Below are 101,262 nucleotides of genomic sequence, written 5' to 3'. Positions count from 1 at the left end.
CCACAAAGCTCGGCTGTCCTGTCCGCTTCACCGCCATCGATACCTCCAAGGCTTTGCCCTAGGGAATCACAACTGGTGGATTACGCAACAGGCCCCTTGTGGGAGAGGGTGGCTTCGCGATAGCGAAGCCGGGTGAGGGGTCTCTATCCTCACGAATAGTCCGGCGTGCGGGGAGAACCCCTCATCCGGCGCTTCGCGCCACCTTCTCCCACAAGGGGAGAAGGGAGAAGAGCTCCTCACAAAATCGCGTGCGGCAGAAACCGCGAGCGGTTGCCGGTGATCGGGCTCTCGTCCTCGCGGATCGACAATCCGCACGGCTCGTGGTTCACCAGCCAGCTTCCCACCACCGGATAGAAGCCTGAAAAATTCGGCAGCGGCGAGAGCGCCTGGCGCACAAAACCTTCGGCGCCGTAGGGACCTTCCTGCTCGTCGAGCGATACGCCGCCGGACACGATCGTGACGTTGGCGCCTTCGCGCGACAGCAGCGGCTTGCGGACATAGGACGTGCCGAGCTCTGCTGCTCGCGCGTCGTCCTCGAAGAACGCCGGCAGCAGATTTGGATGGTTCGGAAACATCTCCCACAGCAGCGGCAAAATGCCCTTGTTGGAGAGCACCGCCTTCCACGGCGGCTCGATCCAGCGCGTCGGTGCGTCCTTCAGCTTTGCGCCGAAGGCATCGTGGAACATCCACTCCCAGGGATAGAGCTTGAAGGCGAGCGCGATGTCGTTCTCGTCGAGATCGACGAAGCCGCCAGGCTCATCGCGCCAGCCGACCTCCTCGATGTCGAGCAACCTGGTCGAGAGGCCGGCCTGGCGCGCGGTGTCCTCGAGATAAGCGAGCGTGCCGGCGTCTTCCGAGTTGTCGGTGGTGCCGGTGAGATGAATGTGACGGCCCGCGGCGATCTCCTTCCACGCCGCGATCAAGCGCTCATGGATGGAGTTGAACTGATCGGCGCGAACAGGGACGATGCGGCGCTCGATCGCCTGCTCGAGCCAGGTCCATTGGAACACTGCGGCCTCGAAGATCGAGGTCGGCGTATCCGCGTTATATTCGAGCAGTTTTGCCGGCGACTTGCCGTCGAATTTCAAATCGAGCCGGCCATAGAGGCTGCGGTCGTCGCGCTGCCAGCTCTCGGCGATCAGGCTCCAGAACGCTTCCGGAATCTGCAAGCGCCGCAGGTATCGCTCCTCGCCGATGACGCGGCCGGCAAGCTCAAGGCACATCGCCTCGATCTCGGCGGTCGGCGTCTCGATGCCGCGCTCGATCTCGTCGAGCGTGAAGCCGTAATAGGCGCGCTCGTCCCAATAGCGTTCGCCGTCGATGGTGTGGAAGACGAAGCCGCATTTCGCCGCGGTTTCCCGCCAGTCGTCGCGCTCGAGACAGGTGATGCGCTGCATGGATCAGCCACCGCCCGAGAAGCCATGGCCGAACGAGCCGAAGCCGCCGCGGCTGACGCTGCTGTGGCCGGAATCGGACGACGTGCTCGAGGAGGAATGGCTCGAGGAATCGCTGCTGAAGAAGCTCGACCGTGACGACCAGCGCGAGCTGCTGCCGCCTGACGAGCTGCTGCCGCTGCTGCTTGTGCAGGTCGTGGTCGTCTGCCCCGGCACGGCGCCGGGTGTGGGCTCGCAATTCTGCCGCGGCATCATCGTGTAGGCGGTGGTGCCGACCGCGAGCGTGCCCATCACCAGCAGCGCGACATGGCCGGAGCGCTTCACCGGCTCTTTGGCCGGCAGCGGCAATGGCTGTGGCAGGCGTGGCCGGCGCTTGCCGAACTGCTTGTTGGAAGGTTTGTCGGCCATCTCAATAGATCATGCTGGCGGCGTTGAGCAGGCCCGCGGCGAGCGAGGACAGCCCGAGCCAGATCGCGGGCGCAAGCTCGCCGGCGGCGATCCGCTCCGACAGCTTCGGCACCGGCACTCTCACGAGAAAGAACACGATGATCTGCACGATCAGCGCGATCATCGCCCAGATCAGGCAGTCCAGCACATTGGCCGAATGCGCGATGGCACTGACCAGCGGGGCCACGAAGCCGAGCAGGCTGAGGCCGAGCGCGATCGCCGCTGCCGGCTCGTTGTCGCGGATCAGCTGGAACTCGTTATGCGCGGTGATGCGGGTATAGACGAACAGATACGCGACGATTGCGATCAGCCCGGTGCAGAAATAGACCAGGAAGGCGGGCAGGCCGGCCAGTGATTGCAGGATCATCGTTCCCCCATCGTGCAGCGACCATTCGTCGGCGGGGGAAGGATAGCGGTTCAACGGCGGGAGGGCGATGAAGCCGCATTTGAACCCGCCTTGGCATCCCCAAAAAAACAAAACCCCGCCATTTGCGGCGGGGTCCAGGCTGGGAGGAGCGAGCCCGAAAGGGGCTCGCGACGTAAACCCAGAGATCAGGCGGGAATGCGCTCTTCGTGCTCGTGCGGCTCGCGCAGCACGTAGCCGCGGCCCCACACGGTCTCGATGAAGTTGCGTCCCTCGGAAGCGTTGGCCAGCTTCTTGCGGAGCTTGCAGATGAAGACGTCGATGATCTTCAGCTCGGGCTCGTCCATGCCGCCATAGAGGTGGTTGAGGAACATTTCCTTGGTGAGGGTCGTGCCCTTGCGGAGCGAAAGCAGCTCCAGCATCTGATATTCCTTGCCGGTCAGATGCACGCGCTGGCCGCCGACTTCCACCGTCTTGGTGTCGAGGTTGACGACGAGGTCGCCGGTCTGGATGACCGACTGGGCGTGGCCCTTGGAGCGGCGCACGATCGCGTGGATGCGGGCCACCAGCTCGTCTTTATGGAAGGGCTTGGTCATGTAGTCGTCGGCGCCGACGCCGAGACCCTTGACCTTGTCCTCGATGCCGGCGAGGCCGGAGAGGATCAGGATCGGTGTCTTGATCTTGGAGACCCGAAGCTGCTTGAGCACGTCGTAGCCGGACATGTCGGGCAGGTTGAGGTCGAGAAGGATAATGTCGTAATCGTATAATTTACCGAGATCGACGCCTTCTTCCCCCAAATCGGTCGTGTAGACGTTGAAGCTCTCAGACTTCAGCATCAGCTCGATCGACTGCGCGACGGCGCTGTCATCTTCAATCAGCAAAACGCGCATGCCAGTTCCCCATAGTCGCCGCTCCTGGGCGTCAGGTCGGCCGCATTCGCGGCACTCAACAAAACGCCTTTGAACAACTGATTCGGATCCTGACAACAGATGGTTAACAAACTCTGATTCTGGAACGCAAGTCCCCCGGGTGCAATTTTTGTCGAATCGCCCTAAGGTCTTGCGTGTGAAGCAGCTTTCGTCGCCCAGCTCCGTTCAAGTTCCACTTTAAGAGACGGGCCTAACCGACTCCCGCGACTCAGCCTTCTTCTGAAGGGGAGTCACGCTCAGTCACAAAGACAGTGACGCAATGATTAATGATGCGGGTAAACACGAAGTTAAGCGCCGTTCAGAAATATGGCGAAACTTAAGGTTTTCACCGTGAAGTCCCGGGGATCGCAGGGCGACCCCTGGGGATGACCAAGGCGCGCTCCTTAATGAAGGCCCCCCCGATGAAGGCTCCCCGATGAAGGCGCTTGCCGAACAGATCGGCGACATCGACGGCATCAATATTTATGGCCGCGTCGTCGGTGTCCGCGGCCTGATGGTCGAGGTGGCCGGCCCTATTCATGCGATGTCGGTCGGCGCGCGGCTCGTGATCGAGACTGGTGCCAACCGTTCGATTCCCTGCGAGGTGATCGGCTTCTCCGGCAACAATGCTGTCGTGATGCCGTTCGCCGGTCTCGACGGCGTGCGCCGCGGCTGCAAGGCCGTCATCGCCAATGCCGCCAATCTGGTGCGGCCGTCGTCGGCCTGGCTCGGCCGCGTCGTCAACGCGCTGGGCGAGCCGATCGACGGCAAGGGACCGCTGCCGCAGGGCGCCTCGCCGATGCCGTTCCGCAATGCGCCGCCGCCGGCGCATTCGCGCAAGCGTGTCGGAGCCCCGCTCGATCTCGGCGTGCGCGCGATGAACACCTTCCTCACCTGCTGCCGCGGCCAGCGCATGGGCATCTTCGCAGGGTCCGGCGTCGGCAAATCGGTGCTGCTGTCGATGCTCGCGCGCAACGTCGACGCCGCGGTCAGCGTCATCGGGCTGATCGGCGAACGCGGCCGCGAGGTTCAGGAATTTCTGCAGGACGACCTCGGCGAGGAGGGCCTCGCCCGTTCGGTCGTGGTGGTCGCAACCTCCGACGAGCCGGCGCTGATGCGCCGCCAGGCGGCGTATCTGACGCTCGCGGTCGCCGAATATTTCCGCGACGAGGATCAGGACGTGCTCTGCCTGATGGACTCGGTGACGCGCTTTGCCATGGCCCAGCGCGAGATCGGCCTGTCCGCCGGCGAGCCGCCGACGGCCAAGGGCTACACCCCGACCGTCTTCACCGAGCTGCCGAAACTTCTGGAGCGCGCCGGGCCGGGCCTGGGGGAGGGCGCCATCACCGCGATCTTCACGGTGCTGGTCGACGGCGACGACCATAACGAGCCGATTGCGGACGCTGTCCGCGGCATCCTCGACGGCCATATCGTGATGCAGCGCTCGATCGCCGAGCGCGGCCGCTACCCCGCCATCAACATCCTCAAATCCGTCTCCCGCACCATGCCGAAATCGGCCGACCCGCCGTTCTGGCCCGTCATCCAGAAGGCGCGGGCGGTGATGGCGACCTATGCCGACATGGAGGAATTGATCCGGCTTGGCGCCTACCGGGCGGGCTCCAGCCCCGAGGTCGACGAGGCGATCCGCCTGCACGAACCGCTCGAGGCGTTCCTGCGCCAGCGCAAGGACGAAAATGCGTCTCTGGCGGACGGCTATCGCCAATTGGCGCAAATCCTCGGTAATTTGGAAACGGAACGCTAACTTTGTCCCGTCATCATCCCATCCCACAGAGTAGCAGAGCCGGTCTTGGCCCCAGTCGGGCCTGTGGGGAGACCGGTGACGTCCCACGTGCAGCGAGGGGACTTCTGGGGAGTATGAGTCGATGAAGTCACGAGATACCCTCATCCGCCTGAAGAAGTTTCAGGTCGACGAGAAGCGCCGCCGGGTCACCCAGATCGAGACCATGATCGCCGACTTCCAGCGGATGTCGACCGATCTTGAACGCGAGATCACGACCGAGCAGGAGCGTGCCGGGATCAACGATCCCTCGCACTTCGCCTATCCGACCTATGCCAAGGCCGCCATTCAGCGCCGCGAGAACCTGACCCGCTCGGCCGACGAGCTCAAGGGCCAGCTCGACGAAGCCAAGGCCGCGCTGGCCGAGGCCTTCGAGGAGCTCAAGAAGGTCGAGCTCCTGGACGAGCGCGACCAGGCCCGCGAGCGCGCCGAAGAGAATGCCCGCGAGCAGGCCGACCTCGACAGCATCGGCCTGATGCGCGCCCGCATCGGCGCCGTCGCCTAAAGACACAGCCAGCGGCCAAACCGCCGAAATATGTAAAACCCGGACCCGCAAGGTCCGGGTTTTCGCATGTGCTATCCACAGTGTGGCACCGCACCCCTTGGTGGACGGCTTGGCCACGCGCTATGGTGGTGGATGGTTTACCTCGCCCCCGCTTTAAGGGGAGAGGTCGGATCGCCCCGGCGACGCGTAGCATCGTCCGGCGGGATCCGGGTGAGGGGGACTCTCCGCGAGTCCGTCTGCAACCTCCCTTGCGGAGACTCCCCCTCACCCCGACCCTCTCAGGGCGAGCGTAGCTCGTCCCGACGCCGCAGGCGGGGAGAGGGAGGAAGGTTGGGGGACTGAATGCTGACGCCAGCAGAGCTGGTCGGGTTGATCGAGGCGGTGGCGAAGGGCGATCAGGCGGCGTTCGAGCGCCTCTACGCCGCCACGCGCGCGAAACTCTATGGCGTCGTGCTCCGTATCTTGCGTCGACAGGATCTCGCAGAGGAGGTCATTCAGGAGACCTACGTCAAGATCTGGAACAGTGCGGGCCAGTTCAATCCGGCGCTGTCGTCGCCGATCACGTGGATGGCCTCGATTGCGCGCAACCGTGCGATCGACATCGTGCGCAAGAAGACGGAGGTCTCGATCGAGGAAGAGCCTCAGGCGATGGAGGTCGCGGCCGACAGCCCCGATCCGCTGGCGCGCCGGGAGATGACCGAGGAGTTGAAGCGGCTGCTGGAATGCGTCGGCCGGCTCGAGCCCGACCGTCAGCGGCTCGTGCTTCTCGCTTATTACAACGGCTGGAGCCGCGAGCAATTGGCGGAGAAATTCGCGGCTCCCGTCAACACGGTGAAGACGTGGCTCCGGCGCAGCATGTTGGATATCCGGGAGTGCCTCGGACTATGAGGGTTTATACTGTGAGGATGGTTCTGGACTGCATGTGATGGCCTACTCGGAGGACCATATCGCGCTCGCCGCGGAATATGCGCTCGGTACGCTCGAGGCCGATGAGCGCGCACAGGTCGAGACCATGATGGCGGTGGACCCGGCGTTCGCCGACATCGTGCAGGCCTGGGCCTATCGGCTCGGCGCCCTCAACCAGATGGTCGGCTCGGTCGAGCCGCGGCCGATCGTGTGGGAGAACATCAGGTCCGAGATCGCGCGCACGGCCCTTGCGCAGGAGCCGCCTGTGCTGGCCGACGTCGCACCGCCGCCAGTCCCGCCCGTCGAAGCCGCGCCGCCGGAAGCGCCGCTGGAGCAGGTGCCGCAACCGGAGCCGCAGCCTCCCGAAGCAGAGCAGCCCGAGCCGATGCGCTCCGGATCCGATGCGATTGCCGACATCGCGCCGGTGTTCATGCCGCAGGTCCATGCGCCCGATCCCGAGGTCGTCCGGACGCCGCAGGTGCCGGTCGCCGACGACACCAACGTGATCCGTCTCGAGAGCCGGGTGAAGCGCTGGCGCTCGATCGCATCCGCGGTCGGCGCGCTCGCGGCTGCGCTGCTGGTGACGCTGTCGCTTCAGATCTTCCTGCCCGACGCGCTGCCGGGGGCTTTACGTCCGGCGCCGCGCATCCAGACGGTGGAAGTGAAGACGCCGGCCGCGCCGCTCACCGCCGCGGCGCAATATGTCGCGCTGCTGCAGGGCCAGGGCGGCGGCCCCGCCTTCATCCTCACCATCGACGGCGCGACCAAGAACTTTACCGTGCGCAAGGTCGGCGCGACGCCGGAGCCCGGCAAGAGCTTCGAGCTCTGGCTGATCTCCGACAAGCTGCCGCGCCCGCGCTCGCTCGGTGTGATCGGCGCGGGCGAATTCACCGCGCGTCCGCTGCTCGCCTCCTATGATTCCGAGGTCGTCAACGGCGCCACCTATGCGGTCACGGTCGAGCAGGCCGGCGGCTCGCCCAACGGCCAGCCGACCTCGGCCCCGGTGTTTTCCGGCAAGCTGATCGAGACCGTGCCGCCGTCCCAACCGCAGGCGCCCGCCCCGGCGAAGAAGTAGGCGCCGTAGCCCGGATGAGCGAAAGCGATATCCGGGACCACCGTCCCCGCATGTCGCTTCCGCCTTCGCTCTGCGAGCTACGGCGGACAAGCCGCTCATGCAGGCTACAAGCCGCGCCCCTGTCGCCACGGTCCACCCTGCCGTCGCATCCCGACAAGTCGCCTTGAATCCGCCCCCGGTTTGAACCTTCACCCCTTTTGCGGCGTCAAATCCCCGGAATTTGCAGTCGGCGCCGCCGATCGCGGAGCCGAAGAGGGGCTAGAAATCAGATGGATGCAGCGAAAACGCCCGGCATCTTCGTTCACCAATACACCGGACTGCCGCACGGCCCTGCGTTCGAGCATTGGCGCGAGCGGGCCTTCGGGGCCTGCGGCCTCGATATCGGGCCGAGCCATGGCGACAGCATCGATTGCCGGCTCCAGATCAGCGTGGTCGACAACGTCGCGCTCGCGATTCCGGAAGGCGCCTCCGCGCAATATTCCCGCACCCAGAGCCACCTCGCCGACGGCAGCGACGACCTCGTGCTGATCGCCGCACATGCCGGCCTCGTCCGTGTCGGGCAGAATGGCCATACCGTGGAGCTTGCGCCCGCGCAGATGGTGCTCGTCGACATGAGCATCACCGGCACCGTCGGTCACACCGATGAGAACCGCTTCACCACCATCCGCATGCCGCGCCGCGCGCTGCTCGACATCAATCCGCGTGCCGAGAACAAGCTGTCGCAAGTGCTCAGCGACGGTGCGGTCGCCGAGACCATCTTCCGCTACCATGCGCTCGCCGCCAATCACGCGCCGCATCTCGACGCGGTGGGCCAGCGCCTGACCGCGCAGCATATGGTCGATCTGGTCGGCCTCCTGCTCGGCACCGATGCCGAGCATGCAAGTCTTGCGCGCGGCCGCGGCCATGCGGCGGCGCGGCTCGACCTCATGCGCGCCGATGTGATGGCCGCGCTCGGCCGCAACGATCTCTGCCTGTCCGAGATCGCGACGCGCTCGGGCTTAAGCCCACGCCAGGCGCAACGCCTGTTCGAGCAGGCCGGCACGACCTTCACCGAATTCGTGCTGGAGCAGCGCCTGCTCCAAGCGCGCAAGCTGCTCGGCGATCCCCGCGCCAGGGCGCGCAAGATCAGCGACATCGCGCACTCCTCGGGCTTTTCCGATTTGTCCTATTTCAACCGTGCCTTCCGCAAGCGCTTTGGCGCGACACCGTCGGAATTGCGCGAGGCGTGAGCCGCGCCCCGGTTTCGTTCTGCGGATCACAGTTGGCCCATTCGCGGCGATGAGCTATATCTACCTGTGCGAGTAGACCGCTCGATCGCTTGTCGTTCCATTGGGAAAGTGCAGTCAACGGACATGGCGCGTATCGTCGTGCTCGGCGCCGGATTTGCAGGCCTGTGGGCGGCCATTGGTGCCGCGCGCAAGCGCGACGAGATCGGTGCTGTCAGCGACATCGAGATCTGCCTGATCGATCGCAATCCCTATCACAACATCCGTGTGCGCAATTACGAGGTCGATCTCAGCGAGGTCGCGATACCGTTGCCGCAGCTGCTCGATCCAGTCGGTGTCAGTCACGAGATCGGCGAGGTCGAAGCCATCGATCCGGTCCGGCACGAAATTTCGCTGGTCACGAGCAGCGGCGAGCAGGCGCTTGCCTATGACCGCCTGGTGCTGGCGCTCGGCAGCGAGGTGATGCGTCCGGACATTCCCGGTCTCGCCGAGCACGCCTTCGATGTCGATACCTATGTTGCGGCGCTGCATCTCGAGGATCATCTCGTCTCGCTCGGCCGCAGCGCGCCGTCGCCAGGGCGTTCGACGGTGGTGGTGGTCGGCGCGGGCTTTACCGGCATCGAGGTTGCGGCCGAGATGCCCGACAGGCTGGCGCGTGCGGGTATCACCGGCAGCCGCCGCATCATCCTGGTCGATCCCAACGCCGCGGTCGGCGCCACCATCGGCACGCCAGCGCGTCCCGTCATCGAGACTGCGTTGGCCGCGCTCGACGTCGAGACGCGCCTCGGCGTGCGCGTCGTATCGGTCGAGGCCGCCGGCATTCGCTTGAGCTCCGGCGAATTCATTCCGACGCAGACCGTGATCTGGTGTGCCGGCATGCGTGCGAGCCCTTTGGCGGCGAGCTTTCCGGACGCGCGCGACCGGCTCGGGCGTCTCCTGGTCGATCCCTTCATGCGGGTTGCGGATGTCGGCGGCGTGTTCGCGGCCGGCGATGTCGCCTCCAGCGTGGTCGACGGGCTGCATCCGACCGTGATGTCCTGCCAGTTCGCGCGTCCCATGGGCCGCTTCGCCGGCCACAATGTGGTCGCCGATCTCGCCGGCCTGCCGCTGCTGCCGCTGCGGATCGACTGGTACGTGACCGTGCTCGATCTCGGCGGCTGGGGCGCGCTCTACACCGAAGGCTGGGATCGCGAGGTGAGGGCGACCGGTCAGGCTGCGAAGGCGACCAAGAACATCATCAACCGCAAGCGCATCTATCCGCCGCTCACCGGCAGCAAGGATGAGCTGTTCGCGGCGGCAGCGCCGACGGTGCAGGCGCCGCCGCCGAGCTATGGGGCGCGGTAGGCTCGCGCTGCTCCCCCTACCAGCCCTTGCGTTGGTCGACGGGCAAAACACGCGAGCCCTGGGTCAACGCGCGGCGGCGAAAATATTCCACTTTACCGAAATTCGGAAATGACGTATGTGTCGCGGTAACCCGGCCCAAGGAAGAGGGGCGTATCGCGATCGTCACGAACGCGGGCCGGGCGGCGGTGGACGCAGGTGACATCGGCGCGAACAGCTTTCGCAGGGCGGAGAGCCGTGAGCGAAAGTATCGCGCACACGACCGGTGTGATCGGCGTACGGCAAAATCGTGTGGTCCTGGCGCCCGGGGTCTGTGCGCCAAGTCTTGTGGGGGTGGATATCGTCCAACCGGACGCATCCGTCAGTCATCCGCCAGGCGACGGGGGCAATAGTGCAACGCTCCCCGGGGAGAGCACGACATAAGCCGTAAAGCCACTGCGCAGGGAAGGCCGGGATGTCCTGGCTACACCTGTATGCCGCTGTGCAGCTTCTTGTTACGCAGATTTCGCGCAGTGGACCGCGGGTGCCAGCCGGCGCCCGGTCTTCCCTGCGCCCTCTTTCAATCGAGGGTGAAGCGGCAAAGCAAAGCTCGGGCGAGATGAGTCGCGAGGACGCGAAACTGTGTCTGCGACAGCCGTAGGATGGGTAGAGCACTTGCGAAACCCATCATGCATCCGCGCAGAAAAAAGCGATGGGTTTCGCTTCGCTCTACCCATCCTACGAGGACTGCGAATGATAAAGCCACGCTATCACTCCGCACTCCGTCATTGCGAGGAGCCCTTGCGACGAAGCAATCCAGACTGTCTCCGCGGAGGGATTCTGGATTGCGTCCGCCTTCGCCAAAGGGCTTCGGCAGACAAGCCGCAGCGTTAGCAATGACGAGCTTGAGGCGTGTGCGATCTAAATCAATCCCTACCCCAGACATGAGAAAGCGCCCGTGGGGGGCGGGCGCTTTCTGTAGTCGACTTGGGGTTGGGGTCGTCTACATATCCACGTGGCGACTTTGGGGGGCTGGTAAAGAGCCGCGTGAATTCACAAAACTCGTCAGATCTCCTTAGCGAACGAGGGACGCATTCGCGCTGGTGATAACAACCGGCTTGTCGGCCTTGATGACGCGGGCGGTCTGGGTCAGACCTTCGTCCGAACCCGTGCGTGCCGTGATGCCGAAGCCCGCCACCGCGATCCCCGCGACGAGGGCGACGACCACGACTTTCAAATGGGTCGCGCGATCTGCGCTGTAGATCGAGTGGTTCATGGAAGCCTCCTGCCGCCATCTACCCGAAGTAGTCGCCGGCCGATTCAGGCAGGTTCATGCTTCCGGTGCCCAACAACCTAGTATTGGGGGGATTCGTTCCCAAGAGGCCATCACAAGAGCGTGACAGGACGTGAAAGATCGCGATCAAACGCGACCCTTGACCGTGCATTTTTGTAATTATTTCAAAGCTATAATGTGCTTGTCAGGCGCCTTGTCGAGGGTTGGTCCACAAGGCGCCAGGAACTCAAAAACCATTTGCCTGTGGCTGAAAAACACACGGCTTCTTAAGGCAAATCAGATGCTTCCGACCGTTTTCAACCTCGCCCTGGGGTGGATCTCCGCCTGCGACAGCACCGTCGTCTGGGCCCGGAACCGCTCCACCAGGGACCGGACGAAGGGACGAATTGCCGCAGAGGTGACCAGCACCGGCGCCTCGCCTTCGCGGGCGGCGCGCTCGAACGCCTCGCGCACGCCGGTCATGAACTCCGACAATTTCGAGGGCTGCATCGCAAGGCTGCGCTCCTCGCCCTGGCCGATGATGGATTCGGCAAAGGCCTGCTCCCACCGCGCCGATAGCGCGATCAGCGGCAGATAGCCGGCATAGGAGGTGTTCTGCGCGCAGATCTGCCGCGCCAGGCGGGCCCGGACATGTTCGACCATGGTGGCGGGATTGCGCGAGAAGGCCAGCGAATCGGCGATGCCTTCGAGGATGGTCGAGAGATCGCGGATCGAGATGCGCTCGGCGAGCAGCAGTTGCAGCACGCGCTGGATGCCGGAGACCGTGACCTGTCCCGGCACGATGTCCTTGACCAGTTCGCTCTGCTCCTTCGGCAGCTCCTTGAGCAGCTTCTGCACCTCGCCATAGGACAAGAGGTCCGACATGTTGGCCTTGAGCAGCTCGGTGAGGTGGGTCGAGAGCACGGTTGCGGCGTCGACGACGGTGTAGCCCTTGAGCGAAGCCTCCTCCTTGAGGCTGGCGTCGACCCAGGTCGCGGGCAGGCCGAAGGTCGGCTCGGTGGTGTGGATGCCGGGCACCTGAACCTGGCTGCCGCCGGGGTCCATGACCATGAACTGGTTCGGCCAGATCTTGCCGGTGCCGGCGTCGACCTCCTTGATCTTGATGATGTAGGTGTTGGCCTCGAGCTGGACGTTGTCGAGGATGCGCACCGCCGGCATCACAAAACCCATCTCGATCGCGAGCGAACGGCGCAGCGCCTTGATCTGCTCGGTGAGGCGGTCGGTGCCGTCGGGGCCGTTGACCAGCGGCAGCAGCGCATAGCCGAGCTCGATCTTGAGATCGTCGATCTTGAGCGCCGCCGAGATCGGCTCTTCGGCCGCCGCCGTGCCCGGTGCGCCCGGCGTTCCCGCTGCAGGCGCGGCCATGGCGGCTTCCTCGGCCTGAACGGACGTCTTCTTGTGGTTGCGGGCGTGCCAGGCCAGCGCGCCGGCGCCGGCGCCGAGCGCCAGGAAGGGGATGGTCGGAATGCCCGGCAGCGCCGCCAGCACCAGCATGACCGCCGAGGACATCGCGAGCGCCTGCGGATAGCCGGAGAACTGCTTCATCAGCGCCTTGTCGGCGGCGCCGGAGACGCCGGCCTTGGAGACGAGCAGGCCGGCGGCGGTCGAGACGATCAGCGCCGGCACCTGGGTGACGAGGCCGTCACCGACGGTTAGCAGCGTGTAGCTGCGCCCCGCATCGGCAAAGGACATGCCCTGCTGCGCCACGCCGATGATCATGCCGCCGACGACGTTGATGAAGACGATCAAAAGGCCGGCGATGGCATCGCCCCGGACGAATTTGGAGGCACCGTCCATGGCGCCGAAGAAGCCGCTCTCGTCCTCCAGCTCCTTGCGGCGGTGCTTGGCGACCTTCTCGTCGATCAGGCCGGCGCCGAGGTCGGCGTCGATCGCCATCTGCTTGCCCGGCATGGCGTCGAGGTGGAAGCGGGCGGCGACCTCGGCGATACGGCCCGAACCCTTGGTGATGACGACGAAATTGACGATGATCAGGATGGCGAAGACGATGATGCCGATGACGAAATTGCCGCCCATCACGAAGTTGCCGAAGGCCTCGATGACGTGACCGGCGGCGGCCGTGCCCTCGTGCCCGTGCGACAGGATCAGCCGGGTCGAAGCCATGTTGAGCGACAGGCGCAGCATGGTCGAGATCAGCAGGATGGTCGGGAAGGCCGAGAATTCCAGCGGCGTCTGGATGAACAGCGAGGTCATCAGGATCAGGATCGACAGCGTGATCGAGATCGCCAGGAACAGGTCCAGCACGATCGCGGGCAGCGGCAGGATCAGCACCACAAGGATGGTGAGGATGCCGAGCGCCAGCGCGATGTCGCCGCGCTTGAGGACGTTGACGATCTCGTTGAGGGAGGGAATCGAGGGCCTTGTGGTGCCTACGCCCTGTCCCGCGGTGACGTCGACCATGGTAGCTGCCTCCCCGCGCGACTGCCGTCCGCGCGCCCCAAACGTCTGCGCGGCGGCCGAAGGGCCGCCGTTCCGAAAGTGAGGCACCGCACTGGCGTCCACGGGAGCTCCCGTTCTACGCGGCTGACGACACTCGACTTCACCCGGCAATTTTTGCCCGGTGTATGGTTAGCAAAGGGTTAACGCGGGGGCGGGAAGAGTCCGGGGAGGGGTATTTCGGGGGCGCGGGTAGGGCGCGCCGTCGTTCGGGGCGGCTCGCAGAGCCGAAACCGGAACCTCGAGATTCCGGGTTCGCGCCAAGCGGCGCGCCCCGGAATGACGGTTGATGGGGCGCTACTTCGCCTTGTCGATCTTGGTCACCGTATACCCCGTCGCCGCCCCCTCGGCCTCGAAGGTGACCTTGTCGCCGACCTTCACCTGCTTGAGCAAGGCGGGGTCCTTGACGCGGTAGACCATGGTCATGGGGTCCTCCATGCCGAGGCTCTTGGCCGGCCCGTGCTTGAGCGTGATCTTGCCGGCGCCCTCGTCGATTTTCTTGACCTCACCGCTGATCGCGGCGGTCCCCGCCGCGAGGGCGGCAGTGGTAAGGCCGACAGTCAGCGCCAGCGCAGCAGTGATACGAATGATGCGGTTCATGGGAGTCTCCTTATCGCTACTTCACGGTGACGTGGCCGACCATGCCGTAGTCGCGATGGTCGGGAATGAGGCACGAAAATTCGAACGTGCCGGCCTTGCTGAACTTCCAGAGGATCTCGGCCGTCTTGTTCGGTGCGAGCCTGACACCGTTGGGATCGTCGTGCTCCATGTGCGGATGCTTCTTCATCTCCACGGCATGCGCGAGATTCTCCTTGGTGGTGGCGAGCAGGAATTCGTGGTCCTCCTTGCCGACATTGCGCAGCACGAAGCGGACCTGTTCGCCGCGCTTGACCTCGATTTTCGCTGGCGCGTAGTCCATCTCGTTCAGCAGGATCTCGATGGTGCGCGCGGGCTTGTTGGGATCGCCGGGCTCGCCGGCCGAAAAGGTCGCGTGCTCGTGCTTGTCGTGCGCAAACGTCGGCGCGAGCGACAGCGCCGCCAGCGCGAGGCCGAGTTTGATCGTCTTCATCGTCATCTCCAGTTGGTGGTTCATCGAAACGCTCACATCTTCATCTTGTGCGTCGGCTTGCCCGGTTGCCGCACTGGTGCCGCATCGGGCGCCTCCACCTCGTAGGCGACGGTGCCTTGCGGAAACTTGTACGGGCCCGGATCGCGATAATCGTCGCGCGCGAGGTCCTCGCGGATCTTCATCACCGTGAACATGCCGCCCATCTCGATCGGGCCGAACTGGCCGGTGCCGGTCATCATCGGCAGCGTGTTGTCGGGCGCGGGCATCTCCATGTTGCCCATCGCCATGCCGGTCGAGCCCATCGCCATGCTGTCGGGCGCGAGCTTGCCGACGGCCTTGGCGAGGTCCTTGCGCGACACGCCGATCAGGTTGCGCACATCGTGTCCCATCGCATTCATGGTGTGATGCGATTTGTGGCAATGGAACGCCCAGTCGCCGGGATTGTCGGCGAGCACGTCGAACACGCGAACGGCGCCAACCGGCACGTCCGTCGTCGTCTCCGGATATTGCGCGCTCTCCGGAACCCAGCCGCCGTCGGTGCAGGTCACTGCGAAGGCGTGGCCGTGCAGATGGATCGGATGGTTGGTCATGCTGAGATTGCCGATGCGCACGCGCACCTTGTCGCCGAGCCGCACCGGCAAGGGGTCGATGCCGGGAAACACCCGCGCATTCCAGGTCCACATGTTGAAGTCGGTCATCTCGTTGACCAGCGGCAGATAGGTGCCGGGATCGACGCGATAGGTGCTCATCACGAACACGAAGTCGCGGTCGACGGGCCTGAAGTTCGGATCGCGCGGATGCACGACGACCATGCCCATCATGCCCATCGCCATCTGCACCATCTCGTCGGAATGCGGGTGGTACATGAAGGTCCCGCTCTTCCTCATCTCGAACTCGTAGACGAAGGTCTTTCCCGGCTGGATGTGCGGCTGGGTCAGCCCGCCGACACCGTCCATGCCGCTCGGAATGATCATGCCGTGCCAGTGCACGGTGGTGTATTCGGGCAGTCTGTTGGTGACGAAGATGCGGACCTTGTCGCCCTCGACCGCCTCGATCGTCGGGCCCGGCGACTGGCCGTTATAGCCCCACAGATTCACCTTCATGCCCTCGGCGAATTCGCGCACTACGGGCTCGGCGACGAGATGGAATTCCTTCCAGTCGCCGTTCATGCGGAACGGCAGCGACCAGCCGTTCAGCGTGACGACGGGGCGATAGTCGGGTCCGCTGACGGGATGCAGCGGCGGCTGCATCACCACCTTGTCCATGTGCGCAGCTTCCGGGATAGATGCCGCCTGCACGCGGCCTTGCACCGCGGATGCGCCGACGAGCGCGGCGGTGCCCAAAAATCCTCTGCGGGAAAACATGCCGGCCTCCATCTCAGTGGCCGCCGTCGGCAGGGGCTGCCGCGGCGATGGTGGTTGAAGTGTCGCCGCCCGCAGCGGGCGCGCCGCCGCCATTGACGGCGGTCTGCAGGTCGGACTGGGCGAGGAAGAATCGTTGCCGGGCATCGATCGCGCCGCGTAGCGAAGCCAGACGCTGTCGTGCTTCGGTGAGCAGCGCAAAGATATCGACCTGCATGCTGGAAAAGCGGAGCTGCATCTCCTCGGTGATGATCTTGCGCAAGGGGACGATCTCGCGCTGGTAGTGGCTGGCGATGTCGTAGCTGGAGCGATAGACACGATACGCATCGCGCGCCTCCGAGCGAACGTTCACGGCGCGCTCGGTCAGGCGGTTGAAGGCGAGGTTGTAGATCTCTGCCGCCTGTCGCATCCGCACCTCGCCGCCGTCGAAGATCGGGATCTGGAACTGGACGTCGAAGCCGCGTTCGCGGAAGGGCGCGCCTTCGGGATCCCGGGTGCGGCGGGAGATGCCGGCGAGATCGAGCAGCGTCACGAAGCGGGTCGCCTCGGTGAGGTTCAGCGACTTCGCCAGCGCCGTCAGCTCCAGCCGGGCGATCTGCAGATCGATGCGATGGGCCACCGCATCGGCCTCGATCGAGGGCAGTGCCTGCGGCCGGCGCGGCAGCGGCGGCAATTGATTGGGCAAACGGAAGTCGAGGCCGCCGTCCCACAATCCCATCAGCCGCGCGAGCCTTTCGCGCGCACTCGTCGCAGCCTGGCGCGCGGTGGCGAGGTCGGCGGTGGTCTCGGCGTAAAACACCTGCTCGCGGGCCTGGTCGAGCTTGTTGAGCGAGCCGGTCTCGCCGAGCTTGACCGCGAGCTGCGCGGTCGATTCCGCCGTCGCCTTCGCATCCGTCAGCAGCGCCACCATCTCGTTGCCGGCGACAGCGCGCACGTAGGTGCCGCGGACGTCGGCGGCGAGCCGCAACGTCGCCAGCGCCGCGCGCAACTGCGCCTGGCGGAACCGGTCGCGGGCAATGTCGGAGCGGAACGGCAGGGTGGCGAGCGCAAGGATGTCGCCGACCACCTGACGCTCGATCTCGCTGGCGCCGTTGCCTGAGATCCGCGAGATCGAGAACACGGGATTGGGCGGCAGGTTCTGCTCGACCAGATCGGTCTCGGCCAGCGCCAGCTCGTTATAGGCGGCTTGCAATCCCTTGTTGTTGAGCAGTGCGATCTGAACGGCGGCCTCCACGTTCAGCGTCCGCGAGAGCAGTTGGCGGACACGTTCGTCGACTGCGCCCGCTCCCTCGGGCGTGCGAACGAATGCGACATCCTTGTTGATGGTCTGGCTCGTCAGCTCGGAGACCGCGCTCATGCCGCTGTCGGGCGAGAACGCGGCGCAGCCGACAAGTCCGGGTGCGCAAAGGCCGAGCGCGGCGAGAACGAGCAGGCTTCGCGCGAATTGATGTGCCATGGCGCGCTCCTACCGGTCTTGCTTCGGCCGCGGCGCGACGGCGTCATTGCGGTCGCGCCATGGCGCCGGCGCTGCAGGCCGCAGGCTGGTGTAGGGCGCGATGGTCGAGTGATAGCCGACATGCGCGACCTTCGCCGAGGGATCGGCGGGATCGGCGCCGGCGACTTGCGTCGTTGCCGGGGTGCAGCCGGACAGCGCCAGCGCAAGTGCGGCCAGCAACGGCCAATGACAAAGAAAGTGTCGTCCACGCACCGCGGATGCGGCGGCGAACTTCGCCCCGGAAAGCGTAGGCATGATTCATTCCTGATCTGTCTGAAGACCACAGGTTCGCGCGCGCAGACTCGCGCTCGGCCCGAAATCGTCGTGTCAGATCAGGCGATGGGAGGACGGTAGTGCAGGGGCGGCGCCGCGCTGTGCAGGCTGGCCACGATTTCGGGCGCACAGGCGGAGACGGGCTGAACCGGCTTGGCGAAGCTCGGCAGATCGGCCGGCAGCGCGCTGATGCACATCATCGCGCAGCACGGTCCGGCCGTGCCCTTGCCGCCATGATGATGCGAAGAAGCGGGCGCGTCCTGCGCGGCGGCCTGGTGATGCGCGTGTGCCGCCGCGTGATTGTGCGAGCTGCCGTCGTGCATGTGATCGCCCGGCATCTGCTGATGCACCGGCACGAGATCGACCAGCAGGGTCTCATCGAGACACGGCGCCGGGCCGCTGCCCCAGGCGAGGCTTGCCGCCGGTGCGAGCACGCAGAACAGATAGGCGAGGGCAATGAAGCGCCCCACCTTGATCCGCATCGATCGTGTCAATCGCAGCAACATTCCGCCGACATGCTTTTCGCGCAGCGATTTGCTCACGCGGATTGCAAACTAATGGCAAATCGCGCGTTCGCCAAGCTGCTTCTTACCGCAGTGCACCGCGCATGCCCAATATCGCGCCACGATGCTTGACCCTGTGACGATCCGCGGGCCATGTTCCGCCCCGTGCACGCGCCAAATCACTCCGGACAAACGCCTGGAACATTCAGCCCTGATTCCCGTCAGGCCTGGATACGGCTTGTCCTTGCGCTGGTGATCGGCTCGATCGGCGGCGTCGGCATGTGGGCGATCGTGGTGATGCTTCCCGCGGTGCAGGCCGAATTCGCCGCCACCCGCGGCGCGGTGTCGCTGGCCTTCACCCTCATGATGTTCGGCTTCGGGCTCGGCGGCGTGATTGCGGGCAAGATCACCGACCGGTTCGGCATCGTGCCGGCAATGGCGATCAGCATCGCCTTCCTCGGCGTTGCCAACGTGCTCGCGGGGCTATCGACCCAGCTCTGGCAGTTCGTGGCGGCCTATTTCCTGATCGGTCTCGGCACCTCGGCGACTTTCGCGCCGCTGATGGCGGAGGCCTCGCACTGGTTCGAGCGCTATCGCGGCCTCGCCGTGACCATCGTCGCGAGCGGCAATTATTTCGCGGGAACGATGTGGCCCCCGATTGTGAACTGGGGCATGCAGACCATCGGCTGGCGCTACACTCATATCGGCATCGGGCTCGTCTGCGTCAGCCTGATGACGATCCTGGTGCTGGTGCTGCGTGCGCAGATGGGCGACGACAAGGTCCAGGACCACGCCAATGCGCCGCCGCCGCGCGTCGATCTCAAGCTGTCGACCAACACGCTGACGGTGCTGCTCTCAATCGCCAGCATCTCCTGCTGCGTCGCCATGGCGATGCCGCAGGTGCATATCGTCGCCTATTGCGGCGATCTCGGCTACGGCGTGGCGCGCGGCGCGGAGATGCTGTCGCTGATGATGGCCTGCGGCATCGTCAGCCGGATCGGCTCGGGCTTCCTCGCCGACAAGATCGGCGGCATCCGCACGCTGCTGGTGGGATCGCTGGCGCAGGGCTTTGCGCTGGTGTTCTATCTGTTCTTCGACAGTCTCGCCTCGCTCTATCTCATCTCCGCGATGTTCGGCCTGTTCCAGGGCGGCATCGTGCCGAGCTATGCCATCATCGTGCGCGAGGCGATGCCGGCGAGCGAAGCCGCAACGCGCGTCGGCATCGTGATCTTCGCCTCGGTGTTCGGCATGTCCTTCGGCGGCTGGGTGTCGGGCATCATCTTCGATGCGACCGGTTCCTACGCCGCGGCGTTCGCGAACGGTGTGGCGTGGAACGCGCTCAATATCGGCATCGTCCTGACGCTGTTGATCCGCTCGCGGATGAAGTCGGTCAGGACCGGACCGGGCTTCGCAACCTAAACCGCCTGTCCCGCCTTCAGCAGCGAGCAGCCGGTGATCTTGTAGCTGCCGTCCGCCTGCTGCTCGAGCGTGTAGAGCGCTTCCCAGGCTTCGCCATTGGCGTCGATGATGTGAACGCGCTGCGCAATCCAACCGCCCTCGATCTTGCTTTCTCCGAACTCGAAACTCTTGTGCCGGTAGACCGGCGCGTAACCGTTCTGCACCATGGACATGAAGATGTCGGGCGCGGGGAAGATTTCCTTGATCGCCGGTGCGGCATGGGAATAGGCGGCGCTTGCATCGTCGCGGACGAAAGCCTGCTCCTGGGCGCGGATGACGCCCTGCGCCGTCGCGACATCGTCGGCGCGTGCTGAGATGGGGTTGAAGGCAATACTGATAGCGACGAGCAAGGCGGCAATGCGCATGACAGGCTCCGCGTTGAAATCCCGGCAATGCTGATCCTAGCATGACCTCAGGGAAATACGGGCGCGCTATCGCTTCCGTTTCACCGCCGGCTTCGCTGGCTTGGCCGCGCGCGCCTTGGTCTTGGCAGCGGATTGTACCCGCAATCCGTCGACGAACACGTCGAGCAGGCGCAGCACCGAGGATTGCCATCCCCGCTGATCGTGCATGTAGCACATCCCGAAAAACGCCCGCAGCAGGTCCTCCGGGCTGATATCGGCGCGCATCTGGCCGGCTGCGACCGCGCGCTCGAGCAGCGAGCCGATCGCCTTGGTCAGCCGGTCCATGGAGAAAACGGCAAGTTCCGACGAGCTCTGATACGCCAGCGCCAGCGCGGCCAACATGCCTTTCTTGGTGGCAACGAATTCGACGGCGGACTGCAGCCAGCGCCGCAGCGCCTCGACCGGATCCTTGGCACTTCGCAGGTGCTCGGCGAGTTCGCTGAGCTGCTCGACCTCGCGCCGGTACACCGCCTCGAACAGATCTTCGCGCGTGGGGAAATGCCGATAGAGCGTGCCGATGCCGACGCCGGCGCGCTTGGCCACAGCCTCCAGGCTCGCCTCCGGACCGCCCGCGTTGAACACGGCCTTGGCTGCTTCGAGCACGCGCTCGCGATTGCGCACGGCATCGGCGCGGGGCTTTCGGGTCTGGTCGCTGTGGTCGTCCATATCAGGCAATGTAGATCACGAATTGGTTAGATTGAACCCTCGTTGAACCCTTGCCGGGCTGCATCGCGTTGGTGGCGCACGGGCTTTTGACCAATTCCAATATTTTTCAGCCGGCCCTTGTTAAGCGGAGGGAGCCTCCGTATCTTCGCCTTGATGTTGGCCGGCTTCTGCCCGCGTCAACGTAGATCGACGGCGGTCACGGCGGTGGCGCGCTGCGCGATCACTCATGTCCATATCTGATCGGAGCCTTGTATGAACCACTCCATCAGCCTCACCGTGAACGGTGCGCGACGCGACTTCGTCCTCGACGATCCGCGCGTCACGCTGCTCGATCTCTTGCGTGAGCGCCTCCATCTCACCGGAACCAAGAAGGGATGCGACCGCGGTCAGTGCGGCGCCTGCACCATTCTGGTCGACGGCAAGCGCATCAACTCCTGCCTCGCGCTCGCGATCAGTCATGACGGCGCCGACATCCTCACCATCGAAGGCGTTGCGCGCGGTGACCAGCTGCACCCGGTGCAGGCCGCCTTCATCGCCCATGACGGATTTCAGTGCGGCTTCTGCACGCCCGGTCAGGTCATGAGCGCGATCGGCATGATGCGCGAAGGCCAGGCCGGCAACGATCCCGAACGCATCCGCGAATGCATGAGCGGCAATCTGTGCCGCTGCGGTGCCTATGCCGGCATCGTCGATGCCGTGCTCGATGCGCAAGGACGCATGGACGAATCCGATCAGAGGCGCTCCGCATGAAACCGTTCGATTATGTCAGGCCCGCCACAGTTAGTGACGCGGTTGCCGCCGCGGCCCAGTCGGGCGCGGTCTATCTCGCCGCCGGCACCAATCTGCTCGATCTGATGAAGGGCGGCGTCAGCCGTCCGGATCGCCTGGTCGACGTCACGCATCTCGACGGGCTCGATGGCATCGAGCGCCTCGCCGACGGGTCATTGCGCATCGGTGCGCTCGTCAGCAACGCCGATCTCGCGCATGATGCGGACTTCGCAAGGTCCTATCCCGCTGTCGCGGAAGCCCTTCTCTCCGGTGCATCCGCGCAGTTGCGCAATGCCGCGACCGTCGGCGGCAATCTCCTGCAACGGACGCGCTGCGCGTATTTCTACGACACTGCCAGCCGCTGCAACAAGCGCGAGGCCGGCAGCGGCTGCGACGCCCGCGGCGGCGAGAATCGCACCCACGCGGTGCTCGGCTGGAGCGACAGCTGCATCGCCACGCATCCCTCCGACTTCTGCGTGCCGCTGGTCGCGCTCGATGCTATCGTGGAGATCGAGGGCAGGGGCGGCCGGCGCGAGATCGCGCTCGACGAGCTGCATCGCCTGCCCGGCGATACGCCCGAGCGCGAGTCCGTGCTCGAGCCCGGCGACCTCATTGTTGCAGTGCGCCTGCCGCCGGCGGCGCGCGAATTTGCCCCGCATGCGCGCTACCTCAAGGTTCGCGAGCGCACCTCCTACGCCTTCGCGGTGGTCTCGGCCGCCGCTGCGTTGCGGATCGAGAACGGCAAGATCGCCGAAGCGCGGCTCGCACTTGGCGGTGTCGCCGCAAAGCCTTGGCGCGCCCGCGCTGCGGAGGACGTTCTCAAGGGCGTCGCGCCCACGGCCGATGCCTTCCAGGAAGCCGCCTGGCGTGCGCTCACCGACGCAAAGCCGTCCGGTGACAACGCCTTCAAGATCGAGCTCGCCCGCCGCATCGTTGTGCGTGCGCTGACCCTCGCCGCCGCCGGTACGCCCGCGCGCTTGTCTGCACTGCCGGCCTCTCCCTTTGCCTCGACATCAGGAGCCATCCATGCCTGAGCTCAACCTCACCAGCGCGCCCGCCCATCTCAGGCACGGCTCGAACATCGGCCAGCCGCTGACCCGCCGCGACGGCGTCCTCAAGGTCACGGGGCAGGCAACCTATGCCGCCGACAATCATCCGCCCGGCATGCTGTTTGCGGTGATCGCCGCGGCCAGCATCGCGCATGGCCGCGTAACCTCGCTCGATGTCGCCGCCGCAAAACGCCATCCCGGCGTCGTCGATGTCATGACACCCGACCACAAGCCACCGCTCGCCATCGACCCCGAGATCAAGACCAATCCCTTCGTGTTTCGGATGGAGGCTTTGCAGAGCAGCGAGGTCCGCTACGCCAATCAGCCGATCGCCGTCGTGATCGCCGAGACGCTTGAAGCCGCGACGGAAGGTGCCGCGCTGCTGGCGCCACGCTACGAGGCGCAGCCTCCGCTCATCGGCCTCGATGCCGGTGAGAGTTTTGTGCCGCCCGTCGTCGGCGTCGGCAACCCCACCGAAAATCACCGCGGCGATGTCGAGGCGGGCCTTGTCTCGGCCGAGACGCAGATCGACGCGACCTATGAGACGCCGCCGCAATATCACAACGCGATGGAGCCGCATGCCGTTGTGGCTCACTGGGATGGCGACAAGCTGTCCGTGGACATGCCGACCCAGGGCCTGAAGCTGTCGCTCGCGCGCATCGCCGAGCTGTTCGGCATCGCGCACGACAAGATCCACATCCGCAGCCCGTTCCTCGGTGGCGGCTTCGGATCGAAGGGGCTCATGGGCGGTCCGCCGGTCCTTGGCATCATGGCCGCGAAGCTGGTCGGCAGGCCGGTCAAGCTGGTGCTGCGCCGTGAGCAGATGTATGGCCCGGTCGGCCATCGCGCGCCGACCCGTCAGCGGCTGCGCATCGGTGCCGACGGCGAGGGACGGCTGACCGCGCTCGATCACCATGCGAGGACCGTGTCGAGCACCTTCGACGATTTCTACGAGCCCGCGGCCGATGCCTCGCACACGCTCTATGCGGCACCTGCCATCCGCACCTCGCATGACGCCGTGCGCGTCAACACCGGCACGCCGCTGTTCATGCGCGCGCCGGGCGAGGCGACCGGCTCGATTGCGCTGGAGAGCGCGATCGACGAGATAGCCTGGACCTGCGGCATCGATCCGCTGGCCTTCCGCCTGAAGAACTATGCCGAGGTCGAGCCGATCACCGGCAAGCCGTTCTCGTCAAAGGCGCTGCGGGCCTGTTACGACCAGGGCGCGGCGCGCTTCGGCTGGGCGAAGCGTCCGCTGCAGCCGCGGCAGATGCGCGACGATGCCGGCTTGCTGGTCGGCTGGGGCATGGGCACGGCGACCTTCCCGGCGCTGATGTTCCAGGCCGAAGCGCGCGCGGCGATCCGCCGCGATGGCTCGGGCGTGATGGAGATCGGCGCGCACGACATGGGGCAGGGTGCCTGGACGGCACTGGCCCAGATCGCCGCCGATGCCGTCGGCCTTGATATCGGCCGCGTCGCGTTCAAGGCCGGCACGTCCGACCTGCCCGATGCCGGCATTGCCGGCGGCTCCGCGCACACCGCAACTGCGGGAGCTGCGATCCACAGCGCCGGCGCGGCCGTGATCGCAAAGCTCGCCGATCTCGCCACCAATGACGAGCGCTCGCCGCTGTTCGGCGCCGGCAATGCCGGCGTGATCGCGCGCGACGGCAGGTTGATCAGGCGCGACGACGAGAGCCGCGGCGAGAGCTACGCCGAGATCCTCGCGCGCGCCGGCGTCGCTGAGGTCGAGGCGCGCGGCACCGGTGCGCCGAACCCTGCGGCGATGGAAGAATATGCGATGCATGCCCATGGCGCGGTATTCGCGGAGGTGAAGGTCGATCCCGAGCTCAGTCAGGTCCGCGTCACCCGCATGGTCGGCGCCTTCGCGGCCGGGCGCATCGTCAACCCGCGCATGGTGCAAAGCCAGCTGTTCGGCGGCATGATCTGGGGCCTCTCCTTTGCACTGCACGAGGAGGCCGTCACCGACCGGCGCAGCGGTCGGATCATGAACGCCAATCTCGGTGAGTACCATGTCCCCGTGAATGCCGACGTGCCGCCGCTCGACGTGATCACGGTCGAGGAGCACGACCCGCACGTCAACGCGCTCGGTATCAAGGGCGTCGGCGAGATCGGCATCACCGGCAGTGCCGGCGCGGTCGCGAACGCCGTCTGGCATGCGACCGGCGTGCGCGTCCGCAAATTCCCGATCCGGATGGAGGAGTTGCTGGTGTAGCGTTGAGGCGGCAGGCGGGGCGAGGCCTGCTCGCTCCGCGGCGGCCGATCAGTTCATCAACCTGCGGAGAGCCTTGATCTGCTCTTTCTGCACTTCGATGTATTTCGCGATGGCTTTGCGCAGCTCGCGCGAACGGAGCTTGTCGGTGTCGCGCAGGACCTCGTCGAGCGCGGCTTCCGCATTGGCAAGAGTGATCTTCATGCGCGAGCCCATGTTACGAAGCGGCCCCGGAATACCCTGGAGTCCGGGGCCATAACCTCAGCACCTCTAAGCCAGGCTGCTCGGCTACGGTTCGTAATATATAGCGGTCCGGCGCACAGAAATTGAGATGGCTCAACCACCGTAAGATACCGGTGGCCGCCCGTAACCTTCCGGATGCACTGTTCCCGATTCAGAACGTCGGCGGCGTGCAGGCCGAGATCACCTCGCACGGCTTGCCGCCGACGCAGCGGAAGCGATGCGGGCGGCGGCTCTCGAAATAATAGGCATCGCCCGGATTGAGGATGCGGCGCTCGTCCTCGACAGTGACTTCGAGCTTGCCCGAGATCACGATGCCGCCTTCCTCGCCGTCATGGACGAGGTGGACGCGCCCGGTGTCGCTGCCGGGCTCGTAGCGTTCTTTCAGGATCTGCAGGCTGCGGCCGAACAGATTGTCGCCGATCTGCCGATACGAAATCGGCTTCTTGCCGACTTCGGTCAGCTCCTCGGCGCGGTAGAAGATCTTGCGTCGTGACTCCGGCTCCAGCGCGAAGAACTCGGCGAGCCCCATCGGGATGCCGTCGAGGATGCGCTTGAGGGCGCCGACCGAGGGGTTCATCTGGTTGGATTCGATCAGCGAAATCGTCGAATTGGTGACCCCGGCGCGCTTGGCCAGCTCGCGCTGCGACAGCTTGTGGCGCGCCCGGATGAATCGCAGCCGTCCACCGATGTCGACGCTCATAACCCAGATCCTGTGTTGCAGGTGTTGCGGATCGGGCAAATATGGACCGGCGGCCCCAGATAAATCAATGGCTTGCAGGTCACCAGAAAAGGACTTGTTGCGCATTCCAAGCCGTGGCTCTGCTAGAGGGTCAGCAAAGGAGCGCGGCCGTGACCCTTCATCAGATTCCGAACACTATCAAGACCGACTCGTTCTGGATGCCGTTCACGGCCAATCGGCAGTTCAAGAAGGCGCCGCGCCTGTTCTCCTCGGCCGAGGGCATGCATTACACCACCGTCGACGGCCGCAAGGTGATCGACGGCTCCGCCGGCCTGTGGTGCGTCAATGCCGGCCACGGCCGCAAGCAGATCGCCGCCGCGGTCGAGCGGCAGTTGATGACGCTGGATTTCGCGCCGTCGTTCCAGATGGGCCATCCGCTGGCGTTCGACTTCGCCGAGCGTCTCGCCGAGATCGCGCCGAAGGGTCTCGACCGCATCTTCTTCACCAATTCCGGCTCCGAGTCGGTTGATACCGCGCTGAAGATCGCGCTCGCCTATCACCGCGCCAACGGCCAGGCGAGCCGCACCCGCCTGATCGGCCGTGAGCGCGGCTATCACGGCGTCGGCTTCGGCGGCACCTCGGTCGGCGGCATGGTCGCCAACCGCCGCGCCTTCGCCACCCTGCTGCCGGGCGTCGACCACATCCGCCACACCCATGATCTCACCCGCAACGCCTTCGCCAAGGACCAGCCGGAGCATGGCGCCGAGCTCGCCGACGATCTCGAGCGTCTGGTGGCCCTGCACGGTGCCGAGACGATCGCTGCCGTCATCGTCGAGCCGGTCCCCGGTTCGACCGCGGTGCTGCCGCCGCCGAAGGGCTATCTCCAGCGCCTGCGCGAGATCTGCGACAAGCACGGCATCCTTCTGATCTTCGACGAGGTCATCACCGGGTTCGGCCGCCTCGGCACGCCGTTCGCCGCCAACTTCTTCGGCGTCACGCCTGATATGATGACCACGGCCAAGGGCATCACCAACGGCACCATTCCTTGCGGCGCGGTGTTCGCGCATCGCAAGGTGCACGACGCCATGATGATCGGCCCGGAAAACGTCATGGAGCTGTTCCACGGCTACACCTATTCGGCACATCCGACCGCCTGCGCCGCGGGCATCGCGACGCTCGACATCTACAAGGACGAGGGCCTGCTCACGCGCGGTGCGTCGATCGCCGAATACTGGCGCGATGCGCTGCATTCGCTGAAAGGCCTGCCCAACGTCATCGACATCCGCAATTGCGGGCTGATGGGCGCGGTCGAGCTGTCGCCGCGTGACGGTGCGGTCGGTGCGCGTGGCTACGACGTCATGGTCGACTGCTTCAATCGCGGGCTGTACTTCCGCATGAGCGGCGACTCCTTCGCGCTGTCGCCCCCGCTCATCGTCGAGAAGAGCCACATCGACGATATCGTGTCGATCCTGGGTGATGCCATCAAGCGGGTGGCCTGATAATTGCTCTCGCCGTTGCGAGTTGTTTCCTTGCAGCGGCGAGCGTGATGCCGCGGGAGTTTGACCAAGCGTGAAAGTTCTGATCCTCGGCAGCGGTGTCATCGGTGTCACCTCTGCTTACTACCTTGCGCGTGCCGGCCACGAGGTCACGGTCGTCGACCGTCAGCCTGAGCCGGCGCTGGAGACCTCTTTCGCCAATGCCGGCGAAGTGTCGCCCGGCTATTCCTCGCCCTGGGCCGGCCCCGGCGTGCCGGTGAAGGCGGTGAAGTGGCTTCTGATGAAGCACGGCCCGCTTGTCGTCCGGCCGAAGCTCGATCCCGTCATGTGGGTCTGGCTGCTCAAGATGCTGCGCAACTGCACCAGCGCGCGTTACGCGGTCAACAAGAGCCGGATGATCCCGATCGCGGAATACAGCCGCGATTCCTTGCGCGATCTGCGCCGCGACATCGGCATCCAGTATGACGAGCGCTCGCAAGGCACGCTGCAGCTGTTCCGGTACCAGGCCCAGCTCGACGGCACTGGCGAAGACATCGCCGTGCTCAAGCAATATGGCGTGCCCTTCGAGGTGCTGAGCCGAGAGGGCTGCATCGCGGTCGAGCCGGCACTCGCCGGCGTGAAGGAGAAGTTCGTCGGCGGGCTTCGCTTGCCGCAGGACGAGACCGGCGACTGCCACATGTTCACGCAGGCGCTGGCCAAGCACGCCGAGGCGCTTGGCGTCCGCTTCATGTTCAATACCGGCATTGACCGCATCGTCACCGACGGCGCGCGCGTCAGCGGCGTCGTGACCAGTGCCGGCATGTTGCAGGCAGACGCCTACGTGCTCGCGCTCGGCAGCTGGTCGTCGCGGCTGGTTGCGCCGCTCGGCATCTCGCTGCCGGTCTATCCGGTGAAGGGCTATTCGATCACGGTGCCGATCAAGGAGGCCGCAGGGGCGCCGGAATCGACCGTGATGGACGAGAGCTACAAGGTCGCGATCACGCGGCTCGGCAATCGCATCCGCGTCGGTGGCACCGCCGAAATCTCCGGCTATTCGGACAAGCTCTACGATGCGCGCCGTGCCACGCTCGATCATTCCTTGACCGACCTGTTCCCGCGCGGCGGCGATCTCGCCAAGGCGACGTTCTGGAGCGGCCTGCGTCCGATGACGCCGGACGGTCCGCCCGTGATCGGCCCGACGCAATACGCCAATCTTCACCTCAACACCGGCCACGGCACGCTCGGCTGGACCATGTCCTGTGGCTCCGGTCGCGTGCTCGCCGACATGCTGTCGGGCAAGAAGCCGGACATCGATGTGAGTGCGCTGACGGTGGACCGGTACAATCACCGGTTCGGGTAGGACTCTATCCCCGCGTCATTGCGAGCGCAGCGAGGCAATCCAGTATCCCTCCGCGGAGACAGTCTGGATTGCTTCGCTACGCTCCCAATGACGATGTGGAGGTAGCGCGCGTCCAAATCCATCACCGTCACCCTGAGGTGTGAGCTGCGCGGCGCAATAGCGCCGTGCGGCGAGCCTCGAAGGATGACGGGAAGTTGGTGGTGCCCGGCTCAAGGCCGCTTGCGGCGCGCAGATATGGTCCGGGCGATATGGCCTTCGTCGCCATACATTGCGTCCCACAGATTGACGCCGGAGGCCCACGATCCAATCCAGTCTTCGATACTGGGAGCGTCCTCGAAGAATGCGTCGGTCCAGTCATCGCCATCATGAACGTTGGGATCGAAAATCCGCATCCGGAAATCCGGATCGCAACAATCGACGCACGAGTAGATGGCGCATCCCCAATGGCAGATCGGCAGAAGGCCGTCCGGCCAAGCCAACTCTGGCGCACTCCGAAACAAATCGTAGATCGCCACAGCGGTCTTGCCGGAATCGTCGGGAACGCCGTTCGTCAGTCCGATGAGCCCGTATCCGGGGCCAAAACCTCCATTGCCGATATCTGCATACATTCGCTTCAAGAGGGGTGGCAGCCGGAAACGAAGATGTTCTTCGTCGGAGGCAATATTGCCTGCCCTGGCGGGGATGAGTCCCGTGCGCAGAGGTCGGCCCAGATCGGTTGGCCTTGTCTTCAGCCGTCGCCGGATCGCAGCGATGATGAGGTCAACCATCGACGGGGCCCTTCGTCCTGCAGAATGCCTTCACATCATGCCAGCAGACGGCGTGCCGGCAAACTACCCCACCCCCGTCACGCAATTCACCCAGAGCACCACGGCCTTCGCATCCTCGGCCGGATTCGAAAACCGGTGCGGCCGGCGGCTGGCAAAGCGAAAGCTGTCGCCCGTCTTCAGCGACCAGGTCTCGCTGTCCACCGTCAGCATCATCTCGCCTTCGAGCACGAGGCCGGCCTCCTCGCCGTCATGGGTGTAGAGCTCGTCGCCGGTGGAGCCGCCGGGCTCCAGATGCACCAGGAACAGATTGAGCTTGTTGTCGGCACTGGCCGGGCTCAGCAATTGCTTGGACACGCCGGTGCGCCAGAGCTTCAGCTCGGGCCGCTGCAGCCCACGCGTCACCACCTGATCGGAGGTTCCGTCGGCGCTTGGGCTTGCGCCGAACAGTGCGGCGATGCCGACGCCGAGCACGTCGGCGAGCGTCGCCAGCACGCGCAGCGAGGGTGACGACAGGCCGCGCTCGATCTGGCTGAGAAAGCCGATCGACAGGTCCGTGCGCGCCGCGACCGTTTCCAGCGAGAATTGCCTGACGCGCCGGAGATCCCTGATGCGGCGGCCGACCGCGACGTCCATCGCGGGCTCGGCAGGTTTGGCGACGGCTTTGGCCTTCACCTTCTTCGCCGGCTTTGTCGCGGCCGGTCTGCGCATTCTTTTGCCACCGCTCACGTCAAACCGCATCCTTCATGTGCATGAAAACCGCTTGCATCGTTCGCGAAAGTGTGGCCAAATTTTCATATTGGTGAAAATAGGCCGAAACGGCTCGGCTCGCAACGTCTGATCACGACACCCGCGAGCGCCGCCATCGGCCAGACCCAAAGGGGGATGCGATGAAGCGTTTTGGTCTGGCCGCGGTCGCGGCGCTCGCACTGGCAGCCGTGGCGCCCGCTTCGGCGCAGCAGGTGCTGAAGGTCGGCTCGACGCCGACAGGCATTCCCTTTACGTTCCTGGACACCAAGACCAACAGCATCCAGGGCATTATGGTCGATCTCGTCACTGAAGTGGGCAAGGATGCCGGCTTCAATGTGCAGATCGAGCCGATGCAGTTTTCGGCACTGATCCCGTCGCTGACGTCGAGCAAGATCGACATCATCGCCGCCGCGATGTTCATCACCGCACCGCGCAAGGAGGTCGTCGACTTCTCCGTCCCGATTTACACCTATGGCGAAGGCCTCGTCGTGCCGAAGAGCGACACCAAGGCCTATGCTACGCAGGACGATCTGAAGGGCGAGACGGTCGGCGCCCAGGTCGGCACCGCCTTCGTCGACGCGCTGAAGAAGTCCGGCCTGTTCGCGGACGTGAAAGCCTATGACACCATTCCGGACATCCTGCGCGACGTGAACACCGGCCGCCTCAAGGCCGGCTACGCCGATTATCCGATCCTCGCCTATAATCTGAAGCAGGGCGGCTTCCCCGAAGTGCGTCTCGTCGATGGCTACAAGCCCGTCACCGTCGGCTCGGTCGGCATCGGCGTGCGCAAGGGCGAGGCCGCGCTGCTCGGCAAGATCAACGCCTCACTCGCCAAGCTGAAGGCCAACGGCACCATCGACAAGATCCTCGATAAATGGGGCCTCAAGGCTCAGGGCTGATCGGTAGCGTCGGATCGATGAAGGCCGCCCGATGAAAGGCTTCTGGCACGACGCCGTCGAGTTCTTCCCGATCCTGATGAACGGCGTCGTGCTGACGATCGTCGTCACCATCGGCTCGCTGCTGCTCTCGACGGTGCTCGGCCTGATCTGGGCGATGATGCGGGTCTCCGGCATCAAGGCGCTGTCGATGATCAGCGCCAGCCTGATCAATGTGATCCGCGGCATCCCGATCATTGTGCTGCTGTTCTACCTCTACTTCGTGATGCCCGATCTCGGCGTCACGCTGTCCGCCTTGCAGGCCGCGATCCTCGGGCTCGGCATCGCCTATTCGGCCTATCAGGCCGAGAATTTCCGGGCCGGCATCGAGGCGATCGACAAGGGCCAGATCGAGGCGGCGCAATCGATCGGAATGGGTTGGTGGCTGACCATGCGCCGCGTGGTGCTGCCGCAGGCGGTGCGCATCGTGCTGCCGCCTTACGGCAATGTCATGATCATGATGCTGAAGGATTCCTCGCAAGCCTCGACCATCACGGTCGCCGAGCTTGCGTTGCAGGGCAAGCTGATTGCGTCCTCGACCTTCAAGAATACCAGCGTGTTCACGCTTGTTGCGCTGATGTATCTCACCATGAGCATTCCGCTAATCCTGCTGGTCCGTCACTTCGAGAAGCGGGCCGGCAAGCGATGATCGAGCTGAACGACGTCCACAAGAGCTTTGGCGAGAACGAGGTGCTCAAGGGCATCACGGCCTCGGTGCAGAAGGGCGAGGTGGTCTGCATCGTCGGTCCCTCCGGCTCCGGCAAGTCCACCATCCTGCGCTGTATCAACGGGCTCGAGAGCTACGACCGCGGCGAGATCAGCGTCGAGGGCCTGAAGGTCGATCGCGACGCGCCGTCGATCGTCAACATCCGCACCCAGGTCTCGATGGTGTTCCAGCGCTTCAATTTGTTTCCGCATCGCACCGCGCTGGAGAACGTCATCGAAGGGCCGCTCTACGTGAAAAGGGAATCGCGCGCGCAGGCGCTCGAGCGCGGCCGCGCGCTGCTCGCCCAGGTCGGGCTTGCCGAGAAGGCCGATGCGCATCCGCCGCAACTCTCCGGCGGCCAGCAGCAGCGCGTCGCGATCGCGCGGGCGCTTGCCATGCAGCCCAAGGCGATCTTGTTCGACGAGCCGACCTCGGCGCTGGACCCCGAACTGGTCGGCGACGTGCTCGGCGTCATGCGCAAGCTCGCCGACGACGGCATGACCATGGTCGTCGTCACCCACGAGATGGGCTTTGCCCGCGACGTCGCCGACCGCGTGCTGTTCATCGACGGCGGCGTCATCGTCGAGCAGGGGCCGGCCAAGGCGCTGCTCAACCAACCCCAGCATCCGCGTACGCAGGATTTCTTGCGCCGTGTGCTGCATCCGCTTTGACTGGTCTTCGCCATGCCTGCGCGCCTGCCTCTGCCGCCCTCGCTCTATGCCGACACCGCCGTCGCGCCGGTCGCCACGCCGCCGCTCGATATGGACAAGAATGTTTCGGTCGCGATCATCGGCGGGGGCTACACCGGTCTCTCCACCGCCTTGCATCTGGCGGAGCAAGGCGTCGAGGCGCTGGTGCTGGAGGCGCAGGAGCCGGGCTGGGGCGCGTCCGGCAACAATGGCGGCCACACCAATCCCGGCCTGAAGCACGATCCTGATCAGATCGAGGCCGATTTCGGCGCGGACCTCGGCCGCCGCATGATCGAGTTCTCCTACGGCACCACGAACTTTACGCACGATTTGATCCGCCGCTACCAGATTCCGTGCGAGGCGCGTCAGAACGGCACGCTGCGCGCGGCCTATAACGCGACCAGCGCCGCGGCGATCGAGACAACGGCGCAGCAATGCATCCGCCGCGGCATGCCGGTGACATATCTGAACCGCGAGCAGCTCCGCGAGATGACCGGCACCGACCGCTACATCGGCGCCATGCTGGATGCGCGCGGCGGCGATCTGCATCCGCTCAGCTATGCCCGTGGTCTCGCGCGTGCGGCGATCTCGGCAGGCGCGAAGGTGCATGGCGAGACGCAGGCGCTGTCACTGCGCCGCGACGGCAGCCGCTGGCGCATCGAGACGCCGCGGGCCGTGGTTCATGCCGACAAGGTCCTGCTCGCCACCAACGGTTTTACCGACGATCTCTGGCCCGCGCTCCGCCGCACCATCGTGCCCGTGTTCTCCTCGATCACGGCTACAGCACCGCTCTCCGACGCGGTGGCCCGCGCGATCATGCCGACGCGGTCCGTGCTGTACGAGAGCGGTCACATCACCGTCTATTACCGCATCGACCAGCACAATCGCCTCTTGATGGGCGGCCGCGGCCCGATGCGCTGGATCAAGTCGCCGTACGACGTCGCCTATCTCATGCGCTATGCCGAGCGGCTATGGCCGCAGTTGAAAGGCGTTGCCTGGACGCACGGCTGGAATAGTCGTCTCGCCATCACCGGGGATCACTATCCCCATGTGCATGAGCCTGCCGAAGGCATTTTGATCTCGCTCGGCTGCAATGGCCGCGGCGTCGCGCTCGCGACCGCAATGGGTGCGCAGCTTGCCCGCCGCCTGATCGGCGGCGCCAAGGCCGAGATCGACATGCCCATCACGGGAATCAAGCCGATCCCGATGCACGCGTTCTGGCCGGTCGGGGTAACGACCGCGGTGATTACGGGCCGCATACGGGACCGGCTCGGCATGTGAAGAAGGCGTCGCCCGGTCAGGAGCGGCGCCTCGCATCATTGGCAGATATCGGGCTTCAGCAGCGGCCTTGCTTCCACAGGCCGGGCGGGCAACCGTGACCGCGCCAGCCGACTTTGCGCCCACGCGACCAGCCGGGCGGCGAGCCGTGGTGATGATGACCCATCGAATGGCCATGACCATGGCCGTGCCCATGTCCGCCGCCATGTCCGCCACCATGCCCGCCCTTGGCCAGGGCAGGACTGCTGAATGTGAGGCCGGCTGCAAGGATCAGCGACGCGGCGAGCGCAAGTTTCTTCATATGTCCTCCACTGGGGCGAGCGCACTTGTCCGTTCAATCAACGAACGGCCGGTAGGTAAGTTCCCTGCGAATGTGGAGGAGTCGTGACGCTCGCGAAGATGCGCAATCGCGCGAGAGCTCAACGCGCGCTGGCACAATCCCGCATTGATCGATGCGCTCAGGCTTCGGCCACCGCGTCGGCCCAGGGCTGGAAGATCTCGACCGCGCCGGAATTCGTGTCGCCCTCGCGCATCACCGCGCTCGGGCAGGCGAATTTTTGCGGCAGCGTCTGCACCCGGCTTTCTTCATAGTCGAAGCGCGCGGCCAGCGCGTTGCGTATCTCGGGCGGCAAACGAGCATCGCCGATCACCACCGCGCCCTCGCTGGCGTCGATGCGCGGCTGGTGGATGGCGGCATCGAGGTCCATGCCGAAGTCCATCGCAAAGGAGACGAGCTGCATCACCGACGGCAGGATGCGGCGGCCGCCTGAGGCGCCGACCGCGAGCCGCTTGCCGTCCCTGGTCTCGGCAATGACGGGCGTGTAGTTGCAGAGGCAGCGCTTGCCGGGCGCGAGTGAATTGGTGGTGCCCGGCGTCGGATCGAACCACATGATGCCGTTGTTCATGGCGATGCCGGTGTGCGGCGTCACATATCTCGAGCCAAAGGACGAGAGCAGCGTCTGCGTCACCGCGGCGATGTTGCCGTGTCGATCGACCACGGAGAAATGCGTGGTGCAGGCGGGCGCCAGATATTCGGCACCGAGCGAGCGTTTGCCGTCGGCATCGCCCATGTCCTTGAGCCGCTCGCGGAAGGCCGCCTGCAGAGCGAGGGCATATTCGACATAGGCGGCCGCGTCCGGCGCGCTTGCTGGCGTCAAGCTCTGCTGCAACAGGCGTAGCGCGTGCGCCATGGTGGGCCCGGCCGTGAGCTCAGGCGTCGCATACACCTTGCCGCCGCGATACGGGATCGCCAGCGGTTCGCGCAGATGCGCGCGGAAGGCGGCGAGGTCCTCGACCGACAGCGAACCGCCATCGGTCTTGATGTCGGAAGCGATGCTCCTGGCGAGATCGCCCTGGTAGAAATCGCGCGGTCCGGCCTCGGCGAGATGCGACAGCGTCGCCTTCAGCGTGTCCTGCGGCAGTCGCGTCTCGGCCTTGATGCCCCATGGCGCGCTCGGCGGCAGCCCGTCCTTCAGGAACGCCGCCGCGCTGGCGGGATAGCGCCTGAGATCGGCGGCCGAGCCCGAGATCGTCACCGTGGTCCACCAATCGACCAGCAGGCCTTCACCGGCGAGCCTGGCTGCCGGCGCGACCAGATCCTTCCACGGCATTCTGGCGTAGCGGCGATGCGCCTCTTCCATCCCGGCGACGACGCCGGGCACGGCGATCGACCCGGGGCCGTGGATGTTGCGATCGTCCTTCACCCGCGGCCAGGGGAAGAGATCGGAGGCCGCGCCTTCGCCGCTGAGCGGATAGTCGGCAACGCGCAGGCTCTGCGGCGCGCACATGCCGTAGTCGATCACCTCAGAGCGATTTTCCTTGGCGCGGTAGAGCACCATCGCACCGCCGCCGCCGATGCCGCTATTCCAGGGCTCCAGCACGTTCAGCGCCATGGTGGTTGCGACGATCGCGTCCACGCAGTCGCCGCCCGCCGCCAGCACCTGCGCGCCCACTTCGGCCGCCCGCCGCGACTGCGAGGCGACGATGCCGCCCTTGGACGTGACGGCGGGTTTGCGGACGGCTTGGTTGAGGCTGAACTGATGAGGCATGATGTCGTCTTGATCTCTGTTGTTCTGGCGTTGCTGTGCTGGCGCGGAAGCTCAGCATTGGCGGGCGTTGCGAAGGATGGCACATTGCCACCAACGAGAAAATCCAAAGGGAGACGCGACATGGCTGGTGTGAAACAGGCGCGGGATGGCGCGGTCGGGATCCTGACGCTCGACGAGCCGGCGAGCCTGAACGCGATGACGCCGGACCTGCTCGGCGCGCTCGCCGCCGCCATCGGCGAGATGGCGCAGGACGAGGGTATTCGAGCCCTGATCCTCACCGGCGCGGGGCGCGGTTTTTGCTCAGGACAGAATTTGAAGGCGTCGGAAGCGCTGGGTGAGGATCTTGCAGCCGGCGTCATGCGATTCTACTGGCCCGCCTTCAAGGCGCTGCGCGAATGCCGCGTGCCCGTTGTCGTCGCCGTCAATGGCGTGGCGGCCGGCGGCGGCTTCAGCCTGGCGATGGCCGGCGACATGATCGTGGCGGCGCGGTCGGCGAGCTTCATCCAGGTGTTCAGCCGCATCGCGCTGGTGCCGGATCTCGGCTCGACCTGGCTGTTGCCGCGGCTGATCGGCCGCCAGCGCGCGCTTGAGCTGATGCTACTGAACGAGCCGCTGATGGCCGAACGCGCCCAGGAGATCGGCCTGGTGCGGCAGGTCGTGGACGACGCGAAGCTGATGGACGAGGCGCTGATTCTGGCGCGCCGTCTGGCGGAGGGCCCGACACGCGCTTTGGTGGCAACGCGCCTGCTCGTGGAGGAGAGCGAGCATGCGACCTACGAGGCGCAGTTCCGCCGCGAGATCGAGCTTCAGGCGGTGGTCCGCAAGAGCGCGGATGCCGTCGAGGGGCGCAATGCCTTCGTGGAGAAGCGCAAGGCGAGGTTTACCGGGAAGTGAGGTGGGGTCCTATCCACCACGCCGTCATGGCCGGGCTTGTCCCGGCCATCCACGTCTCGCGTAGGTGATCCAAGAACGAAAATGGCCGGGACAAGCCCGGCCATGACGAAGGAGAGACGGAGATTGGAAGCGGCGAGGCCGCTCAGAGCGAGCGGTTCAGCCGGCTGGCCTGATACTTGGCGCGCCATTTGGGGCCCGGCCCGCGCATGTAATGCAGCTCGGGGCGGTAGGGGTCGCCCGCGACCCTGATCAGCGTCTGCCATTTGGCGGCGACGAAGTTCACGGGCTGGCGGAACAGGCTCAGTGAAGCGAGCAACATGACATCACCTCAATGCGGCTTGCCGAGCATGGCGGTGAAGGGAAGATCGAACAGATCCTCGCCGTCGGAGCCGCTGACATGGATCACCCAATCGCGCCAGTCTTCAGCGCCGGGCGTCTGGATCATCGAATTCATGATCTGGGAGGCACGGTCGCGCGCCTCCGTGAGATTGGAGACGGCGGCGCCGTAGCGGTCGATCAGCGTGCCCTCGGTGTTGGAGCAGTGAAAATAGACCTGGACCATATGCGCCTCCTGGCGGGAGTACTTGGATGGCAAATCGATACCACCCGAGGCCTTCGCGAAACATTCGGGTCGAGCCCGGTAAGGGAATCTACGGATATTGGTCGGCTCAGAGGTCGTTACAGGTTTAATCACAGGCGAGTGATGTTCGACTGGACGGCGTTCGGACGGCATGAAACAGCTGTTTCGCGGGAAGTCGGGGGGAGACGCCGTGAGCTACTTCACATCCAGGCGTGGACGCCGAAGCCTGCGCGCGTGTGCGGGGGTGTTGGCGGTCCTGTTTGGGCTCATCTCGGCGGCGTCATCGGAGCCGCTCCGCCGCAGCGGCTATGCGATCGGCGCGGAAACCTGCGGCAATGGCGATCTCGCTTTTCCCAGGATCCAGATCGACATGAAGGCCGGATACTGTGCCGGCCTCGTCGCCAGCGAAGAGGATGGCCTGAAATTCCCGCGCGCGATTGTCCAGGTGTCGGGCCGGGAGCTGTTCGTGGTGGCCGACATGGGCGGCTGGGGCCACACCGACGGACGGCTGCTGCTGCTCGACCCGCGCGCGCTCCCGGGCCAACGGTTCAGGGAGCTTCTGGCGGGAATCGAATATCCGTTCGGCCTCGCGATCGGCCCGGACAGGAAGCTCTACGCCTCGACCGCCGAGACCATCTTCCGGTTCGACCCGCTCGCCGACAATCCGCGCGGCACGGTCGAGACCATCATCCGTCATATGCCGGGCCGCCGGATCACGCTGCCCGACGGGACAAGGCTCGAGGAGAGCGCGCATCCGCTCAAGCAGTTCGTCTTCGACAGGAACGGGCGGCTATTCGTCAATGTCGGCTCGCACAGCGACGATTGCATCACGCCGGCGCCGATCACAAAGCCCTGCGCGGCGGCCGAGGGCGCTTCCGCGATGGCAGCGATCTGGCTGTTCACGCCGCCCACGGGTGGCGTCTTCCCGGAGCTGAAGCCTGGCGATGCCGATCCGCCGCACACCGTCTATGCGCGAGGCTTGCGCAATTCGATGGCGCTGGCGCTGCATCCGAAGTTTCCCGAGGCCGGCTACGCCTTCCTGCAGGGCGAGAACAGCCGCGACTTGCCCGACATCTTCAAGCCGAACGAGGAGATCAACGCGATCGAGCAGGGCAGGCATTATGGCTGGCCCTATTGCTACGATTTGTCGACGCCGAGCCCGGAATTCAGAAGCCTGCTGCAAGGTGGGGTCTACAAGTCGCTCTGCACGGCCAACGCCCTCTACAAGCCGCCGTTCTCGCTGATGCCGCCGCACGGCGCGCCGCTCGCGATGCTTTATTATCACGGCAGCAAATTTCCGGAGCTGGAGGGCAAGCTGCTGGTCGGCCTCCACGGTTATCGTCCGACCGGCAGCCGCGTCCTCGTCTACGATGTCGACGATCGCGGTTTCCCCAAGCCTTCCCCGGCGCCGGTGCGCTACTACGTCAGTTGCGCGGCCGATCCGGTGCGCAGCTTTCAGACCGACGCCGGCGAGGTCGCCGCCGCGCCGTTCGACGAGCTGATTGCAGGCTGGCACCGCGTCAACGGCGCGCGGCCGCAAGGGGCGCCGGTCGGCATGACAGTCGCGGAAGATGGTGCGATCTGGCTGGTCGAGGACAAGAATCAGACGGCGATCCGGATCGATCGTGCCGCGGGTGATCCGCCGCCACCGCTGCCGTGCGACATGCACAGCCAGGCGATGATCGACCAGCTTGCGGCCTTCGTCGCCAGGGATGCGCCGAACAGCGTCCGGCTGACCACGTTGCGCAAAGGCCTCGTGGAGAAGCATTGCCTCGGCTGCCATTCCGATTTCGGTTTGAAGGGCGGCCAATCGGAGGCCGAGAAGGACGCGGCGGTGCTCCGTTTCATGCTTTCGCAGGACGGCTGGATCTATCCCGGCGATCCCGACGCCGGCAAGCTGCGCACGCGGCTCCGCGGTCTCGGCGCGGAGAAGCTGATGCCGCCGGGCGGCGAGAGCCTGGCGAAGACCGAGCCCGGCTACAAACGTCTGCTGGACACAGCGGATCTGCTCGTTGCGACAATGGTTCCGGGTACGCGGATGCGGATCAAGCCGGGCCCGCCGCAGCGCAAGTTCTTCGGCAAAACCAGCAAGGAATGCGGCGAAATACCGGCCGGAAAGGTCGTTGTCGTGACACAAAGGAGCGCTGTAGACAAACCCGGCTTCAGCCGATTCTTCCGGCCTGCCGATCCCTATTTGAATGGCGAGTGCACCGACGGCGATGGCTATTACATCCGGCAGGAATTTCTGGTGCCTGTGCAGTAGCGTCCTCCTCGCCGTTGCGACGGCATCCGCGCAAGCGCAGACGAAGCTGTTCGAGAGCGCGCAGGTGACGCCTCCCGGCGAATACACCTTCGGCATCGAGGGCCCCGCGGCTGACCTCGACGGCAATTTGTTCGTGGTCAATCTCGGCAAGCCCGGCACCATCGGCCGGCTGCCCGCCGGCGGCACCGCGTCGGAGCCGTTCACGGCGCTGCCCGATGGCAGTGTCGGCAACGCCATCCGCTTCGACCGGAGCGGCACCATGTTCATCGCCGACTACAAGAAGCACAACATCTTCACGATTGCGAAGGGGGCGACCGAGCCGTCCGTCTGGTTTCACTCCGACGAGATGAACCAGCCCAACGACATCACGATCGCGCGCGAGGGCACGATCTATGCGACCGATCCGAACTGGAAGGGCCGGGAAGGCCATATCTGGCGGATTGCGAAAGCCGCCGACGGCACGGTGCAGGGACAGATCATGTCGGCGCCGCGCGCGATGGGCACCACCAACGGCATCGATCTCAGCCCTGACGGCAAGACGCTCTATGTCGGCGAATCCAGCAGCGGCCAGATCTGGTCCTATGCGATCAACGGCAACGAGCTCACCGGCGCAAAGCTCGTCAAGGCATTTCAGCCCGACACCGTCGACGGACTGCGCACGGACGTCATCGGCCGGCTCTATGTCGCGCGCATTCTCAAGGGCACGATCGCGCTGATGAAGCCGAACGGCGCGGTCGAGCGGGAGATCGCGCTGAAGGCCAAGGAGCCGACCAACCTCGCCTTCGGCGGCAGCGACGGCAAGACCGTCTTCGTCACCCAGCGTCAGGGCGGCTTCATCGAGTCCTTCCGTACCGATCAGCCGGGTCGCGAGCACTGCCTCCAGCGCGGACGCTGCTGAGGCCAGGGCGATCTGCTTCCGCCGCAGGGCGAGACGGCATTCTTCTTGCTTGCATCTGGCCGCCGCAGCGATCAAGACATCTGCGAGTACGCGACCACGGAGTGTTTGAGTGAAAGCCGTCCATACCGAACTGCACCGCAGCCACGATCCGCAATTCTTCCTGGTTCGCGGTGTCGTCAAGCGCACCACTGAGCAGCCGGAGCGCGCCGACCGCCTGCTCAAGGGGTTGAAGGACGGCAAGCATCAATTGGTCGAGCCGACCACATTCGGACAGGGCCCTCGCGCGCGCATTCACAGTCCGGAATATCTGTCGTTCCTGAGCGAAGCCTGGGACGCCTGGACCGCGCTCGGCGATTCCGGGCCGGAGATGATCGGCAACATCCATCCGGTGCGGCATGCTGCGACCTATCCGACCCACATCGTCGGCAAGCTCGGCTGGCACACCGCCGACACCGCGGCGCCGATCGGTCCTGGCACCTGGGCTGCGGCCTGTGCCGCGACGGATGTTGCGGTCACCGCCGCGCAGATGGTGATGGACGGCGAAGATGCGACCTATGCGCTCTGCCGTCCGCCCGGTCATCACGCCTATCGCGACATGGCCGGCGGCTTCTGTTTTCTCAACAACAGCGCGATCGCCGCGGCGCATCTGCGGCAGAAGCACGAGCGCGTCGTGATCCTCGACGTCGACGTCCATCACGGCAACGGCACCCAAGGCATCTTCTACGCCCGGCCCGACGTCTACACGGTGTCGATCCACGCCGATCCCATCGCCTACTATCCCTATGTGTGGGGCTATGCGCACGAGCGCGGCGAGGGGCCCGGCCTCGGCACCAATCTCAACATTCCCCTCGCCATCGGCACCGGTGATGACGGCTACATCCAAGCGATGGACGTCGCGCGCAAGGCGATCGAGTCCTTTGCCCCGGGCGCGCTCGTGATCGCGCTCGGCCTGGATGCCTCCGAGCACGATCCTCTCAAGGGATTGGCAGTCACCACGCCCGGCTTCCGGCGCATCGGCCAGGCCATCGCCAGGATGGGCCTGCCGACCGTGTTCGTGCAGGAGGGCGGTTATCTCTCGGATATTCTGGGCGCGAACCTGACCTCGGTGCTGGCCGGATTTGAAGAGGCGAGGTGAGGGATCTTCACCTCTCCCAGCGTTGGTCGTCATGCCCGGGCTTGTCCCGGGCATCCACGTTCTTCGAGCGTGGAGCAAGGCGTAGATGGCCGGGACAAGCCCGGCCATGACGGCGAGAGTGATCTAAAACATCCCGCTCGCCGCCAGCGCCCTGCAGACGTGCTGCATCTCGGCCTCGTCGGCGACCATGTCGAGCATAACAATGGTCAGACCCTTGGCCGCAAAGTCCTTCAGCTTCGCGCCGATCTCCTCGTAGCTGCCGACGAGATAGGGGCAGTCAGCCTGGAAGGTCAGGAACGGCAGCAACCAGTAGCCATTGTCCGCGAGATCGCCGCTCTGGCCGGCATAGAGGTGCCGCTTCCACACGGAATCGGTGTTCTCCACGGTGAGCGCGAGCAGCTCGCGATCGTCAGGGTTGTCGCGGAAACGTAGCTTCGCAGCCTGCCGCGCCTCCTCGCGTCCCTCGCGGGCGAAGATGCCGAAATTCATGCCGGGCGAGTGGAGGCCGCGATCGAGATCCGGCGGCAGCATCTGCATCTTGATGCAGCCTGTCTCCTTCGCCACGCGCTGGGCCGCCTCGGATTGCCCCGCAATCAGGAATTCGGGCATCAGCTCCGCCGGCAGGTGCGGGCGAAGCTGCAGATGGTGGGCACGGTAGAAGCTGCCCTCGAAATTCACCGGCCGCGGGCTCGCCAGCAACTGCCGCATCAGCTCCACGAATTCGCCGAGCCTGATATAGCGCTCGGCATGCGATTGGTCGTCGCCGAGCCCCTGCAAGTCGCTGACCGCGGTCCCCGTGATCATGTTGAGATAGACCTTGCGGCCGTGAAGCTGGGCCAGGGACGAGACGAATTTCGCCGCCGTGAACGGGTGCATGTAGACCGGATTGACGGCGATGAGCGGCGAAGATCGCGTCGTCTCCGCCATGACGTGCTGGGCCATGGCCCAGGGCTCGACGAACACGTCGTTGCCTTCGAACAGCAAAATGCCTTCGAAGCCGTTGCGGTCGGCGAACTGCGCCACCCGCATCAGCTCGCCGATATATTTCTGGGGGTCGCGGTTGCGCGAAATCGCGGGAAAGACGCGCAGCCGCGGCGGCGTCATTCAGCCGCTTCCTGGAGCGGCCAGGCATTGCGGCTGATGGGAAGGCCACCGTTCGCACGGGAGCCGTCGGCGATCGCGAGGCGATGCGAGGGCGAGGGCGAGCACAGCGAGAAGCGCCAGCCGTCGGGATCGTCGGCGATATCGGGCTTGAAGCTGATCTCGATGGCCTCGCGCGAGACCTGCATCGCGAAAGCGTCGAGCGGCAGATTGAGCCCAAAGCCCCTGGCCTTCAGATAGGCTTCCTTGAGCGTCCAATAGTCGAAGAAGCGCTCGGTCGCCGCCGGCTCCGGCAGTGCGCGCAGCGTTTCGACCTCCTCCGGCGCAAAGAAGCGAAGCGCGGTGGACAGCGGCGCCACCCGCCGCGACACGGTTTCGACGTCGACACCGACGGACTCATGCCTCGACACGACGCAGGCGACGCAGCCGTCGGCGTGAGACAGGCTGAAATGCAGCGCGCTCGAGGTCGCGGGCGCTGCGACAAACGGCCGCCCATAGCGGCCGGCTGCAAAGGACCAGTCGGACGGCGCGACGTTGGAGGCGATCTGCGACAGCGCCAGGCGCAGCATCGCATGCGCGAAAATATACTGCCGCCGATGCCGCTCGAACATGAAGCGATCGGCCCGGACGCGTTCGTCGAACGAGAGCAGCCGTCGGCACGCCTCGACCGCGCCCGGCGCGTCGATGGACTCGATCAGTCCGACAAAGAGTTCAATTCTGTCGTCCGCCATCAATTGGGCCTTTTGCGTCGGGCAGAGGCCAGATCCCCGGTCCCGACGGAAGAAACAACTGAGCAAGAATCAATCAAGCGGACCGCTTCTAGCGGTCCACCCGGGCGAATTCTTGTCGATTTGCAGGCCGGTTTACAGGCGCAAGCTTGTGCGAGACCCCAACTCGACACGCGAGCGGCCCATCCCCGAAAAGTGAGGCCTAGAGATTCGTTCGGCGTCCCGGCCGACGAATCTTACCTCTTCTTCTTCTTGGCTTTCTTCGAGCCGCCAAGCACCGAAAGGCTGGCGTCGACGTCCTTCAGTGCGGACTGGAGCTTCTTCTTCTCGGCACCGAGTAGCTTCTGGAGGGCCTTGCGGTCCTTGTCGCTCAACGAGGTGCCCTTGGTAAATTTGATGAAACCCATAACACTCCCCCGGTTGAAAATAATCGTCCAAATCAAAACGCCGGAATAATCTTGCGCGACGGCGCCAAATAATCAAGATGCAACTTGGTCATGCACAGCTTTGACGAGTGAACCCGTATTCGTCCGTGATGTCATTCGCTCAAGCCGCGTTGCGCGCGAGTAATCCGTCGAGCGGCGTGTTGGGCTGGGCGACGGCGGCCCCCAGCAGCGCAACGAGATCCTCCATCCACGCGCCGATGCGACGGCCATCGAGCAGCTCGTGCTTGTAGTTGCATGAGCCCGTGATGCCGGTCGGGCGCTCCTTGAGCATCAGCGACAGCCAGGTCTGGTCGATCGGCAGCACCGGCTGGCCTTCGCGTGCAATGTTGCCGATCGATCCTGTCGCGAGATCCGGGAGATCGAGCGGCTGGCGCAGCGGATTTTGCAGGGTGAAATAGACCTGGAGCAGCGAGGCCGGATCGATCCCCTCCCGTTCCAGATGGTCGGCCAGGATGTTGAAGGGCAGCTCCTGCCGCGCATGCGCGTCGAGCACGCTCTGGCGTACCCGCGCCAGCGCCTGCGTGAACGACAGCTCCGGCGTGATTTTGGTGCGGACAATCACCGTGTTCTCGAACGGGCCGACGATTCGGTCGGTGTCCGGCTGGGCGCGATTGGCCATGGCGGTGGCGATAGAGATGTCGGTGCGACCCGTCCGGGCCAGCAGCAAGGCCTTCAGACCGGTGAGCAGGCACATGAACAGCGTGCCATTGTGCCGGCCGGCGAACGCCGTAAGCCGGCTGATCAGCTCACGATCCAGATTGACCGGATGATGCCCGGTGGACGCGCCCGGGCTTGATTCGCCGTCGAAGACAGGGATCGCGCCGCGCAAATTCTCCGTCCAGTCCGCCGCCTGCCGGCGGGCGGCATCCGTGCCGCACCACCAGCGCTGCCAGCGTGCGACGTCCGAAAAGGCCGGAGGCGGGCTCGGCAGCGGCGCCGACGGATATCCGGCCAGCGCCGCATAGCGGCTCGACAATTCCTCGAACAGCACGCCGATCGACCATCCGTCGACAATGGCGTGATGCAGCGTCAGCAGCAGCACGTGCTCGTCGTCGTGGAGCCGCAACAGCCGGGCGCGGAGCAGCGGCGCGCGCGTCGTGTCGATCGGCGTAGAGGTCTCCTGTTGGATCAGAAGATCGATCTTCCGGAGCTCCAGGGCCTTGCGCCGCTTGTTATTGTGAGCGTGACCGTCGCCGATCGTCTCGATGGTCAGGACACGGCCGAGGGTGCCGGGTGCGGCGATATGGCTGACGGGCTCCTCACCGTTCCAGCCGAACGCGGTCCGCAGCGATTCGTGCCGGCGCATGACGTCCTCGATCGCCTGTGCCAGAGCGGCCGCATCAAGCGGACCCTGCAGGCGGAAGGCGAAGGGCAGGTTGAACAGCGGCAACCCCGGGAGGTTCTGCTCGATCCGGAGCATCTGGTCCTGCGCGATCGAGAGCGTTGGTCCGCCGTTGTCGGTCAGGCTCGCTTCAGCCAGGCTTGTCGCGCTTGCGACAGGCTTGCGCGGCGTCGCCGCCATGGCCTGGTCGACCCGCCGGGCAAGCCCCTCGATCGTCGGTGCCTCGAAGATGGTCTTGATCGGCAGCGACACGCCGAGCGCGCGGGCGATGCGCGCCATCGCCTGGCCTGCCAGCAGCGAGTGGCCACCGAGGTCGAAGAAATTGTCAGCGACGCCGATGCTGTCCACCTTGAGCAGGTCGATCCAGATGTCGGACAGCACCTTTTCAGTAAAGCGCCGCGCCGGCACGGGCGCGTCCGGTCCGGGCGCCTCGTGCTGCGTCGGCGCCAGCAGTGCGGATCGGTCGATCTTGCCATGGGCATTGAGCGGTACGTGATCCAGGAACAGGAATGCGGACGGGATGGCGTGGCCCGGCAATCGGTTCTTCAGGAATTCGCGCAGCTCGCTGGCGCTGATCCGGCTGTCGGGCTTTGCGACGATATGGGCGATCAGCCTGACGTCGCCGCTCGCCTCGTGGCGCGGCTCAACGATGCCGGCCCGCACGCCCGGATGGTCGGCAAGCGCGTTCTCGATCTCCTTGAGCTCGATACGGTAGCCGCGGACCTTGACCTGATGGTCGGCGCGGCCGAGGCAGTCGATCGTCCCGTCGGCACGGCGGCGGGCAAGATCGCCGGTGCGGTAAAGCCGACTGCCTGCCTGGCGCGAAAACGGATCGGGCAGGAAGCGCTGCCGGCTCTGCGCGGGATCGTTGACATAGCCGCGGCCGATTCCGGCGCCGCCGATGCAGAGCTCGCCGGTCACGCCGACCGGCTGCGGCTGGAGGTTGGCGTCGAGCACGTAGAGCTGGGTGTTCGGCAGCGGCGCGCCGACCGGAACGTTGCTGGTCGCGGTCGCCGGCGCTTTGGTCAGGCGGTGCAGCGAGACGTCGTCGGAACATTCCGACGCGCCATAGGCGTTGATCAGCGGTACTTTCGGGCAGCGGCCGAACCAGGCCCGGCAGAGTTCGACGGGCAGCGGCTCGCCGGTCGAGATCAGGAGGCGCAATCTCGCAAAGGCGCGCTGGATCGGCGCCTCGTTCATCCGTTCGACGATGACGCGCAAAAGCGATGGGACGATCTCGAGCACCGTGACGCCTTCGCGCTCGATTTCCCGCGCCAGCAGGATCGGGTCCTGCACGATCGCATTGTCGCAGACATGCACGCGCGCGCCGACCATCGGCCCCGCCAGGAACTGCCAGACCGAGATGACAAAGCTCTGCGGCGCGGACTGCGCGATGACGTCTCTGGCGGAGAGGCCGAGCTCGGCAATCAGCGAGGCCAGATGGTTCGACAGCCCGCGCTGCTCGATCATGACGCCCTTCGGCGAACCCGAGGAGCCGGACGTATAGATGAGATAGGCGAGGCCGGAGGCTGCGCGCCGAACGGCGCGGGTCGGCTTGGTCGATCCCGAGGCGATCGTATCTTCGAGTTCGGCCACCGGGATGCGCTCGACCAGCGGTTCGAGTAGCGCGCCGACCATGGGTGACCGCGCGCGGCCGGTCAGCAGCATGCGGGCGCAGCTCGATCCGAGAATGGTCGTGAGCCGCGCCGGTGGAAGATCGGGATCGAGATTGAGAAAGGCCGCGCCCGCGCGCTGCACGCCGATCATTGCGGCGAGCAGGTCGGGGCCGCGATCCGCAAGCAAGGCCACCACGCTCTCGGCACCGACGCCTTCGCGCACCAGCCAGCGCGCAACCGACCGGCTGCGGCGCGCCAGCTCGCGATAGCTCAGGCAGGTGTGTCCGTCCGTCACCGCGATGGCGTTCGGTGTCCTCCTGGCCTGGCGGTCGAAGCGTTCGCTCACATTGCCGCGGGTGGTGAAATTGGCCGGCACGCCCCGGCCCGTCGCCAGCAATTGCCGGCGTTCGGCCTGGTTGAGGAGCGGCAGGCGAGAGATGCGCTGTTCCGGATTGGCGATGGCGGCCTTCAGCAGAGACTTGAACTGTGCCGCCATGCCGTCGATCGTCGCGGCGTCGAACAGGTCGGTGGCGTATTCGAAGAAGCCGGTGAAGCGGCGGTCGGCCTCGACCAGCTCGAGCGTGATGTCGAAGCGCGCCACTTTCGGATCGATCTCCAGCCGCCGCGTCGAGAGGCCGGGAAAGCGTGCCGCCTCGATCGAGGCATTCTGAAGGATGAACATGATCCGGAACAGCGGATTGCCGTCACTGCGGCGTGCGATCTGCAATGCGCGCAACACCTCCTCGATCGCAAGGTCCTGGTTGCGGTAGGCATCGAGCGTGACCTGCCGGACCCGCCGCAGCATCTCGCTGAAGCTCGGGTCGCCGCCAAAATCGTTGCGCAGGATCAGGGTGTTGGCAAACAGCCCGATCAGGCGCTCGCTCTCGATCTGGTTGCGATTGGCAATCAGCGATCCCGTCGCGACGTCCTCATGCCCGGTGTGGCGGAACAGCAGGCACTGGAAGACCGCGAGCAGCGTCATGAAGGGCGTGACGCCCTGATCCTGGCTCAATGCGCGGACATCGCCCGAGAGAGCCTTGGAGAACTCGAAATAGTGGCGAGCGCCGTGACCGCTCCAGACCTCGGGCCTTGGCCGGTCGGTCCGAAGCGGCAGCGTGGTGACGCCGTCGAGCTGGCCTCGCCAATAGTCGAGCTGGTCCTTGGCTGCCGGCGTCTGCGCCCAGCTCTGCTGCCAGAGCGCGAAGTCGCGATATTGGAAAGCGGGCAAAGGCAATGCCGCCACGCTCTTCTTGTGTGCGGCGGCATAGCGGGCGGCAAGCTCCTCCCAGAACAGGCGTTGCGACCAGCCGTCGGTGACGAGGTGATGGACATTGACCACCAGCGCATGGCTAGTCTTATCGAACGACAGCAGGGTGACCTTCAGCGGCGGCTCGCGCGCCAGGTCGAACGGATATTGCGCGAGCTTGAGCGCCTCGCGCCTGATCAGTGCGGCCCGCTTGTCGGCAGGACAGGGCTTGAGCTTAATCCGCTCGAACCGCGGCGGCGATTGCAGCACGAGCTGCGCCGGCTCGCCATGCCGCTCGACGACGACCGAGCGCAGCACCTCGTGGCGCGCGCAGATCGCCGCAAGGCTTGCCTGAAGTGCGGCGACGTCGATCTGGCCTTTGAGCACGGCGACTTCGACGACGTTGTAATTGTAGCGGGTCGGATCGAGCCGCGAGAGCACGTACATCCGCTGCTGCTGGAACGAGAGCGGCGCGTCTGCTTCCGTCGCCTGCCGCCAGGCCGGTAGTGCCGCCCCACGCCGGCCTGCGGCGGTGTCGATCCGGGCTGCGAGCGCGGCGACCGTGGCGCAATCGAAGATGTCCTCGAACGAGAAGTCGATGTTGAAGCGTTCGCGCAGACGCGAGCGCATCTGCGTCACTGCGAGCGAGTCCGCGCCGAGCGCGAAGACGTCCTGATCGATTCCGACCTGCGGCAGCTCCAAGAGAGCAGCCCAGATCGCGGCGAGCTGGGTCTCCAGCGCGGTGCGCGGCAGCCGCGTCCCATCGGAGTCCTCCTTGGCGATCAGCTCGGCCAGCGCGTTGCGCTTGACCTTGCCGCTGCCGCCTTTCGGCAAGGCTGCCACGCTGCGGATCAGGCTCGGCACCTTGTAGGCTGCGAGCCGCTTTCGCGCGAACTGGCGCAGCTTATCCGAGGTCGCCTCGGCATCCGGCCGCAGCACCACAACGGCGGCGACGTTTTCGCCGAGCTTTTCGTGCGGGACGGCGAACACGCCGGCCTCCAGCACCGCCGGATGGCTGAGCAGGACCTCTTCCACCTCCAGCGGTGAGATCTTCTGTCCGCCGCGGTTGATGACGTCCTTGATGCGGCCGACGATGAAGAGATAGCCGTCAGCGTCGAGATAGCCGAGATCGCCGGTCCGGAACCAGCCGTTGCGGAATGCGGCCTGTGTCGCCGCCTCGTCGTTGTAGTAGCCGCGGCTCATGTTCGGTCCGCGCAGCATGATCTCGCCACGCGCGCCGCTCGCAAGCGCGCGGCCAGTCTCGTCCATGATGGCGATCTCGGGGCCGGCGGCGCGCCCGACCGATCCGACCTTGCGCAGCTCGAACGGATTGGCCGCGATCTGCGAGGCCGCTTCGGTCATGCCGTAGGTCTCGAGCACGGGAACGCCGAACGTCGCCTCCAGCCCTTCGAGGATCGTCGGCGCGAGCGAGGCCGAGGCCGAGCGGATCACGCGCAGCGACGACGAGCGGGCGCGGTGCGGGTCGGATTCCGCCGCCGTCAGCAGCGCGCGATGGATGGTCGGCACGGCCGTGTACCAGGTCGGTTGCAGCTCCCGCATCCAGCCGAAGAAGGACAGTGCATCGAAGCCGTCGGTGCAGATCACGCTGGAGCCTGCGGCCAACGCCGTCAGAAGGCCGGAGATCAAGCCATGGGCGTGAAACAGCGGCAGGACGTTGAGCAGGCGATCGTGGGAGGTGAGCGACAGCACGCGGCCGGCATTGGCGGCGGACAGGCATACATTGCGATGCGTCAGCGGCACCATCTTCGGCCGCGCCGCCGTGCCCGACGTCAACAGGATGAACGCATCGTCGTCGCCGCGCGAGGCGCCCCCGGCCGCCGCCGGCCCGACCGTCGGACCGATGAATTTGCAGCCGCCCAGATCGTCTTGCGGTCCCGGCACGAAATCGATCACCGCGATATCCAGCGCCTTGGCGACGTCGCGGCTCGCCGAGTTCATGTCGGCCCGGGTCACGAGCGCGGTCAGCTTCAGTTCGCTGAAATAGCGTTGCAGCTCGTCCGCGGTCAGATCGGGATTGACGGGGACGCAGGCGCCGCTCGAGGCAACCGCGATCAGCGCCAGCGCGCTGTCGGCGCCGCGCGGCAATGCAACCGCAATCCGGTCGGCAGGGGTGATGCCGAGCCGGCGCAGCGTGCGGATGAGATCCTGCGTCACCTCGCCAAGCGCGCCGTAGTTGAGGACGGGCCGACCCGGGGCGAGGAGGGCCGGCGCCGCCGGCGTCTTGCGGGCGTAGAAATCGAGAACGCCGCCGATGTGGGCGAATGTCTTCGTTTCAGCAGCCGTGCCGCTTGATTCCTCCGGCGCTGGGAGTGTGACGTCCGACAATTCCGTTCCCTTTTGATCCGGTTGAGCTATTCTTCCAAGAAGTCAGGGAACGCGTCCAGTCTGAGGTGAAGTTTTGGCCCCAAAATCTGTGGTTGAGGGGCCCTAAGCCCTTCGACGGAATTATGGTCGGGCAGAAATCACCATGCTGGAGAATGGGCCGGACATCGGAAGGGAAGGCGGGCTGAAGCGCTGGCTCGAGGGCGTCGGCCTCGGCCATTACACCGATCTCTTCGTACAGCACCGTCTCGATCTCGACGTCATGGGTGACCTGACCGAATCCGATCTGGTCGAGCTCGGATTGCCGCTCGGTGATCGCAAGCGGCTGCAGCGGGCGATGGCGGCGCTGTTCCAGGCGGAAACGGCCGAGGCGCCCGCGACAATGGTGCCGCCAACGCGCACAGAGGTCGGCGCTGAACGGCGTCAGCTCACCACCATGTTCTGTGACATGGTGGATTCCACCTCGCTCTCCGTGCAGTTCGATCCGGAAGACGTCCGCGACATGATCGCGAGCTTCCGCGAAACCTGCGTCCGCGTGGTCAAGCATTACGAAGGCTTTGCCGCCCGTTTCGTCGGCGATGGTATCCTCGTCTATTTCGGCTATCCGACCGCGCATGAGGACGATGCCGAGCGCGCGGTGCGCGCCGGGCTCGAGATCGTGCGACTGCTGTCGACCGCACGCGCGACCGAGCTGCGTGGTGGGCTCAGCCACGCACCCGCCGTCCGCATCGGGATCGCGACCGGCCTCGTCGTGGTCGGCGACCTCGTCGGACAGGGCACCGAAGAGCGCGACTCCGCGGTCGGAGAAACCGTCAATCTCGCCGCGCGCCTGCAGGGCCTCGCGCCGCCCAATGGCGTGGTGATTTCCTCGTCGACCCAGTCGCTGCTGAAGGGGAAGTTCGACTACCGCAATCTCGGGGTCCACGCCTTGAAGGGGATATCCGAGAAGACGCAGGCCTGGCACGTGGTGCGTGCCTCGAGGGTGGAGACCCGATTCGCCGCCGCCATGGGCACGCGACTGACGCCGCTCGTCAACCGTGAGGAGGAGATCGCGCTGTTGATGGGCCGCTGGGAGCAGGCCAAGGATGGTGACGGCCAGGTCGTGGTCAAGTTCGGCGAGCCCGGCATCGGCAAGTCGCGCATCATCCAGGAGATCTTCGAGCGGATATCGGGCGACCGGCATGGCCAGGTCTCGTTCCAGTGCTCGCCCTATTACACGTCCACCGCGTTCTATCCGTTCGCCGAGCAGCTCAAATTCTCCCTTGGCCTCGACCGCGAGGATGCGTCCGCGCTGTCGCTGGCGAGCCTGGAGAGCGCGATCGCCGCCGCTCATGGCGACATCGAGCAGGTCACGCCGCTGTTTGCCGCGCTGTTGTCGATACCGACCGGCGACCGCTATCCGCGGCTCGAGCTGTCGCCGCAGCAGCAGAAGGATGCGACCGTCCAGGCGCTGGTCAATCATTTCCTCGGCCTTGCGCGCGAGATGCCGCTGGTGATCGCGTTCGAGGATCTGCATTGGATCGACCCGACCTCCCGCGAGGTGATCGACCTCCTAGTCGACCGGGTGCAGAACCGGCCGATCCTGGCCATCATCACAGCGCGGTCCGAATTCCAGCCGAGCTGGAACGCGCATTCGCACATCACGACGCTGGTGCTGAACCGCCTGAGCCGGCAGTTGCGCACCACGCTGGTGGAGCGCGTCGCCGGCAGAGAGCTGCCCAAGGAGGTCGTCGAGGAGATTATCGTCAAGACCGACGGCGTGCCGCTGTTCCTGGAGGAGCTGACCAAGACGGTCCTCGAATCCAACCTGCTGACCGAGCGGCATGGGCGCTACGTGCTGTCGGGCCCGTGGCGGCAGCTCGCGATCCCGGCAACCCTGACCGACTCGCTGATGGCGCGGCTGGACCGGATGGGGCCGTTCAAGCGGATCGCGCAGATCGGCGCCACCATCGGCCGCGAGTTTTCCTACGAGACGCTGCATGCGGTCGCCAACACGCCGGCGGAGCAGATCGAGGCCGCGCTCAATCATCTGGAGCAGGCCGGGCTGATCATGCGGCGCGGTCTACCGCCCGACGCGCTCTATTCCTTCAAGCACGTCATGATCCAGAACGCCGCGCATGCGAGCCTGCTGCACAGCGAGCGGCGCAAGCTGCATTCGCGGATCGCCCAGGTGCTTGCCGAGATGTATCCGGAGAAGACCGAGCGTGAACCGGAGCTGCTCGCCCATCACATGACCGAATCCGGCCAGAGCGAGGGCGCCGCGAGCTTCTGGCTCAAGGCCGGCAAGCAGGCGGCCAAGAGCGGTGCCAATCTGGAGGCGATCGGCCATCTGCGCCGCGGTCTCAGCGTCGTGCAGGCCAATGCGCGGATGCAGGGCGCCGACGAGATGGAGCTCGAGCTGCGCATCGCACTCGGCAACGCGCTGATCGCCGCCAAGGGCTACGCGGTCCAGGAGGTCGAGGAGAACTACATCCGCGCGCTCGAGCTCGGCCAGCAGCTCGACGACGACGAAAAGATCTTTGCCGCCACCCGCGGCCTCTGGGTCTGCCATTTCATCCGCGCCGATCTCACCCGCGCGCACGATCTCAGCGTCGAGCTGTTGAAGTTCGCCAAGCGCGAGCGGCTCAACGAGCGGACGCAGCCGGCGCAGCAGACCGGCTATCTGATCGAGGCGCACCGCTCGATCGCGATGACCATGCTCTATCGCGGCCGTTTTGCAGCTTCCCAGCATCATCTGCACCGCTGCATCAATCTCTACAGCCCCGATCTGCACTCCGATCTGATGGAGCGGCACGGCACCGATCCCGGCGTCGTCTCGCTGTCCTATCTCGGCTACCTCCTGTGGTTCCTCGGCCGGCCCGACGCGGCGCGCCAGCACAGCGAGCAGGCGATCGCGAATGCCGAGAAGATCCGTCATCCCTTCACGCTCGCCTTCGCGCTCGTGTTCGGTGCGTATCTCTGCCAGCATTTGCGCGACGTCGAGGGCACGCGCGACCATGCCAACCGCGCCATGATCATCGCCACCGAACATAATTTCCTGCATTGGAAGCAGCAGGCGGCGATCCTGCGCGGCTGGGCGCTGGCGCAACTCGGCGAGGCCGATGAAGGCCTCAGCCAGATGCGCTTCGGCCTCGACGAGTACGAGGCGATGGATTCCTGGCTCGCCGGTTGCTGGTTCCGCTGCCTGCTTGCGGAAGCCTACGCCAAGGTCGGGATGCGCGAGGCCGCCTTGCGCGCGCTCGACGGTGCGCTCGCAACCGCGCGGCGGACCGGCGATCACTCCTATCTTGCCGAAGTCTATCGCCTGCAAGGCGAGATCACGCTGTCGGACGGCGACCCGGCCTCGGCGCAGGAGGCCGGCGATCTGTTCGCGCTGGCGCTGGAGACCGCGCGCAAGCAGGGCGCGCTGTCCTGGGAGCTTCGCTCCGCCGTCAGCCTCGCGCGCCTGTCGCAACAAGCCGGCAGACGCGAGCAGGCGAGTCTGCTGCTCGTGCCCGTTGTCGGCAAGTTCAGCGAGGGTTTTTACACGCCGGACCTGAAGCAGGCGGTGCAGCTCGTCAACGAGCTCGGTGCGGACGCGCCGGTCCGCGAACGCGCCGACCCCTGACATGAGCGATCTTGCCGCCGCGCGTGCGCGCTATGTGGAGAGGATTGCAAAGCGCGAGCGGATTGCCTCAAAGCGCGTGCTCGAAGCGCTCGCCGCCATCCCGCGCGAAGACTTTCTGCCGAGAGGGCCCTGGCGGATCAAGAGCGAAGCGGCGCGCAGCTATCGGCTGACACCAGATGGCGATCCCGTTCATCTCTATGACAATGTCCTGGTCGCAATCGACGCGCGCCGCAAGCTCGACACGGGGCTGCCGAGCCTGTGGGCGCATTTCATCGATTTGCTCGACATCAAGGAGAAGGACCGCGTGGTCCAGATCGGCTGCGGGCTCGGTTATTTCTCGGCGGTGTTGTCGAAGATCGTGGGACCGAAGGGCAGGGTGATCGCCATCGAATGCGACGAGCGTCTGGCGCGCCGCGCTGCAAGTTTCCTTCAGACTTATCATAACGTCGAGGTGGTCCATGGCGATGGATGTGAGGAGATCCGCGAGCCCGCTGACGTGATCATCATCCACGCCGGGTTCTCGCATCCGCATCCGCTCTGGCTCGAGGCGCTTCGGCCGCGCGGCCGCCTGTTGGTGCCGCTGACCCAGCGGGACCGTGAAGGCGCCGCCCTCAAGATCACGCGCAAGGGCAAGGGGTTCGAAGCCGAGGCGGTGCAGCAGATCCGGATCTATCCCGGCCACGGCCGCGGCACGACCGCGCTCGACGACCGCGTCGCCGACTGGTGGCAGCGAGCCTCAGCTCTGGCGCCGCTGCGCTTTCGCGGGATCGAGCAGGGACTGCCGTCGGATGGCTAACGCTTCGTTTCATTTTACCTTGATTGCGAATGGAAGTATCCAACGCACCCCGACGCCGCTATGAGTACGGCCTGATGGCCATTTGAGCGCGCTCCATGCATTCCGTTGCCCTGCTGACCGCCAGCTATGCCAAGGATATCGAACGCTTTTCGCTGCTCAGCGAGAGCATCGACACCTGGCTCACGGGATACACGCGGCATTATGTTCTCGTTAACGATGAAGACGTGCCGCTGTTCGCGCGGTTCGCCTCCGACAAGCGCGTCATCGTTCCGGCCTCGCGCTATTTGCCGAAATGGCTGTTCGCGCTGCCGCCGGCGCTTCAGTTCATCAGCAAGCGCCGCGTCTGGCTGTCGCTGCTGTCCTCGCCGGTGCACGGCTGGCACATCCAGCAGATCCTGAAGATCGCCGGCGTCCTCAATGCGCCCGAGCAGCGCGTCTGCATCCTGGATTCGGACAATCTGTTCTTCCGCGAATTCGACGTCGGCCAATATGCCGGGGCTGAGAAGACGCCGCTGTTCGTCACGCCGAAGGACATCGGCGCTGACCACCCGTTGCATGGGCTGTGGCTGCGCACCGTCGATCAGCTTCTCGGTATCAAGGACCGCTCCTTTCCCGCCGACGATTATGTCGGTAACGCGCTGGTCTGGGACAAGGACACTGCCCGCGCGATGACCGCCGCCATCAAGTCGGCGACCGGCTTGAACTGGGTTCTGGCGCTGTGCCGGAAGAAGAAGTTCTCGGAATATCTGATGTACGGCCACTTTGTCGCGAACTCGCCCGCGCATCTTGCCGCCCATCGGGTCACCGAAGACAGCATCGCGGTCTCGCATTGGGACGATACGCCGCTCGACCGCCCGGCTATCGAAGCGCTGATGCGTGCCGCTTCGCCCGAGCAGGTCGCGCTCTGCATCCAGTCCTATTCGTCGACCTCGGTCGAGGACATCCGCGACGTGTTCCGCCTCAGTTCGCGCGACCGTCGCGCTCCGAGCCTGTCGCCCGAAGATATGGGAGACGCGGCCGAGTTCGAGGTGAAGACGCGCAGCTAAGCTCGCGCGTTCAAACGTCCTTCGTGAACTTGCTGATTACGTCCATGAACGGCTTTGGCTTGAACTCGCCGTCGAGCGGCAGCGGCCGGTTCGGCTGCTTGTCCGCGCGGGCGAAGGTGCCGTTGATCCAGCTGTAGCGATCCGAGAGGCCCCAGGTCAGGATCGAACGCACCGGGCCGCTGGTCGAGATGGCGGTGAGGAGATCGTCGACGCGTTTGGCGACGATGGCGTCGCGCTCCGCCGGATTGCCCGTCAGCTTCTGGTCGTCGACGTCGAGCTCGGTGACGTACACCTCAAGTCCCCACGAGCGCAGCTCGGTGACGAACTCGGCGAGCCCATGGGTGTCGATCTCAAGCTCGGCATGCAGATGCGATTGCAGTCCGACGGCGTGCAGCGGAACACCCTGGTCGAGCAGGTCCATGATCAGATGGCGATAAGCCGCGCGCTTGGCAATGAAGGAGTCCTTGGCCGACTCGATGTCATATTCGTTGATCGCGAGCTTGACGAAGGGATCGGCCGCAGCCGCCGTGCGGAATGCCAGCGGAATCCAGCTCTGGCCCAGATGCTGCGTCCAGAACGTGTCTCGCCGGTCTTTTGGACTGCGGGGATTGTCCGGGATCGGCTCGTTGACGACGTCCCACGACGTCAGCTTGTCCTTGTAGTAGGAGACGACGGTGCCGATGTGGTCGACATAGGCGCGCTCGACGCCGCGGGTGTCCTTGATCTGCTTGGCCCAGTCCGGAATGTCGTGATACCAGGCGAGCGCGTGGCCGCGCATCGTCAGATCGTTGTCCCGCGCGAAATCCAGGATCGCATCGGCGCGCTCGAAATTGAACGTGTGCGCATTCGGCCGCAGCATCGGCCATTTCAGCTCGAGCACCGGGACGACCTGGGTGCAATAGGTGCTGATGGCTTCGCCGAGCCTGGGATCGGCTTGCAGGTCCCAGAGCGTGGCCGCTGCGCCAAACCCCTGATGGCGCTGCGCCAGTTTCGACGCCGGTGCGGCCGACGCGGATGCGCCTGCCGCGAGGGCTGCGGCGCTGCCGAGGAGAAATTCGCGTCTGTCGAGCCTGGTCACGGCCGTCCTTTTCGAACCAATGCACCATCGTACCAAGCGGCGCCTCGCGACGCCGGGGTTTCGCCTTGTTGGGTTAACCTCTGCCGCTTGGAAGTCGGTTCCTTTTCGTGATCGCGCCTTGCCATTCGAGGAAGGGCAAATTTAACGCTAACGCGCGAAAGCGGCTCCAAGGCTTCATTCGCCGCCCGATCTGCAGACTTATGTGACACTCTTGAGCGATGCTGCGGCGCATTCGTTTGCCCCGCCAAGGCCCCATTTAAGGCCCCATTCAAGGCCCCATTGATGAAGGGCCGCCACACTCGCAAGACCGCTGCCGGTCCCGTGCTCGCATGCTGAACCGCCATTTCTCGATTTATCTCGTCGCCTACATCCTGCCTGCGGCGGTGGGCTTCTTCGCGGTCACGGCCTATACGCGGCTGCTGACGCCGGCGGAGTACGGCGTCTATGTCGTGGGCATCAGCCTCGCCGGCATTCTGGGCGCGATCTTCTTCGCCTGGATCAAGCTGTCGGTGTCGCGTTATCAGGCGATGTCGGCGGAGGTGGATTTTCGCGGCACGGCGATGGTGGCTTTCGGGCTCACCGTCGCGGTGCTCTGCGCCACGACCCCGCTGGTCTTCCTGTTCCGCAGCGACCTCAGTGTCGAGCTGCTGCTTGCCAGCATGTTCGTCGCGATCATGGCCAATGCGGTCGATGTCGGCCAGGAGTTCGAACGCGCCAAGTTGCGACCCTACCGGTTTGCCGCGATCTCGATCGTGCGCAGCGTGTCGAGCGTCGGCTTCGGCCTCCTCGGCATCTGGCTCGGCTGGGGTGGATTGGGGCTGCTTGCCGCGTTCGGGCTGGGGTCGCTCACCGGCATCATCCTGAACCTGGTCGGCGACCGCACGAAGATTGCCCGCTTCCAGCGCAGCCAGTTCATGCAGCTGGCCCGCTACGGCCTGCCGCTGACGCTCGCCGGATTGTCCGTTGCGGTCTATTCGGCCTGCGACCGGCTGATTGTCGCCTATCTGCTCGGCAAGGATGCTGCCGGCATCTTCGGCGTTGCCGCCGACCTGCCGCGCCAGTTCATGGTCATGATCGCATCCAGCGTCGCCGCGGCCACCGTGCCACTGGTGTTCCGGTCGTTGTCCGAAAATAACAAGGAGACGACGCGGGAGCGGCTGACCGAGAGCCTCGAGCTGCTGCTCGTCGTCGTCACCCCCGTTGCGATCTGGCTCGCGCTTGCAGCGGATCAGGTCGCCGGCACGCTCGTCGGCGTCGACTTCCGCGCCGGCGTGTCGGCGCTGCTGCCGACCCTGGTGCTTGCCCGCTTCTTCGGTATCGCCAATCAGTTCTACGTGCAGATCAGCTTCCAGCTCGCCGAGCGGCCCTTCATGCTGGCGGCGCAATCTTTTCTCACGCTGGTGGTCAGCGTGGTCTTGATGTTCGCGCTGGTCGCCGGCTACGGCATCTACGGCGCTGCGCTTGCGACGCTTGCGACCGAGGTGCTCGGTTTCGTCGTCGCCGTCGTTCTGATGCATCGCGCCCACCCGGTCCCGTTCGACCTCGGCCGCCTCGCCGGTATTGCGGCCTCCGCTGCGGCGATGGCGGCTGCGATCCTGGCTGCGCGGTCGCAAGCGGGCGGCACCGGCTTCGTCTCGCTCCTCATCGTCAGCCTCGCCGGCGGCCTTGCCTATGTCGCGGCGGCCTGGCTGCTGAACGTCGCCAATGTCCGGACGCTGTCGCTGCGCTTCCTGCGAGGCTTCAACCGTAAGGCTCTGGGCGTCTGACGGGCGTGTCCTCGCCGGCACAGCCGGACATTCTGCCGCAGTGACTGCCACCAGGTTCGGACCATCCCCGGGCTGCAACCGACCTTCCGCCGGCTCGGGCCGTCGTATATGAGGGATTTGTCGCCGGACCGGGCCGAATATCGCCACAGACGGAACGTATGGCGGCTGCGATTTCTTAATTGAATGACCGCAATCTGATACATGATCGGCACGAGCGGGCCGGCATTTCGACCGAGGATGGCATGAAAAACCGACTGACGACGGCGCAACCCACCAAGGCGATGCGGCGTCGGGTGCCTCCCGGAATCGTGACATTGGCGGCAATGGCGGTCCTGGCGGCGGTCGCGCCGGCGAGCGCGGCCAAGCAGGCGCGCCAGCCGGCCGAGGCGGTGGCGCAGCGCCAGGCCGGCGATCCCATCATGGCGATCGTGTCGATCAAGAGCCAGCAGGTCACGTTCTACGATGCCGATGGCTGGATCCTGCGCGCGCCGGTGTCGACCGGCACCACGGGACGCGAGACGCCGGCCGGCGTCTTCGCCGTCGTCGAGAAGGACAAGGACCACCGCTCGACCATGTATGACGATGCCTGGATGCCGAACATGCAGCGCATCACCTGGAACGGCATCGCGCTGCATGGCGGACCGCTGCCCGGCTATGCCGCCTCGCACGGCTGCGTGCGCATGCCGTTCGGCTTCGCCGAGAACCTGTTCGACAAGACGTATATCGGGATGCGGGTGATCATCTCGCCCCATGATACGGTCCCGACCGATATCTCTCACCCCTCGCTGTTCGTACCGAAGCCGGAAGCGATCGCGGCAGCGCCCAGGCAGGCCGACAAGCTCTCCGCCGAAGCCGACGAGGCCACAAGGGCTGCCGACGAGGCCAAGAAGGCCGCTTCCGCCGCCGCGAAAGAAGCTGCCTCGCTCCCTGCCGCGCTGCGCAAGCTGGAACAGCAGAAGGCCCGCGCTGACGCCGAGCTCGCCTTCGCCGACAAGACGCTCGCGAACGCCAAGAACGATCAGGCCCGCGCCAAGGCCGAGGAGTTGAAGCAGAAGGCGGCGACCAAGGCCGCCGACGCGGCGACGCAGCTCGACGCCGCCAAGGCCGCCGCGCAGCCGAAGCGCGATGCCGTGGCCGTGACGAAGGAGGCCGCGAAGGCCACCGCGGCCAGGAAGGCCGACGCCGTGAAGGCAGCGACCGACGCAAAGCTCGCGGGTGAGCCGGTCTCGGTCTACATCAGCCGCTCGACGCAGAAGCTCTACGTGCGGCGAAACACGCATAAGCCAGCACCCGATGGCGGCGGCGAAGTGTTCGACACCAGCATCGAAGTCCCCGTCACGATCCGCAATCCCGAGCAGCCGATCGGCACGCATATCTTCACGGCGATGGCGAAGTCCGCTACGGGCCTGCGCTGGAGCGTGGTCACGATCGAAAACGGCGACGAGGCGAGGAATGCGCTCGACCGCATCACCATCCCGCAGGACGTCTGGGATCGCATCGGGCCGACCGCGTTGCCGCGCTCCTCGATCATCATCTCGGACGAGCCGCTGAGCGCCGAGACCAATTACCGGACCGAATTCGTCGCGGTGTTAAGCGACCAGCCGCAAGGCGGCTTCATCACGCGCAAGCCGACCGCACCTGCCATGATCGCCAGCGATGACGGCTGGGACAATGGCGGTAACGGTTTCGGCTTCTTCTACCAGCGTGACCCCTACGTACAGCCGGCCAATCCGCGCCGGCAGCGCGGCCAGTACCAATATTATCAGTCGACGGAGCCGATGCAGCGGAGCTGGTGGTAGACAGGACGGCAGCTCGGCCGCGGCCTGCAGCTACGGCCGGGCTTCGATCACCACAGCCTGAATCTTGCCCTCGACCGGGCTGGCGCCATGACGCGTCCGGATCGTCTCGGCGACGATGTCGGTCGCGGCCTGAAGCTTACTGGCATCCCTCGCCTCGATCTCGCTGCGCAGCGGCGTGCCCTGGCAAAGGGCGAGCGCGACATATTCGGGCGATGGCGCGCGGCTTGTTTCAGATCGCGTCTCGATCGAGATGTCGCGGAAGCCGGCTCGTTCGAGGTCGGTTCTGATGATGGCCTTGTCGTGATAGCCGTGGGGCGTGCGGACCATGAAGCGCGGCGGGTCGTCGGGAAACAATTTGCCGAGCGCGACCGTCGCTTCATGCGTCAGCACATTGTCCTCGATCCGATCCCAGACGTTGAACACGAACGTGCCGTCCGGTCTCAGGACCCGCTTCACTTCTCCGTAAGCCTTCACGCGGTCCGGAAAGAACATCGCGCCGAACTGGCAGCAGACCACGTCGAACTCGGCATCACCGAAGGGCAGGGCCGATGCATCCGCCTGGCGCCAGCTGATGCGGTCATCGTCCGCCTGACGCTGCGCAGCGACCGCGAGCATGGGCTCGTTGAGGTCGGTTGCAACGTAACGGATGCCGCGCGGCAGCGCCGCCGCCACGGCGCGCGTCACTGCGCCTGTGCCCGCGGCGATCTCGAGCAGCACGGAAGGCGAGCGGGCGGCGATGCGTCTTGCGATGTCCTCCGCATAGACGGAGAAGATCATCGGGACCAGATACTCGTCGTAGATTTTCGGAATCGAGCCGGCGAAAACCTTGTCAGTGTCGGACATGATTGCCTCGCTGAAGGTGCGGACACACCAAGTTTACCATGGTTTGCCGGCCAATGCGCCTGCCCAGCCGGCGACCGATCCTACGATTTCCCGCCACCGACCTCGCGGATCGGCCGCGTGCCGTCCCAGCTCATCGCGGCTTGCCGGACCTTCTCGAAGAACGGCCCCTTGGTGCCGCTGATGTCCGAGATCTCGATCACCGTGCCCGGATGGTCCTGCGTGTCGAAATAGGCAAAGCGTCCCTTGTCGCCGCCGATCTGGCCCTCATGGCCGATCCTGTAGCCGAGCCCGATCGCCTTGTCGTAGAGGGCCTGATAGTCGTGGCTCCAGTAGGACATGTGCTGGAGGCCTTCGTGCCCGGCAGTAAGAAACTCCTTGTACAGCGAGGGCGCGTCGTTGCGCTGCTGGATCAGCTCGATCTGGAGGTCGCCGGAATTGGCCAGCGCGATGCTCATCTCCACGGCGGAGTCCTCGCCGCGGTGACGAAACCAGTCGGTCTTGACGCGGTCCATGTAGTACCAGGGGCCGACGCCCATCACCTCGATCCAGTGCTTCATCGCGGCGTGGATGTCCCGCACCACATATCCGTTCTGGCGCACCGCGCCGAAGATGCGGCTCATGCCCGCGCTCCTGTTCTCTGCCTATTCACTTGACCTCAATGCCGGCGTCCTTGGCAACCTGCTTCCAGGCCGCGATGTCGCGCGCGTTGAGATCGCGCTGCTCGTCGCCGGGGACGAATTGCGGGGTGATGCCGAGTGCGAGGAGCTTCTGCTTCACCACCTCGTCACCGAGCGCCTCCTTCAGGGCCGCCGAGAGCTTCTGTGCGATCGGCGGAGCGAGGCCCGCCGGCGCATACATCGCCCAGGACAGGCTACGGTCGAACGGCACGCCCTGCTCCCCGTAGCTGGCGACATCGGGCAGGCTCGGCGAGCGCTCGCCGCAGGCGGCCAGCGCCTTGATCGAACCGTCTTTCACCAACGGCGTTGCGGTGGCCATGTCGAGCGTTGCAAGGGAGATGTGGCCGCCGAGCAGGTCGCCGGCGAGTTTTGCGATGCCGTTGAACGGCACGTGGTCCATCTTGATGCCGGTCTGCTGCATCAGGATCTCCGCGCAGAATTGGCCGGTCGAGCCGACGCCCCAACTGCCGTACTGGATCGGCTCGCCCTTCTTGGCCAGAGCGACCAGGCCCTTGATGTCGTTGGCGGCAAAATTCTTGGTCGCAACCAGCATGATCGAGGAGGTGCCGACGCGGCCGATGGTCGTGAAATCCTTGATCGGATCGTAGGGCAGTTTTGGATAGATCGCGGGGGCCAGCACATGCGTGGTCATGCCGCCGACGGTGACGGTGTAGCCGTCATTCGCGGACGTCGCGACCATCTGCGTGCCGAGCGTGCCGGCTGCACCGGTGTGGTTCTCGATATAGATGCTCTGTCCGAGCGTCTTGCCCATCCTGTCCGCGAGCAGCCGGCCGACCACGTCGCCGCCGCCGCCGGCCGCGTAGGGCAGCAGCATCCTGATCTTGTGGCTGGGGTAGGCGGCCGGATCCTCTGCCCGTGCCGGCAGGGCCGTGAACCACAATGCGAACAATGAGAGCGTGACGGTGCGCAGCTTCATGATGTTTCCCCCTTAATCCTCGAAACGAAATCTGTAGGCATCGCCGTGCCTGACCACGCGTCCCGCGGTCGGTGCCGGAAAATGGCCGGTGAGCAGATAGCTCGGCGTATCCGCGAGCTCTTCCAGCAACGCCATGCGCGTTGCCAGCGCCGCAGCCGGATCCACATCGGCGGCGTTGGAGAGCCACGGCGCGGCGCACTGGATCGGATGATGGATGACGTCGCCGGACATCACCGCGTGATCGTGGCCGCCGTTGAGGTGGATCTGCATGTTGCCGGCGGTGTGCCCAGGTGCTGGCGCAAAGCGCAAGGCAGCGTCGCGGTCGCTAAACAGGCGATGATCTGTCTCGACGAACTCGGCAAGGCCGGCCGCCACCACCGGCAGCACGGAATCCTCGAACGAGCCGTGGTTCACCGGGCTTCTCGGCGCAGCATTGTGCGCGGCTTCGAAGTGGCGATATTCGGCGCGGCCCATCAGATAGCGCGCATTGGGGAAGGTCGGCACCCAACGGCCGTCGATCAGCCGCGTGTTCCAGCCGACATGATCGACATGCAGATGCGTGCACATCACGAAGTCAACCTGTTCGGGCGCAACGCCCAGCGCCTGCAAGTTCTCGAGGTAAGGCTGGTCGAGGTTGTTCCACGCCGGCACGCGCGGTCGCTTCTTGTGATTGCCGCAGCAGGTGTCGACGATCGCGGTCCAGCGCGGCGTGCGGACCAGATAGGAGTGATGGCTGAGGATGAAGCGGCCGGTCTCCGGCTCGATGTAGCGGTGATCGAGCCAGCTCCGGTTTTCCGCGATCACCTCGTCGGTGACGTTGGCGAACAGCCAGCTCTTGTCGAAGGCAAGCGAAGGGATCTCGCTGACGAGATCGACCCGCATGCTGCCGATCGTCACCTGTCGCATCGATCAGTTCTTCAGCAGATCGCCGAACGCCACCCAGCGCGTGCCGTCGAAACGGATCAGCTGCAGGCTCGTCATCGGCGTAAAGCGCTCGGGCGAGTTGCTCACCGCGGTGCCGTTGATCAGCATCGGCAGCTTCACGTCCTTCATGGCGGTCGCCTGCTTCATCACGTTGGCGCGGGTGAGGTCGTTGCCGGAGGCCTTCAGCACCGTCACCAGCGTCTGCGCGATGGTGTAGCCGTAGACGTTGAGCCAATCGCTCCTGTTGGCGTCCGGCATGTACTTGTCCATGAACGCCAGCCATTCCCGGTAGCCGGGGTCATCCTTGTTGGCGGGGTCGGTGGCGTCCTTCAGATATTGGCTGGAGATGACGCCGGTGGAATTGTCCTTGCCGGCCGGCTCCAGCACCCCGCTGATCGAAGCCGAGACGTTGGAGATGATGGTGACCGGCTTCCAGCCGATCTCGCCGATCTTGCGGATCGCCTGCGCGGCAAATTTCGGCGTCGCCGCCACCAGCACGACGTCAGCGCCTGCGGTCTTCAGTTGCAGGATCTGCGTGTCGACGGTCGGCGCCGAGGTCTCATAGGCCGCGCGCGCGACGATCGCTTCGCCGCTGCCGAGGCCTTCCTCCAGCGCCTTCAGGTAATCCTTGCCGAGATCGTCGTTCTGGTAGAGCACGCCGATCTTCGCATTGGCGTGGCTTGCCTTGATGAACTTCGCGTAGGCGATCGCCTCGTCGCGATAGGTTGGCTGCCAGCCGACGGTCCACGGAAAGTTCTTGGGATCGTCCCACTTCGCCGCGCCCGAGCCCAAAAAGAGCTGCGGCACCTTACGGTCGTTGAGATATTTGTGCACGGCGCTGTTGGTCGGCGTGCCGACGCCGCCGAAGATCAGCAGCACCTCCTCGCTCTCGACCAGCCGCCGGGTCTGCTCCACCGTCTTGGGCGGGCTATAGGCATCGTCAGCGATAATCATCTGGACGCGTCGGCCGTTGACGCCGCCGTCGTCGTTCACCTTGCGGAAATAGGCCTCCGCCGATTTCGCGATCTGCGCAAACGCCGAGACCGGGCCGCTCAGCGGCGCGGTGGTGCCGATTTTGACGGTCCTGTCGTCGGCGCCGGGATCGTATTTGCTTTGGGCAGAGGCGGCGCTGCTTGCGAGCAGCGGCAACAGGATGCAGGCCGCACGAAGGCGGGCAAAGCGCGCCATGACGTCGTCTCCCCAAATTGCTCTCCGCCTCTCGAGGAGCGGAGTTGAAACGCGAGAACAGCGCCCGCAAGCGGGCTTGCGGGCCGCGACCGTTGCCGCCAGACTGGTAAACGAACGATCGTTCGTACGGTTGACTAGCGAACGATCGTTCGTTAGTCAAGCCGACATGGCTGTCCACACCTCCAGCGCGGCGGAAGCCGCTGCGCCCACGACCCGTGAGCGCATCCTCACCGAAGCGCTCGACCTGTTCGCGCAGAGCGGCTATGGCGGCGCCTCGATGCGCGAGCTCGCGCGCCGTGTCGGCATCCGCGAGAGCAGCCTCTACAATCATTTCCCCGGCAAGGCCGCGATCCTGGAGGCGATTGTCAGCGAGCATGGCCCAGCAAGCTCGGCGAGCCGGCTTGGGGAGCCGCGCTACAAGCAGCTCGCGCGGCAGCCTGCAGCGTTCTGCCGGCAGTTTGCGCTCGACCTCGTCGAGCAATGGTCCGATCCGCGCGAGCACCAATTTCAGAAGGTCATCACCGCCGAGCGTAACCGCGTGCCCGGCATCCGCGCCAAGTTCGCCGATCATTTCTACGCGCGCGAGCAGAGCATGATGACGGACTATTTTCGTGGCTTTGCGCTCGCCGGCCTGGTCAAGACGCCGGACCCGCGCGAGACCGCGCGGCTGTTCGCGGCCGGCCTGATCTACATCCGCCTCGAGCATTACGTGATGGGCGCATCACCTTCGCCGCGGCCCAAGGTGATCGAAGCGATCGACCGCTATCTCGCCTTCTTCCTGTCGCTGATCGCGGCAGGCGAGGACACCGACAACAAGAAACGAAAAACCAAGGGAGAGAACCGTGGCAAGGCTGCCCCTGATTGATCCGGAGACGACGAGCGGCGACATCCGCGCCTCGTTCGACCGTATGCCGGTCAAGCTCAATATCTTTCGCATGATGGCCCATGCCGAGGCCAACATGATCCCGGCGATGCGGCTCGGCAATTCGATCCTGCATAAGCAGAAGCTCTCGGCCGTCAACCGCGAGCTCCTGATCCTTCAAGCCGCCCAGTTAGAGGGCGGCGCCTATGAATGGCGCCAGCATGTTCCGATCGCGCTCGGCGTCGGCTGTACGCAAGCGCAGGTCGACGCCGTCGAGCGCGCAGATTATGACGCCGCCGCGCTGAGCGAGGCCGAGCGTGCGCTGCTCAGGTTTGGCCGCGAGGTCGTCGAGAACGTCCGCGTTCCCGAGGCGACCTTCGCCGCTGCCCGCGCGCATTTCAGCGATCAGGAGATCGTGGAATCCATCGTCGCGCTCGGCTTCTACATGATGATGGCGCGCCTGACCGAGGCGACCGAAACCGATCTCGATCCCGCGGCCGGCATGACGGTCTATGACGGCGGCAAGAAATAGGCGGTCGCGATGACGGAAACCGACAACAAGCCGGAGCGCTATGTTCGTCCGCCGAGCGCGGAATCGCTCGGTGAGGCGCCGCGCAGGGGGCGGCTGAAAGGCCGCCGTATCCTGATCGTCGGCGGCGGCCAGCGCGTGTTCGATGCCGCCACCGATCCGATCGGCAACGGCCGTGCCATGAGCATTTTGTGCGCACGCGAGGGCGCGAAGGTTGCAGTGGCGGATCTCAACCATGCCTCGGCTCAGCAGACCGTCAAGCAGATCACCGATGAGGGGGGCGAAGGGTTTGCGATCGAGGCCGACGTGACATCCGAGGCCGACGTCCAGCGCATGATCGAGGAAGCCCATCGCGCCATGGGCGGCCTCGACGGCATGGTGCTGAACATCGGCACCTTCGGCAAGACCGGGCTCGATAACGTCAGCCCCGAGGAGTGGAACAGGATCTACGACGTCAATGTCCGCGGCCCCATGCTGTGCTGCCGCGCCGCGCTGCCGAGATTCGACGATGGCGGCGCCATCGTCTTCATCTCCTCGATCGCCGCGCTGAAGGCGGGATCGCAGATGGCGGTGTACGATTCATCGAAAGCCGCGCTCGGCGGCCTGATGCGCAACATCGCTCATCTCGGCTCGCGCCGCGGCATTCGCGCCAACCTCGTCTATCCCGGCCTCGTCGACACCCCGAACGGCCGCGAAGCCGGCGCCGGCCGTCCCAACCGCGGCAAGGGCCACGCACCGTTCGGCCGCCAGGCCACGGCGTGGGAGATCGCCTATGCCGTGCTGTTCTTCCTGTCGGACGAGAGTGTCTACATCACCGCGCAGACGCTGGCGGTCGATAGTGGCCTGAGCGGGATGTGAGGCCTGTAGCCCGGATGGAGCGAAAGCGTAATCCGGGACCGCTGCCTCATCGCGCGAGTTGACCCGGATTGCGCTGCGCTCCGTCCGGGCTACGGACTTGCGCGTCCTTATCGCGCGCGCGATCGCGCGCGACAGAGCAGATGATCGAGCGAGATGTTGCCGGGCCCGTGAGCCATGATGCCGAGCGCCATCGCCGCCCAGGTGAGGTGGATCGGCCAGCCGTCGGGCACCGTGAGCTCGACGATGACAGTCATGAACAGCAGCCCGAGCGCGGCCAACCGGGTGCCTAGTCCGAGCACCAGCAGGATCGGGAACATGATCTCGCCGGAGCCTGAAAGGAACGCCATCACGGTCGGTGCCGGAAAGTGATAGGGCCCGCCGGGCAGATGTAGCATGAATTCGTCGCTGAACAGCGTCACCGCGGTGTCGTTCAGCCTGAGGAAGCCCGCCCATTTGAGCATGCCCGAGCGCCAGAACGGCACCGCCAGCGCGACGCGCAGCACGAGCTGGACGAGCGACGGCGTCGCAAGCGTCTGGATCAGACGATTGGCCCTGTCGACGAGCAGCCAAGGCGACGGCAGTCCGCTTTCGGTGGTCATGTGCTGGTCCGTGATCATGATGGGTCTCCGCAAGCGAGCGAGATGAAGGCGCCGGCTTCGATCAGCCCGGCGATGTTCGCGGCGATGTCGAATTCGGGCGCAGCGGCCAGAGCCGACGCCGCGGCCTCGCCGAGAGGCCGCCCCGAGATCAGCCCGTCCGCGAAGACCGCTCCGCCGGGCGGGAGGCGGCGCACGGTGACGTCGAATTCGGGCCGTGTGATCAGGGCGTCCTCCGGCGTCGAGGCATCGATGCGCAGAAGCGGTGCACCGTCGCGATTGGCCGCAAAGATCGTCACGGCCGCGTATTGCGAGCGCAGGCATCGCGTCGCCGGATGCGGAACGAACGTCAAATTGGCCAAACGGTCGGACGTGACCGCCGACAGCCGGTCCGCCGGCAGCGGGACGGCATCGCGAGCATGGTAGCAGTCGAGCCAGGCCCGCTCGATGCGCGCGACGTCGGCGAGAAAGGGCATATCTTGCGCATGCTCATAGGCTGCGATGAACTCCGGAAAGTCGCGGCCATACTCGAACAGCAGCGGCGAGGTCGGCGGATTGCTGCGAACATGGAAGCGCGCCATGGCGCGGAAGAACTCGGCGCCGGTGATGCGTTGCACCGCCGGGTAGACCGCCGCCAGCGCGTCGATCAGGCTGAGGGTGACGTTGTTGCGGTAGACATCGTAGCGTCGGCCGGCCGCCTTGCCGTTCGGGCCGGTCACGATCGCAGGCGTCCTGCGCGTGGGATCCAACAGCGCCGGTGCGAACGCGGCGGCGTAGGACAGACCAGGTTCAGGCGGCATGACGCTCTCCTGCCATTGCTGTGGATTGATGACGGTCGAGGATCGCCTGTGCGGCAAGGGCTTCCGCTTGCAGCACCGGCCAGTCCGGAATTTTGCTGTCCCATTCGACCAGCGTCGGCACCGCGCCGCGGCGCCGGATGACGATCTCATAGAGCTTCCAGACGGCGTCCGCGACTGGGCCGTCATGGCTGTCGATCAACAGCAGATAGCCTTCGTCGTCGGCCTGCTCGGCATGGCCCGCAAGATGAATTTCCTGGACATGCGACAGCGGGAGGTCCGCGAGGTAGTCGAGCGCCGAATAGCCCTGATTGGTGGCGGAGATGAACACGTTGTTGACGTCGAGCAGCAGCCCGCAGCCGGTGCGCTCGGCAATGGCGCGGATGAACTCGGTCTCGCGCATCGAGGATTCGCGGAAGGCGACATAGGTCGAGGGGTTCTCCAGCAGCAGCGGACGGCGGATCGCCTCCTGCACCTGGTCGATATGGTCGCAGACGCAAGCCAGCGTCGCTTCGGTATAGGGCAGTGGCAACAGATCGTTGAAGAAATTGGTCTCATGGGTCGACCACGCCAGATGCTCGGAGACCAGCGCCGGCTGATAGCGTGCGACCAGGCCGCGGAAGCGCGCCAGATGCGCCTTGTCGAGCGGCCGCGGTCCGCCGATCGACATGCAGACGCCATGCAGCGACAGGGGATGGTCGCGCCGGATCGCTTCCAGCGCGCGATGCGGCGGACCGCCTGCGCCCATGTAGTTCTCGGCGTGAACTTCGAAGAAGCCACGCCGAGGTCCGGCCTCGAGGATTGCGGGCAGATGCTCGGGCTTGAAGCTCGTCCCGGCAACGCCGCCGATGGGCGTTGCGAAGCGGAGCGGCATGGCTGCTGGTCGGGTCGGCTGGATCACCGTGCTCATCGTGCTGCTCCGTTCGTGCTCGCTGGCGACGTCGCGTCGGCCGTCAGACCGGCTTGAGCGAACCCTTCTTGCCGCCCGGCAGCTCGATGCTGGTGCAGGTGCCGCCCTGCACGAACTTCCAGGCGTTGCCCTGGAAATCGACGGTCGAGGTGCCCTGGCAGGTCGTGCCCGGTCCTGCCGCACAGTCGTTCTGGCCCTTCAGCGCGACGCCGAAGCACTTTTCCTTCTTGGCGGCGACGGCAGCCTCGCCCTCGGCCTTGGTCAGCGGCCCGGCGGCGGCGAGGGTCGCGAGCGCGGTCGAGACCGCGCCGGCGAGGACGAGCGAGGTGACAGCATGTTTGGCAGACATCGAGATTCTCCTGTTCGAGATGGCATCGCCTGGCAGGCGACGCGCGCATGGTCTCCTTCGTTGCGCGCGCAGCCCGCGTTACGGCGAGACTGCTCACGAACCCGTGAGACCGTTTGGATCGGGCGCACCGCCGGTGCGCTTGGGCCGCCATTAGCGGGCAAGCGTCCGCCCAAGGCCAATGCCTTGGGTCTATCGAGACGGTAGCCACCGGGCATTGGCGGCGCGCGTCCATTTTCTGCCAGACGTAACGGGCGAGCGCCGGCGGCGTAGAGCTGTCAGTGGCTCGTATGGACCGGCAGGCGAAGACAGCGATGAAGGTTGATCCCGAACGACGGCTTCATGCGCTCGCTGGGCTAACGGTCAGCATCCGCCTTGCGGTGTCCGCGCTGGTCCTCGCTGCGATCCTGCTGACGGCCGCGCTCTCCAGCCTGTTGTGGTGGCGCACGGCGGAGGCGACCAGCCGCCAACTCGCCGCGACCATCAACGAGCAGATCGTTGCGGCGGTGCGCAAGGAGGTCTCGGCCATCGTCGACGAGGCGCGCGCCGCGCACACCGCGATCCGCACGCTGTTCCTGCAGAACGTGCTCGACACCCGCGAGGCCGACAAGCGGGAATTCGTGTTCCTGTCGCAATTGCAGTCGCAGGCGACGATTTCCTGGGTCGCCTTCGGCTGGCCCGACGGCTCCTTCTTCGCCGCGCACAAGCTCGGCGATCGCCGCCTGGAGATGATGGAGATCTCGCTGACCGATCATCCGGGCCAGCGCCGCGTCGATGAATATGACGTGGTGCCCGGCGACATCGAATTCGCCAATCGCCGGTTCGAGCCGAGCGGATTTCATGTCGCCGATCAAGCCTGGTTCAAGGCCGGGCTGACCGCGGATGAGCCGCAATGGTTCAGGGTGATGGACCATGCGACCGGCGAGCGGCCGTCGATCGCGTTCGCGGGGCCGATCGACGTCTATCAGGAGCGGCAAGGCGTTCTGGCGGTCATCATCGAATACACGAGGCTTGCGCGTTTCCTGTCGCAGCTCGAGGTCGGGCGCACGGGGACTGCCTTCATCGTTGACGGAAGCGGCGAGCTCGTCGCGGCGCCGGACAAGGAGGCCGACGAGCTCCATCCGGCGCGCGGCGACACGACGCTGCTGCCGCTGGCGCGCGCTGCGCTCGACAAGGCGGGCGAGGACGGCCGCAAGGAGGCCTGGCGAAGCCGGCTCACCTCCGGCGGCGCGGCCTACGAGGTTGCGCTGACGCCGCTGCCGTTCCCCGGCTGGTCGCTCGCCACCGTGATTCCGGAGGCCGAATTTCTCGGGCCGGTCGAGACGACGTTGCACCGCCTGATCCTCGGTCTCGCCATCGGCGCCGTGCTCGCGGCGCTGGCCTCGGCGATGCTGGCGCGGTCCGTCATCGCCGCGCCGCTGTCGCGTGTCGTCGGCGAGCTTCGCCATGTCGAATCCTTCGCGCTGGAGCAGGTCCGCCGCCACCCCTCGCGGCTCGAGGAAATCGCGAGCCTGTCGGGAGCGATCGCCGAGATGGCGGCCGGATTGTCGGCTTTCCGCAAATTCATCCCGGCCGATCTGGTCCGTGGCCTGTTGCGCCAGGGCGTCGAGGCAAAGCCCGGCGGCAGTGTCCAGGAGCTCAGCGTGATGTTCATCGACATTGCCGGCTTCACCGGGCTGTCCGAGCGGCTGGGCGATCGCGTGGTGCCGCTGCTGTCGCGCTATCTCGACGTCACCTCGGAGATCATCGTTGCCAATGGCGGCACCATCGACAAGTTCATCGGCGATGCCGTGATGGCGTTCTGGGGTGCGCCGCAGCCGCAAGGCGATCACGCCGCGCGATGCTGCCGCGCGGCGCTCGCCTGTCGCAGGGCGATCGAAGAGTCCGGTTTGGCCGACGATCTCGGCCAGCCGATCCAGATCCGGATCGGCATCAATTCGGGCCGCATGCTGGTCGGCAATATCGGCTCGGAGCTGCGGCTGAACTACACCGTGATCGGCGATGCCGTGAACGTCGCCAGCCGGCTCGAAGGCGCCAACAAAGTCTATGGCACGCAGATACTGATCGGCGAGGCCACCGAACGTCTGGCGCGCGGCGCCGTCGTCACGCGCGAGGTCGATAGTATCGCGGTCTACGGCCGGGAGGAGGGATTCTCTGTTTACGAGCTGATCGGGATCGTGGACGGGGACGCCATAGACGGCGAGGCGATCGGCTGGATCGCGGATTACGAGCGCGGCCTTGCCTCCTATCGCGCGCGGCGGTTTGCCGATGCGCTCGCCGATTTCGAGGTTGTGCTGAAACGGCGCGGCCACGATCGTCCCGCCGAGCTGATGCGCGAGCGTTGCCGGCAGCTCGCTGCAGCTGCGCCCGATGTCGCCTGGCATGCCGTGGCGGCACTGACCTCGAAATAGCGGCGTCGGAGTCCGGGACACCCGGCGCACCAATCACGGCGTCCGCGCATCCGACGGGCCAGGCCCTTGAGCTCGCCGGGCGTCTATAGTAAGGGTCTGGCCGGGTCTGCAGTTCACCCAGGCGTCACCGTCCCGCGAGGGAAGCTAAACCTGCAAGGCGAAATCGAATCGACACCAAACCTCGTGCCGCGTCGTAAGCCGGTGACCTCCGACAATCCATCTGTGGATCGGCACATCGAGGATTGGTCATGACCAGAACCCCCATTGAATTCGTTGCGGGCGACATCTCCGCGCTCGCGAAATCCCTGCGCGCCCAGCTTCTGGAGCGCACGTCACCACCCGGTCACGTCGAGCTGCTCAACATTCTTGCGCGTGCGACGGGGCACAGGAACTATCAGCATTTCCGCGCGCGTGCGGTCGGCACTGCCGTGGATGACCGCGGCTTGCCGGCACCACAAGTCGATGCGGTCGATCTGAAGCGCGTGCAGCGCGCCGCGCGCCATTTCGACGACCACGGCAGGCTGTTGCGCTGGCCGGCCCGCCACAGCCTGCAGCAGTTGAGCCTCTGGGTGTTGTGGGCCGGCTTCCCGCCGCGGAGCAATCTGGCCGAGGCGGAAGTGAAGACGCTGCTGAATCGTCAGCACGCTTTCGCCGACGATGCCTTGCTCCGCCGCGCGCTGTGCGATCACGGCCTGGTCTCCCGCACGGCCGACGGGCGCGCGTATCGCAGGGTCGAGCGTCGGCCGCCGGTGGATGCCGCAGCGCTTCTGCGTCATCTCAAGGCCGGTGCATCCGGACGATTGGAAGCTGCGACATGACCGCAAATCCGGACGCATTGCCGCCCGCCGGGCGAACGCGCTTCCCTGCATCGCCATCGCATCGAGGACCGTCATGAAGGCAACTCTGCTCAGACCTGAAGACTACACCCGCTCGCCCTGGAAGAACGGCGGCGGCATCTTCACCGATATCGCGGATGCACATTGCGCTGACGCAGCGGTGAAGGACTGGAGCAGTCTGCTCTGGCGTTTTGCGAGCACGCCGATCGTGGCGCCCGGTCCCTTCTCCCATATGCCGGGCATCGACCGCTTGCAGATGGTGGTCGGTGGGCGCGGGCTGGTGCTCAAGGCTCCGGGCCAGGAATTCGACGAGCGTGAACCTTTTACGACGGTGCGCTTCACCGGCGAGCTCGAGATCGTGACGGAGCTTCACGCCGGGCCGGTCGAGGTCGTCAACCTGATGGCGCGGCGCGGCGCCGTGGAGATCGAGCTCGAAGCGCTCAGGGAAGCCGGCGATCGATCGTTGCCTGCCGGCACGCATCTGGTCTACGCACCGCACGGCGATTGCCGCATCCGCCTCGATGGGGAGGATCTTGCCATCCCCGGCAACGGCACGCTCAGGATCGAATTGACCGAGGCATCGAGGCTCGCGCTCGTTTCGGGTCCGGTGGTGCTGGGGTCGATCCGGATCGTCGGTTAAGCGGGCGACAGCCCCGACAGCCCGATGCGCTCAATCCATGCAACTGGCTAGGTTGACGCGGCGGAGCCGGGGCACGATATCTGCCCTGATGCAGACCGCCGTGAAGGGCAGGATATGACCGCGCAAGACAACCACGCCCCCGCCACGCAAGTCGACGGTGTCGTCGACTGGCTGACCAACGGCACGCGCGATGAGCGCTTCATCGACAATATCTTCGCGCAGATGTCCATCCGGCTGCAGCAGGCAGGCATTCCGCTCAAGCGGGCGACGCTTCACGTCCAGATCAATCATCCGCAATGGCTCGGCGCCCGGATGATTTGGTCCGACGGAATGACTGGGGCGGAGATCGCACGGGTGGATTACGACGTCCGTGAGCGGTCCGAGTATATCGGCAGTCCCGCCAACGAGATTCATGATGGTGCCGCCGAGGTGCGGGAGAGGCTCGAGCAGGATTCATCTCTCGGCCGCAAGCACGCTCTCTACAACGAGATGCGGACGCTGGGCCTGACCGACTACGTCGCTTGGCCGCTGTACCACACGCTCGGCAAGCGGCACATCGTCACCTTTGCCACCGACCGACCCGGTGGTTTCGATCCGGCGCATATCGCAGCGCTCAAGAAGGTCCTGCCGGTGCTGGCGCTGGTCAGCGAGATCCGCATCAAGAACCGGCTGGCGCGCACCCTGCTCGAGACCTATGTCGGCTCCCATGCCGGCGAGCTCATCTTGGCCGGCGCCACCAGGCGCGGCACCGGCACGACCGTGCGCGCCGCGATCATGATCTGCGACCTCAGGGATTTCACCAAGATCTCCGACAATTGGCCGCGCGACGACGTCATCGACCTGCTCAACGATTATTTCGACGCGATGTCCGAGCCGATCGCGCGGCACGGCGGCGAGATCCTGAAATTCATCGGCGACGGCTTGCTCGCCATCTTCCCGCTTCATGAGCCCGATGCCTGCGCGAACCTGCTCCATGCCGTGACCGAGGCCCGTCAGGCCATGACAGCGCTGAACGAGCGGAACCGTGCGACCAGCCGCGCGCCGCTGAACTACGGCATCGGCGTCCATGTCGGCGACGTCATGTACGGCAATATCGGCTCGACCAGCCGGCTCGACTTCACGGTGATCGGCCCCGCCGTCAACATGGCCTCCCGCCTCGAAGCCCTCACCAAGCAGCTCGGACGAACGGTGCTGCTGTCACGCGACTTTGCGGAGCTGGTGGAGGAGAAGTTCGAGCTGGAGCACGTCGGCAAGCACGAGGTCCGCGGCTTCAGCGATCCGATCGAGCTGTTCGCGTATCACGGGTAGGGCGACTGCCCCACCCAGGACGAATTGCCAGCGGCTCATCTATTTGCGGTTCGCTCCGGTGGAGCCCGAGTTCGGCATCGCCTGCTGGCCGCCCTGGGTTTGCCTGGGATCAGGCAGCCCCGGCTCGCGGTCCAAGGGGGCGGAGGTCGAGCCGAGGCCGCCATTCGCCGGAACTGTGAGACCGGTGCAGGCCAAGGCCCTGGGGTGGCACCCCGTAACGCCTACGCGGACCAACAATCCTGCTCTTCCTGGTGCGCGTGCTCGTTCAGACGTTCGGCGATCTGGTCCGCAATCTTGTCCGACTCCGCCGAGGCGACGGGCTCGCCCTTGCGTGTCCTGAGCTTGTCCTTGTCGGCCTCGATCGGGAAGTCGTCAGGCTTCAGTCCGTCATCCTTGCTCATGGCGCGCCTCACCGTGTCTGATGTCGGAAGAACACGTCTGAAGGCTGATCGTTGCTTGGACGAGTGAAAACTCTCGACCGACGAATGGACGGGCGGCTCGCGTTTAGGCACTGTCAGCACGATCCTGGTGTCAGGTGCCGCCGACAGCCTTGGGAAGCCCCTATTGCCGATGCAGGATTGTACGAATAGGCTTCCGCCCCGAAGACCCCAAACGGTCTTTTAAATTGGCCGCACGTTCATGCCCAAATTCCTTCGCATCGGAGTCCTGCAGTCCAACGTATCCGGCTACACGTCGAAGGCGTGGTGCGTTCGGCGCGTCGGCTCGGCGGTGTTCCTGAAGTGGGGTGCCGTTGAGGTGCAGGGCGCCGGCGATGGACGAAGGGTCTACTGGACGCGATTGCCGCAGGAGAAGACAGTTCGCTGCGGCACGACGCAGCGCGCCCAGGACTACGCCAAAGCCGCCATCGCCCGGCGCCGCAGCCACCGTTACGAGCCGCTAGCCGGGCCGATCGCGCTCCGGCGCCGATCCGCCGAGCGGAGCGCGGAGCTCAAGCAGGCACTCGCCACCATCCTGATCGTCGATATCGTCCGCTCCACCGAAAAGGCGGCAAAGCTCGGCGATGCGCGTTGGACCAAGGTCATGGGCCACTATTACGCAGCGGTGCGCAAGGAGCTGAAGAGCACGCGTGGCAAGGAAGTGGTGACGACCGGCGACGGCGTGCTGGCGACATTCAAGGCGCCGGCTTCCGGCGTCCGCTGCGCGACCGCGATTCAAAAGGCCGTGCGCACGCTGGGGCTCGACATCAGGGTCGGGCTGCATGCGGGCGAGTACAGTGTGAGCGGGGGCGAGATGGTCGGTCTCGCGTTTCACATCGGCACGCGCGTCGCCGCCAAAGCGCGCGCCGGCGAAGTCCTGGTCTCGAGCGCGGTCAAGGACCTGATGGCGCAGTCGGAGATCCGCTTCAGGGATCACGGCGTGCATCAGCTCAAGGGCGTGCCGGAGCGGTGGCGGCTGTTTCGGGTGGAGGATTGAAGGAATTGAGGCCTATCTGTTCGGATCGGTCCGGTCGCATTTGGGGCATCGTCCGTCCGCGGCGGCGGCGAGTTGGCGGCCGATCTCTTCCCTGAGAGCGTCTGCCTCGAAGGCCGTTCCGTCGCTCCTGAGGATTCGCTTGGCGCGTTCGTAGGCATGGCTCTCGGCGGCGTCGTCGCCCACGCGGACGATCACCTCATCGTGGAAAGGGCAGACCGTGGTCGCACGGGTGGTTTCGAGCGCGTAGCGCACAACTGCGGTCAGATCGTCGACGTTGGCGGATATCATGGCTGCTCTCCTGATCGTGGCGGTCGTCCCGATGGTGTCCTGTTTCCGGCGGAGGGCCGTACCCCCGGGCCGTGTCGGTCCGGTACGGCCGTGTCGGTCGGGTCAGGCGACAGGGACGACGTCAATCAGCGCCGGCTTCCTTGAAAGCACCGAGGCGTGTTCTGTTCAGAGCTGCGCCATTTCAACCCGCGGTTTTTGCCCTGGTTCCATCGAAGCCGCTCGTGCCGAGCCGGCTCCCTGGTCGCGGTCGGTCAGTCCCCGTCTTGCGAAGCGGTGCCCGGAGTGCCTAGGAGTCCGGGCTCCGCTTCGTTCGGCACCGGAGCAGGAGCGGCCGATGTCATGCAGAGCATAGGCGTGAGCAGGCCCTTTGCATTGACCCATCTCAAACACAGGGAGGGCCCCTAAGGAAACATCCGCAATTTCGCCGGCTGCGGTTCGGGCGCATGAATAAGGACATGCAGCGCCAGATCCTCTTCAGGTGCCCGCGCACCGGCATAAACGTCCAGCATCGGATCGATGACGAGCGGCCCGAGAGTTCCGAGCCGGCGGACGGTTATGTGTCCGTGAGGTGCCCGGCCTGCATGTCGCTGCACTTCGTCAACAGCACCACCGGCAAGCTGCTGGGTGAGCGAGGCCGGCAGCCTGTCTCCATGTCGCGTTCCGCCTGATCGGCTCGTGTCGATTGTGCAGCGACGTGGCGGCCGTCAATGGATCGCCGCGTACATGATGGCTTCCTCGGTCGCTTCCAGCGCGGAAAACTCCTCGACGACCTTGCCTTGTCTGCAAACCAGGATGCGGTCCGACAGCGCCATGATCTCGGGCAGGTAGGAGGAGATCACGACCACCGCCTTGCCTTTGTCGGCCAGCGAATTGATCAGCTCGTGAATCTCGACGATGGCACCGACGTCGACGCCCCGCGTCGGTTCGTCGAATATGATCAGCTCCGGATCCTGGATCAGCGATTTGGCAATCACGACCTTCTGCTGGTTGCCGCCGGACAATTCGACGACCTTGGCCTCGTCGCCGATGGCGCGCACCTTGAGGCGCTCGATCCAGGACTTTCCGGTTGACGTGCTTTCGCGTCGTGACAGCCAGGTGCGTCCTTTGGGAAACTTGGCGAGCAGGCCGAGATAGATGTTGCGCGCAATGGATGCCGTCTCGAAGAATCCTTCGACCTTGCGGTCTTCCGTCACGTAGGCGATGCCGGCCTGCACCGCCGGCGCGGGGACGCGGTAGCGTACCGGCTTGTCCTCGAGGATCACCTCGCCGCCGTGGAAGAAGTCGCGCTTCATGACGCCTGCGACGATCTTGAATGTCTCGGTGCGCCCCGCGCCGACGAGGCCGAAGACGCCGGTGATCTGGCCTGCAAACACCGACAGCGAATTGTTCTTCACCATCGGCGCCATCTTCAGGTTCTGCACCGTCAGCACCCGCTTGCCCGAAGGCCGCACCGTCGGCTTGCGCGCGCCGTAGAGCGTGTTGGAGAGATCGCGCCCCACCATCGCCTGGACGATGCTGGCCCGATCGAAGCGGGAGGCGTCGTCGGTCACGACATGCTTGCCGTCGCGCAGCACCGTGATGCGGTCGGCGAGCAGCAGCGCCTCTTCGAGGGCATGCGAGATGAAGATGATCGAGACCCCGCGCTTCTTCAGGTCCTTGACCAGATCGAAGAAGTATTTCTTCTCCTCCGGCGTCAGCGTCGCCGTCGGCTCGTCAAAGATGATCACCTTGGCCTTGTGCAGGACCGCGCGTGCGATCTCGACCATCTGCTTCTTGGCCGCCCCTAACCCGCCGACTGTCGCCGTCGGCGTCACGTCGAAATTGAGCGATTGCAGGAATTGCTGGGCCGCGATGTAGATGCCGCGCAGGCGGTTGTAGAATTTCTCCTGACCGAGAAACAGGTTCTGCGCCACCGTCATCGTCGGCACCAGGCTGTTCTCCTGGAACACCATCGCGATGCCGAGGTTGCGCGCCTCCAGCGGAGTCCTTGGGGTGACGTCGACGCCGTCGACGGTCATGCCGCCGGAGGTCAGCGTCACGACGCCGGCCATGACCTTGGTCAACGTCGATTTTCCCGCGCCGTTTTCTCCGACCAGGGCGTGGATTTCGCCGCGCCGCAAGTCGAAATCGACACCTTCGATGGCGGGCACGCCGGCGTAGAGCTTGGTCGCCTTCGACAGCGACAGGACGAGGTCGTTCATGCGCGGGCCTCCTCGCCGAGGGATGCCAGCGGTAGCCTGATGACGCGCCCGGGTCCCTTTGCGATCATGACGAGGTCGCTGCCGGCTTCCACGGCCGCGACAATGCCGTGGTTGACGCCGTCGGCCCGGCTGTGGAGCGAATAGCGCGGAAGGCCGTCGGCTCCGAGCCGGATGATGAGACCATACGATCGCGGCGGCGCCCAGGGCTTCATCACGCCCATGGTCTTGATGTGGGCGCCCTGCAGCGGCTCCTTGAAGGAGTTGCCGGAGCGCAGACGCGGCGCCACCCAGAACTCCGGGTCGATCTCCGCGATCATGCGGCGGCGATAGCCCGGCTCGCGGAGCACGAACTCGACCAGCTGGGTGCGCGCGGTGAATGCGGTGAGCCAGAAGCCGCCGCCGCTCGCCGGCGAAAGCCGGGACGGATAGACGGGCAGGTGACGCAGCAGATCCTTGCGGCTTCCGTCCGGCGCGATCGAGACCAGGCGATGCCGCCAGCTTTCGCTGACGAGCACCGCGTCGTTGCTAGCGATGGCGCCGAAAGCGTAACCCAATCCGGCGGCAAGCTCTCTGATTGTGCCCGTCTTCGGATCGAGCCGCAGGACCCGGCCGGTTCTGCCGAGCTCCATCAGGTCGCGCGCCCAGTCGCCGACATCGTGCAACGACGATCCGTCGGTCGCGATCAACGTCCCGTCGGCCGCGGGAGCCAGCGCATTGACGGTGTGCAGCCCTTGCGTAAAGGCGGCCCTGGGCGTCTCGGCCGCCGCGTGGTCATAGAGCCGGACCTCCGTGCCGCCGAGTGCGACGGCAAGGCCTCCACCGGGCAGGGATGCCAGCGCCGAGATCGGCCGCTCGAAGGTGCGGACCGTCGTTGTCGAGTTTCCGGTCAAACGCGTCAGACGTGCGCCGTCGGCAATGAGCAGCGACGTGCCCTCCGTGCAGAGATCCTCCGGCGCGTCGCATTCGAGCAGGATCTCCGCCTGCTCGAGCGCTTGGTTCGGCTTCAACGCCCCGTCGAACGACGGAACGGTGATGGCGGCCTCGCCGCGGCCGAGGAATCGGTTGGCGATTTCGCTGATAGCGGCGATCACGACGACTTCCCCCAGCGCTTGTCGTACTGCACGAAGTCGGGATCGGCGTTGTCGAGCTTGAAGCGGCCGATCCTGTTGTTGGCGATGCCGCCGAGATAGAGATAGCCGCGATGCTCCCGCATCGACGTGATCATGGGATGATTGAGGCCCTTGAGGTCCCAGAACGATTCTAGGATCTTGCCCTGCTCGTTGAACTTGACGACGCAGCCGGTGTTGATGTTCGGGAACAGCCATTCGTCGACCGGCACGCGCTTGGCCATGCGCCGGCGGAAGCCCGGCATCTTCCAGGCGAGATCCAGTGACGGGCTGCGCATGCCGACCAGCGCCAGCCAGTAATTGCCGTCCGAGGCAAGGTTGATGTTGTCAGGGTAGCCCGGCAGATTGTCCATGACGGTTTCGACGTCGCCCTTCTTGGGACCTGTGAACCAGTAGCGCTTGATCGAGCAGCCGAACGTCTCCGCGAACAGGATGGATTGCCCGTCGCTGGCGACCGCGACGCCGTTGGGGAATTTGAGGCCGCGCAGCGCGGTGTGGGTCGTGCCGGTCTTGGTATCGTAGCAGATGATGCGGCCGTTGCCGCGCGCTTCCAGCCCGTCGACCGGCCATTCGTCCATCTCGTAGCGAACCGTGGCCTCGGAGAAGAAGATCAATCCGTCGTCGGTGATGTCGAGATCGTCGGCAAGCCGGAGGCGGCTGTCGTCGTTCACGGAGTAGATGCTGCGATTGGTCTCGTCGGTGGCCTTCTCCACGGTGCCGTCGGGCGTGATGCGATAGAGGCCCATGCCGCCGATGCAGACATAGAGATTGTCCTCTTTGTCGAACGCCATGCCGAGCGGCTGGCCGCCGATATGCGCGAACACTTCCATCCGCTCGTAATCGGGCGGAAAGAAGCGGATGATGTCTCCGTGCCGCGATCCGGCGTAAAGCACGTCGTTGCGGTCGAGGATTACGTCCTCGGGCGCCTCGATCCGTCCGAGCCCGATCAGCGAGACGTCACGCAGCTTGTCGTTCTGCTCGAACGGCCCGCCGCTGCCGATCTCGGTCGGCGGCGGTGGCGGCAGCGCGTGATAGGTCGGCGCAACATAGACTTTGCTGATGATGCGGGTGCGGTTCTTCTGCCAGCGGATGTCGACCATCGCGGCCGCCAGCAGGATGGTCGCCAGCGCCATGCGGTTGACGCCGCCGCGCGCGTTCATGGCGGTCAGGCCGTTGGTGACGAGCAGGACGACGAGCACGCCAACCATGGATTTGACGACCGACCCCTTGCCGCCGCCGAGCGTGATGCCGCCGAGCACGGTCGCCGTCAGCACGATCACCTCTAAGCCGACACCGATATCGCCGCCGACCGTGCCGAGCCGGGCCGCGAAGAACAGCGCGCCGATGCTGGTCAGCACGCCGCTCGCGACATAGCAGAGCGCGATGGTGCGGCGGACGGGAATGCCGGAATTGTAGGCCGAGCGGCGCGAGCCGCCGATCGCCGTGATGTGCCAGCCCGGCCGCAAACGCGTCAGGAAGACGTGGCCGAAGATCGCGATCACGATGTAGACCAGGGCGACGCTGGGAATGCCGAACACGCTCCGGCCGCCGATGAAATCCCAGGACGGAATGTCCGGGAAGGCCGACGCGATGGCGTTGGAATAGCGCTGGATCAGCAGATCGTAGGCCGAGCGGTAGATGATCAGCGTGATCAGCGTGGTGATGAAGGCGCGCAGCCTGAGATACCCGATCAGCACGCCGTTCACCGCGCCGAGCAGCCCGCCGACGATCATGGTGACCACCACCACGGCGGGGACCGGCCAATTGAGCACGTCGAGCAGATAGAGCGCGCAGAAATCCGTCAGGGCGAAGATTGAGCCGACCGAGAGATCGATGCCGCCGACGATGACGACGAGCGCCATGCCAAGACCGATGAACCCGATCTCGCCGGCCTGCCGCGCGGTATCGGCGAGGCTCGATGCGGACAGGAAGTGCTCGAGCGAGCGGCTGAGCGCGAAGCCGACGATCAGCAGCAGGATCACCGGAATGGCAGTTTCGGTCCAGCGTTTGGACAGGATCTCGCCGAGGAGATGGTCCGGCCAGTAGCGATATCGGAGCCTCGTCAGTGTCTCGCGCATCTGCCTTCCGCTGATTCCATGAGCAAGGTTGCGCGTTCCGCACCCGGAGGGACGGAACGCGCAGCTTTAGTGTGCGATCACTTCTTGAGATCGGAGAGATTCCAGCACGCCGTCTGGGTGTCGGCGTTTTCTTTCGTGATCGGGATCAGCGTGGTGTATTCCGAGCCCTTGACCGAACCCGGCTTGGCGCCCGACGACAACAGCCATTTGATCGTGCCGGCCATTTGCGCGGCCTGTGTCGGCACGTCGTAGCTCATGTTGAGATCGAACGAGCCGTTCTTCACCAGCTCGCACGCACCCTTGCGCTCGCCGCCGCCTGAGGTCGCCAGGAACACCTTGCCGGTCAGGCCGGCTTCCTTGATCGCGGCGGCGGTGCCGATGTCCATGCCGTCCCAGAAGCCGACGATGCCGCAAAGATCCGGGTTCTGCTTCAGCACCGTCTGGGTGATCGCCTTGGCCTTGGCGGCATCCCAATCGGCGGCCTGGCTGGAGACGACCTTGATCTCGGGATGCTTGGCGAGGATGTTTTCGACGCCCTTGAGCGTGTAGGCGCTGGCCGCCGCGGAGAGCGCGCCCTGGATGATGGCGATCTTGTTGGACTTGCCCTGGCAGGCCTTCACCACGCCTTCGGTCTGGCGCTCGCCGATCTCGATCCAGTTGGCGCCGACGAAGGCCGAACTGCGATAGGCCGAGCCCATGTTGATCTGGATGACGTAGATGCCTTCGTTCTCGGCGCGCTGCAGCAGCTTTGCGTAGGTCTGGACGTCCGGATTGTGGATCACCATCACCGCCGGCTTCTCCGAGATCAGCGAGGTGACGGCTTGCGCACCGGCATTCGTATTCCAGTTGGGATCACGAATGACGAACTTGACGCCGAACGGCTCGAGCTCCTTCTTGAGGCCGGCGTACCAGCCTTCCGTCAGGTCGAAGTTCATCGCGACCGGCACGTAGGCGACGGTCTTGCCGGCGAGCGCTTCGCGGAAAGGCTTCTGGAACGGCTCGTCGAGGCCCTGCTGGGCGAGGGCCGGAGCCGCGCTGGCTGAAAGCGCCAATGCGGCGATACTTCCAAGCGCAAACTTATGAACGCTGGCCATTGTCTTCCTCCTTGTGGATACGCGTTTTTTCAGGCAGATCAGATGTCGCCCTGTTGGGCCGTTTCTTCGTTTCGTGGGTTGAGCAGCGTGTCCGTGATCACCGCGATCAGGAGCACCAGGCCCTTGATGAGGTTTTGGCCGGCATAGGGGATGTTGAGGATCGTCATTCCGTTCAGCATCGTTCCGATCAGGAGCGTGCCGATGATGACGTTGACGACCCCGCCGCGCCCGCCCGACAGGCCGATGCCGCCGAGCACGACGACGAGGATGACGTCGTAGATCAGCGTCGAATTGAAGATCCGGGTCGGCATGGAGTTGACGGACGCCGCCAGCACGAGGCCGGCAAAGCAGCCGATCAGCGCCGCGAGGACATATTGCAGCACGATGATGGGCCGCGACGGGATGCCGGTCACGCGCGAGGCGAACGGGTTGTCGCCGATCGCGTAGATGTAGGCGCCCCAGCGCGTCTTGCGCAGCAGGATGAAAACCACGACGCAGGCGATCGCGAACATGACGATCGAGGTGGGGATGCCGAGGATGCTGCCCTGGCCGAGCCGCTCGAACCCGGCCATGCCCTCGCTCCATTGCACGACGTCGAGCTGGAAGAGGGCGGCCTGGCCGAGACCGGCGACGAACAGGCCGGTCGCCAGCGTCGCGAACAAGGGCGGCACTTCCGCATAGGCGATGAGCCAGCCGTTGACGAGACCGATCGCGATCGACAGCAGGCCGGCGGCGAGCAGCGAGGCAGGCAGCGAATGCCCATTCTGCACCATCTGCAGCACGAGGCCGCCGGGGACCGCGAGTGCCGCGATCAGCGACAGGTCGATGCCGCGGCCGATCACGACGATCGCCATGGCGAGGCCAAGGATGCCGAGCACCGCCACGTTCTGCAGCAATGTCAGCATGTTGTCGGCGGAGAGAAAGCCGCTGAGGAAGACCGAGAAGGTCAGGAAGAGTGCCGCGAAGACCGCAAACACGATCTCCTGTTGGCTGATCCGAACGCGCTTCATCGCTTGCCTTCCCTGGGATCGGCATCGCGCGTGCGGGATCGCCGTCTCCGCGCGCGCTTGCCTCCCCCCGTCCCAAATTTCGTTTTGCGCTTGATAGGCGAGAGACCTCAGGGTGGCTTGCGTCAACGCGCAAACCTTTTGCGTTGGCGCGCAAAGAGTCTTGCGCGAAGCTGACAGGAACCTAAGATCGGCCGGCAGTTTTTGTGCGCTGCACAGATATATCTCGACGTAACGGGCCGCCGATGGATCTCGTGTTTACGACCGAGGAGCTAGACCCCGCCAAGCGCTTCGCGGCCTGGCAAGATGCGATCTGCGACCACTATGTCCATGTCGACGTGAACGCGGTGAAGCCGGCCGACTATCAGGGCTTTATCCGCGAGGCGCAATTTGGCCCTGTTACGATGAGCGACGTCTTCCTGTCGGAGCAGCGCATATCGCGGCGCGACCGGCACATCGCAAAGCTCGACAAGGATTGTTACTACGTCCAGTTTCTGCAGCAGGGCAGCATGGACGTGCTCCAGGCCGGCCAGACCCTGGTGACCAGCCCGGGCACTGGTGCGATCTTTTCAGCCTCCGACGCCTACGATCTGGAGTGCTCGGATCGATTCCGGTCGTTGTATCTGGAGATTCCGCGCAAGGAGTTTTCGTCGCGCTTCGCCGAAGGAAAGATGCCGTCGGCGGCGACGATCGCGACCGGGCGGGGTCTGGGCCGGATCGCTGCCGAATTCTGCGCGCTGCTCGCCTCGGAGGCATCAAGCCTGGAGGAGACGGCGCGAGGCCGGCTCGGTCATGAGCTGATGGACGTTCTGGCGCTCGCGCTGGACATGGGCGATAAGGACGAATTCTCGGAGGACGCGACAGCGCGGAACGCGCGCCTGCGCTCGGTCAAGGCCTGGATCGAGGAGCACCTGACCGATCCGGATCTGTCGCTGGAGAAGATCGCCAGGAGCAACGGCGTCTCGCTCCGCCATCTACATTACCTGTTTCGATCGACCGAGATGTCGGTGTCCGAATGGATCCTGAACCGCCGCCTGCAACGTTGCCACGACGCGCTGATGCGCCCGGAGTTGCGCGCGTTGTCGGTGACCGAGATCGCCTATCGCCTGGGCTTCAGCAGCTCATCGCATTTCAGCACGGTGTTTCGCAGGAAGTTCGGCCACAGCCCGTCCGAGCTGCGCCGGCGGCAGATGACGTCGATTGATTAGGGCGGCGCGCGCCGAGCGCCGGTGATGACGTTCGGCGGCAACCAGGCCCGGCAGGCGGCCGGCCCGCGTGTTCTATTTCTCCACCGCTCCCGACCAGTCCTTGAAGCCGCCGACGTTATAGACCTTCTCGTAGCCCATATCCTTCAGCACCTTGCCCGCCAGCGCCGACCGGCCGCCGGACGCGCAGTAGAGAATGACGGACTTGCTCTTGTCGAACGCCTTGTCGTGATAGGGCGACTCCGGATCCGCGCGAAACTCCAGCATCCCGCGCGAGACATGCACGGCGCCCGCGATCTTGCCGCTGGCCGCAACCTCCGGCGCATCGCGAACGTCGACGACCAGCGTGTTGCCGTTCTTGATCATGTCAGTGGCCTGTTCCGATGTGATCTTGGGGACCGCCGCATTGGCGGCTTCGAGCATTTGCTTGACGCTGGTGGGCATGGGTTGTCTCCGTTGGTGGCCTCGCCGCGAGGATAGCATATCGGTCGCGCTTCGCCTCCTTCTGTTGGAGGAGCATGCCCTGCTTGATCATGCGCTCATTCCGCGCCCAATATCGCGCGAGCCAGCTCCGACGGATTCTCGACAGCCGAGAAGTGGCCGGTATTCCTGAGCGTCACCACCTGCGCGTTGGGAATGAGAGACCGTGTGCGCTCGCGCTCGTCGGGCCGGGACCAATCGCTGTCGCCATAGATGAGCGTCACCGGCGCCGAGATCTGCCGATAGTAGTCGCGGGCCTGGCTCCAGGATCGCCATCCCGCCAACACCTTGCGTGCGGCCCGCTTGTAGCCTGGGCGGTGGGCCACCTTGTCGAACTCGGCGAGCAGATCGGCCGGCAGCTTGCGCGGGTCGTGATATCCGCCGCCCATGATCTTGCCGAGAACGATCTTGTTTTCGAGCGACGCGTTGATCGCGCCGAGCACCGGGATCTGCAGACTTCCGATGATGAAGTTCGCGAGCCAGTTGCCACGTCGAATTCCGTCCCCGTAGCGGGTTTCGTAGTCATAGGGGTTGATTGCATAGACCCGCTTCACGCGGTGTGGGAGGGAGGCCGCCACCGTGAGAGCCAATGCACCTCCGATCGACTCGCCGACGAGCGTTACATCCGAGAGGTCCAGCGCCTCGATGAAGCGTATGACCGCCTGCCTGAAATAGGGCTCGTTGAAGCTTGCGTCCGGATCGATCGGTGAGTGTCCGTGGCCGGGCAGATCGATGGCGTACACCGTGTGCGATCGGGCGAGGAGAGGCGCAAGACTGCGGAAATACTCGAGCTGCGTCCGGATCGTATGCAGGAGGAGCAGCGGAGGCCCGCTGCCGGTCTTGTGAAAACGCACACTGAGCTTCTCCGATAATTTGAGCAAACTCGGCCCGGCTTCGCTCACGTCAAGCATCCGATCTCTCCATGTTTCGCGGGGGCCGTCGTTCAAGCGGTGGCGGCTTCACGGACCAGCGCGGCCGCGGCATCCAGAAGGGCCCGTGCGAGGTCTGTGTCGTTGACCGCGCGCGCCAGCGTCACTGCGCCCACCATCGTCGCGAGAATGGCCATGGCCTTGTCTCTCGACCCCTTGCCGCCGTCCTTGGCGATGAAGCGGCCGAGCACGTCGAGATGGGCCTTGATGCCCGCTTCGAACTCGGCCTTGACGTCGGGACCCTGCCGGGCGGCATCCGAACCGAGGGCCACGATCGGACAGCCCTCCATTCTCTCTTCGCGATGATCTGCGCTGAGATAGAATCCGATCACCGCGCTGAGCGGATCGTCAGGATTGCGCGCGGCCGCGTCCGACCATCGGCCCGAAGCGCTCTCCAACGCTCGCTTGGACGCCTCGACAGCCAAGTCCTCCTTGGACGCGAACTGCTTGTAGAAGGCGCCCTGGGTGAGCCCGGCCCCCTCCATCAGATCCTTGAGCCCAATTCCGTCGAAGCCGCGCTCCCTGAAGAGGCGACTCGCCACATTGATCACGGTTTGGCGGTTCTCCGCGGCTTGAACGCGACTGACGCGCATCGTGCTCCTCCATTTGGATTTCAGTCGAAATCTATGCTTAACATAGATTTCGAACGACATCTATCAAGTTACCCTCGAACGGCGCCGTGGCTTCCTGAGATCACGTTTCCGTCAGGAGGCGAATTTAGATTGCGATCGAGCGCTAAGTCAATATAGAGTTCGAACGAAATCTAAATCCTAGAGGAGACCGTCATGAAAAGGGGTGTTGCCGTTTTGGCCGGTATTTTGATCCCGGCGGGGGTGGCCACGTTCGTCAGTCTTGGCATTTTCGCCCCCAACGCCTCTGCCGTTAGCGACCCGAGACAGGAGCCGCCGATGGTCAGCCTGGCGACGGCCACGCGGGTGAGCGGATCCGACCGCGGGTTCACGGGCACCATCGGCGCGCGGGTGGAGAGCAATCTCGGCTTTCGCGTTGCCGGCAAGATCGTCGAGCGGCTGGTGAATGTCGGTGAGCAGGTCAAGGCCGGGCAGCCGCTGATGCGGATCGACGAGACCGACCTCCGCCTTGCGCTTGCGGCGAAGCGCAACGCTGTCGCCGCAGCGCGCGCAGCCGTCGTGCAGACCGATGCGGATGAGCGTCGATACGCCAACCTGGTCAACGACGGATGGACGTCCAAACAGCGCTACGAGCAGGCGAAGGCCGCCTCGGATACGGCCAAGGCGCAGCTCGCCGCGGCCGAAGCCGAGGCAGGGGTCGCCGAGAACCAGGCGACCTATTCCGTGCTGGTGGCAGACGCGGACGGCACGGTCACCCAAACGCTTGGCGAGCCCGGCCAGGTGGTCTCGGCCGGCCAGACGGTCGTTCGGCTTGCGCAGTCCGGGCCTCGCGAAGCCGTGGTGGCGCTTCCCGAAACGATCCGGCCGGCGATCGGCTCGCTCGCCGAGGCCAGCCTGTATGGCAGCGATGGACGCCGTTACGCGGCGCATCTGCGCCAATTGTCGAACTCTGCCGACGCGCAGACCCGGACTTACGAGGCCCGCTACGTGCTCGGCGGCGAGGCGGCAGCAGCACCGCTTGGCGCGACGGTCACCATTCGGCTCGCAAGTCAGGACAGTCAGTCGGAAGTCCAGGTGCCGTTGGGCGCCGTGCTCGATGATGGCAGGACCACCGGCGTCTGGGTGTTCGACAGCGCCAGCTCGACCGTACACTTTCGCCCCATCAAGCTTCTGCGTGTGACCAGCGAAGCGGCCGTCATCTCTGGATCGAGCTCCAGTGATCCGATTGTGTCCCTCGGCGCTCACCTCCTGCACGAGGGCGCCCGCGTCAGGACCGTCACTGACGGCGGGAGCAAATCATGAGCTTCAATCTCTCCGCGGTCGCCGTTCGCGAGCGGGCCGTGAACCTGTTCTTCATCATCCTGCTGGCGGCCGCAGGCGCCTACGCCTTCTTCATGCTCGGACGGGCCGAGGACCCGTCCTTCACCATCAAAACCCTGACGGTCACGACGGTATGGCCGGGTGCGACGGCACGCGAGATGCAGGATCAGGTCGCCGAACCCCTGGAGAAGCGGATTCAGGAGCTGACCTGGTACGACCGGGTGGAGACGACCACGCGGCCGGGTTATGCCTACATGACGGTGACGCTGAAGGACAGCACGCCGCCATCGAGCGTGCAGGAAGAGTTTTATCAGGCGCGCAAGAAACTCGGAGATGAAGCGCGCAAGCTGCCGACCGGCGTGCTGGGCCCCTTCGTCAACGACGAATATTCGGACGTGAGCTTCGCACTCTACGCCCTCAAGGCGAAGGGCATGCCGATGCGTGAGCTCGCCAGGAAGGCGGAGGTGATCCGCCAGGACCTGCTGCATGTGCCCGGCGTCAAGAAGATCAATATTTTCGGCGAACGTCCCGAGCAGATCTTCGTGGAGTTTTCCTATCCCAAGCTGGCAACGCTCGGCGTGTCGGCACAGGATATCGTTGCCGCCTTGCAGCGGCAGAATACGGTGACCCCGGCAGGGTCGATCGACACGAGCGGGCCACAGGTCTTCATCCGGGTCGACGGCGGTTATGACAGCGTGCAGGCGATCGCCGACACGCCGATCGTTGCTGCGGGACGAACCCTGAAGCTGTCCGATATCGCCGAGGTCCGTCGCGGCTACGAGGATCCTCCCACCTACATCATCCGGCACCAGGGCGAGCCCACGATCATGCTCGCGGCAGTGATGCAGGAGGGCTGGAACGGACTGGCGCTCGGCAAGGCGTTGGAAGAGAGGTCCGCGGCCATGGCGCGGACACTGCCGCTCGGGATGACGCTCGACAAGGTGACCGATCAGGCCGTGAACATCACCTCCGCGGTCGACGAGTTCATGATCAAATTCGCGATGGCGCTCGCTGTGGTGCTGCTGGTCAGCCTGCTCAGCCTCGGCTGGCGCGTGGGAATCGTCGTGGCCGCCGCAGTCCCTCTGACGCTCGCCGTCGTGTTCCTCATCATGCTCGAATCCGGCCGGTTCTTCGACCGCATCACGCTCGGCGCCCTCATCCTCGCGCTCGGCCTGCTCGTGGACGACGCCATCATCGCCATCGAGGTGATGGTGGTGAAAATGGAAGAGGGCATGGACCGCCTCAGTGCGGCGGCCTACGCATGGAGCCACACTGCGGCGCCGATGCTCTCGGGCACGCTGGTGACGATCGCGGGATTCCTGCCGGTGGGTTTCGCGCGCTCGACGGCCGGCGAATATGCCGGCAACATCTTCTGGGTCGTCGGGTTCGCTCTCATCGTCTCCTGGATCGTTGCGGTGATCTTCACGCCTTATCTTGGCGTCAAGATGCTGCCCGCGATCGAACCCGTCGAGGGCGGCCACCACGCGATCTACGACACGCCGAACTACCGGCGTTTGCGGCGGCTCATCACCTTCGCCGTGCGCCACAAATTCCTGACCTGCAGCTTCGTCGTGATCGCTTTCGCGCTGTCCGGCCTCGGCATGGGCGCGGTCAAGCAGCAGTTTTTCCCGACGTCGGATCGCCCCGAGGTTCTCGTCGAGGTTCGCCTGCCGGAAGGCACCAGCATCGAGACGACGACCGCTGCCGTCGAAAAGCTCGAACGCTGGCTGCATGATCAGCCCGAGGCGAAGATCGTCACCAGCTATGTCGGTCAGGGCGCGCCCCGCTTCTTCTTCGCGATGGCGCCGGAGCTCCCCGATCCGGCCTTTGCCAAGCTCGTCGTACTGACGCCTGACGCCGAGGCGCGCGAGGCTTTGAAGCAGCGGCTCCGGGAGGCGGTATCACACGGCCTTGCCCGGGAAGCGCGTGTGCGCGTCACCCAGCTCGTCTTCGGACCCTACACGCCGTTCCCGGTGGAGTTTCGGGTGATGGGCCCCGATCCCGCAAAATTGTACGCGCTCTCTGAGAAAGCCGTCGAGGTCATGCGTGGCGTTCCCGACGTGCGACAAGCCAATCGCGATTGGGGCAATCGCACACCCGTGCTCCGCTTCATTCCAGATCAGGATCGGCTGAACCTCATCGGCCTCTCGCCGGCGGAAGTCGGGCGGCAGCTTCAGTTCCTCCTGACCGGCATCGCCGTCACGCAGGTCCGCGAGGACATTCGCAATGTCCCGATCGTGGCGCGCAGCGCCGGCGGCGAGCGGCTGGATCCGGCACGGTTGGCCGACTTCTCGCTGACGAGCCGGGACGGCCGTCTGATTCCGCTCGACCAGATCGGCCATTCGGAAGTCCAGCTCGAAGAGCCGATCCTGAAGCGCCGCGATCGCACCCCGGTCGTCACGATTCGGTCGGACATCAATGAGGCGACCCAGCCTCCCGAGGTCTCCAAGGACATCGTGAAAGCGCTTCAGCCGCTGATCGCATCGCTTCCGGCCGGCTATCGCATCGAGACGGGCGGCTCGATCGAGGAGGCCACGAAGGCCAATGACGCGCTGGCGACCATCTTTCCCGCCATGATCGCCGCAACGCTGATCGTCATCATGCTTCAGGTCAGATCATTCTCGATGATGGCCCTCGTCATGCTGACCGCGCCGCTTGGTCTCGTCGGCGTCGTGCCGGCGTTGCTGATCTTCAACCAGCCTTTCGGATTCAACGCGATTCTCGGACTGATCGGACTGGCCGGGATCCTGATGCGCAATACCCTGATCCTGACCGAACAGATCAAGGAGAACCGTGCGGCAGGCCTCGACGACTACCACGCCGTCATCGAAGCCACGGTGCAACGCACGAGGCCCGTGATCCTGACCGCACTTGCCGCCGTGCTGGCGTTCATCCCCCTCACACACTCCGTCTTCTGGGGATCGATGGCCTATACCTTGATCGGCGGCACGGCAGTCGGCACGGTGTTAATCCTGCTCTTCCTTCCTGCGCTCTATGCCGCGTGGTTCCGCATCAAGCCGACTGCGGATGAGATCCCTGAGAGTTCGACGGACAAACCGGAGTTGCGAACGGCGATGGCTGCCGAGTAGGGCGATCTGATCAGCCGGCCGAGGAGGCTGGCGTCTTCCGATCGCAGCAAGAAAGCTTCTATTCGAGCGGTGTCTCGAACGTTCAAGGCGGCGCAACGCGTCGCCCGCCTTCGCCCTGGGCTGCGGCGCGGCAGCCTTCACTCGCTTCGCTCTTGATGTGTGGCGCCGGCTTGCCGAGCCGAAGCTCGCGGCGGAAGTCCGTCTTCGCTTCCGCTTCGCTCCAGCTACGCCGGACACGCTTCGCTCCTCGGCCTTGCATGGCTGCGCCAGGCGTAGCCCGAAGGGCGAAGCGTGGTGGGCCCGGCAGGACTCGAACCTGCAACCAGACCGTTATGAGCGACGGGATAATGGTCGCGTTCGTTGATTTTCCTGCGGATTTGTTGGATTCCGACCGCGTTCGTTGCATTTCGTTCAGGCCGTTTCTGTTGCGAAACTGGTGCGGTCAGTGCATTGGGCACGCATCGCGCGACTAGTCGCGATCGTCCGAGGTGCTGAATGGAGCTTCGTTGCTTTCTGTGACGACGCAGCACTTTTCCGTCTCGTTCTCATCTCGATTCACCCTTTCGGGGAATTGCGACTTGGAATCGCGCGGCGTCGAATTGGCGCAAGCTGTCCGGTCGCTCACCAGCTCCACCAACGGGAAACGAGACATCATGAGCCAAGCCCTCTACGAGAATTCTGAAAGCGAGCCGAACCTGGAGCGCCGCCGTCTCCTGGGCATTGCCCTTGCAGGCGTCGCGGGGGCGGTCCTGCCGGCAGCGTCGAGCGCGGCCGCCGCCGGCCCGTCCGAAAAGGTCGATGTCGACGGCATTGCCTACCTGACGGCCGGCGAGGCGCTCGCGAGATTCAAGGCCAAGACGCTATCGCCGGTCGAACTGTTGCGGGCGCAGATCAAACAGGTCGAAGCATGGGAGCCGACGCTCAAGGCAACGACGTACACCTATTTCGACGAGGCGCTGGAACAGGCACGGATTGCGGAGGGCAAGTACGCGCGCGGAGAACCGGTCCGCCCGCTGGAAGGCATCACGTGTTCCATCAAGGACTATCACTCCGTCAAGGGCAAGATCACCACCTACGGCTCGCGGCTCTACAAGGATTTCGTTCCGGACCAATCCGCCCCGACGGTGGAGCGCCTTCTCGCCGCCGGGGCGATCATGCATTGCCGCACGACGACACCGGAGTTCGCGCATTCAGGTGTGACGGCATCCCTGCTTTGGGGCGTCACGCACAACCCGTGGAACCCTACCTATACCCCCGGCGGCTCGACAGGCGGAGGCGGCGCGGCCCTGGCCGCCGGCTACACGACCTTGCAGGACGGCACGGATGGTGGCGGGTCCATTCGCATCCCGGCCGCGATGAACGGCGTGTTCGGCTACAAGCCGCCATGGGGACGCAACCCCGACGACCGCGAGCACCCGAATGAATGGCTGATCCACTATGGCGGACTGGCCCGCAGCGTCGTTGATTGTGGGCTGATGCAGAACGTCACGTCCGGCCAGCATCCGGCCGACATGTCGTCCCTGCGGGACAAGGTGGTCATCCCGCCGACCTTCGACGGCATCGCCGGCATGAGGATCGCGCTGTCGATGGACCTCGGCTATTTCGCGGTCGACCCCGAGGTCGAGAAGAACACGCGCAATGCCGTGTCGGTCCTGCGTTCGCTCGGCGCCGTGGTCGATGAAGTCGACATCGGCTGGACCAAGGAAATCGAAGAGACGTGGAACACCCGGTGGCAAGGCGTGTTCTACGCGCTGGCGGGCAGTCTTCTGACCAAGTCCCGCAACGACGTGGACCCGTATGTCATCAAGATCCTTGAAGAGGGCAAGAAGCACGACGTCACGAAGTTCTACAACCTCAATACCGTGCGGCAGAAGACGTACGCAGCGATGACGAAGATCTTCGAGACCCACGACGCGCTGATCTGCCCGACGACGGCAACGACGAAGATCGTCGCAGGGCGAAGCAGCGAAGAGCCGCTCACCATCAACGGTAAGTCGGTGAACCCGTTTATCGGCTGGTTCATGACGTATCCCTTTAACCTAGTCGGCACGCTCCCCGTGATGTCCGTGCCCACCGGTTTCGATGCTGAAACAAGCGTGCCCACCGGGATGCAGATTGTCGGTCCAGCCTATGACGACCTGAGGGTGTTCCGCATTGCGTCCGCGTTCGAAGGCGCGACGCACCCCTGGCAGCATCGGCGACCGAAACTGGCCGCCTAGCGTGGCTTGACACATGCGAGCCGCAGGAGGACCATTATGGCCCATGATGAGAGATGGACCTTAATGTCTCTCCCAGCGGCTCACGCATTTTCCACCGCCGACCGCGAAGCTCTGATGGGAAGCTTCGCGGCCGACCTCGAACGGGCGGGCGACCTCGAGTCCGCCCTGGATGCGTTGCATCAAACCCTGTCGGGCCTGGGTTTTTCCTCCTTCGCCTACGGCATGGCCAGCACGCCGAGAGCGCAAGACGGCAGCTTCGCGTCACCCATCGTGAAGACGCGAGCCTTTCCAAGTCGATGGGATCGGCACTGGAGCCACCTTTGCGACCCCTACTACCGGTTCTGCTTCACGACGACTTTGCCCCTCAGGTGGGTCGACGTGCAGGCCCACGAACGCCTGAGCGCTGGCGAGCGTGCGTGCGTGGACCACCTGAACGACAAGAACCTGCACTACGGCATCACCGTTCCGATGCACATGCCGAACGGGTCATTTGCGTTCGTCAGTGCGATTTCGGAAAGCGCGACCAGGTACGAGACCGGTTCTTCACCGACGATCGTCAATGCGCTTTTCGCTTTGTGTCATCAATTTCAGAACACCTCTCTGCGGAGATGGTTGTGGCACCAGGCCGCCGACACCAAGGCATGGCTCAGCACGCGTGAGAAGGAGTGCCTGTCCCTTGCCGCGCAAGGGAAGACCTCGGATGACATCGCCCTGATCCTCGGCTTGTCCTGCGAGACGGTACGTTCGCACATGAAGCGCGCGATCGTGCACCTCAATGCGTCGAACAGGCCGCATGCGATAGCTAAGGCGATCCAACTTCGGCTCATCGACATGCCATTCGCCTAGATTTTGCAAGTTGGGGCGTCACTAACCTGCCTTCGGTTCAGTAGCACGCAGCCATCAATCCAAGTGGTGGGTACTGCCGATCGATTGCCACTAGCTCATCCCGCATCTGTACGATGATCCAATCCCGGATCTCAGCAGCGATCGGGCGCATCGGCCGGTTGCGCGGCGGCAGGAATTCGCAGACGCGGCGCGTGGTGGTCAGCCGGTCGGAGGCTGGCACCAGCGCGCCGGTCAGCAGCCAGTGCGAGGTCACCGTCAGCCAGCCGAGCGCGATGCCCTGGCCGAGCAGGGCGGCCTGCATCACGACGGCATAGTCGGTGAAGCTCAGCGCCTTGGCTGCGCCGCGGCGCCCCGTGAGAAGCGATGCATAATCCGCAGCCCAGTCGCCCGGCGTCTCGGCGAGGCGGATGATGGTGTTGCCCTCAGTGGGATCGGTCTCGCCGAGATAGCCGGGGCTGCACATCGGCAGCATGACTTCCTTCATGATCAGCGTGCCGCCGGAGGACGGCTCCTCGCGGTCGCGGAAGCGCATGCCGAGATCGACGTTCTCCACCGGCCCGCGCAGCGCGCCGGAGATCAGCTGGAAGCGCAGATCGACCTTGGGAAATTGCTTCTGGAGCTTGTCGATCCGCGGCATCAGCCAATGCGTGGTGAAGGCGGAGGAGACCGACAGCGTCACCGTCTCGGTGCCCTTGCGCCGCCGCTCGATCTCGACGAGACCGCTCTCGATGCTGCGAAAGCCTTCGAGCACGCGGCGATAGAGCAGTTCGCCTTCCTCGGTGAGCACCGCGCGTCCCGCCTTGCGGTCGAACAGGCGAACGCCGAGATGCTCCTCGAACTGGCCCAGCATCCGGCTCACGGCAGGCTGCGTGACGTTCAGTTCGGCGGCCGCGGCCGTGAAGCTGCCGTTGCGCGCGGCTGCGTCGAAGACGAACAGGGCGTTACTGGACGGCAGCATGCGGCGAAGCTCTGGCATAACGTCATGTTATGAGCGCGGTGAGAATTTGGCAATTGCCGGATTTTGCCAAGTCTGGTGTCATTGGCACGACAGCCTAAAGACAGGGCTTGCGAGAGAAGATTAGGTGCGGTGCACCACTTCAATCGTGAAGGGTCAGAATCCCTGTCTATAAAGCAGGCTTATGGCGCGCAGTGAGGCACGCCGTTGCAGGGACAGGCGAGGTCGATCGTTGGACAAACGAGCGGAAAGCGTCGAGATCAGGTCCGCGAGCAAGGCGTATGGCCCCGTACGCGCCCTCGACGACGTGTCTCTCAATGTCGGCGCCGGTGAGTTCGTCTCGCTGCTCGGCCCGTCCGGTTCCGGCAAGACCACGCTGCTCGGCATCCTGGGCGGCTTCATCCTGCCCTCGAGCGGAACGATCCTGTTCGGCGGCCGCGACGTCACCTGGATGCCGCCGCACCAGCGCGACATCGGCGTGGTCTTCCAGAACTACGCGCTGTTCCCGCATATGAGCGTCGGCGAGAACGTCGCCTTTCCCCTGCGCGCGCGGCGCTTGCCGAAAGCGAGCTGGCCCGACAAGGTGCGCGCGGCGCTCGCGATGGTCGGCCTTGCCGGCTATGAAGAGCGCGGCATCGCGCAGCTCTCCGGCGGCCAGCGCCAGCGCGTGGCGCTGGCGCGCGCCATGATCTTCGAGCCGCGCCTGATCCTGATGGACGAGCCGCTCTCCGCGCTCGACAAGCAGCTTCGCGAATCCATGCAGATCGAGCTGCGCGCGCTGCATCGGCGCATCGGTGCCACCATCATCTATGTCACCCATGACCAGCGCGAGGCGCTGACCATGAGCGACCGTGTCGCCGTGATGCGGGACGGCAGGCTGATCCAGATCGACGAGCCCGCGCGCTTGCACGACCATCCCGCGGATTCCTTCGTCGCGAGCTTCATAGGCGAAGCGACGATGCTGCCGGTGCGCCGTGTCGATGCCTCCAGCGTCGCGCTCGGCAACGCGCTGCTGCGCAGCGCCCGCGCCATTCCCAACGGCGACGCGCTGATGCTCGCCGTGCACAGCGAAAAACTGTTGATCGACGACGGCGCGCAGGATGCCGCCTGCAACCGGCTGAGCGGCACGGTCACCGACATCGTCTATCAGGGCGAGAGCCTGCGCATCTTCCTGGCGCTCGAAGGCGGCATCGCGCTCAGCCTCCGCCAGCCGAGCTACCACCAGGCCTATAGCCGCATCCCGCCGCTCGGCGGCAGTCTCACCGTCACCCTTCACCCCGAGGACACCATCGTCGTGCCCAGGGTGGGGGACTGAACCAAAGCCTTGTTCAACCGAGAGAAGAAGCCAAAATGTCGTCAGCAGCCTCGTTCAGCAATTTCAAGGTTCTCACCTTTGATGTCGTCGGCACCTTGATCGATTTCGAGACCGGCGTGCTCTCGGCGGTGCGCAGGATCTCGGGCAAGTCGCCGGCCGAACTCAGCGACGACAAGATCTTCGAGTCCTACAAGCGCGGCCGCGACAAGCACTATGAGCGCTCGAGCGAGGTGATGTTCCACGTCTATCGCTATCTCGCCAAGGAGCTCGGACTGCCGGCTGACGATGCGTCCTGCGATGTGTTCCAGCTCGCCGTGCTGCGCTGGGGGCCGTTCTCCGATTCCGTCGAAGCACTCAAGCGCCTGCGCACCAAGTTCCGCCTGGTCGCAATGACCAACGCCGACCGCGTCGCGCTCTCCTGTTACGCGCACGCGCTCGGCGATCCCTTCGACGACACCGTCTGCGCCGACGACACCGGCGTGGCAAAACCCAATCCGGAGTTCTTCGCCTACAACAAGGGTCGCCAGTCGGCCTTCGGCTACAAGCAGTCCGATATCCTGCACGTCGCGCAGAGCCAGTATCACGACATCGGGATCGCGCGGAAACTCGGCTACAAGGTGTGCTGGATCGAGCGCCGCCAGGGCATCGGCGGGTTCGGCGGCACGCCGGCCGTGGAGACGCTGACCAAGCCGGACTTCCATTTCCCGACCTTGAAGGCGCTCGCCGACGCGGCGATCGGGCCGGCGGCGTAAGGCATGAGCGGCGGCGTGACACGGGACTGGAGCGCATTGCCATCGGCCAATTCGCTGTGGGAAGCCACGGCGCAGCCGGCGCGCGACTTCCCCGTGCTGTCGGGCGAGAGCCAAGCGGATGTGGTGATTATCGGCGCGGGCTATACCGGCCTGTCTGCTGCGCACCACATCGCCAAGAGCGGTTTGTCGCCGGTCGTGCTGGAGGCCAACCGCCCCGGCTGGGGCGCGAGCGGCCGCAATGGCGGCGTGATCACCGCAAAGTTCCGGCTGTCGTTTCGCGAGATCGACGCCGCGCACGGCCGCGCCATGGCGCAGCGCATGTACGGGATCGCGCATGAATCGACCGATATCGTCGAGGAGCTGGTGTCCGAGTTCGGCATCGCCAGCGCGGCGCTGACCCGCACCGGCCAGGTCAAGGCCGCGCACAACGAGACCACGCTGAAGGCCGCGATCGACGAAGCCAATTGGATGAAGCGCGAGATGGGCGATGCGGAGGTCCGCATCCTCGACAAGCGCGAAGTGCGCGACGAGACCGGCTCCGACATCTTCGTCGGCGGCGTGCTCAATCCCGGCTCCGGCGGAATTCATCCGCTGAACTATCTGCGCGGCCTCGCCGATGGCGTGGCGCGCCGCGGCGTGCCCATTTTCCAGGACTCGCCCGTCGTCAAGCTCAGGCGTGAGAATGGCGGCATCATTGCGGAGACGCCGCGAGGCGCAGTACGCGCAAAACAGGCGATCATCGCGACCAACAGTTATTCCGACCTCACCGGCGCGACTGCGAACATGCAGCGCACGCTGATCCCGTTCCGCAGCGCCCTCATTGCGACCGGACAACTGCCGCGCAACCTCGCCGGGCGCCTGATGCCGACGGGGCGCACCTACACCGAGACCAAGCGCATGATGCGCTGGTTCCGCATGGTCGACAACCGCGTGATTTTTGGCGGCCGCGGCGCGTTCGGCAAGCAGGACTCCCAAGCTGCCTTCGACGCCTTGCGCAAGGCGATGGTCGGGATCTTCCCGGATCTTGCCGAGGTGCCGCTCGCCTACAAATGGTCGGGCCTCGTCGGCATGACGCTGGACTCGGTGCCGCATATCGGCCGGCTCGACGAGCGCACGCTGTTCTCGATGGGTTACAACGGCGCCGGCGTTGCGATGTCGAGCCTGATGGGCCGCTATCTCGCAGCCTTCGTGCGCGGCGAGACGCCCGATGTCGGGCTGCTCGATGCGCGCCGGCTGAAGACCATTCCGTTCTATCCGCTACGCGAGCCCGCCGTGCGCATGGTCGCCGGCTGGTACCAGTTTCTCGATGCGATCGGTCAGTGAGATCTAGTTTGGTGACAGAGGAGGCGAGGATGACGACGAAACGCGACTTCAGATTTGGCTACGCTTTGTTGGGTGCTTCGCTCAGTGCGATCGGGCTTGCCGGCACCGCGGCCAACGCCGCCGAGCAGATCACCTTCGTCTCGCAAGGTGGCGCCTATCAGCAGGCGCAGACGGTGGCGATCCTCGATCCCGCCGCCAAGAAGCTCGGCATCACCATCAACCAGGATTCCATTCCCGACGCCTGGCCCGCGATCAAGACGCAGGTCGGCAGCGGCAAGCCGATCTGGGACGTCGTCGACACGCCGACCGGCAACTGCCTGCGCGGCGGCGAGCAGGGGCTGATCGAGAAGCTCGACTTCTCGAAGATTCCAAACGGCGCGGCGATGCCGGAGGCCTATCGCAGTCCCTATTCGGTCTCCTATGAGTTCTATTCCAGCGTGCTGTCCTACAGCCAGAAGACGTTCCCGAAGGATGCGCCGAATAGCTGGGCCGATTTCTGGAACGTCAAGAAATTTCCCGGCCGCCGCGCGCTGCGCAACCACCCGTTCGCAACGCTCGAGGCCGCGCTGATGGCCGACGGCGTCGCGCCCGACAAGCTCTATCCGCTCGATGTCGACCGCGCCTTCAAGAAGCTGGAGGAGATTAAGCCGCACATCACGGTGTGGTGGACCTCGGGTGCGCAGTCGGCGCAGTTGCTCAACGACGGCGAGGTCGACATGGAGATGGCCTGGAACGGCCGCGTCAGCGCGGTCGCGAAGGAAGGTGCGAAGGTGTCATTCACCTACAATCAGGGCATCCTGCAGAGCACCTCGCTTTGCATCCTCAAGGGCGCGCCGAATCTCGAGACGGCGGTGAAGTTCCTCAACGAGGCCGTCGATCCCGTGAACCAGGCCAATCTGCCGCTCAACATCGACTACGGCCCGGGCAATCCAAAAGCCTTCGACACCGGCGTGATCAAGCCGGAGCGCGCCGCGCAATTACCGAGCGAGCCCGCGAACGCGGCCAAGCAGGCGCTGATGTCCTACGCCTGGTGGTCCTCGCCGGCGGGCGAAGCCGCCGAGAAGCGTTGGGCATCCTTCATGCAGAAGTAAGCGAGGCAGCGTTGTCGACATCAGTGCTAGATCCATCGCAAAAGCATCAGCGCCGTGAGCACGGGCTGATGTTGGCATTGGCGTCGCCGGCGCTGCTCGTGATTCTTCTCCTGATCGTGCTGCCGGTCGGCTGGCTCGCCTGGCAGTCGATCTATCATGACGGCTTCACACTGGAGAATTATCGCCGCGTCTTCACCGAAGACATCTACTGGCGCAGCTTTGCGCTGACTTTCGAGATCAGCCTCGCGGTCACTGTGATCGCGCTGCTGCTCGGCTATCCCGTGGCCTACCTCGCCAACGCGCTGCCGAAAGGGTGGAGCATCCTCATCCTGTCGCTGGTCGTGCTGCCGTTCTGGACCAGCGTGCTGGTGCGCGCCTATGCCTGGCTGGCGCTGCTCCAGCGCACCGGCGTAATCAACCAGCTTTTGCGTTACCTCGAGGTGACAAGCGAGCCGCTCGCGCTCGTTCACAACACGTTCGGCACGGTGGTTGCGACGGTTCACATCCTGCTGCCGTTCATGGTGCTGCCGCTCTACGCCACCATGCAGAAGATCCCGGGCGATCTGATGCAGGCCGGCGCCAGCCTGGGTGCGAGTCCGTCGCTGACGTTCTTCCGCGTGTTCCTGCCGCTGTCGCTACCGGGCGTCCTCGCCGGCTGCACCATGGTGTTCGTGCTCTG

General features: G+C 65.2%; 91 protein-coding genes (1 of these 91 running past the window's edge). 44 read left to right on the top strand and 47 right to left on the bottom strand.

The features are described 5' to 3' along the window. Window positions 1-236 precede the first annotated feature (236 nt). The 4 genes from GA0061098_RS11050 to ctrA form a co-directional block, all read right to left on the bottom strand. Complete coding sequence (locus GA0061098_RS11050) at window positions 237-1,397, bottom strand: glutathionylspermidine synthase family protein (RefSeq protein ID WP_091956341.1); 1,161 nt, start codon at window positions 1,395-1,397, stop codon at window positions 237-239. A gap of 3 nt (window positions 1,398-1,400) precedes the next feature. After that, complete coding sequence (locus GA0061098_RS46000; protein ID WP_091956340.1) at window positions 1,401-1,802, bottom strand: hypothetical protein; 402 nt, start codon at window positions 1,800-1,802, stop codon at window positions 1,401-1,403. Window position 1,803: 1 nt separating this feature from the next. Continuing rightward, window positions 1,804-2,208, bottom strand: coding sequence for a DUF350 domain-containing protein (locus GA0061098_RS11040; RefSeq protein ID WP_091956373.1), 405 nt, complete (start codon window positions 2,206-2,208; stop codon window positions 1,804-1,806). 185 nt (window positions 2,209-2,393) lie between these two features. Then, window positions 2,394-3,095 carry a response regulator transcription factor CtrA gene (gene ctrA / locus GA0061098_RS11035; RefSeq protein ID WP_008138878.1) on the bottom strand — a complete coding sequence of 234 codons (702 nt, stop codon included), beginning with the start codon at window positions 3,093-3,095 and terminating at the stop codon, window positions 2,394-2,396. A 454-nt stretch (window positions 3,096-3,549) separates the two neighbouring features. Here ctrA and fliI point away from each other — a divergent pair, with 454 nt between their 5' ends. The 6 genes from fliI to GA0061098_RS11005 all read left to right on the top strand — a co-directional run bounded on the left by fliI (window position 3,550) and on the right by GA0061098_RS11005 (window position 9,967). After that, window positions 3,550-4,875 carry a flagellar protein export ATPase FliI gene (gene fliI / locus GA0061098_RS11030; RefSeq protein WP_091956339.1) on the top strand — a complete coding sequence of 442 codons (1,326 nt, stop codon included), beginning with the start codon at window positions 3,550-3,552 and terminating at the stop codon, window positions 4,873-4,875. A 121-nt stretch (window positions 4,876-4,996) separates the two neighbouring features. Then, on the top strand, window positions 4,997-5,416 hold the full coding sequence (gene fliJ / locus GA0061098_RS11025) for a flagellar export protein FliJ (protein ID WP_008138882.1): 420 nt from the start codon (window positions 4,997-4,999) through the stop codon (window positions 5,414-5,416). Window positions 5,417-5,758: 342 nt separating this feature from the next. Further along, on the top strand, window positions 5,759-6,304 hold the full coding sequence (locus GA0061098_RS11020) for a sigma-70 family RNA polymerase sigma factor (RefSeq protein WP_091956338.1): 546 nt from the start codon (window positions 5,759-5,761) through the stop codon (window positions 6,302-6,304). A gap of 37 nt (window positions 6,305-6,341) precedes the next feature. Further along, a complete protein-coding gene (locus GA0061098_RS11015) occupies window positions 6,342-7,397 on the top strand; it encodes an anti-sigma factor (RefSeq protein ID WP_091956337.1) in 1,056 nt (351 codons plus the stop codon). Between the two features lie 269 nt (window positions 7,398-7,666). Further along, on the top strand, window positions 7,667-8,626 hold the full coding sequence (locus GA0061098_RS11010; RefSeq protein ID WP_091956336.1) for a helix-turn-helix transcriptional regulator: 960 nt from the start codon (window positions 7,667-7,669) through the stop codon (window positions 8,624-8,626). Between the two features lie 123 nt (window positions 8,627-8,749). Continuing rightward, window positions 8,750-9,967 carry an NAD(P)/FAD-dependent oxidoreductase gene (locus tag GA0061098_RS11005; protein ID WP_091956335.1) on the top strand — a complete coding sequence of 406 codons (1,218 nt, stop codon included), beginning with the start codon at window positions 8,750-8,752 and terminating at the stop codon, window positions 9,965-9,967. A gap of 1,051 nt (window positions 9,968-11,018) precedes the next feature. Here GA0061098_RS11005 and GA0061098_RS10990 read toward each other — a convergent pair. From GA0061098_RS10990 to GA0061098_RS10955, 8 genes are all read right to left on the bottom strand, one after another. After that, window positions 11,019-11,219: a hypothetical protein gene (locus GA0061098_RS10990; protein WP_091956334.1), complete on the bottom strand. Its 201-nt coding sequence runs from the start codon at window positions 11,217-11,219 to the stop codon at window positions 11,019-11,021. Window positions 11,220-11,513: 294 nt separating this feature from the next. Next, the gene (gene flhA, locus GA0061098_RS10985) at window positions 11,514-13,655 is read right to left on the bottom strand and encodes a flagellar biosynthesis protein FlhA (RefSeq protein ID WP_165637287.1); all 2,142 of its coding nucleotides are present in this window, start codon (window positions 13,653-13,655) and stop codon (window positions 11,514-11,516) included. Window positions 13,656-13,988: 333 nt separating this feature from the next. After that, window positions 13,989-14,291, bottom strand: coding sequence for a copper-binding protein (locus GA0061098_RS10980; RefSeq protein ID WP_091956332.1), 303 nt, complete (start codon window positions 14,289-14,291; stop codon window positions 13,989-13,991). 16 nt (window positions 14,292-14,307) lie between these two features. Then, window positions 14,308-14,760, bottom strand: a complete 453-nt coding sequence (locus GA0061098_RS10975; RefSeq protein ID WP_165637286.1) for a cupredoxin domain-containing protein — start codon at window positions 14,758-14,760, stop codon at window positions 14,308-14,310. A 32-nt stretch (window positions 14,761-14,792) separates the two neighbouring features. Continuing rightward, entirely contained in the window at window positions 14,793-16,124 is a 1,332-nt protein-coding gene (locus GA0061098_RS10970; RefSeq protein WP_091956372.1) for a multicopper oxidase family protein, read from the bottom strand. A 13-nt stretch (window positions 16,125-16,137) separates the two neighbouring features. Beyond that, window positions 16,138-17,577 carry a TolC family protein gene (locus GA0061098_RS10965; protein WP_091956330.1) on the bottom strand — a complete coding sequence of 480 codons (1,440 nt, stop codon included), beginning with the start codon at window positions 17,575-17,577 and terminating at the stop codon, window positions 16,138-16,140. A 9-nt stretch (window positions 17,578-17,586) separates the two neighbouring features. Then, window positions 17,587-17,871 (bottom strand): hypothetical protein, encoded by a 285-nt coding sequence (locus GA0061098_RS10960; protein ID WP_091956329.1) that lies wholly within the window; start codon window positions 17,869-17,871, stop codon window positions 17,587-17,589. Between the two features lie 77 nt (window positions 17,872-17,948). Further along, the gene (locus GA0061098_RS10955) at window positions 17,949-18,371 is read right to left on the bottom strand and encodes a hypothetical protein (protein ID WP_245323219.1); all 423 of its coding nucleotides are present in this window, start codon (window positions 18,369-18,371) and stop codon (window positions 17,949-17,951) included. 174 nt (window positions 18,372-18,545) lie between these two features. Between GA0061098_RS10955 and GA0061098_RS10950 the strand changes: the two genes are divergently transcribed. Continuing rightward, window positions 18,546-19,811, top strand: a complete 1,266-nt coding sequence (locus tag GA0061098_RS10950; RefSeq protein WP_091956328.1) for an MFS transporter — start codon at window positions 18,546-18,548, stop codon at window positions 19,809-19,811. On the opposite strand, the gene GA0061098_RS10945 is transcribed toward GA0061098_RS10950, so the two are convergent. Both GA0061098_RS10945 and GA0061098_RS10940 read right to left on the bottom strand, forming a co-directional pair. Beyond that, window positions 19,808-20,215 (bottom strand): DUF4864 domain-containing protein, encoded by a 408-nt coding sequence (locus GA0061098_RS10945; protein ID WP_091956327.1) that lies wholly within the window; start codon window positions 20,213-20,215, stop codon window positions 19,808-19,810. The genes GA0061098_RS10950 and GA0061098_RS10945 overlap by 4 nt on opposite strands. 66 nt (window positions 20,216-20,281) lie before the next feature. Then, a complete protein-coding gene (locus GA0061098_RS10940) occupies window positions 20,282-20,920 on the bottom strand; it encodes a TetR/AcrR family transcriptional regulator (protein ID WP_091956326.1) in 639 nt (212 codons plus the stop codon). Between the two features lie 252 nt (window positions 20,921-21,172). Between GA0061098_RS10940 and GA0061098_RS10935 the strand changes: the two genes are divergently transcribed. The 3 genes from GA0061098_RS10935 to GA0061098_RS10925 are packed head-to-tail and all read left to right on the top strand — an operon-like array spanning window position 21,173 to window position 24,970. Next, entirely contained in the window at window positions 21,173-21,670 is a 498-nt protein-coding gene (locus GA0061098_RS10935; protein WP_091956325.1) for a (2Fe-2S)-binding protein, read from the top strand. After that, window positions 21,667-22,722: an FAD binding domain-containing protein gene (locus GA0061098_RS10930; protein ID WP_091956324.1), complete on the top strand. Its 1,056-nt coding sequence runs from the start codon at window positions 21,667-21,669 to the stop codon at window positions 22,720-22,722. Before GA0061098_RS10935 ends, GA0061098_RS10930 begins: the two co-directional genes overlap by 4 nt. After that, complete coding sequence (locus GA0061098_RS10925; RefSeq protein ID WP_091956323.1) at window positions 22,715-24,970, top strand: xanthine dehydrogenase family protein molybdopterin-binding subunit; 2,256 nt, start codon at window positions 22,715-22,717, stop codon at window positions 24,968-24,970. The genes GA0061098_RS10930 and GA0061098_RS10925 overlap by 8 nt, the downstream gene beginning before the upstream one ends. 48 nt (window positions 24,971-25,018) lie before the next feature. Here GA0061098_RS10925 and GA0061098_RS44865 read toward each other — a convergent pair whose 3' ends face one another. Together GA0061098_RS44865 and GA0061098_RS10920 are read right to left on the bottom strand one after the other, a co-directional pair. Next, on the bottom strand, window positions 25,019-25,171 hold the full coding sequence (locus tag GA0061098_RS44865; RefSeq protein ID WP_165637285.1) for a hypothetical protein: 153 nt from the start codon (window positions 25,169-25,171) through the stop codon (window positions 25,019-25,021). Window positions 25,172-25,361: 190 nt separating this feature from the next. Beyond that, a complete protein-coding gene (locus GA0061098_RS10920) occupies window positions 25,362-25,910 on the bottom strand; it encodes a cupin domain-containing protein (RefSeq protein ID WP_008561958.1) in 549 nt (182 codons plus the stop codon). Window positions 25,911-26,059: 149 nt separating this feature from the next. Here GA0061098_RS10920 and aptA point away from each other — a divergent pair, with 149 nt between their 5' ends. Together aptA and GA0061098_RS10910 are read left to right on the top strand one after the other, a co-directional pair. After that, a complete protein-coding gene (gene aptA / locus GA0061098_RS10915) occupies window positions 26,060-27,388 on the top strand; it encodes an omega-aminotransferase AptA (RefSeq protein ID WP_049801758.1) in 1,329 nt (442 codons plus the stop codon). Between the two features lie 70 nt (window positions 27,389-27,458). Then, the gene (locus tag GA0061098_RS10910) at window positions 27,459-28,724 is read left to right on the top strand and encodes a D-amino acid dehydrogenase (RefSeq protein ID WP_091956322.1); all 1,266 of its coding nucleotides are present in this window, start codon (window positions 27,459-27,461) and stop codon (window positions 28,722-28,724) included. Window positions 28,725-28,933: 209 nt separating this feature from the next. Here the strand turns inward: GA0061098_RS10910 and GA0061098_RS10905 are convergent, their stop codons facing one another. Further along, a complete protein-coding gene (locus GA0061098_RS10905; RefSeq protein ID WP_091956321.1) occupies window positions 28,934-29,491 on the bottom strand; it encodes an SMI1/KNR4 family protein in 558 nt (185 codons plus the stop codon). A 63-nt stretch (window positions 29,492-29,554) separates the two neighbouring features. Next, window positions 29,555-30,199 carry a helix-turn-helix domain-containing protein gene (locus GA0061098_RS10900; protein WP_165637284.1) on the bottom strand — a complete coding sequence of 215 codons (645 nt, stop codon included), beginning with the start codon at window positions 30,197-30,199 and terminating at the stop codon, window positions 29,555-29,557. 179 nt (window positions 30,200-30,378) lie between these two features. Here GA0061098_RS10900 and GA0061098_RS10895 point away from each other — a divergent pair, with 179 nt between their 5' ends. Genes GA0061098_RS10895 through GA0061098_RS10880 form a run of 4 tightly spaced genes read left to right on the top strand, consistent with a single transcriptional unit; the run spans window position 30,379 to window position 33,849 of the window. Then, the gene (locus GA0061098_RS10895) at window positions 30,379-31,137 is read left to right on the top strand and encodes an ABC transporter substrate-binding protein (protein WP_091956320.1); all 759 of its coding nucleotides are present in this window, start codon (window positions 30,379-30,381) and stop codon (window positions 31,135-31,137) included. Between the two features lie 31 nt (window positions 31,138-31,168). Further along, window positions 31,169-31,822 (top strand): amino acid ABC transporter permease, encoded by a 654-nt coding sequence (locus GA0061098_RS10890; RefSeq protein WP_091956319.1) that lies wholly within the window; start codon window positions 31,169-31,171, stop codon window positions 31,820-31,822. Beyond that, a complete protein-coding gene (locus GA0061098_RS10885; protein WP_091956318.1) occupies window positions 31,819-32,550 on the top strand; it encodes an amino acid ABC transporter ATP-binding protein in 732 nt (243 codons plus the stop codon). Before GA0061098_RS10890 ends, GA0061098_RS10885 begins: the two co-directional genes overlap by 4 nt. Before the next feature lie 12 nt (window positions 32,551-32,562). Beyond that, entirely contained in the window at window positions 32,563-33,849 is a 1,287-nt protein-coding gene (locus GA0061098_RS10880; protein WP_091956317.1) for an NAD(P)/FAD-dependent oxidoreductase, read from the top strand. A gap of 55 nt (window positions 33,850-33,904) precedes the next feature. Here GA0061098_RS10880 and GA0061098_RS44860 read toward each other — a convergent pair whose 3' ends face one another. Further along, window positions 33,905-34,147, bottom strand: coding sequence for a hypothetical protein (locus GA0061098_RS44860; protein WP_165637257.1), 243 nt, complete (start codon window positions 34,145-34,147; stop codon window positions 33,905-33,907). A gap of 157 nt (window positions 34,148-34,304) precedes the next feature. Next, a complete protein-coding gene (locus GA0061098_RS10870; protein ID WP_091956316.1) occupies window positions 34,305-35,894 on the bottom strand; it encodes a gamma-glutamyltransferase family protein in 1,590 nt (529 codons plus the stop codon). 120 nt (window positions 35,895-36,014) lie between these two features. On the opposite strand from GA0061098_RS10870, the gene GA0061098_RS10865 reads away from it, so the two are divergent. After that, window positions 36,015-36,788: an enoyl-CoA hydratase-related protein gene (locus tag GA0061098_RS10865; RefSeq protein WP_091956315.1), complete on the top strand. Its 774-nt coding sequence runs from the start codon at window positions 36,015-36,017 to the stop codon at window positions 36,786-36,788. Window positions 36,789-36,930: 142 nt separating this feature from the next. Here GA0061098_RS10865 and GA0061098_RS44855 read toward each other — a convergent pair whose 3' ends face one another. Together GA0061098_RS44855 and GA0061098_RS10855 are read right to left on the bottom strand one after the other, a co-directional pair. Further along, a complete protein-coding gene (locus tag GA0061098_RS44855) occupies window positions 36,931-37,107 on the bottom strand; it encodes a hypothetical protein (protein WP_018316954.1) in 177 nt (58 codons plus the stop codon). Window positions 37,108-37,116: 9 nt separating this feature from the next. Beyond that, the gene (locus GA0061098_RS10855) at window positions 37,117-37,350 is read right to left on the bottom strand and encodes a DUF6894 family protein (RefSeq protein ID WP_018316955.1); all 234 of its coding nucleotides are present in this window, start codon (window positions 37,348-37,350) and stop codon (window positions 37,117-37,119) included. A gap of 169 nt (window positions 37,351-37,519) precedes the next feature. Here GA0061098_RS10855 and GA0061098_RS10850 point away from each other — a divergent pair, with 169 nt between their 5' ends. The 3 genes from GA0061098_RS10850 to GA0061098_RS10840 all read left to right on the top strand — a co-directional run bounded on the left by GA0061098_RS10850 (window position 37,520) and on the right by GA0061098_RS10840 (window position 41,664). Continuing rightward, entirely contained in the window at window positions 37,520-39,631 is a 2,112-nt protein-coding gene (locus tag GA0061098_RS10850; RefSeq protein WP_430649257.1) for a PQQ-dependent sugar dehydrogenase, read from the top strand. Next, window positions 39,588-40,529 (top strand): SMP-30/gluconolactonase/LRE family protein, encoded by a 942-nt coding sequence (locus GA0061098_RS10845; protein WP_165637283.1) that lies wholly within the window; start codon window positions 39,588-39,590, stop codon window positions 40,527-40,529. Before GA0061098_RS10850 ends, GA0061098_RS10845 begins: the two co-directional genes overlap by 44 nt. 109 nt (window positions 40,530-40,638) lie before the next feature. Next, the gene (locus GA0061098_RS10840) at window positions 40,639-41,664 is read left to right on the top strand and encodes a histone deacetylase family protein (protein WP_028142225.1); all 1,026 of its coding nucleotides are present in this window, start codon (window positions 40,639-40,641) and stop codon (window positions 41,662-41,664) included. Window positions 41,665-41,787: 123 nt separating this feature from the next. Here the strand turns inward: GA0061098_RS10840 and GA0061098_RS10835 are convergent, their stop codons facing one another. The 4 genes from GA0061098_RS10835 to GA0061098_RS10825 all read right to left on the bottom strand — a co-directional run bounded on the left by GA0061098_RS10835 (window position 41,788) and on the right by GA0061098_RS10825 (window position 50,489). Next, on the bottom strand, window positions 41,788-42,768 hold the full coding sequence (locus GA0061098_RS10835) for an LLM class flavin-dependent oxidoreductase (RefSeq protein WP_091956313.1): 981 nt from the start codon (window positions 42,766-42,768) through the stop codon (window positions 41,788-41,790). After that, a complete protein-coding gene (locus GA0061098_RS10830) occupies window positions 42,765-43,496 on the bottom strand; it encodes a 4'-phosphopantetheinyl transferase family protein (RefSeq protein ID WP_091956312.1) in 732 nt (243 codons plus the stop codon). The genes GA0061098_RS10835 and GA0061098_RS10830 overlap by 4 nt, the downstream gene beginning before the upstream one ends. A gap of 233 nt (window positions 43,497-43,729) precedes the next feature. Further along, the gene (locus GA0061098_RS44850) at window positions 43,730-43,900 is read right to left on the bottom strand and encodes a hypothetical protein (RefSeq protein ID WP_162832248.1); all 171 of its coding nucleotides are present in this window, start codon (window positions 43,898-43,900) and stop codon (window positions 43,730-43,732) included. Between the two features lie 139 nt (window positions 43,901-44,039). Then, window positions 44,040-50,489 carry a non-ribosomal peptide synthetase gene (locus tag GA0061098_RS10825; RefSeq protein ID WP_091956311.1) on the bottom strand — a complete coding sequence of 2,150 codons (6,450 nt, stop codon included), beginning with the start codon at window positions 50,487-50,489 and terminating at the stop codon, window positions 44,040-44,042. Window positions 50,490-50,631: 142 nt separating this feature from the next. Here GA0061098_RS10825 and GA0061098_RS10820 point away from each other — a divergent pair, with 142 nt between their 5' ends. The 3 genes from GA0061098_RS10820 to GA0061098_RS10810 all read left to right on the top strand — a co-directional run bounded on the left by GA0061098_RS10820 (window position 50,632) and on the right by GA0061098_RS10810 (window position 55,935). Continuing rightward, window positions 50,632-54,093 carry an AAA family ATPase gene (locus GA0061098_RS10820; RefSeq protein ID WP_091956310.1) on the top strand — a complete coding sequence of 1,154 codons (3,462 nt, stop codon included), beginning with the start codon at window positions 50,632-50,634 and terminating at the stop codon, window positions 54,091-54,093. Between the two features lies 1 nt (window position 54,094). Continuing rightward, window positions 54,095-54,889 (top strand): protein-L-isoaspartate O-methyltransferase family protein, encoded by a 795-nt coding sequence (locus tag GA0061098_RS10815; RefSeq protein WP_091956309.1) that lies wholly within the window; start codon window positions 54,095-54,097, stop codon window positions 54,887-54,889. Window positions 54,890-54,984: 95 nt separating this feature from the next. Further along, on the top strand, window positions 54,985-55,935 hold the full coding sequence (locus GA0061098_RS10810; protein ID WP_091956308.1) for a DUF6492 family protein: 951 nt from the start codon (window positions 54,985-54,987) through the stop codon (window positions 55,933-55,935). Between the two features lie 10 nt (window positions 55,936-55,945). Here GA0061098_RS10810 and GA0061098_RS10805 read toward each other — a convergent pair whose 3' ends face one another. Then, on the bottom strand, window positions 55,946-57,013 hold the full coding sequence (locus tag GA0061098_RS10805) for an endo-1,4-beta-xylanase (protein WP_091956307.1): 1,068 nt from the start codon (window positions 57,011-57,013) through the stop codon (window positions 55,946-55,948). A gap of 329 nt (window positions 57,014-57,342) precedes the next feature. Here GA0061098_RS10805 and GA0061098_RS10800 point away from each other — a divergent pair, with 329 nt between their 5' ends. Further along, complete coding sequence (locus GA0061098_RS10800; RefSeq protein WP_091956306.1) at window positions 57,343-58,779, top strand: oligosaccharide flippase family protein; 1,437 nt, start codon at window positions 57,343-57,345, stop codon at window positions 58,777-58,779. A gap of 242 nt (window positions 58,780-59,021) precedes the next feature. Then, a complete protein-coding gene (locus GA0061098_RS10795; protein ID WP_091956368.1) occupies window positions 59,022-60,578 on the top strand; it encodes a L,D-transpeptidase in 1,557 nt (518 codons plus the stop codon). Window positions 60,579-60,608: 30 nt separating this feature from the next. Here GA0061098_RS10795 and GA0061098_RS10790 read toward each other — a convergent pair whose 3' ends face one another. The 5 genes from GA0061098_RS10790 to GA0061098_RS10770 all read right to left on the bottom strand — a co-directional run bounded on the left by GA0061098_RS10790 (window position 60,609) and on the right by GA0061098_RS10770 (window position 65,147). Further along, a complete protein-coding gene (locus GA0061098_RS10790) occupies window positions 60,609-61,421 on the bottom strand; it encodes a class I SAM-dependent methyltransferase (RefSeq protein WP_091956305.1) in 813 nt (270 codons plus the stop codon). Between the two features lie 80 nt (window positions 61,422-61,501). Next, window positions 61,502-62,041, bottom strand: a complete 540-nt coding sequence (locus tag GA0061098_RS10785; protein WP_091956304.1) for a VOC family protein — start codon at window positions 62,039-62,041, stop codon at window positions 61,502-61,504. Between the two features lie 25 nt (window positions 62,042-62,066). Continuing rightward, the gene (locus GA0061098_RS10780; RefSeq protein ID WP_091956303.1) at window positions 62,067-63,035 is read right to left on the bottom strand and encodes a Bug family tripartite tricarboxylate transporter substrate binding protein; all 969 of its coding nucleotides are present in this window, start codon (window positions 63,033-63,035) and stop codon (window positions 62,067-62,069) included. 12 nt (window positions 63,036-63,047) lie between these two features. Next, window positions 63,048-63,941 (bottom strand): MBL fold metallo-hydrolase, encoded by an 894-nt coding sequence (locus GA0061098_RS10775; RefSeq protein ID WP_091956302.1) that lies wholly within the window; start codon window positions 63,939-63,941, stop codon window positions 63,048-63,050. A gap of 3 nt (window positions 63,942-63,944) precedes the next feature. Continuing rightward, window positions 63,945-65,147, bottom strand: a complete 1,203-nt coding sequence (locus GA0061098_RS10770; protein ID WP_091956301.1) for an ABC transporter substrate-binding protein — start codon at window positions 65,145-65,147, stop codon at window positions 63,945-63,947. 166 nt (window positions 65,148-65,313) lie between these two features. On the opposite strand from GA0061098_RS10770, the gene GA0061098_RS10765 reads away from it, so the two are divergent. Genes GA0061098_RS10765 through GA0061098_RS10755 form a run of 3 tightly spaced genes read left to right on the top strand, consistent with a single transcriptional unit; the run spans window position 65,314 to window position 67,396 of the window. Continuing rightward, a complete protein-coding gene (locus GA0061098_RS10765) occupies window positions 65,314-66,012 on the top strand; it encodes a TetR/AcrR family transcriptional regulator (RefSeq protein ID WP_091956300.1) in 699 nt (232 codons plus the stop codon). Beyond that, window positions 65,990-66,541, top strand: a complete 552-nt coding sequence (locus tag GA0061098_RS10760) for a carboxymuconolactone decarboxylase family protein (protein WP_091956299.1) — start codon at window positions 65,990-65,992, stop codon at window positions 66,539-66,541. Before GA0061098_RS10765 ends, GA0061098_RS10760 begins: the two co-directional genes overlap by 23 nt. Window positions 66,542-66,550: 9 nt before the next feature. Then, complete coding sequence (locus GA0061098_RS10755; protein ID WP_091956298.1) at window positions 66,551-67,396, top strand: SDR family NAD(P)-dependent oxidoreductase; 846 nt, start codon at window positions 66,551-66,553, stop codon at window positions 67,394-67,396. Between the two features lie 107 nt (window positions 67,397-67,503). Here the strand turns inward: GA0061098_RS10755 and GA0061098_RS10750 are convergent, their stop codons facing one another. From GA0061098_RS10750 to GA0061098_RS10735, 4 genes are read right to left on the bottom strand one after another with little or no spacing between them, the layout of a single operon-like run. Then, on the bottom strand, window positions 67,504-68,013 hold the full coding sequence (locus tag GA0061098_RS10750; protein WP_091956297.1) for a DoxX family protein: 510 nt from the start codon (window positions 68,011-68,013) through the stop codon (window positions 67,504-67,506). Then, window positions 68,010-68,792 carry an HvfC/BufC N-terminal domain-containing protein gene (locus GA0061098_RS10745; protein WP_091956296.1) on the bottom strand — a complete coding sequence of 261 codons (783 nt, stop codon included), beginning with the start codon at window positions 68,790-68,792 and terminating at the stop codon, window positions 68,010-68,012. The genes GA0061098_RS10750 and GA0061098_RS10745 overlap by 4 nt, the downstream gene beginning before the upstream one ends. Then, complete coding sequence (gene bufB / locus GA0061098_RS10740; protein WP_091956295.1) at window positions 68,782-69,699, bottom strand: MNIO family bufferin maturase; 918 nt, start codon at window positions 69,697-69,699, stop codon at window positions 68,782-68,784. Before bufB ends, GA0061098_RS10745 begins: the two co-directional genes overlap by 11 nt. 43 nt (window positions 69,700-69,742) lie before the next feature. Continuing rightward, complete coding sequence (locus tag GA0061098_RS10735; RefSeq protein WP_091956294.1) at window positions 69,743-70,048, bottom strand: BufA1 family periplasmic bufferin-type metallophore; 306 nt, start codon at window positions 70,046-70,048, stop codon at window positions 69,743-69,745. A gap of 311 nt (window positions 70,049-70,359) precedes the next feature. Here GA0061098_RS10735 and GA0061098_RS10730 point away from each other — a divergent pair, with 311 nt between their 5' ends. The 4 genes from GA0061098_RS10730 to GA0061098_RS10715 all read left to right on the top strand — a co-directional run bounded on the left by GA0061098_RS10730 (window position 70,360) and on the right by GA0061098_RS10715 (window position 75,240). After that, entirely contained in the window at window positions 70,360-72,456 is a 2,097-nt protein-coding gene (locus tag GA0061098_RS10730; RefSeq protein WP_091956367.1) for an adenylate/guanylate cyclase domain-containing protein, read from the top strand. A 248-nt stretch (window positions 72,457-72,704) separates the two neighbouring features. Beyond that, window positions 72,705-73,274, top strand: coding sequence for a DUF2087 domain-containing protein (locus GA0061098_RS10725; RefSeq protein ID WP_091956293.1), 570 nt, complete (start codon window positions 72,705-72,707; stop codon window positions 73,272-73,274). 73 nt (window positions 73,275-73,347) lie between these two features. Beyond that, window positions 73,348-73,932, top strand: coding sequence for a HutD/Ves family protein (locus GA0061098_RS10720; protein WP_091956366.1), 585 nt, complete (start codon window positions 73,348-73,350; stop codon window positions 73,930-73,932). 114 nt (window positions 73,933-74,046) lie between these two features. Beyond that, window positions 74,047-75,240, top strand: coding sequence for an adenylate/guanylate cyclase domain-containing protein (locus GA0061098_RS10715; RefSeq protein ID WP_091956292.1), 1,194 nt, complete (start codon window positions 74,047-74,049; stop codon window positions 75,238-75,240). A gap of 221 nt (window positions 75,241-75,461) precedes the next feature. On the opposite strand, the gene GA0061098_RS10710 is transcribed toward GA0061098_RS10715, so the two are convergent. Beyond that, complete coding sequence (locus tag GA0061098_RS10710) at window positions 75,462-75,641, bottom strand: hypothetical protein (protein WP_091956291.1); 180 nt, start codon at window positions 75,639-75,641, stop codon at window positions 75,462-75,464. Window positions 75,642-75,879: 238 nt separating this feature from the next. On the opposite strand from GA0061098_RS10710, the gene GA0061098_RS10705 reads away from it, so the two are divergent. Next, entirely contained in the window at window positions 75,880-76,674 is a 795-nt protein-coding gene (locus GA0061098_RS10705) for an adenylate/guanylate cyclase domain-containing protein (protein WP_028142246.1), read from the top strand. 12 nt (window positions 76,675-76,686) lie between these two features. Here the strand turns inward: GA0061098_RS10705 and GA0061098_RS10700 are convergent, their stop codons facing one another. Further along, window positions 76,687-76,962, bottom strand: coding sequence for a hypothetical protein (locus tag GA0061098_RS10700; protein ID WP_091956290.1), 276 nt, complete (start codon window positions 76,960-76,962; stop codon window positions 76,687-76,689). Window positions 76,963-77,405: 443 nt separating this feature from the next. On the opposite strand from GA0061098_RS10700, the gene GA0061098_RS10695 reads away from it, so the two are divergent. Next, complete coding sequence (locus tag GA0061098_RS10695; protein ID WP_245323217.1) at window positions 77,406-77,630, top strand: hypothetical protein; 225 nt, start codon at window positions 77,406-77,408, stop codon at window positions 77,628-77,630. 36 nt (window positions 77,631-77,666) lie between these two features. Here the strand turns inward: GA0061098_RS10695 and GA0061098_RS10690 are convergent, their stop codons facing one another. From GA0061098_RS10690 to GA0061098_RS10670, 5 genes are all read right to left on the bottom strand, one after another. Further along, complete coding sequence (locus GA0061098_RS10690; protein WP_091956289.1) at window positions 77,667-79,163, bottom strand: sugar ABC transporter ATP-binding protein; 1,497 nt, start codon at window positions 79,161-79,163, stop codon at window positions 77,667-77,669. Beyond that, on the bottom strand, window positions 79,160-80,254 hold the full coding sequence (locus GA0061098_RS10685) for a hypothetical protein (RefSeq protein ID WP_091956288.1): 1,095 nt from the start codon (window positions 80,252-80,254) through the stop codon (window positions 79,160-79,162). The genes GA0061098_RS10690 and GA0061098_RS10685 overlap by 4 nt, the downstream gene beginning before the upstream one ends. After that, complete coding sequence (locus GA0061098_RS10680) at window positions 80,251-82,368, bottom strand: ABC transporter permease (protein ID WP_091956287.1); 2,118 nt, start codon at window positions 82,366-82,368, stop codon at window positions 80,251-80,253. The genes GA0061098_RS10685 and GA0061098_RS10680 overlap by 4 nt, the downstream gene beginning before the upstream one ends. A 77-nt stretch (window positions 82,369-82,445) precedes the next feature. Continuing rightward, window positions 82,446-83,462, bottom strand: a complete 1,017-nt coding sequence (locus tag GA0061098_RS10675) for a sugar ABC transporter substrate-binding protein (RefSeq protein WP_091956286.1) — start codon at window positions 83,460-83,462, stop codon at window positions 82,446-82,448. Window positions 83,463-83,500: 38 nt separating this feature from the next. Further along, window positions 83,501-84,472, bottom strand: a complete 972-nt coding sequence (locus GA0061098_RS10670) for an ABC transporter permease (RefSeq protein ID WP_091956285.1) — start codon at window positions 84,470-84,472, stop codon at window positions 83,501-83,503. 242 nt (window positions 84,473-84,714) lie between these two features. Between GA0061098_RS10670 and GA0061098_RS10665 the strand changes: the two genes are divergently transcribed. Continuing rightward, window positions 84,715-85,677: a helix-turn-helix domain-containing protein gene (locus GA0061098_RS10665; protein WP_091956284.1), complete on the top strand. Its 963-nt coding sequence runs from the start codon at window positions 84,715-84,717 to the stop codon at window positions 85,675-85,677. A 72-nt stretch (window positions 85,678-85,749) separates the two neighbouring features. On the opposite strand, the gene GA0061098_RS10660 is transcribed toward GA0061098_RS10665, so the two are convergent. The 3 genes from GA0061098_RS10660 to GA0061098_RS10650 form a co-directional block, all read right to left on the bottom strand. Beyond that, window positions 85,750-86,118, bottom strand: a complete 369-nt coding sequence (locus GA0061098_RS10660) for a rhodanese-like domain-containing protein (protein ID WP_091956283.1) — start codon at window positions 86,116-86,118, stop codon at window positions 85,750-85,752. 95 nt (window positions 86,119-86,213) lie between these two features. Then, window positions 86,214-87,065, bottom strand: a complete 852-nt coding sequence (locus GA0061098_RS10655; protein WP_091956282.1) for an alpha/beta fold hydrolase — start codon at window positions 87,063-87,065, stop codon at window positions 86,214-86,216. 32 nt (window positions 87,066-87,097) lie between these two features. Beyond that, window positions 87,098-87,676 (bottom strand): TetR/AcrR family transcriptional regulator, encoded by a 579-nt coding sequence (locus GA0061098_RS10650; RefSeq protein ID WP_091956281.1) that lies wholly within the window; start codon window positions 87,674-87,676, stop codon window positions 87,098-87,100. A gap of 192 nt (window positions 87,677-87,868) precedes the next feature. Between GA0061098_RS10650 and GA0061098_RS10645 the strand changes: the two genes are divergently transcribed. From GA0061098_RS10645 to GA0061098_RS10630, 4 genes are all read left to right on the top strand, one after another. Then, window positions 87,869-88,975 (top strand): efflux RND transporter periplasmic adaptor subunit, encoded by a 1,107-nt coding sequence (locus GA0061098_RS10645; RefSeq protein ID WP_091956280.1) that lies wholly within the window; start codon window positions 87,869-87,871, stop codon window positions 88,973-88,975. Next, window positions 88,972-92,082, top strand: coding sequence for an efflux RND transporter permease subunit (locus GA0061098_RS10640; protein WP_091956279.1), 3,111 nt, complete (start codon window positions 88,972-88,974; stop codon window positions 92,080-92,082). Before GA0061098_RS10645 ends, GA0061098_RS10640 begins: the two co-directional genes overlap by 4 nt. Window positions 92,083-92,735: 653 nt before the next feature. Next, complete coding sequence (locus GA0061098_RS10635) at window positions 92,736-94,301, top strand: amidase (RefSeq protein ID WP_129590831.1); 1,566 nt, start codon at window positions 92,736-92,738, stop codon at window positions 94,299-94,301. A 36-nt stretch (window positions 94,302-94,337) separates the two neighbouring features. Continuing rightward, on the top strand, window positions 94,338-95,147 hold the full coding sequence (locus GA0061098_RS10630; RefSeq protein WP_091956277.1) for a helix-turn-helix transcriptional regulator: 810 nt from the start codon (window positions 94,338-94,340) through the stop codon (window positions 95,145-95,147). A gap of 37 nt (window positions 95,148-95,184) precedes the next feature. Here GA0061098_RS10630 and GA0061098_RS10625 read toward each other — a convergent pair whose 3' ends face one another. Further along, window positions 95,185-96,123 carry a LysR family transcriptional regulator gene (locus tag GA0061098_RS10625; protein WP_091956276.1) on the bottom strand — a complete coding sequence of 313 codons (939 nt, stop codon included), beginning with the start codon at window positions 96,121-96,123 and terminating at the stop codon, window positions 95,185-95,187. A gap of 211 nt (window positions 96,124-96,334) precedes the next feature. On the opposite strand from GA0061098_RS10625, the gene GA0061098_RS10620 reads away from it, so the two are divergent. The 5 genes from GA0061098_RS10620 to GA0061098_RS10600 form a co-directional block, all read left to right on the top strand. Beyond that, window positions 96,335-97,417 carry an ABC transporter ATP-binding protein gene (locus tag GA0061098_RS10620; protein ID WP_165637282.1) on the top strand — a complete coding sequence of 361 codons (1,083 nt, stop codon included), beginning with the start codon at window positions 96,335-96,337 and terminating at the stop codon, window positions 97,415-97,417. A gap of 35 nt (window positions 97,418-97,452) precedes the next feature. Then, window positions 97,453-98,169 carry an HAD family hydrolase gene (locus GA0061098_RS10615; RefSeq protein WP_091956274.1) on the top strand — a complete coding sequence of 239 codons (717 nt, stop codon included), beginning with the start codon at window positions 97,453-97,455 and terminating at the stop codon, window positions 98,167-98,169. Window positions 98,170-98,172: 3 nt separating this feature from the next. Next, entirely contained in the window at window positions 98,173-99,492 is a 1,320-nt protein-coding gene (locus tag GA0061098_RS10610) for an NAD(P)/FAD-dependent oxidoreductase (RefSeq protein ID WP_091956273.1), read from the top strand. A 29-nt stretch (window positions 99,493-99,521) separates the two neighbouring features. After that, window positions 99,522-100,583, top strand: coding sequence for an ABC transporter substrate-binding protein (locus GA0061098_RS10605; RefSeq protein WP_091956272.1), 1,062 nt, complete (start codon window positions 99,522-99,524; stop codon window positions 100,581-100,583). A 68-nt stretch (window positions 100,584-100,651) separates the two neighbouring features. After that, window positions 100,652-101,262 carry the 5' portion of an ABC transporter permease gene (locus tag GA0061098_RS10600; protein ID WP_165637281.1) on the top strand. Its footprint extends 202 nt past the window's final position, so only the first 611 of its 813 coding nucleotides appear in the window; the start codon lies at window positions 100,652-100,654; the stop codon falls past the right edge of the window.

The organism is Bradyrhizobium shewense (assembly GCF_900094605.1).
Lineage (GTDB): Bacteria > Pseudomonadota > Alphaproteobacteria > Rhizobiales > Xanthobacteraceae > Bradyrhizobium > Bradyrhizobium shewense.
This window is presented reverse-complemented; position numbering and strand designations above follow the sequence as displayed.

Bases quoted from the DNA above. Each gene is read 5' to 3' on its own strand.
- GA0061098_RS10705 (WP_028142246.1), top strand. From the start codon at position 75,880: ATGCCCAAATTCCTTCGCATCGGAGTCCTGCAGTCCAACGTATCCGGC.
- GA0061098_RS10715 (WP_091956292.1), top strand. From the start codon at position 74,047: ATGACCGCGCAAGACAACCACGCCCCCGCCACGCAAGTCGACGGTGTC.
- GA0061098_RS44855 (WP_018316954.1), bottom strand. From the start codon at position 37,107: ATGTTGCTCGCTTCACTGAGCCTGTTCCGCCAGCCCGTGAACTTCGTC.
- GA0061098_RS10810 (WP_091956308.1), top strand. From the start codon at position 54,985: ATGCATTCCGTTGCCCTGCTGACCGCCAGCTATGCCAAGGATATCGAA.
- GA0061098_RS10695 (WP_245323217.1), top strand. From the start codon at position 77,406: ATGAATAAGGACATGCAGCGCCAGATCCTCTTCAGGTGCCCGCGCACC.
- GA0061098_RS10835 (WP_091956313.1), bottom strand. From the start codon at position 42,768: ATGACGCCGCCGCGGCTGCGCGTCTTTCCCGCGATTTCGCGCAACCGC.
- GA0061098_RS10780 (WP_091956303.1), bottom strand. From the start codon at position 63,035: ATGAAGCTGCGCACCGTCACGCTCTCATTGTTCGCATTGTGGTTCACG.
- GA0061098_RS10680 (WP_091956287.1), bottom strand. From the start codon at position 82,368: ATGCGCGAGACACTGACGAGGCTCCGATATCGCTACTGGCCGGACCAT.
- GA0061098_RS11005 (WP_091956335.1), top strand. From the start codon at position 8,750: ATGGCGCGTATCGTCGTGCTCGGCGCCGGATTTGCAGGCCTGTGGGCG.
- GA0061098_RS10830 (WP_091956312.1), bottom strand. From the start codon at position 43,496: ATGGCGGACGACAGAATTGAACTCTTTGTCGGACTGATCGAGTCCATC.
- GA0061098_RS10635 (WP_129590831.1), top strand. From the start codon at position 92,736: ATGAGCCAAGCCCTCTACGAGAATTCTGAAAGCGAGCCGAACCTGGAG.
- GA0061098_RS10940 (WP_091956326.1), bottom strand. From the start codon at position 20,920: ATGGACGACCACAGCGACCAGACCCGAAAGCCCCGCGCCGATGCCGTG.
- GA0061098_RS10950 (WP_091956328.1), top strand. From the start codon at position 18,546: ATGTTCCGCCCCGTGCACGCGCCAAATCACTCCGGACAAACGCCTGGA.
- GA0061098_RS10665 (WP_091956284.1), top strand. From the start codon at position 84,715: ATGGATCTCGTGTTTACGACCGAGGAGCTAGACCCCGCCAAGCGCTTC.
- GA0061098_RS11015 (WP_091956337.1), top strand. From the start codon at position 6,342: ATGGCCTACTCGGAGGACCATATCGCGCTCGCCGCGGAATATGCGCTC.
- GA0061098_RS10710 (WP_091956291.1), bottom strand. From the start codon at position 75,641: ATGAGCAAGGATGACGGACTGAAGCCTGACGACTTCCCGATCGAGGCC.
- fliJ (WP_008138882.1), top strand. From the start codon at position 4,997: ATGAAGTCACGAGATACCCTCATCCGCCTGAAGAAGTTTCAGGTCGAC.
- GA0061098_RS10725 (WP_091956293.1), top strand. From the start codon at position 72,705: ATGACCAGAACCCCCATTGAATTCGTTGCGGGCGACATCTCCGCGCTC.
- GA0061098_RS10735 (WP_091956294.1), bottom strand. From the start codon at position 70,048: ATGTCTGCCAAACATGCTGTCACCTCGCTCGTCCTCGCCGGCGCGGTC.
- GA0061098_RS10990 (WP_091956334.1), bottom strand. From the start codon at position 11,219: ATGAACCACTCGATCTACAGCGCAGATCGCGCGACCCATTTGAAAGTC.
- GA0061098_RS10870 (WP_091956316.1), bottom strand. From the start codon at position 35,894: ATGCCTCATCAGTTCAGCCTCAACCAAGCCGTCCGCAAACCCGCCGTC.
- GA0061098_RS46000 (WP_091956340.1), bottom strand. From the start codon at position 1,802: ATGGCCGACAAACCTTCCAACAAGCAGTTCGGCAAGCGCCGGCCACGC.
- GA0061098_RS10785 (WP_091956304.1), bottom strand. From the start codon at position 62,041: ATGAGCCGCATCTTCGGCGCGGTGCGCCAGAACGGATATGTGGTGCGG.
- GA0061098_RS10960 (WP_091956329.1), bottom strand. From the start codon at position 17,871: ATGCCTACGCTTTCCGGGGCGAAGTTCGCCGCCGCATCCGCGGTGCGT.
- GA0061098_RS10670 (WP_091956285.1), bottom strand. From the start codon at position 84,472: ATGAAGCGCGTTCGGATCAGCCAACAGGAGATCGTGTTTGCGGTCTTC.
- GA0061098_RS10900 (WP_165637284.1), bottom strand. From the start codon at position 30,199: ATGCGCAGACCGGCCGCGACAAAGCCGGCGAAGAAGGTGAAGGCCAAA.
- GA0061098_RS10935 (WP_091956325.1), top strand. From the start codon at position 21,173: ATGAACCACTCCATCAGCCTCACCGTGAACGGTGCGCGACGCGACTTC.
- GA0061098_RS10855 (WP_018316955.1), bottom strand. From the start codon at position 37,350: ATGGTCCAGGTCTATTTTCACTGCTCCAACACCGAGGGCACGCTGATC.
- GA0061098_RS10745 (WP_091956296.1), bottom strand. From the start codon at position 68,792: ATGCCGCCTGAACCTGGTCTGTCCTACGCCGCCGCGTTCGCACCGGCG.
- GA0061098_RS10930 (WP_091956324.1), top strand. From the start codon at position 21,667: ATGAAACCGTTCGATTATGTCAGGCCCGCCACAGTTAGTGACGCGGTT.
- GA0061098_RS10980 (WP_091956332.1), bottom strand. From the start codon at position 14,291: ATGAACCGCATCATTCGTATCACTGCTGCGCTGGCGCTGACTGTCGGC.
- GA0061098_RS10730 (WP_091956367.1), top strand. From the start codon at position 70,360: ATGAAGGTTGATCCCGAACGACGGCTTCATGCGCTCGCTGGGCTAACG.
- GA0061098_RS44865 (WP_165637285.1), bottom strand. From the start codon at position 25,171: ATGAAGATCACTCTTGCCAATGCGGAAGCCGCGCTCGACGAGGTCCTG.
- GA0061098_RS11050 (WP_091956341.1), bottom strand. From the start codon at position 1,397: ATGCAGCGCATCACCTGTCTCGAGCGCGACGACTGGCGGGAAACCGCG.
- GA0061098_RS44860 (WP_165637257.1), bottom strand. From the start codon at position 34,147: ATGAAGAAACTTGCGCTCGCCGCGTCGCTGATCCTTGCAGCCGGCCTC.
- GA0061098_RS10610 (WP_091956273.1), top strand. From the start codon at position 98,173: ATGAGCGGCGGCGTGACACGGGACTGGAGCGCATTGCCATCGGCCAAT.
- GA0061098_RS10945 (WP_091956327.1), bottom strand. From the start codon at position 20,215: ATGCGCATTGCCGCCTTGCTCGTCGCTATCAGTATTGCCTTCAACCCC.
- GA0061098_RS10885 (WP_091956318.1), top strand. From the start codon at position 31,819: ATGATCGAGCTGAACGACGTCCACAAGAGCTTTGGCGAGAACGAGGTG.
- GA0061098_RS10755 (WP_091956298.1), top strand. From the start codon at position 66,551: ATGACGGAAACCGACAACAAGCCGGAGCGCTATGTTCGTCCGCCGAGC.
- GA0061098_RS10850 (WP_430649257.1), top strand. From the start codon at position 37,520: ATGAAACAGCTGTTTCGCGGGAAGTCGGGGGGAGACGCCGTGAGCTAC.
- GA0061098_RS10955 (WP_245323219.1), bottom strand. From the start codon at position 18,371: ATGCGGATCAAGGTGGGGCGCTTCATTGCCCTCGCCTATCTGTTCTGC.
- GA0061098_RS10660 (WP_091956283.1), bottom strand. From the start codon at position 86,118: ATGCCCACCAGCGTCAAGCAAATGCTCGAAGCCGCCAATGCGGCGGTC.
- ctrA (WP_008138878.1), bottom strand. From the start codon at position 3,095: ATGCGCGTTTTGCTGATTGAAGATGACAGCGCCGTCGCGCAGTCGATC.
- GA0061098_RS11040 (WP_091956373.1), bottom strand. From the start codon at position 2,208: ATGATCCTGCAATCACTGGCCGGCCTGCCCGCCTTCCTGGTCTATTTC.
- GA0061098_RS10965 (WP_091956330.1), bottom strand. From the start codon at position 17,577: ATGGCACATCAATTCGCGCGAAGCCTGCTCGTTCTCGCCGCGCTCGGC.
- flhA (WP_165637287.1), bottom strand. From the start codon at position 13,655: ATGGTCGACGTCACCGCGGGACAGGGCGTAGGCACCACAAGGCCCTCG.
- bufB (WP_091956295.1), bottom strand. From the start codon at position 69,699: ATGAGCACGGTGATCCAGCCGACCCGACCAGCAGCCATGCCGCTCCGC.
- GA0061098_RS10720 (WP_091956366.1), top strand. From the start codon at position 73,348: ATGAAGGCAACTCTGCTCAGACCTGAAGACTACACCCGCTCGCCCTGG.
- GA0061098_RS10800 (WP_091956306.1), top strand. From the start codon at position 57,343: ATGCTGAACCGCCATTTCTCGATTTATCTCGTCGCCTACATCCTGCCT.
- GA0061098_RS10815 (WP_091956309.1), top strand. From the start codon at position 54,095: ATGAGCGATCTTGCCGCCGCGCGTGCGCGCTATGTGGAGAGGATTGCA.
- GA0061098_RS10925 (WP_091956323.1), top strand. From the start codon at position 22,715: ATGCCTGAGCTCAACCTCACCAGCGCGCCCGCCCATCTCAGGCACGGC.
- GA0061098_RS10750 (WP_091956297.1), bottom strand. From the start codon at position 68,013: ATGATCACGGACCAGCACATGACCACCGAAAGCGGACTGCCGTCGCCT.
- GA0061098_RS10920 (WP_008561958.1), bottom strand. From the start codon at position 25,910: ATGAGCGTCGACATCGGTGGACGGCTGCGATTCATCCGGGCGCGCCAC.
- GA0061098_RS10700 (WP_091956290.1), bottom strand. From the start codon at position 76,962: ATGATATCCGCCAACGTCGACGATCTGACCGCAGTTGTGCGCTACGCG.
- GA0061098_RS10975 (WP_165637286.1), bottom strand. From the start codon at position 14,760: ATGAAGACGATCAAACTCGGCCTCGCGCTGGCGGCGCTGTCGCTCGCG.
- GA0061098_RS10775 (WP_091956302.1), bottom strand. From the start codon at position 63,941: ATGCGACAGGTGACGATCGGCAGCATGCGGGTCGATCTCGTCAGCGAG.
- GA0061098_RS10630 (WP_091956277.1), top strand. From the start codon at position 94,338: ATGGCCCATGATGAGAGATGGACCTTAATGTCTCTCCCAGCGGCTCAC.
- GA0061098_RS10770 (WP_091956301.1), bottom strand. From the start codon at position 65,147: ATGGCGCGCTTTGCCCGCCTTCGTGCGGCCTGCATCCTGTTGCCGCTG.
- GA0061098_RS10820 (WP_091956310.1), top strand. From the start codon at position 50,632: ATGCTGGAGAATGGGCCGGACATCGGAAGGGAAGGCGGGCTGAAGCGC.
- GA0061098_RS11010 (WP_091956336.1), top strand. From the start codon at position 7,667: ATGGATGCAGCGAAAACGCCCGGCATCTTCGTTCACCAATACACCGGA.
- GA0061098_RS10690 (WP_091956289.1), bottom strand. From the start codon at position 79,163: ATGAACGACCTCGTCCTGTCGCTGTCGAAGGCGACCAAGCTCTACGCC.
- GA0061098_RS10970 (WP_091956372.1), bottom strand. From the start codon at position 16,124: ATGTTTTCCCGCAGAGGATTTTTGGGCACCGCCGCGCTCGTCGGCGCA.
- GA0061098_RS10605 (WP_091956272.1), top strand. From the start codon at position 99,522: ATGACGACGAAACGCGACTTCAGATTTGGCTACGCTTTGTTGGGTGCT.
- GA0061098_RS10845 (WP_165637283.1), top strand. From the start codon at position 39,588: ATGGCTATTACATCCGGCAGGAATTTCTGGTGCCTGTGCAGTAGCGTC.
- GA0061098_RS10865 (WP_091956315.1), top strand. From the start codon at position 36,015: ATGGCTGGTGTGAAACAGGCGCGGGATGGCGCGGTCGGGATCCTGACG.
- GA0061098_RS10795 (WP_091956368.1), top strand. From the start codon at position 59,022: ATGAAAAACCGACTGACGACGGCGCAACCCACCAAGGCGATGCGGCGT.
- GA0061098_RS10650 (WP_091956281.1), bottom strand. From the start codon at position 87,676: ATGCGCGTCAGTCGCGTTCAAGCCGCGGAGAACCGCCAAACCGTGATC.
- GA0061098_RS10675 (WP_091956286.1), bottom strand. From the start codon at position 83,462: ATGGCCAGCGTTCATAAGTTTGCGCTTGGAAGTATCGCCGCATTGGCG.
- GA0061098_RS10625 (WP_091956276.1), bottom strand. From the start codon at position 96,123: ATGCCAGAGCTTCGCCGCATGCTGCCGTCCAGTAACGCCCTGTTCGTC.
- GA0061098_RS10640 (WP_091956279.1), top strand. From the start codon at position 88,972: ATGAGCTTCAATCTCTCCGCGGTCGCCGTTCGCGAGCGGGCCGTGAAC.
- GA0061098_RS10890 (WP_091956319.1), top strand. From the start codon at position 31,169: ATGAAAGGCTTCTGGCACGACGCCGTCGAGTTCTTCCCGATCCTGATG.
- GA0061098_RS10880 (WP_091956317.1), top strand. From the start codon at position 32,563: ATGCCTGCGCGCCTGCCTCTGCCGCCCTCGCTCTATGCCGACACCGCC.
- GA0061098_RS10765 (WP_091956300.1), top strand. From the start codon at position 65,314: ATGGCTGTCCACACCTCCAGCGCGGCGGAAGCCGCTGCGCCCACGACC.
- GA0061098_RS11020 (WP_091956338.1), top strand. From the start codon at position 5,759: ATGCTGACGCCAGCAGAGCTGGTCGGGTTGATCGAGGCGGTGGCGAAG.
- GA0061098_RS10615 (WP_091956274.1), top strand. From the start codon at position 97,453: ATGTCGTCAGCAGCCTCGTTCAGCAATTTCAAGGTTCTCACCTTTGAT.
- GA0061098_RS10895 (WP_091956320.1), top strand. From the start codon at position 30,379: ATGAAGCGTTTTGGTCTGGCCGCGGTCGCGGCGCTCGCACTGGCAGCC.
- GA0061098_RS10905 (WP_091956321.1), bottom strand. From the start codon at position 29,491: ATGGTTGACCTCATCATCGCTGCGATCCGGCGACGGCTGAAGACAAGG.
- GA0061098_RS10655 (WP_091956282.1), bottom strand. From the start codon at position 87,065: ATGCTTGACGTGAGCGAAGCCGGGCCGAGTTTGCTCAAATTATCGGAG.
- GA0061098_RS10790 (WP_091956305.1), bottom strand. From the start codon at position 61,421: ATGTCCGACACTGACAAGGTTTTCGCCGGCTCGATTCCGAAAATCTAC.
- fliI (WP_091956339.1), top strand. From the start codon at position 3,550: ATGAAGGCGCTTGCCGAACAGATCGGCGACATCGACGGCATCAATATT.
- GA0061098_RS10645 (WP_091956280.1), top strand. From the start codon at position 87,869: ATGAAAAGGGGTGTTGCCGTTTTGGCCGGTATTTTGATCCCGGCGGGG.
- GA0061098_RS44850 (WP_162832248.1), bottom strand. From the start codon at position 43,900: ATGGGTTTCATCAAATTTACCAAGGGCACCTCGTTGAGCGACAAGGAC.